At 45.1% G+C, this 108967-nt stretch carries 103 protein-coding genes, 1 tRNA gene and 1 pseudogene; 60 read left to right on the forward strand and 45 right to left on the reverse strand.

What is annotated here, in order from left to right; all coding sequences use genetic code 11:
- Positions 1-104: 104 nt before the first annotated feature.
- Both J7529_RS07065 and rsgA read left to right on the forward strand, forming a co-directional pair.
- Positions 105-2558 carry a pentapeptide repeat-containing protein gene (locus tag J7529_RS07065; protein ID WP_318728403.1) on the forward strand — a complete coding sequence of 818 codons (2454 nt, stop codon included), beginning with the start codon at positions 105-107 and terminating at the stop codon, positions 2556-2558.
- A gap of 84 nt (positions 2559-2642) precedes the next feature.
- The gene (rsgA, locus tag J7529_RS07070) at positions 2643-3707 is read left to right on the forward strand and encodes a ribosome small subunit-dependent GTPase A (protein ID WP_318728404.1); all 1065 of its coding nucleotides are present in this window, start codon (positions 2643-2645) and stop codon (positions 3705-3707) included.
- 152 nt (positions 3708-3859) lie between these two features.
- On the opposite strand, the gene J7529_RS07075 is transcribed toward rsgA, so the two are convergent.
- Positions 3860-4789 carry an exopolyphosphatase gene (locus tag J7529_RS07075; protein WP_318728405.1) on the reverse strand — a complete coding sequence of 310 codons (930 nt, stop codon included), beginning with the start codon at positions 4787-4789 and terminating at the stop codon, positions 3860-3862.
- A 116-nt stretch (positions 4790-4905) separates the two neighbouring features.
- On the opposite strand from J7529_RS07075, the gene J7529_RS07080 reads away from it, so the two are divergent.
- Positions 4906-5178, forward strand: a complete 273-nt coding sequence (locus J7529_RS07080; protein ID WP_318728406.1) for a hypothetical protein — start codon at positions 4906-4908, stop codon at positions 5176-5178.
- Positions 5179-5255: 77 nt separating this feature from the next.
- Here the strand turns inward: J7529_RS07080 and rnhA are convergent, their stop codons facing one another.
- Positions 5256-6116 (reverse strand): ribonuclease HI, encoded by an 861-nt coding sequence (rnhA, locus tag J7529_RS07085; RefSeq protein WP_271944209.1) that lies wholly within the window; start codon positions 6114-6116, stop codon positions 5256-5258.
- A gap of 97 nt (positions 6117-6213) precedes the next feature.
- On the opposite strand from rnhA, the gene J7529_RS07090 reads away from it, so the two are divergent.
- The 4 genes from J7529_RS07090 (at position 6214) to J7529_RS07105 (ending at position 9867) form a co-directional block, all read left to right on the forward strand.
- Positions 6214-6492: a DUF3493 domain-containing protein gene (locus J7529_RS07090; RefSeq protein ID WP_271944207.1), complete on the forward strand. Its 279-nt coding sequence runs from the start codon at positions 6214-6216 to the stop codon at positions 6490-6492.
- A 114-nt stretch (positions 6493-6606) separates the two neighbouring features.
- The gene (gene hpnH / locus J7529_RS07095; RefSeq protein ID WP_271944205.1) at positions 6607-7629 is read left to right on the forward strand and encodes an adenosyl-hopene transferase HpnH; all 1023 of its coding nucleotides are present in this window, start codon (positions 6607-6609) and stop codon (positions 7627-7629) included.
- Between the two features lie 31 nt (positions 7630-7660).
- Positions 7661-8596 (forward strand): formylglycine-generating enzyme family protein, encoded by a 936-nt coding sequence (locus tag J7529_RS07100; RefSeq protein ID WP_318728407.1) that lies wholly within the window; start codon positions 7661-7663, stop codon positions 8594-8596.
- A gap of 65 nt (positions 8597-8661) precedes the next feature.
- Complete coding sequence (locus J7529_RS07105) at positions 8662-9867, forward strand: glutathione S-transferase family protein (protein ID WP_318728408.1); 1206 nt, start codon at positions 8662-8664, stop codon at positions 9865-9867.
- On the opposite strand, the gene J7529_RS07110 is transcribed toward J7529_RS07105, so the two are convergent.
- The 3 genes from J7529_RS07110 to J7529_RS07120 all read right to left on the reverse strand — a co-directional run bounded on the left by J7529_RS07110 (position 9864) and on the right by J7529_RS07120 (position 11845).
- Entirely contained in the window at positions 9864-10154 is a 291-nt protein-coding gene (locus J7529_RS07110) for a hypothetical protein (protein ID WP_318728409.1), read from the reverse strand. The genes J7529_RS07105 and J7529_RS07110 overlap by 4 nt on opposite strands.
- Positions 10155-10175: 21 nt before the next feature.
- Entirely contained in the window at positions 10176-11204 is a 1029-nt protein-coding gene (locus J7529_RS07115) for an ABC transporter permease (protein WP_318728410.1), read from the reverse strand.
- A gap of 95 nt (positions 11205-11299) precedes the next feature.
- Positions 11300-11845 (reverse strand): adenine phosphoribosyltransferase, encoded by a 546-nt coding sequence (locus J7529_RS07120; protein ID WP_318728411.1) that lies wholly within the window; start codon positions 11843-11845, stop codon positions 11300-11302.
- 328 nt (positions 11846-12173) lie between these two features.
- On the opposite strand from J7529_RS07120, the gene J7529_RS07125 reads away from it, so the two are divergent.
- The 4 genes from J7529_RS07125 to J7529_RS07140 all read left to right on the forward strand — a co-directional run bounded on the left by J7529_RS07125 (position 12174) and on the right by J7529_RS07140 (position 14726).
- Complete coding sequence (locus tag J7529_RS07125) at positions 12174-12779, forward strand: DUF3038 domain-containing protein (RefSeq protein WP_318728412.1); 606 nt, start codon at positions 12174-12176, stop codon at positions 12777-12779.
- Complete coding sequence (locus tag J7529_RS07130) at positions 12776-14251, forward strand: DUF4335 domain-containing protein (RefSeq protein WP_318728413.1); 1476 nt, start codon at positions 12776-12778, stop codon at positions 14249-14251. The genes J7529_RS07125 and J7529_RS07130 overlap by 4 nt, the downstream gene beginning before the upstream one ends.
- 15 nt (positions 14252-14266) lie before the next feature.
- On the forward strand, positions 14267-14512 hold the full coding sequence (locus J7529_RS07135; RefSeq protein WP_318728414.1) for a hypothetical protein: 246 nt from the start codon (positions 14267-14269) through the stop codon (positions 14510-14512).
- A 141-nt stretch (positions 14513-14653) separates the two neighbouring features.
- Positions 14654-14726 (forward strand) — tRNA-Glu (locus tag J7529_RS07140).
- Between the two features lie 148 nt (positions 14727-14874).
- On the opposite strand, the gene petJ is transcribed toward J7529_RS07140, so the two are convergent.
- The 4 genes from petJ to J7529_RS07160 all read right to left on the reverse strand — a co-directional run bounded on the left by petJ (position 14875) and on the right by J7529_RS07160 (position 19400).
- Positions 14875-15207 (reverse strand): cytochrome c6 PetJ, encoded by a 333-nt coding sequence (gene petJ, locus J7529_RS07145; RefSeq protein ID WP_271944188.1) that lies wholly within the window; start codon positions 15205-15207, stop codon positions 14875-14877.
- Between the two features lie 106 nt (positions 15208-15313).
- On the reverse strand, positions 15314-17131 hold the full coding sequence (locus J7529_RS07150; protein WP_318728415.1) for a ribonuclease J: 1818 nt from the start codon (positions 17129-17131) through the stop codon (positions 15314-15316).
- Between the two features lie 289 nt (positions 17132-17420).
- A complete protein-coding gene (dapA, locus tag J7529_RS07155; protein ID WP_318728416.1) occupies positions 17421-18305 on the reverse strand; it encodes a 4-hydroxy-tetrahydrodipicolinate synthase in 885 nt (294 codons plus the stop codon).
- Between the two features lie 51 nt (positions 18306-18356).
- Positions 18357-19400, reverse strand: coding sequence for an aspartate-semialdehyde dehydrogenase (locus tag J7529_RS07160; protein WP_318728417.1), 1044 nt, complete (start codon positions 19398-19400; stop codon positions 18357-18359).
- A gap of 520 nt (positions 19401-19920) precedes the next feature.
- Here J7529_RS07160 and tig point away from each other — a divergent pair.
- The 14 genes from tig (at position 19921) to J7529_RS07230 (ending at position 35094) form a co-directional block, all read left to right on the forward strand.
- Complete coding sequence (gene tig / locus J7529_RS07165) at positions 19921-21336, forward strand: trigger factor (RefSeq protein ID WP_413038830.1); 1416 nt, start codon at positions 19921-19923, stop codon at positions 21334-21336.
- A gap of 175 nt (positions 21337-21511) precedes the next feature.
- Complete coding sequence (gene clpP / locus J7529_RS07170) at positions 21512-22198, forward strand: ATP-dependent Clp endopeptidase proteolytic subunit ClpP (protein WP_390890057.1); 687 nt, start codon at positions 21512-21514, stop codon at positions 22196-22198.
- A 14-nt stretch (positions 22199-22212) separates the two neighbouring features.
- Positions 22213-23577, forward strand: coding sequence for an ATP-dependent protease ATP-binding subunit ClpX (gene clpX, locus J7529_RS07175; RefSeq protein ID WP_318728419.1), 1365 nt, complete (start codon positions 22213-22215; stop codon positions 23575-23577).
- A 3-nt stretch (positions 23578-23580) separates the two neighbouring features.
- Positions 23581-24429, forward strand: a complete 849-nt coding sequence (locus J7529_RS07180; protein ID WP_318728420.1) for an alpha/beta hydrolase — start codon at positions 23581-23583, stop codon at positions 24427-24429.
- A 114-nt stretch (positions 24430-24543) separates the two neighbouring features.
- Complete coding sequence (locus tag J7529_RS07185; protein WP_318728421.1) at positions 24544-25977, forward strand: hypothetical protein; 1434 nt, start codon at positions 24544-24546, stop codon at positions 25975-25977.
- A gap of 179 nt (positions 25978-26156) precedes the next feature.
- Positions 26157-28181, forward strand: a complete 2025-nt coding sequence (locus J7529_RS07190; RefSeq protein ID WP_318728422.1) for an EAL domain-containing protein — start codon at positions 26157-26159, stop codon at positions 28179-28181.
- Positions 28182-28275: 94 nt separating this feature from the next.
- A complete protein-coding gene (locus tag J7529_RS07195; RefSeq protein WP_271944169.1) occupies positions 28276-28599 on the forward strand; it encodes a hypothetical protein in 324 nt (107 codons plus the stop codon).
- 178 nt (positions 28600-28777) lie between these two features.
- The gene (locus J7529_RS07200; protein ID WP_318728423.1) at positions 28778-29572 is read left to right on the forward strand and encodes a YdcF family protein; all 795 of its coding nucleotides are present in this window, start codon (positions 28778-28780) and stop codon (positions 29570-29572) included.
- Positions 29573-29620: 48 nt separating this feature from the next.
- Positions 29621-30526 (forward strand): dihydropteroate synthase, encoded by a 906-nt coding sequence (locus J7529_RS07205; RefSeq protein ID WP_318728424.1) that lies wholly within the window; start codon positions 29621-29623, stop codon positions 30524-30526.
- A gap of 246 nt (positions 30527-30772) precedes the next feature.
- Positions 30773-31492: a bifunctional dihydropteridine reductase/dihydrofolate reductase TmpR gene (gene tmpR, locus J7529_RS07210; RefSeq protein ID WP_318728425.1), complete on the forward strand. Its 720-nt coding sequence runs from the start codon at positions 30773-30775 to the stop codon at positions 31490-31492.
- A 92-nt stretch (positions 31493-31584) separates the two neighbouring features.
- Positions 31585-32490 carry a dihydropteroate synthase gene (locus tag J7529_RS07215; RefSeq protein WP_318728426.1) on the forward strand — a complete coding sequence of 302 codons (906 nt, stop codon included), beginning with the start codon at positions 31585-31587 and terminating at the stop codon, positions 32488-32490.
- A gap of 42 nt (positions 32491-32532) precedes the next feature.
- Positions 32533-33054 carry an SET domain-containing protein-lysine N-methyltransferase gene (locus J7529_RS07220; RefSeq protein WP_318728427.1) on the forward strand — a complete coding sequence of 174 codons (522 nt, stop codon included), beginning with the start codon at positions 32533-32535 and terminating at the stop codon, positions 33052-33054.
- Positions 33055-33144: 90 nt separating this feature from the next.
- The gene (locus J7529_RS07225; protein ID WP_318728428.1) at positions 33145-34365 is read left to right on the forward strand and encodes an LL-diaminopimelate aminotransferase; all 1221 of its coding nucleotides are present in this window, start codon (positions 33145-33147) and stop codon (positions 34363-34365) included.
- Between the two features lie 33 nt (positions 34366-34398).
- Entirely contained in the window at positions 34399-35094 is a 696-nt protein-coding gene (locus J7529_RS07230) for a 2OG-Fe(II) oxygenase family protein (RefSeq protein ID WP_318728429.1), read from the forward strand.
- 12 nt (positions 35095-35106) lie between these two features.
- Here J7529_RS07230 and folK read toward each other — a convergent pair whose 3' ends face one another.
- The gene (gene folK, locus J7529_RS07235; RefSeq protein WP_318728430.1) at positions 35107-35628 is read right to left on the reverse strand and encodes a 2-amino-4-hydroxy-6-hydroxymethyldihydropteridine diphosphokinase; all 522 of its coding nucleotides are present in this window, start codon (positions 35626-35628) and stop codon (positions 35107-35109) included.
- 75 nt (positions 35629-35703) lie between these two features.
- Positions 35704-36405, reverse strand: a complete 702-nt coding sequence (locus J7529_RS07240) for a PEP-CTERM sorting domain-containing protein (RefSeq protein WP_318728431.1) — start codon at positions 36403-36405, stop codon at positions 35704-35706.
- Positions 36406-36505: 100 nt separating this feature from the next.
- Here J7529_RS07240 and J7529_RS07245 point away from each other — a divergent pair, with 100 nt between their 5' ends.
- Positions 36506-37273 carry a proteasome-type protease gene (locus J7529_RS07245; protein WP_318728432.1) on the forward strand — a complete coding sequence of 256 codons (768 nt, stop codon included), beginning with the start codon at positions 36506-36508 and terminating at the stop codon, positions 37271-37273.
- Positions 37274-37328: 55 nt separating this feature from the next.
- On the opposite strand, the gene J7529_RS07250 is transcribed toward J7529_RS07245, so the two are convergent.
- Both J7529_RS07250 and J7529_RS07255 read right to left on the reverse strand, forming a co-directional pair.
- Complete coding sequence (locus tag J7529_RS07250) at positions 37329-38210, reverse strand: transglutaminase family protein (RefSeq protein ID WP_318728433.1); 882 nt, start codon at positions 38208-38210, stop codon at positions 37329-37331.
- A 27-nt stretch (positions 38211-38237) separates the two neighbouring features.
- Positions 38238-39194, reverse strand: a complete 957-nt coding sequence (locus J7529_RS07255) for an alpha-E domain-containing protein (RefSeq protein ID WP_318728434.1) — start codon at positions 39192-39194, stop codon at positions 38238-38240.
- A 295-nt stretch (positions 39195-39489) separates the two neighbouring features.
- Here J7529_RS07255 and J7529_RS07260 point away from each other — a divergent pair, with 295 nt between their 5' ends.
- Positions 39490-39705 carry a hypothetical protein gene (locus J7529_RS07260; protein WP_271942619.1) on the forward strand — a complete coding sequence of 72 codons (216 nt, stop codon included), beginning with the start codon at positions 39490-39492 and terminating at the stop codon, positions 39703-39705.
- A gap of 90 nt (positions 39706-39795) precedes the next feature.
- Here J7529_RS07260 and J7529_RS07265 read toward each other — a convergent pair whose 3' ends face one another.
- The gene (locus J7529_RS07265) at positions 39796-40371 is read right to left on the reverse strand and encodes a peptidoglycan-binding protein (RefSeq protein ID WP_271942616.1); all 576 of its coding nucleotides are present in this window, start codon (positions 40369-40371) and stop codon (positions 39796-39798) included.
- A 133-nt stretch (positions 40372-40504) separates the two neighbouring features.
- On the reverse strand, positions 40505-41938 hold the full coding sequence (locus tag J7529_RS07270; protein WP_318728435.1) for a circularly permuted type 2 ATP-grasp protein: 1434 nt from the start codon (positions 41936-41938) through the stop codon (positions 40505-40507).
- Positions 41939-42136: 198 nt separating this feature from the next.
- Between J7529_RS07270 and J7529_RS07275 the strand changes: the two genes are divergently transcribed.
- The 3 genes from J7529_RS07275 (at position 42137) to J7529_RS07285 (ending at position 45704) form a co-directional block, all read left to right on the forward strand.
- Entirely contained in the window at positions 42137-43012 is an 876-nt protein-coding gene (locus tag J7529_RS07275) for an ABC transporter permease (protein ID WP_271942609.1), read from the forward strand.
- A 78-nt stretch (positions 43013-43090) separates the two neighbouring features.
- The gene (locus J7529_RS07280) at positions 43091-44503 is read left to right on the forward strand and encodes an ABC transporter ATP-binding protein (protein WP_413038829.1); all 1413 of its coding nucleotides are present in this window, start codon (positions 43091-43093) and stop codon (positions 44501-44503) included.
- 136 nt (positions 44504-44639) lie between these two features.
- Positions 44640-45704 carry an acyltransferase family protein gene (locus tag J7529_RS07285; RefSeq protein ID WP_318728437.1) on the forward strand — a complete coding sequence of 355 codons (1065 nt, stop codon included), beginning with the start codon at positions 44640-44642 and terminating at the stop codon, positions 45702-45704.
- A gap of 86 nt (positions 45705-45790) precedes the next feature.
- On the opposite strand, the gene J7529_RS07290 is transcribed toward J7529_RS07285, so the two are convergent.
- From J7529_RS07290 to J7529_RS07305, 4 genes are read right to left on the reverse strand one after another with little or no spacing between them, the layout of a single operon-like run.
- Positions 45791-46123: a DUF5615 family PIN-like protein gene (locus tag J7529_RS07290; RefSeq protein ID WP_318698464.1), complete on the reverse strand. Its 333-nt coding sequence runs from the start codon at positions 46121-46123 to the stop codon at positions 45791-45793.
- Complete coding sequence (locus tag J7529_RS07295) at positions 46120-46350, reverse strand: DUF433 domain-containing protein (protein ID WP_318728438.1); 231 nt, start codon at positions 46348-46350, stop codon at positions 46120-46122. The genes J7529_RS07290 and J7529_RS07295 overlap by 4 nt, the downstream gene beginning before the upstream one ends.
- Entirely contained in the window at positions 46347-46907 is a 561-nt protein-coding gene (locus J7529_RS07300) for a Uma2 family endonuclease (protein WP_318728439.1), read from the reverse strand. Before J7529_RS07300 ends, J7529_RS07295 begins: the two co-directional genes overlap by 4 nt.
- 36 nt (positions 46908-46943) lie before the next feature.
- Positions 46944-48305: an NB-ARC domain-containing protein gene (locus J7529_RS07305; protein WP_318728440.1), complete on the reverse strand. Its 1362-nt coding sequence runs from the start codon at positions 48303-48305 to the stop codon at positions 46944-46946.
- A 249-nt stretch (positions 48306-48554) separates the two neighbouring features.
- On the opposite strand from J7529_RS07305, the gene J7529_RS07310 reads away from it, so the two are divergent.
- From J7529_RS07310 to J7529_RS07355, 10 genes are all read left to right on the forward strand, one after another.
- Positions 48555-48827: a hypothetical protein gene (locus J7529_RS07310; RefSeq protein WP_318728441.1), complete on the forward strand. Its 273-nt coding sequence runs from the start codon at positions 48555-48557 to the stop codon at positions 48825-48827.
- An 89-nt stretch (positions 48828-48916) separates the two neighbouring features.
- The gene (locus J7529_RS07315) at positions 48917-49909 is read left to right on the forward strand and encodes a GTPase (protein WP_318728442.1); all 993 of its coding nucleotides are present in this window, start codon (positions 48917-48919) and stop codon (positions 49907-49909) included.
- Positions 49910-50149: 240 nt separating this feature from the next.
- The gene (locus J7529_RS07320; RefSeq protein WP_413038831.1) at positions 50150-50428 is read left to right on the forward strand and encodes a BrnT family toxin; all 279 of its coding nucleotides are present in this window, start codon (positions 50150-50152) and stop codon (positions 50426-50428) included.
- On the forward strand, positions 50409-50639 hold the full coding sequence (locus J7529_RS07325; protein ID WP_318728444.1) for a hypothetical protein: 231 nt from the start codon (positions 50409-50411) through the stop codon (positions 50637-50639). Before J7529_RS07320 ends, J7529_RS07325 begins: the two co-directional genes overlap by 20 nt.
- A gap of 69 nt (positions 50640-50708) precedes the next feature.
- The gene (locus J7529_RS07330) at positions 50709-50888 is read left to right on the forward strand and encodes a hypothetical protein (RefSeq protein ID WP_318728445.1); all 180 of its coding nucleotides are present in this window, start codon (positions 50709-50711) and stop codon (positions 50886-50888) included.
- A 7-nt stretch (positions 50889-50895) separates the two neighbouring features.
- Positions 50896-51114 (forward strand): hypothetical protein, encoded by a 219-nt coding sequence (locus tag J7529_RS07335; protein WP_318728446.1) that lies wholly within the window; start codon positions 50896-50898, stop codon positions 51112-51114.
- Between the two features lie 68 nt (positions 51115-51182).
- Entirely contained in the window at positions 51183-51407 is a 225-nt protein-coding gene (locus J7529_RS07340) for a hypothetical protein (protein WP_318728447.1), read from the forward strand.
- Positions 51397-51786, forward strand: coding sequence for a type II toxin-antitoxin system VapC family toxin (locus tag J7529_RS07345; RefSeq protein WP_318728448.1), 390 nt, complete (start codon positions 51397-51399; stop codon positions 51784-51786). Before J7529_RS07340 ends, J7529_RS07345 begins: the two co-directional genes overlap by 11 nt.
- 152 nt (positions 51787-51938) lie before the next feature.
- Positions 51939-54425 (forward strand): methyltransferase domain-containing protein, encoded by a 2487-nt coding sequence (locus J7529_RS07350; RefSeq protein ID WP_318728484.1) that lies wholly within the window; start codon positions 51939-51941, stop codon positions 54423-54425.
- 97 nt (positions 54426-54522) lie between these two features.
- Positions 54523-55662, forward strand: coding sequence for a hypothetical protein (locus J7529_RS07355; RefSeq protein WP_318728449.1), 1140 nt, complete (start codon positions 54523-54525; stop codon positions 55660-55662).
- A gap of 113 nt (positions 55663-55775) precedes the next feature.
- On the opposite strand, the gene J7529_RS07360 is transcribed toward J7529_RS07355, so the two are convergent.
- The 3 genes from J7529_RS07360 to infC form a co-directional block, all read right to left on the reverse strand.
- Entirely contained in the window at positions 55776-56243 is a 468-nt protein-coding gene (locus J7529_RS07360; protein ID WP_271942585.1) for a Crp/Fnr family transcriptional regulator, read from the reverse strand.
- 18 nt (positions 56244-56261) lie between these two features.
- Positions 56262-59270, reverse strand: a complete 3009-nt coding sequence (locus tag J7529_RS07365) for a HEAT repeat domain-containing protein (protein ID WP_318728450.1) — start codon at positions 59268-59270, stop codon at positions 56262-56264.
- A 75-nt stretch (positions 59271-59345) separates the two neighbouring features.
- Positions 59346-59912 (reverse strand): translation initiation factor IF-3, encoded by a 567-nt coding sequence (gene infC, locus J7529_RS07370; protein WP_271942642.1) that lies wholly within the window; start codon positions 59910-59912, stop codon positions 59346-59348.
- Positions 59913-60305: 393 nt separating this feature from the next.
- On the opposite strand from infC, the gene ilvN reads away from it, so the two are divergent.
- From ilvN to J7529_RS07385, 3 genes are all read left to right on the forward strand, one after another.
- Positions 60306-60827 carry an acetolactate synthase small subunit gene (ilvN, locus tag J7529_RS07375; protein WP_271942579.1) on the forward strand — a complete coding sequence of 174 codons (522 nt, stop codon included), beginning with the start codon at positions 60306-60308 and terminating at the stop codon, positions 60825-60827.
- Between the two features lie 91 nt (positions 60828-60918).
- Positions 60919-61224 (forward strand): carbon dioxide-concentrating mechanism protein CcmK, encoded by a 306-nt coding sequence (locus tag J7529_RS07380; RefSeq protein ID WP_271942577.1) that lies wholly within the window; start codon positions 60919-60921, stop codon positions 61222-61224.
- Between the two features lie 153 nt (positions 61225-61377).
- A complete protein-coding gene (locus J7529_RS07385; RefSeq protein ID WP_271942574.1) occupies positions 61378-61734 on the forward strand; it encodes a carbon dioxide-concentrating mechanism protein CcmK in 357 nt (118 codons plus the stop codon).
- Between the two features lie 179 nt (positions 61735-61913).
- On the opposite strand, the gene J7529_RS07390 is transcribed toward J7529_RS07385, so the two are convergent.
- The 3 genes from J7529_RS07390 to J7529_RS07400 all read right to left on the reverse strand — a co-directional run bounded on the left by J7529_RS07390 (position 61914) and on the right by J7529_RS07400 (position 64111).
- Positions 61914-63308 carry a TldD/PmbA family protein gene (locus J7529_RS07390; RefSeq protein WP_271942572.1) on the reverse strand — a complete coding sequence of 465 codons (1395 nt, stop codon included), beginning with the start codon at positions 63306-63308 and terminating at the stop codon, positions 61914-61916.
- A gap of 354 nt (positions 63309-63662) precedes the next feature.
- On the reverse strand, positions 63663-63881 hold the full coding sequence (locus tag J7529_RS07395) for a type II toxin-antitoxin system HicB family antitoxin (RefSeq protein WP_318728451.1): 219 nt from the start codon (positions 63879-63881) through the stop codon (positions 63663-63665).
- Positions 63881-64111, reverse strand: coding sequence for a type II toxin-antitoxin system HicA family toxin (locus J7529_RS07400; RefSeq protein ID WP_318728452.1), 231 nt, complete (start codon positions 64109-64111; stop codon positions 63881-63883). Before J7529_RS07400 ends, J7529_RS07395 begins: the two co-directional genes overlap by 1 nt.
- A gap of 79 nt (positions 64112-64190) precedes the next feature.
- Here J7529_RS07400 and J7529_RS07405 point away from each other — a divergent pair, with 79 nt between their 5' ends.
- Positions 64191-64316 (forward strand): hypothetical protein, encoded by a 126-nt coding sequence (locus tag J7529_RS07405; RefSeq protein ID WP_318728453.1) that lies wholly within the window; start codon positions 64191-64193, stop codon positions 64314-64316.
- Between the two features lie 28 nt (positions 64317-64344).
- On the opposite strand, the gene J7529_RS07410 is transcribed toward J7529_RS07405, so the two are convergent.
- The 3 genes from J7529_RS07410 to J7529_RS07420 are packed head-to-tail and all read right to left on the reverse strand — an operon-like array spanning position 64345 to position 65078.
- Entirely contained in the window at positions 64345-64488 is a 144-nt protein-coding gene (locus tag J7529_RS07410; protein ID WP_318728454.1) for a hypothetical protein, read from the reverse strand.
- Positions 64472-64804 (reverse strand): type II toxin-antitoxin system RelE/ParE family toxin, encoded by a 333-nt coding sequence (locus J7529_RS07415; protein ID WP_318728455.1) that lies wholly within the window; start codon positions 64802-64804, stop codon positions 64472-64474. The genes J7529_RS07410 and J7529_RS07415 overlap by 17 nt, the downstream gene beginning before the upstream one ends.
- Complete coding sequence (locus J7529_RS07420) at positions 64779-65078, reverse strand: type II toxin-antitoxin system Phd/YefM family antitoxin (protein ID WP_413038832.1); 300 nt, start codon at positions 65076-65078, stop codon at positions 64779-64781. The genes J7529_RS07415 and J7529_RS07420 overlap by 26 nt, the downstream gene beginning before the upstream one ends.
- A gap of 44 nt (positions 65079-65122) precedes the next feature.
- Here J7529_RS07420 and J7529_RS07425 point away from each other — a divergent pair, with 44 nt between their 5' ends.
- From J7529_RS07425 to J7529_RS07435, 3 genes are all read left to right on the forward strand, one after another.
- The gene (locus J7529_RS07425) at positions 65123-65245 is read left to right on the forward strand and encodes a hypothetical protein (protein WP_318728457.1); all 123 of its coding nucleotides are present in this window, start codon (positions 65123-65125) and stop codon (positions 65243-65245) included.
- A gap of 202 nt (positions 65246-65447) precedes the next feature.
- Positions 65448-65651 (forward strand): type II toxin-antitoxin system HicB family antitoxin, encoded by a 204-nt coding sequence (locus J7529_RS24640; protein WP_413038833.1) that lies wholly within the window; start codon positions 65448-65450, stop codon positions 65649-65651.
- Positions 65648-65857, forward strand: a complete 210-nt coding sequence (locus J7529_RS07435) for a type II toxin-antitoxin system HicA family toxin (RefSeq protein ID WP_318728459.1) — start codon at positions 65648-65650, stop codon at positions 65855-65857. The genes J7529_RS24640 and J7529_RS07435 overlap by 4 nt, the downstream gene beginning before the upstream one ends.
- A gap of 180 nt (positions 65858-66037) precedes the next feature.
- Here the strand turns inward: J7529_RS07435 and J7529_RS07440 are convergent, their stop codons facing one another.
- From J7529_RS07440 to J7529_RS07455, 4 genes are all read right to left on the reverse strand, one after another.
- A complete protein-coding gene (locus J7529_RS07440) occupies positions 66038-66379 on the reverse strand; it encodes a DUF86 domain-containing protein (protein WP_318728460.1) in 342 nt (113 codons plus the stop codon).
- On the reverse strand, positions 66376-66696 hold the full coding sequence (locus tag J7529_RS07445) for a nucleotidyltransferase family protein (protein ID WP_318728461.1): 321 nt from the start codon (positions 66694-66696) through the stop codon (positions 66376-66378). The genes J7529_RS07440 and J7529_RS07445 overlap by 4 nt, the downstream gene beginning before the upstream one ends.
- A gap of 101 nt (positions 66697-66797) precedes the next feature.
- Entirely contained in the window at positions 66798-67898 is a 1101-nt protein-coding gene (locus tag J7529_RS07450) for a DALR anticodon-binding domain-containing protein (protein ID WP_318728462.1), read from the reverse strand.
- 353 nt (positions 67899-68251) lie between these two features.
- Positions 68252-75919, reverse strand: coding sequence for a DUF4114 domain-containing protein (locus J7529_RS07455; protein ID WP_318728463.1), 7668 nt, complete (start codon positions 75917-75919; stop codon positions 68252-68254).
- A 493-nt stretch (positions 75920-76412) separates the two neighbouring features.
- Between J7529_RS07455 and J7529_RS07460 the strand changes: the two genes are divergently transcribed.
- From J7529_RS07460 to J7529_RS07480, 5 genes are all read left to right on the forward strand, one after another.
- On the forward strand, positions 76413-76934 hold the full coding sequence (locus tag J7529_RS07460; RefSeq protein ID WP_318728464.1) for a photosystem I assembly protein Ycf3: 522 nt from the start codon (positions 76413-76415) through the stop codon (positions 76932-76934).
- Between the two features lie 33 nt (positions 76935-76967).
- Entirely contained in the window at positions 76968-77255 is a 288-nt protein-coding gene (gene gatC, locus J7529_RS07465) for an Asp-tRNA(Asn)/Glu-tRNA(Gln) amidotransferase subunit GatC (protein ID WP_318728465.1), read from the forward strand.
- Between the two features lie 170 nt (positions 77256-77425).
- Positions 77426-79393 carry a bifunctional aldolase/short-chain dehydrogenase gene (locus tag J7529_RS07470; RefSeq protein ID WP_318728466.1) on the forward strand — a complete coding sequence of 656 codons (1968 nt, stop codon included), beginning with the start codon at positions 77426-77428 and terminating at the stop codon, positions 79391-79393.
- A gap of 307 nt (positions 79394-79700) precedes the next feature.
- Positions 79701-80543, forward strand: coding sequence for a lysophospholipid acyltransferase family protein (locus J7529_RS07475; protein WP_318728467.1), 843 nt, complete (start codon positions 79701-79703; stop codon positions 80541-80543).
- A gap of 142 nt (positions 80544-80685) precedes the next feature.
- Positions 80686-81702, forward strand: coding sequence for a ribose-phosphate pyrophosphokinase (locus J7529_RS07480; RefSeq protein ID WP_318698811.1), 1017 nt, complete (start codon positions 80686-80688; stop codon positions 81700-81702).
- Positions 81703-81981: 279 nt separating this feature from the next.
- Here J7529_RS07480 and J7529_RS07485 read toward each other — a convergent pair whose 3' ends face one another.
- Together J7529_RS07485 and J7529_RS07490 are read right to left on the reverse strand one after the other, a co-directional pair.
- A complete protein-coding gene (locus J7529_RS07485; protein ID WP_318728468.1) occupies positions 81982-82413 on the reverse strand; it encodes an NUDIX hydrolase in 432 nt (143 codons plus the stop codon).
- 22 nt (positions 82414-82435) lie between these two features.
- A complete protein-coding gene (locus J7529_RS07490) occupies positions 82436-82879 on the reverse strand; it encodes a DUF3531 family protein (RefSeq protein ID WP_271942549.1) in 444 nt (147 codons plus the stop codon).
- Between the two features lie 360 nt (positions 82880-83239).
- On the opposite strand from J7529_RS07490, the gene J7529_RS07495 reads away from it, so the two are divergent.
- Both J7529_RS07495 and J7529_RS07500 read left to right on the forward strand, forming a co-directional pair.
- Entirely contained in the window at positions 83240-85213 is a 1974-nt protein-coding gene (locus J7529_RS07495) for a heavy metal translocating P-type ATPase (protein ID WP_318728469.1), read from the forward strand.
- Positions 85214-85371: 158 nt separating this feature from the next.
- The gene (locus J7529_RS07500) at positions 85372-91485 is read left to right on the forward strand and encodes a Calx-beta domain-containing protein (protein ID WP_318728470.1); all 6114 of its coding nucleotides are present in this window, start codon (positions 85372-85374) and stop codon (positions 91483-91485) included.
- 82 nt (positions 91486-91567) lie between these two features.
- Here J7529_RS07500 and J7529_RS07505 read toward each other — a convergent pair whose 3' ends face one another.
- The 6 genes from J7529_RS07505 to J7529_RS07530 all read right to left on the reverse strand — a co-directional run bounded on the left by J7529_RS07505 (position 91568) and on the right by J7529_RS07530 (position 99259).
- Positions 91568-92317: an ABC transporter permease gene (locus J7529_RS07505; protein ID WP_413038834.1), complete on the reverse strand. Its 750-nt coding sequence runs from the start codon at positions 92315-92317 to the stop codon at positions 91568-91570.
- A gap of 152 nt (positions 92318-92469) precedes the next feature.
- Entirely contained in the window at positions 92470-93801 is a 1332-nt protein-coding gene (locus J7529_RS07510) for a calcium-binding protein (protein ID WP_318728472.1), read from the reverse strand.
- Positions 93802-93900: 99 nt separating this feature from the next.
- Positions 93901-95370 carry a hypothetical protein gene (locus J7529_RS07515; RefSeq protein ID WP_318728473.1) on the reverse strand — a complete coding sequence of 490 codons (1470 nt, stop codon included), beginning with the start codon at positions 95368-95370 and terminating at the stop codon, positions 93901-93903.
- A 9-nt stretch (positions 95371-95379) separates the two neighbouring features.
- A complete protein-coding gene (locus J7529_RS07520) occupies positions 95380-95730 on the reverse strand; it encodes a hypothetical protein (RefSeq protein WP_318728474.1) in 351 nt (116 codons plus the stop codon).
- 57 nt (positions 95731-95787) lie between these two features.
- Positions 95788-97929 carry a CHAT domain-containing tetratricopeptide repeat protein gene (locus J7529_RS07525; protein WP_318728475.1) on the reverse strand — a complete coding sequence of 714 codons (2142 nt, stop codon included), beginning with the start codon at positions 97927-97929 and terminating at the stop codon, positions 95788-95790.
- Complete coding sequence (locus J7529_RS07530) at positions 97898-99259, reverse strand: tetratricopeptide repeat protein (protein WP_318728476.1); 1362 nt, start codon at positions 99257-99259, stop codon at positions 97898-97900. Before J7529_RS07530 ends, J7529_RS07525 begins: the two co-directional genes overlap by 32 nt.
- Before the next feature lie 255 nt (positions 99260-99514).
- Between J7529_RS07530 and J7529_RS07535 the strand changes: the two genes are divergently transcribed.
- Positions 99515-99721, forward strand: coding sequence for a hypothetical protein (locus J7529_RS07535; protein ID WP_318728477.1), 207 nt, complete (start codon positions 99515-99517; stop codon positions 99719-99721).
- Between the two features lie 67 nt (positions 99722-99788).
- Here the strand turns inward: J7529_RS07535 and J7529_RS07540 are convergent, their stop codons facing one another.
- Positions 99789-101048, reverse strand: a complete 1260-nt coding sequence (locus J7529_RS07540; protein WP_318728478.1) for a tetratricopeptide repeat protein — start codon at positions 101046-101048, stop codon at positions 99789-99791.
- A gap of 91 nt (positions 101049-101139) precedes the next feature.
- Between J7529_RS07540 and J7529_RS07545 the strand changes: the two genes are divergently transcribed.
- Together J7529_RS07545 and J7529_RS07550 are read left to right on the forward strand one after the other, a co-directional pair.
- Positions 101140-101547: a nucleotidyltransferase family protein gene (locus J7529_RS07545; protein ID WP_318728479.1), complete on the forward strand. Its 408-nt coding sequence runs from the start codon at positions 101140-101142 to the stop codon at positions 101545-101547.
- Complete coding sequence (locus J7529_RS07550; RefSeq protein ID WP_318728480.1) at positions 101534-101863, forward strand: DUF86 domain-containing protein; 330 nt, start codon at positions 101534-101536, stop codon at positions 101861-101863. Before J7529_RS07545 ends, J7529_RS07550 begins: the two co-directional genes overlap by 14 nt.
- Positions 101864-101949: 86 nt before the next feature.
- Here J7529_RS07550 and J7529_RS07555 read toward each other — a convergent pair whose 3' ends face one another.
- A complete protein-coding gene (locus J7529_RS07555) occupies positions 101950-102780 on the reverse strand; it encodes a carbohydrate ABC transporter permease (protein WP_318728481.1) in 831 nt (276 codons plus the stop codon).
- A 33-nt stretch (positions 102781-102813) separates the two neighbouring features.
- Between J7529_RS07555 and trmB the strand changes: the two genes are divergently transcribed.
- Positions 102814-103443 carry a tRNA (guanosine(46)-N7)-methyltransferase TrmB gene (trmB, locus tag J7529_RS07560; protein WP_271942521.1) on the forward strand — a complete coding sequence of 210 codons (630 nt, stop codon included), beginning with the start codon at positions 102814-102816 and terminating at the stop codon, positions 103441-103443.
- A gap of 47 nt (positions 103444-103490) precedes the next feature.
- On the forward strand, positions 103491-105365 hold the full coding sequence (gene uvrC / locus J7529_RS07565; protein WP_318728482.1) for an excinuclease ABC subunit UvrC: 1875 nt from the start codon (positions 103491-103493) through the stop codon (positions 105363-105365).
- Between the two features lie 85 nt (positions 105366-105450).
- Here uvrC and J7529_RS07570 read toward each other — a convergent pair whose 3' ends face one another.
- Complete coding sequence (locus tag J7529_RS07570; protein WP_318728483.1) at positions 105451-106749, reverse strand: homoserine dehydrogenase; 1299 nt, start codon at positions 106747-106749, stop codon at positions 105451-105453.
- A 44-nt stretch (positions 106750-106793) separates the two neighbouring features.
- Entirely contained in the window at positions 106794-107306 is a 513-nt protein-coding gene (locus J7529_RS07575) for a hypothetical protein (protein ID WP_271942513.1), read from the reverse strand.
- 117 nt (positions 107307-107423) lie between these two features.
- On the opposite strand from J7529_RS07575, the gene J7529_RS07580 reads away from it, so the two are divergent.
- Positions 107424-108422, forward strand: coding sequence for an aspartate carbamoyltransferase catalytic subunit (locus J7529_RS07580; protein ID WP_271942510.1), 999 nt, complete (start codon positions 107424-107426; stop codon positions 108420-108422).
- Between the two features lie 315 nt (positions 108423-108737).
- Here J7529_RS07580 and J7529_RS07585 read toward each other — a convergent pair.
- Positions 108738-108967 (reverse strand): annotated as a pseudogene (locus J7529_RS07585) (IS701 family transposase); the annotation flags it as partial.

Consider the following 108967-nt stretch of genomic DNA (forward strand, 5'->3'; position numbering starts at 1 on the left):
ACTCGGTGGCGCTTTGAGCTATTCTAGCTATCGTTAAAAACCGTCATTAATGTACCTCATAGCAGAGGAAACTGCTGTATCTAAAGATTTCATGTAACTGAGCCATGGGGAAGGGGCAGTTTATTACCACTGAATTTACTGGAAATGGAGGAGAGCGAGGGGAGTTTCGGGTATGGGAAAGGGTTCAGGATGTGTTTGGCGACAGATCCTGTCTTGCCTATTGGCGCTATCCTCTGTTTTCTGCCCAAGGAAAACACCGCAAAGAGCCGGATATTCTGATTCTCGATCGCCAATTGGGAATCGTTGTCATTGAGGTGAAGTCTTTACGGATTCACCAAATCGCCCAAATTACCGGTCATCGTTGGCACTATCAAGGATTTTATCAGAAAACCGGATCGCCCTATCAACAAGCCGAGCAGCAGGTTTGGGCGATTCTGAGATTGTGCGAGCGAGAACCCGGGTTAACGTCTTGTCTGATGAGTCGGGCGATCGTTGCCCTACCTTATATTACCCAAGAACAGTGGCACGAGAAGCAATTCGATCGCCTCATTTCGGCTCCTCCTATTCTGTTTGAAAACCATCTGCGCTTAACTGCCATTGCCCAATTTTGCGATCGCGTTAAAAACATCAGTCCCCTAACTCCAGGCACCTCCCTAAGCGAACAGCAATGGCAACTTTTGCTGTCCTTAATGAGTGGTACTCCCATTTTTCAACCTAATTCCAGTAACCGATGGCGCTTATATCCTTCTCCCAGTCGCGCCGAAATTTTAGCCCAAGCCAGGCAGCAGTTTTCCCAACTTGATTTAGCCCAGGAAACTCTCGCCAAAACTATTCCGCCTGGAGTGCAACGAATTCGCGGTATTGCCGGATCGGGGAAAACGGTAATTCTCTGCCAAAAAGCAGCTCACATGCACTTGAAACATCGAGATTGGAAAATCGCGATCGTCTTCTTTAGCCGCAGTCTTTACCAAACGATTACCGAGCAACTCGATCGCTGGTTACTCCATTTTAGTGAGGGGCAAGTCAGCTATTCTTCCCGCAACCGAAATCTGCGCGTTTTTCACGGTTGGGGAGCCAAAGGACAACCCGGTTTTTATCGCTTTTTATCTCGTCTGTCTGGAGTCTCTCCTCGCACCGTTTCTGATGCCTTACGATCTGCGCCACATGAAGCGTTAGCTGAGGTGTGTATTGACCTTCTCCGTCGAGGAAAAATACCCCAAGTTTTTGATGCAATTTTTATAGATGAGGGGCAGGATTTCTTAGTCCAAGATAGCATCAAATTTGAACAAAAGCAACCCTTTTATTGGTTAGCTTACCAGTCTCTGCGCTCTTGCAATCCCTTATATCCAGAGCAACGGCGTTTGATTTGGACAATGGATGAATATCAACATCTCGATCCCCAACAGATGACAACTGTTCTCGATTTATTTGGCGCGGAGTTAGGACATCTTTTAAATGGCTCTCATTTAGGGAATATTGCCAAAACCGAAATCCTCTGTAAATCCTATCGTACTCCGGCGCAAGTGTTAAGGGTTGCCTATGGCATTACGATGGGCATTTTTCGCCCCCAAGGATGTTTAACTCAGTTGTGTCAAAAATCCGATTGGCAAGCCCTAGGATTTAAAGTGGAGGGAGAACTATTACCTGGAAAATCGATTACCCTCACTCGTCCGTTTGATACCGATCTCAATCCAGTCAGTCAGTTAGACTCATCAGCGCTGATTGAGTTTCAAGCTTATGAATCGCGCCAGGAAGAATTAGCGAATCTGGGTTATCATTTAAGGCAAAACTTACGCCAGGATGGACTAAAACCAAGTCGGGATATTTTGGTCATTCTTTTGGGGTCTCGAATTCAGACGCGCCAACTGGAGCCAATGGTGGTTGAGGTACTCTTTAGACAGGGGATAGATGTCTATCTTCCTGGACAAAAGCAGGATTCTGGCTCAAAGAATAGTTTTTGGAGTGAAGGTTGCGTGACGGTTTCATCAATTGAGAAAGCAAAGGGAAATGAGGCAGACATGGTTTACGCGATCGCCCTGGATCATATTGCCCAAGATGAGAGCAATTTATCCCTCAGAAATCACCTATTTATTGCCTTAACTCGCACCAGAGCTTGGGTTACAATTAGTGGAGTGGGGAACTATCCGCTTTATCAAGAACTGTATCAACTTCTGCGATCAGAAAATTCCCTCACATTTACCCTCCCAAAACACTCTCAGCGCTCTCTTTCCATCACCGATATCAGCGAAGTAATCGATCGCTACACAGCCGGCGATCGAAACTTCCAAGGCATGAACCTCAAAGGCTCTCATTTACCGGGAATCAACCTATCCCAAGCCAACTTTATCCGCACCGAATTCCAGGAATCCAACCTAGAAAACGCCCAACTTCAAGGCACTAAATTTATCTTTGCTAATTTAAGCCAAACCAACCTCAGAGGCGCGAATTTAAGGCAAGCCAAACTCATGGGAGCCAACTTGTCTGATGCTCAGTTAGAGGGCGCTGATTTAACCCATGCAGACTTAAGCGATGCCAATTTAAACGGAGCGCAATTCTAACCCTTTAGTTCTTCAAGATATATCATGCTAATTTATCGTATAATTTCAGGGTTAGGAATAACAAAAAAAGACATCAATCTAATTATGGACGATCTGAAAAGCCTCGGGTATGATGACTGGTTTAAGAGTCAAGTGGATGATGAAATGATTGCTGCTCACGATGTTGCACGGGTAGTTTCTGTACATAAAGACAGCTATACTGTGACGAAGGGAGAGAAAGAGATATTTGCTGAATTATCAGGAAATTTTCTTTACCGTACCGAGTTAGCATACGACCTTCCGACTACTGGTGATTGGGTATATGCCGATTTCTTCGATAATGATAGCCATGCCATTATATATGGTGTTTTCCCAAGAAAGACTCTGCTACAGAGAAAGACGGCTGGAAAGGAAGTAAATTTTCAGTCGATAGCTGCAAATATTGATGTTGCTTTCATTATTCAATCTTTGAATGAGAATTTTAATCTACGAAGGCTCGAGCGCTATCTGGTTATGGTCAATGAAAGTGGAATTGAGCCTATTATTCTTCTCAGTAAATGCGATCTGATCTCCAAGGAAGAGATAGATAAAATAAAGAAAAAAGTTCTGAGTATTGCTCCTCACACTCTTGCGATGGAGTTTAGCAATTTAAATCCGGATAATATCGATTCAGTTATTGGCTTGTTAAAGAAAGAATGTTCATATTGCTTGCTAGGATCTTCTGGTGTCGGTAAAACAACTTTACTTAATCGCATCATAGGAATTGAAAAATATGAAACACAACCCGTAAGCAAAATACAGAGCAAAGGGCGACATACGACAACCACCCGTCAATTAGTTTGCCTCGAAAGTGGAGCGATGATAATAGATACCCCAGGAATGAGAGAGCTTGGTAGTCTGTCTGTAGATGAGGGACTCGATGAAACCTTCTCAGAAATTGTAGAGCTTTCGCAAAGCTGCAAATTTTCTAACTGTTCTCATACTCATGAAAAAGGTTGTGCCATTCTTACTGCTATAGAAGCTGGAGATCTGTCCGAACAACGTTATCAAAATTATATGAAGATGAAAAAAGAGTCGGAATTCAATCAAATGTCTTATCTTGAAAAACGACAAAAAGATAAGAGTTTTTCAAAAATGATCAAATCAGTGATGAAAAATAAGAAGAGGTAATCCCCTGCTCGTTCTAAATCCGGACAATCTGCTAAAACTTTAGGAAGGCGAACATTTCTAAAATATCAGTGGCGCGAATTGGTATCCCTCTCCAGTGAAAGAAGGGTTGGGAGAGAGACGTAATACTCCCATTACCCGCGTGTAGCATTATGCTAGGTATTCTGAAGTTTATCGATTAATTCAGCCTTGATTTCTTCCGCCTTGTCATTATCAATTTGACAAGTCCCCGCATTCGCATGGCCTCCCCCTCCATGTTGTAGCATCAATTCACCAATATTGAGAGTTGAAGTCTTATTCAGAATCGATTTACCCACTGCAAAAACGGTATTTTGCTGTTTCAATCCCCACATAATATGCATGGAAATATTACACTCAGGATATTGGGCATAAATCATAAACCGATTCCCGGCATAAATCGTTTCTTCGTTCCGCAGGTCGATCGCCACTAATTTACCATAAGCTTGGGAACAACGTTTTAATTGTTGCTTAAATTGTTCCTGCTGATGTCGATAGAGGTTGACTCGCTCTTGCACATCGGGGAGGGCTAAAATTTCCTCAATCGTGTGAGATTTACAATAATCGATCAATTCCATCATCAATTGATAATTGGAGATTCTAAACTCCTTAAATCTGCCTAAGCCGGTGCGGGCATCCATGATAAAATTGAGCAGAACCCAATCGGTAGGATCGAGAATTTCTTCGGCAGAAAACTGGGCAGAGTCGGCTTTATCCACTGCCGTCATCATCTCTTCAGAAATATCAGTAAACTTGTCTTTTCCACCATAATAGTTATAAACCACTCGTGAGGCCGAAGGGGCATCGGGATCGATAATATAATTCTCCGGTTGAGAGGTGTTGCGTATGGTTTCACTCAAATGGTGATCGAAAACCAAGTGCGCTCCTGGAACATAGGGTAAATTGGTGGTAATATCGCGATCGCTAATCTCGACTTTGCCATCCTGCATATCTTTAGGATGGACAAACTTAATCTCATCAATCAAATTCAGCTCTTTGAGGAGAACCCCACAGACCAACCCATCAAAATCACTGCGAGTGACTAACCGGTATTGTGCATCAACCATGATCAACCTCTTCATTCAACAACAAGCTTTCATCTACCAGGGACTCTGGGAGAATCATCAAGTATAGTCGAGTATAGTATAGTCAATAGCTGTGCTATCAACCCAATCAGAAACCCATGAGACTCTGGATTAGCTGTTTTGTCCTTCTATTAGTGTTAGCTGAAATCTTTCAACAGCTCAAAGCGCTATCAGTTCCCCTTCCTGTCTTTATTGTTGCGGGGGGACTATTGGCTATTGCCTCTAATTTTGAGCAAGTACGTCAATGGACGCAAAAGCAGACTCCTCAACCCAAAACCGTCTCATCTGAACCCACGGAAGCTATCGATGCGATCGATGTTACGAGCTACGAAATAGTTGATGCACCGCCCGATGGGGGGATAGGGGGTTAGCGGGACACTACAGAGGGGAGGCAAGGGGCTGGAGGCCCCTTGTCAAGGGCATCTTCATCGAGATATGGCCTCAGAATCTAATCCACTCTCTCAAGTTGCCATAGGATTTGATTTCCCTCACGTCGAACCCTCGAAACCACCCAGTTTCGCCAAACCCAGTGATCGCCGCGACTGGTAACCGCACTAGCGTTGACATCCATTAAGTCTGCCAACTCCGAGCTAGTAATTAAATAAGCGTGACTGGCAATTTCGTCAGCAATGCGTAAGGTTTCGATTAGATTTCGCAGTTGTCCAACCCGTACATCACGGGGTAAATTCTCCGTGTTTTCGGAGGACGTAGGATTGGAAGGGGCATTTACATCTGTCATGCTACCGTTTAAAGCAACATCCGTGGATTGTAGCGCGTTCTGCCCATTTAGGGGAGAAAGACTTGATCGCTTTTGGGTTTCTAAAGCTTGTTTTAAGGCGGGAGAGCGACCTGTGGCAAAGGCTTTGGCGATCTCATCACAACGTTCATTATCGCGATCGCCCGTATGAGCTGGCACATATTCCCACAACACCATCTTAGAATTTAACTGATCTAAACTTTCCCACAAATCCTGATTTTGTACCGGTTTTCCTTGGGACGTTTTCCAGCCTTTATTTTTCCAGCCTCGAATCCATTGGGTAATTCCCTTACGCACATAGTCACTATCCGTAAAGACCGTCACCGCTTCGGTTTGTCCCGAAGCCACCACTAACCTTAATCCGGCGATCGCTCCCTGCAACTCCATCCGATTATTCGTCGTATCCGCCTCCGATCCCCCCATTTCATAAATGGAGCCATCTGTAAAATTGACCAGCACAGCCCATCCTCCTGGCCCGGGATTTCCTAAACACGCTCCATCGGTGTAAACACTCTTAACTTTACGTTCAGATTCCATTAATTGTTCAAACATCTCGATTTAAACCTAGACTTTCTACTATACTCTGGTTTTCCTGGCCCTAAGCCATCTCCATGGTAGAATTTTCCCAGACTTTTTAGCATCAAAACCCATGCCGTCCGATTCTCCTCGATCCAAAAGCAGCCGCAAATCTTCCCTAAGTCCAGAAAAATATGCTCGCCTCAAAGCTGAAGCCAAAGCACCTTATCGGGGATTACGTCAATTTATTTACGCCACCTTTGCCACATCCGGTTTAATCGGAGCCTTCATTTTCCTCGCTAAACTCGCTTCAGGAGAAGATCTCAGCACCACTTTAGGCAACCTAGCTCTACAAATTGGTGTAGTTGCCCTCATGGTGTGGCTCTTTCGTCTAGAAAATCGAAAAATATAGTACTTCGCGCGGTAATTAGGTAATTGGGTAATGAGTAATAGGAAGATTGCAGAAATCAGGAACTTTCAACTATACTAAATCCCCAGATAACCCGTTACCGTAAGAGGAGCCATTATGGCCATTGCCCTACAACAAGCCATTGAAGTCGGAAAATATTTAGTCACCCAAAGACTATTAGGACGGAAAAAATTCCCCCTAGTCTTAATGCTTGAACCCCTATTTCGATGCAATTTAGCCTGTTCCGGATGTGGAAAAATCCAGCATCCTAAAGAAATTCTCAAACAACATCTTACCCCAGAAGAATGCTTTGCTGCCGTCGAAGAATGTGGTGCGCCCGTAGTTTCCATTCCTGGAGGCGAACCTCTCTTACACCCACAAATTGTGGAAATTGTCAAGGGATTAATTGAGCGCAGAAAATTTATTTATTTATGCACCAATGGATTATTACTGGAGAAATATTTAAACCGGTTTCAGCCCTCCCCCTATTTAACCTTGAGTGTTCACCTTGATGGCTTACAGGAACAACACGATCGCTGTGTAGACCGTGAAGGCGTGTTTGATATAGCCGTACAAGCAATTCGCGCGGCTAAAGCCAAAGGATTTCGCGTCACCACCAACACCACAGTCTTTGAGGGTGCTGACCCCCAAGAGATACAAAAATTCTTTGACTTTCTCGCCACCTTAAACATTGATGGGATGATGATTTCTCCCGGTTATAGTTATGCCTGGGCCCCCGATCAAGACCATTTCCTGAAACGGGAACAAACCAAAGCGCTATTTCGGGAAATTCTTGCTCCGTTCAAAGCCGGTCAAAAAGCTTGGAATTTTAACCATAATCCCCTATTTTTAGATTTTCTCCTGGGTGAAAAAGACTATGACTGTACCCCTTGGGGAAGTCCCAGCTATAGCGTTTTAGGTTGGCAAAAGCCCTGTTATTTGCTTAATGAAGGCTATTATCAAAGCTTCCAAGAATTACTGGATAATACAGATTGGGACCGATATGGTCATCGCAGTGGCAATCCTAAATGTGCTGATTGCATGGTACATTGTGGCTATGAACCTACTGCTGCCGTTGATGCTTTAGATCCAAAGAATATGGGCCGCTCTTTTGGTTCTCTCTTTGGTATGGCCCGGTAAGTTCTACGTGCTGGTCATAGGTAATGGGTCATTGGTAGAACCTCAACTGTCTTTATTCGAGTTTGAAACCGTTACGGTGAACCATCAAGGAAAAATCATTGAGCGGGAAACTCGGCAAGCAAAATATTACCGAGAAGATTTAGGAGAAGGCATCTTTTTGGATATGGTGGAGATCGCGGGTGGAACCTTTCTCATGGGATACCAGGAAAAACTCCAGCACTCCGTCAGCTTACCCCCGTTCTACATGGGTAAATTTCAAATCACTCAGGCCCAATGGTTTAGGGTAGCGTCCTTTCCCCCAATACATCGCTCCCTAAACCCCGATCCTTCCAGTTTCAAAGGAGAAAACCGACCTGTAGAAAGTGTTTCCTGGTTAGAGTGTCAGGAATTTTGCGCCCGACTGTGCCAATACACTGGAAAATCCTATCGCTTACCGTCCGAAGCCGAATGGGAATATGCTTGTCGTGCAGGAACAGTGACTCCTTTTCATTGCGGTGAAACCCTGACTGCCGAGCTGGCTAATTATGATGCCAGCTATAGTTACGGGGAAGCTCCCAAAGGTCAATGTCTTTATAAAACCTTACCCGTCGGCAGTTTTCCTGCCAATGGATGGGGGTTATACGATATGCATGGAAACCTATGGGAGTGGTGTGAAGATCGCTGGCAGGATAATGATCTCGATAACAGTCTCGATTGTCCCACCGAGGGGAGCGATCGCGTCATACGTGGGGGGTCTTGGATGATTTATCCTTGGGCTTGTCGAAGTGCCCATCGTCGCTCTTCTCCACTGTATTATGCCAGTTATGGCATTAAACAAGAATTTAAAAAGAATAGATGGCCGCGTCTGTGGTCATGGCTTGGGTTCAAAAATAGCATCCCAGTTCAACCGGAGTCGAGTAGTAATACGATGGAAGCGAAACCAGAAGTTAGGCTCAATACTATTGGTGTGCGGGTCGTGGGTCTCTGATCGCTGACAAATAACAGCGCTATATTGAATAGGATTATCCTTCCTGTTATTTTTATCATCCGCCCATGAGTGTCTTAACCTGGACAGAACTAGAATCGCTCACTCATTTTACGATCGATCGAGTCAATGGCCCGACCAATGCCCAATCCAATTTACGCCTATTTGGTCACTCGGAATCGGATGTGCGGGTTACACTCTATCGAGATCATCATGCTTGGTGTCCCTATTGCCAAAAGGTATGGTTATGGCTAGAGGAAAAACAGATTCCTTATCGTATCCGCAAAGTAACCATGTTCTGCTATGGCAAAAAAGAACAGTGGTATAAAGAAAAAGTGCGATCGGGAATGCTTCCGGCGATCGAGTTGGACGGCCAATTGATTACCGAAAGTGATGATATTTTAATGGCCTTAGAACAGGCGTTTGGCCCCCTGAACGGTGCCGGGATGGAGGATTCCCAGGTGATCCCCCTGCGCAGACTAGAACGGTTACTGTTTCGGGCCTGGTGTAGTTGGCTGTGCTATCCGAGGAGATCGCCCCGTGATGACCAACGGCACAAAGAAAAATTTATTAGTGTAGTTGCCGACGTAGAACAGGCTCTGAGCCGTATGCCTGGCCCCTATTTCCTAGAGGATTTTGGCACGGTGGATATCATTTTCACGCCCTATGTTGAGCGGATGAACGCGAGTTTGTACTACTACAAAGGGTATTGCCTGCGCAAGGAAAATCCCCATTTTTCCAACTGGTTTGATGCCATGGAAACTCGCCCAACCTATAGAGGAACCCAAAGCGATTTTCATACCCATGCCCATGATTTACCTCCACAAATGGGTGGCTGTTACCCAAATGAGGAACTGGAAACTCAGGAGAATCAGAAACGGGTGGATAGTGGCCCTTGGTTGGGATTGCCAGATGTAACCTATCCAGAGCCGGAAACCTCCCGAGAAGAAGCTCTTCACCGAGTGCTGAAGCATCGTCAGAATATTATTCAAGTGAATCCCGCCGACGATCACCTGTTTGATGAAGCGCTGCGTTGTGCTTTAACCTACTTGATTAAGGGAGAGAAGTGTCCCCCACCATCAGGATCGGATATCGGATTACGTTATTTGCGCGATCGCATTAGTGTTCCGAGGGATATGTCGATTTATGCCGCTAAACGGTTACGGGAAGCCTTAGAAAGTACCGCAGCGCTAGTGGGTGATGGCGAAGGGACTCCCCTTTCGGTGCGCGATCGTCGCGATCAAGACCCGACTCAATTCAACCCCACGAGCTAATTGTCAAGAGAAGACTCTCGTGCCATAAATTCTACCCTAGGAATTAAGGGATCTTGAACTAATCCAATGCCCCGATAGCCCCATCGATTGAGTAGAGCGTTTAGCTGGGAACCAACTAACGATTCAACGGTAAATTGATGGGAAATATCGGGGGCATGGGTATTGAGATAACTGTAGGCTTCAAAATCTTGTTGGAACAGTAACAGATAGTTTTGATCTCCTAAACGAGCCGTGATATATTGACCGTCATTTTGAGAGCGAATCAGATAATAGGTTTGAAAGGCCATAGGCGAAATAGGATGGATAATTTATTTGAGATCTTCTAAACGAATGCGAGGATCGGCAAACTTTAACATCAGATCGGCAATTAAATTGCCAATAATGAGCATCACTGCCCCCATCATCAGACTGGCCATAATTAAGTACAAATCCTGGGATTGGACAGCACTGAGAATTAAGCGCCCTAAACCCGGCCAGTTAAAGAAAAATTCGGTGATAAAAGAACCACTTAATAAGGTGGCAAATTCAAAACCTAAAAGAGTGATCAGAGGATTAATGGCGTTGCGCAGAGCATGAACATAAATAACGCGATTTTCCGGTAAGCCTTTGGCGCGGGCAGTGCGGATATAATCTTGGCGCAAAACGTCTAAAAATTGTCCTCTTGTGAGGCGCTGGAGTCCAGCAAATCCGGTAATACTGAGGGCTAATACGGGTAAGATCATATGCCAACCAATATCAAGAATTTTGCCCACTAAAGTTAAGTCAGAAAAATAGATGCTCGTCATGTCTCCGACGGGTAAAAGAGGGGAAACACTTTGGGCAAAAAAGAGCAAGGCAAGGGCGGTAATAAAACTGGGAAATCCTTGCCCAATATAGCTGAGAACTCGCAGACTTTGATCGAGTTTGGTATTTTGTTTGAGGGCAGCAACAATACCTAATGGAAGGGCGATCGCCCAGTTAATCACCAGAGATATAATAGCTAACAACAGGGTATTGGCCATGCGCTCCCAGAGCAGGGAAGCAACAGAGCGCTGATAGACAAAACTCTGACCAAAATCTCCGTATCTAAAGATACTCCAGAGCCAGCGAAAATACTGTTGATAGGCAGGTTTATCTAAGCCAAATTGTTGGGAGAGTTGTTCCAGGGTTTCGGGGGAAATTTGGGGATTTTGGCGCAGGGTATCGATATAGTTGCCAGGGGCAAGTTGAATAATGGTAAAGCTTAAGGCAGAGGCTAATAAAAGGGTGATTAAGCCTTGTAATACCCGTTTGCTGATGTAGAGGAAGACTTCATTACCAAAAAGTCCCCGGAGATTGTAGGAGAGGGTAGAGTTCATGGATTGGAGTGGGGGAATGGGGGAGTGGGGAGATGAGGAGATAGGGGGATGGGGAAATACGGGGACACTGCGATCTCCTATTCCCTATTACCCATCTAGTATTGGATTAAGCTAGAAATCGGGACATTGGGGAGGTTTTTACGTCCTTCGAGAGCTTCTAATTCAATCACAAAGACAAATCCGGCTAAGACTGCTCCGGCTTGCTCTACCAGTTTTGCCGTGGCTTGCGCGGTTCCCCCAGTAGCGATTAAATCATCAACGACGACGACGCGATCGCGACAGCGATGCGGAGCATTATCGCCCCCTTGCAGGGCATCTTGATGCATTTCCAACTGATCTTGACCATATTCGAGATCGTAACTGACTTGATAAACCGGGGCGGGTAGCTTTTTCGGCTTGCGGACTGGAATAAAACCACAATTCAATTGATACGCTACTGCTGTGCCAAAGATAAATCCCCGTGACTCCATTCCCAGGATATAGTCTGGCGAAAGCTCATCACAGCGTTGAGCCAATAAATCAATCGTTGAGCGAAACCCTTCGGGGTGCTTCAACAGTGTGGTAATATCGCGAAACAAAATCCCCGGTTTAGGAAAATCGGGAATATCCCGAATCAGAGTCTGAATCTCTTGAATATCCATGATCTAAATATTATTTCTGTGCTTATCAGGTTATCAGAACCAATGCTTCCCAATCCTACCTGATTCCTAGAACAAGGGAGAAGACAGCGATCGCCTCTAAAGGTTAATCTAGAACAAAGGGTGAGCGATCCGGTAATATGCACTTAGCATCCCAGATTGACTCATATGAGTATTAGCGATCGTGTTCCCCTTTGATGGTCTGATTAACCCCTGTCCTCTTTTACCCGGTTCATTACGTCATCAGAGATCCTGATCGTGCGTCCTTGAAGTTGAACAGTTCACCACAAGGGCAGTATCTAACACGATTTGAATGTTTCTTGAGAACCCAATGCAAACCAACAGTCCACCCCTCAATACCACTCCCTTAATTCTGGAGAACTTGGTCGATCCCCCTCTCAATTCCCCAGAATGTCCCCGTCGTACTCGCTGGCATCTCGATCTGATTCTACTAGCTCTTGAAGCTCTAGATTTAGGGGGATCGGAAGCCATGCTCGCTACCTCCAAAACCCTCCAACTTCAAGAGATCATTCAAAATCGTGTTAGCCTATGGCGCTTACGCAGCACTAATCCCTTTCGCCGTGCCCATATGCGTCGTTCTCTGAGTATAGAAGAAGCTAAGGCATTAGTGGCGATCGCCGCTACCCTCGCCCGCAAACGCACGGTCCTCATCCGTCAACTGCTCGTTGCCTACGATCAACTGCAAGAAAGACACCTTTCCGTAGAACACCATTTTCGGCTCTCCGAATACCTCGATCGCTTCCGGGCCCATTTCCGCTCGCGCATGAACCTCCAACGTTCTGCCCTCACCCAATACCAAAATGATCGAGCCTTAAATGAACTCGGTGTATCTCTACTAAGCCAACTCCTATTTTGTACCGGAACCAAAGGAATGCAACGATTGTGGATTAGCCTATTTGATGGAGAAGTGGTATGAGTATCGAACGTCAATACAATTTACCCAACTGCAACTTAACCCTCTGGGGATGGAGTGAGGCTAATGAAGGCAGTTCCTTAGATTTTCAGCCCCTTTCCATGTTAAGTAATGTGGAATGCCAAATTGCTGGAGTCAAATTAACTGGGGGAAAAGAATTTTTTGAAAGCCTCGTGTGGGCAGTTAGCCACTATGCCCAAGAAGTCCTCAGTGGGGTGTCCTATCCCCAAGAGCATCTTCCCGGGCCAAAATGGATACACTTAGAAAAACTCAACGGCCATTACCATCGCCTATGCATTAATACGAAGACTCCCGATCCGGCTGCGACCTCTCCCAACCCTCCAGAAGTTAAATTAAGTGATGTCCAGCTCTTTGACCTAGTAGAAGCCGTCGATCAATTTTTTGCCGATACCCAAACCTTGCCGAGCCTTTCCTGGTCTCTAGCTCCCACTCCTAAGCGCTATGTACAAGCCACCATTCCAGGGCCTCAACGAGCTGCTCCCGCTGCCCTAGGAGTCGTCGGTTTGGCGGTTGCAGCCGGCTTATTTCTGATTATGCCCATACCCAACATTGAACGGCCGGAGACCCTGGAGGAAGTTGAACCCCATGGTGCCTCCGAGTCTGAAGACTCTGGTGAACCTCCCTCTCCTTCCCCAAATACCGATCAAAGCGATCGAGAACCAAATGGAGAGACAGCCCTAACGGTTTCCGACTCGACTACCACTAATCCTTTAACTACTGGGCGGACTTCTTCACGGCCGACGATTGAAGATATCGATACTTTAGTCGAACGCCGACCCTCAATTACCGATGCAACAGAAATAGGGACTTTAAATCGAAGATTGCATGAAGATATTGACCGGGCTTGGCAAAGTCGCGAAGATTTAGAAAGAGATTTAACCTATCGAGTGGCCGTAGGGCAAGATGGGGCAATTTTGGGATATCGAGGGACAGATGAAGCCATGATTCCCCAAGATGACCAACTGACTCCCTTGTTAGAGTTAGCTTATATTCCGACCGATGAAGGAGGAGCAGAAGCGGAGTCGATTGCTGAGTTTAAAGTTGTCTTTCGCCAAAAAGGGGTAGTTGAGGTCAGTCCTTGGAAGGGCTTTCCGCCCGGATCTCAAAGTTTAGGCCCGGAAATTACCGATCCGTTTTTACTAGAAAATTTAAATCAGGAACTCTATAACCAAATTGATCGAGTGCGGATTCGGGAAGCCGATTTCCCCACAGAACTCAATTATCGAGTAGCCGTGCAACCAGACGGTGAAATTGCTGATTATGAAGCCCTGAATCAAGCGGCATTTGATTATTTAGATCGGACTCCTCTACCGAGTTTATTAGAGGTCACCCAAAACAGCCGTTCTGAAGAGCCAGAAAGTTCTGACGAGCCTTTAGCCCAGTTTAAGGTGGTGTTTACGCCGGAAGGGATTTTACAGGTGAGTCCTTGGCGGGGATATTATGGGGTCAACTGAGTGCATGATGTTGGTATGGCTAACAACTTCCACTTAATCGATCTAGTTGGGCAACGAGAAGCAGTTAGAGAGCATCTCCAGGGGTTTACAGAAGAGGAGATGCTTACATGGCTAAAGGCTTATGGGCGCTTGGAAGAGTATTACAATAGTGCCGCCAGTCACCAAGTCTACATTTTTACTTCTACTGTTGGCAGAGAAGCGAGTTTTTTCTTCCGTCAAGGTCAAATGATCTTCATCGGTGACCATTGTACTTTTGTCTGAAGAGAAGAATTTTTGCTTCAAGTGACAGAACAAAGATAATCATTCACTTGTAAGATCCTCCCCACTCCCTCTAAAAAAATTCTCACTGGGGGTTGACATATCGAAAAACCTTAGTTATGATAATTAAGGTGAATAAATCAAGCCCCCATCGTCTAGAGGCCTAGGACACCTCCCTTTCACGGAGGCGACAGGGATTCGAATTCCCTTGGGGGTATACCAATTAAAGCTTGTAGGAGTGAGAAACTAATTTCTCACTCCTACAAGCTTTTAAACCACACGATCGCCTAAGACTAACTGATGTATTCTTTTAATGAGTTTCTAAAAACAGGATGCGATCTCAATCAACACCCTGTTTGGAGTGGTTACCAGCCTTTTTCAGCTTGCTCTAAAACATAAGCTGACACATCTTCAATTTGCTGGTCATTCAATTTACCCAAGAAACGAGGCATAGCAGCTTTCCCATTGCTTACCTGAGTAACAATTGCCTCTAGAGTATTCATTCCATATTTCTCTAAATCAGCTTTACTCAAAGTTTTAGTGGGGTTAACCAAGTTTTTACCACCCGCATGACAAGCAGCACAATTGGCAGAAAATACGCCTGCGCCAGCCCCTGCATCACCAGCGAGGGCAGGTGTGGACAGAGAAAAGGAAAGGATTGCGATCGCCGCAATAATCCAAGATAGCAGTTTTTTCACAGTGTTCTCCAGTAATAAACCCAACAGCATCGGGAATAAACCGTATCATTATAAGACAAAAGGGGAGTTTGGTAAAACTCCCCTTGCTTCAGGTAATTACTGTTGCTTAAGAAGCTACTTGGGCTGATCTCCGGGGACGGGTACGCCGATTTTTCAGGGGTACACCATCAGCTTGAGGAGTCGTTTTAGAACCATTCTCTTGGGGTTTGAGATCCCCAGGAAGATCTTCGGGGGTTTGCACCAGTAAGACAAGTAACGGATTACTCCGCAATTCTCTTCTCAGGAGTCGGTTTAAATCGTGTTCGATTTCTTGTTGCAAGCGATGGAAACTGACATCCAACTGTCCTTTACCAAAAGAGCGCACAAACTCTGACCAGCGATTATCTAAGGTGGTTTGTATCGATTGGGCGATCGCATCCTCTAAATACCGTTGTTTCAAGGACGTTACCACACCCCGCAAATGTACCATGGGACGGTTGGCTAATTTCCCTTCCCAATTCACACCAGCAGCCACTGTAATCACCCCATCTTCAGCTAACTGTTGCCGTTCTTTGAGGACTTGTTCATGGAGGATACCCGCATTATCGACCAAAGCCACACCAGAGGACACTTTACCAGCAATTTCAATGGAATTCTCGGTCAGCTCAATCATATCGCCATTATCGACAATCACCATATTTTCTTCGGGAATGCCCATACTTTTGGCCGTTTGCCCATGTTTAATTAACATCCGGTGTTCCCCATGAACCGGGATAAAGAACTTCGGACGAGTTAAAGCTAACATCAGCTTATGGTCTTCTTGACATCCATGACCGGAAACATGAATGCCTTGATTTTTGCCATAGACCACATTCGCCCCTTGTTTCATCAATTGGTCAATGGTGTTCACGACGGCAATAGTATTACCCGGAATGGGGTTAGCCGAGAAGACCACCGTATCTCCCTGGCGAATTTTAACTTGTCGATGTTCTTGTTTAGCAATCCGAGTTAGAGCCGATAAGGGTTCCCCCTGAGATCCAGTGGTCAGGATCAGCACTTTTTCATCTGGCAAGTTGCGAATGGCATGTAGGGGTTGCAGCAGCTCATCGGGACATTTTACATATCCCAAGTTGCGAGCATGGGCAATGACATTCAGCATGGAGCGCCCTAAAACTGAAACTACTCGATTATGTTTTTGCGCCAGTTGCAGGATAATATTCACCCGATGCACGGAGGAGGCAAAGGTCGTGACTAAAATCCGTCCCGCAGCTTGGGAAAACACCCGGTCGAGGTTGGGAATGGTGGAACTTTCTGATGCCGTAAATCCGGGCACTTCAGCATTCGTGGAATCACTCATGAGGCACAATACGCCTTTTTCCCCATGTTCGGCCAGTTTCTGTAGGTCAAACAGTTCTCCATCCACAGGAGTATGATCGATTTTGAAGTCTCCAGAATGGATAATGACACCGAGGGGAGTATGGATGGCAACTGTAAAGCTGTCGGCCATGGAGTGGGTGTTACGGATAAATTCTACGACAAAGTTTTTCCCTACCCGTACCATATCTCTGGGGCCGACGGTTCTCAATTCAGTGCGATCGCTCACTCCTGCTTCTTCGAGTTTACCTTCCAATAGGGCCATCGCTAACCGGGGGCCGTAAATCACGGGAATGTCAAACTGTTTCAGATGATAGGCAATACCACCAATATGGTCTTCATGGCCGTGGGTGACAATCATGCCTTTGATGCGATCGCGATTTTCCCGCAAATATGATATATCCGGCAAGACAATATTGACCCCATGCATCCCATCAGTGGGAAAGGCTAATCCAGCATCGAGTAATATAATTTCGTCTTCATACTCAAAGACGCAGGTGTTTTTGCCAATTTCATGCAAGCCTCCCAGGGGAATAATTTTGATTGCAGACTTTTGATTCTTTCTAACCATAATTTTTCGAGTTTAGTGTGACAGATGTATGGGCTAAGTTCAGTTGCACTTAGCCTTAAATGTGATTCAAGTGACAGCAATTTCTGCTGTCGCGGACATGAAATGCGCTGCGCTAAGGTACGGGATCAAAGGTTCACACTTTGAGTACCAGAAGCTCTTGCCTTTTTCCTAGCGCTTTGCGCTCTAAGAGACATTTCAATCACTTTTTTTCCTAACCAATGGGGTGCTTATAGTGGGGATTGCCTCCCGTTTTTAGGTCAATTTTTAACTCTATTCCTGATCCAACAGCTCAGTTTAAACCCAACTGATTCAAGACATTTTTCAATTCTGCTTGAATGGAGTCTGGGGCTTCTACTAAGGGTAAACGTAACTGGCCAACCGGCCATCCTTGAAGAGCCAGTGCAGCTTTAATTGGAATTGGGTTAGTTGTCAGAAACAGAGCCTTAAAGAGGGGAAAAAGTTTCAAATGAATTGCCGTTGCTTGTTGGGTCTTTCCCATTTCAAAGCACTGAATCATCTCTTGCAATTCCTTACCCACTAGGTGAGAGGCTACACTGACCACACCTTGCCCACCGACCGAGAGCATGGGTAAAGTTAGGGAATCATCTCCAGAATAGATATCAAACTCAGGGGGAACCAGTTGGCGAATAAGACTAACTTGATCGAGTTTCCCACTGGCTTCTTTAATGCCGACGATATTCGGAATTTCTGCTAAACGGGCTACAGTTTCTGGGGGCATGTTTTGCCCGGTTCGTCCAGGAATATTGTACAGCAAAAGAGAAATATCGGGGCAAGCTTTGGCGATCGCCTTAAAATGCTGATAAAGTCCTTCTGCGGGAGGTTTATTGTAATAGGGAACCACTTGCAATGAGCCATCTAAGCCCAATTCCATCGCTTTTTGGGTCGCTGAAATCGCCTCTGAGGTTGAATTCGATCCCGTTCCGGCAATTACTTTGGCTCTACCTACAACAGCTTGTTTTACCACCCGGAACAATTCATGTTCTTCCTCCCAAGTTAGGGTAGGGGATTCCCCCGTTGTACCACAAACAACCAGGCTATCACTACCATTGTCCACCAAATGAACGGCCAACTCCTGTGCTACATCATAATTAACACTGCCATCAGCCGAGAATGGTGCGATCATCGCTGTCATTACTCGTCCAAAACTACTCACCCTTTTTATGCTCCTTTTTCTTTGATGCGCTTGATAATTTTTCGGTTCACTTTATTGACTTAATGCCACTTCACGGGGTTTAACCCAATCTCTTTCCACTAACAGTTCAGCAATTTGAACCGCGTTTAGAGCTGCTCCCTTACGAATTTGATCCCCACATAACCACAGTTCCAGCCCACAAGGATGGGATAAATCCTGACGAATTCTACCCACTAAAACCTCATCTTTACCCGTGGCTTCCATCGGCATGGGAAAATAATTGGCGCTCCAATCTTCAACCAGTTTCACCCCTGGAGCCGTTTGCAAGACTTCTCTGGCTTTTTCCACAGGGAAGGGTTGTTTAAATTCTAAGTTAATGGCCTCTGAGTGCGCTCTGAGTACAGGGACACGCACGCAGGTAGCGGACACCCGCAAATCTTGAGCTGAAAAGATTTTCCGGGTTTCATTAACCATTTTCATCTCTTCCTGACAATAGCCTTCATCATTCAAGGGCGAATTGTGGGGAAATAGATTAAAGGCTAGGGGGTAGGGAAACAGTTCCGGTTTTGGATCTTGGCCATTAAGAATCTGCTGGGCCTGAATTTTCACCTCTTCCATAGCCCGTGCCCCTGCACCACTAGCCGATTGATAGGTCGCTGCGATCAGTCTCTCTACGGGTTGCACTTGATGCAACGGCCACACAGCTACCGTCATTAAAATCGTAGTGCAATTGGGATTAGCAATAATTCCTTGATGGGTCGCTGCCGCTTCGGGATTGACCTCGGGAACCACTAGGGGGACTTCAGGAACCATGCGAAATGCACTGGAGTTATCAATGACCACTGCACCTGCTGCCACCGCTTTCGGGGCCCAAGTTTTGGAGATTGAACCTCCGGCTGAGGCAAGTACCACATCTACTTGGTCGAAACATCCCTCTGCTACAGGTTCAACGGGCAGAGTTTCCCCTCTAAAGGATAGAGTACGCCCCGCTGACCGAGGAGAAGCCAAGAGTTTTAGGCTCTCTAGAGGGAAATTACGGGTTGCTAATAGGTCGATTAATTCGGTTCCAACTGCACCAGTGGCTCCCAGAATGGCAACTCTATAGGATTTTGGCAAAAGGTGATCCTCCTTGATTTTAAAACTTTAGCATTCAGGTTTAGACTATCTGGATTTTCTTAAAATTTCTGAATCGGGCACAAGATAAATAATATATAGAGCAAACTTTTAAGTTTTTTTTGGCGTTAGAACTTAGCTTACCGCATACTCGGCTCTGCTGAGAAGGATTTAATTTCCTCCATTCCTCTTTCACCAGAGCGCCCAGCGTACCATCTTCCAGATTCTAGCAGGTTAAGGCTGCTCTGGGCCAATTTCTGTTGACAACTTACAGCACTTTGCTTGCGTTATGAAACACAAGCTTGACTCCTCAAAGCTATGTACCACAACCCTATTCCCTATTTCCTATTCCCCAGCGCAAAGCGCTGTAGGACTTGTCAGACTTTTTTTGACAAGTTTTTGTTTTGATTCGGGTTGAATTGTCAACCCCCTATTATATAATACCATTGCGTGGTGTGTCAGGAGCTTGACCCTCCCCTTCACCGCCCGTGGCTCAATTCCCATTCAGTATACAGATCTAGTGATGAAAGTTACCCAGGAAAAATTGCCCGCCAGTCAAGTTGGTTTAGAAATTGAAGTGCCTGCCGAAGCATCAAAGGCTGCTTATGAGCAGGTAATTAAGGAATTTAGCCGTACCGCTAAGCTTCCTGGGTTTCGGAAAGGGAAAATTCCCCGCCATGTGCTGATCCAGCAATTGGGCAGTCAAAACCTGAAGGCGGCAGCCGTAGAAAAGTTAATCAAACAGTCCGTAGATGAGGCGATCGCCCAAGAAAAATTAGAAACCCTCGGCTCTCCCCAACTCAAGTCGGAATTTGATAGCCTCGTGAACCAATTTAAGCCCGGGGAAGCGATCACGTTTAATGCAGCCGTAGATGTGCCCCCAGAGCCGAAATTGGTGGAATACAAGGGCTTAAGTGTCAAAGCGGAAGAGATTAAACCCGATCCAGAAGCGGTCAATGAAGTCCTCAAGTCCGAACAAGAGAAGCGGGTGACTTTAATTCCCATTGAAGATCGCCCCTGCCAGCTTGGGGATGTGGCTGTGGTTGATTTTGTGGGTCGTCGAGTGGCAAAAGACGGGGAGGAAGTGCCAGAACCGGCAGAGATCCCAGGAGCGAGTGCCACTGACTTTCAGGTAGAAATGGAGTCAGATCGCTTTATTCCTGGCTTTATCGATGGTATGGTCGGAATGGAGCAGGGACAAACCAAAACCATTGCTGTCAAGTTCCCAGACGAGTATCCCCAAGAAGATATTGCCGGTCAGCCGGCTGAGTTTGAAATTACGCTGAAAGAGATTAAGGAAAAGGAACTACCAGAACTCGATGATGAGTTTGCTGAAGAGGTCAGTGAATTTGACACTCTAGAAGCCCTAACGACTTCCTTAACCGAGCGGTTTGCCAAGGAAGCAGAAGATAAAACCAAAACCAACAAACAACAGGCCCTAGTAGCCGCTCTGTTAGAAAAAGTGGAGGTAGAACTGCCGGAGAGCTTAATTGAAGACACGGTGACCCAACAGTTAACCCAAATGGCAATGCAGTTGGCCAATCAAGGGCTGGATATGAATAAAATCTTCACGCCTGAACAGATTCCTACATTTCGTCAAAATGCTCGCCCAGAAGCGATTAAAGCGATTCGAGAATCCCTGGCGATCGCCGAAATTGCCAAGCAACAATCCTTGCAGGCCGATGAATCCGAAATTCAAGCCAAAATGGATGATGTGCTAAAAACAGTCGAAGATCCCAAAGAGATTAACCGCGATCGCTTGAAAGAAATTGTCACCGAAGACTTAAATCGGGAAAAAGTCCTCGAATGGCTAGAAGCCAATGGCACAGTAGAATTAGTCGCTGAAGGGAGCCTAAACTCAGAAGAGACGAGTCCAGAGACAGAAAACCCAGAAACCCAACCCGAAGCTGAATCCTCAGAAATCAACGCTCCTAGCTAGGGTAGAACCAGCCAAATCTCCCCTAAAAGTTGAACAAGGGCTAACTTTTTTTGGGTTGACCTGCCAGAATGGGGGAGATTAAGGCATAATAAACCCAAGAGGTCAATTAGCCTAAAAATGACCCTAAAATAAACTAACCTCTAACTTGGAACTCAAATCTCTGAGAAACCCCATGATATTCCGATCTCAATCCCAGTATTCTTCTCCTGAAAGTTATAGCTCGCAAGACATCATTTCCTACCATCCCCAAGGGGTAATTCCCATGGTGGTTGAGCAGTCAGGTCGGGGAGAAAGAGCCTTTGATATCTATTCTCGACTCTTGCGAGAGCGGATTATCTTTCTGGGAACAGCGATCGATGATATGGTGGCTGACTCAGTCGTGGCCCAACTTCTTTTCCTAGAAGCAGAAGACCCAGAAAAAGACATTCAACTCTACATTAACTCCCCCGGTGGGTCGGTGACCGCAGGAATGGCAATGTATGATACTATTCAGCAAATCCGCCCCGATGTGGTCACTATCTGTTACGGATTAGCAGCAAGTATGGGAGCGTTTCTGTTAGCAGCAGGAACAGCCGCAAAACGAATGTCTTTACCTAACTCCCGGATCATGATCCACCAACCCCTGGGAGGGGCCCAAGGACAAGCGGTTGATATTGAAATTCAGGCTAAAGAAATTCTTTATCATAAGGAAACGTTAAATGGGCTATTGGCCCATCACACGGGTCAATCCCTAGAAAAAATTTCAGAAGATACAGAACGAGACTTTTTTATGTCTGCTGAGGAAGCGAAAACCTATGGTCTAATCGATCGGGTGATTACCCAACCCCAGTCCCATCCATCCGACTCCCACCCCACTGTTTAATCAGAGGCCGCTTTATGTCTAAATATGACTCCCATCTCAAATGTTCATTTTGTGGAAAATCCCAGGAACAAGTACGGAAGTTGATCGCGGGCCCAGGGGTCTATATTTGCGATGAATGCGTGGAACTCTGTAATGAAATTCTGGACGAAGAGCTGTTTGACTCAAGTTCCACTTCTGCTCCTCCCAATCCTAGACGGGGGGAACCGGCTCAGAAAAAACGGCGATCGCGCACCGCAAACCTAACTCTAGGTCAAATCCCTAAACCTAAAGAAATTAAACACTATCTTGATGATAATGTTATTGGCCAGGAAGAAGCCAAAAAAGTGCTATCTGTGGCCGTATATAACCATTACAAGCGATTGAGTTTTATCCAATCCAAGCTCAACAATGCTGGAGCAAATGGGGGAAAACCCAATTCAGAAGATAATATAGAACTGCAAAAATCGAATATTTTGCTCGTAGGCCCCACAGGATGTGGGAAAACCCTACTCGCCCAAACCCTAGCCGATATGCTAGATGTGCCCTTTGCTGTAGCTGATGCTACAACGCTAACGGAAGCAGGCTATGTGGGTGAAGATGTAGAAAATATTCTACTGCGCTTGTTGCAAGTCGCAGATTTTGACGTTGAAGAAGCCCAGCGAGGCATCATCTATATCGATGAAATCGATAAGATTGCCCGCAAGAGCGAAAACCCGTCCATTACCCGTGATGTCTCCGGGGAAGGGGTACAACAAGCTCTGTTGAAAATGTTAGAGGGCACGATCGCCAATGTTCCTCCCCAAGGAGGACGTAAACACCCGTACCAAGATTGTATCCAAATAGACACCAGCAACATTCTGTTTATCTGTGGCGGAGCCTTTGTTGGCCTAGATAAAGTGGTCAGCCAGCGCACCGGGAAAAAATCCATGGGCTTTATTCAGCCAGGAGATAGCCAACCCAAAGAAAAACGGGCAGCCGATGTACTGCAGGCATTAGAGCCAGAAGACTTAGTGAAATTTGGCATGATTCCCGAATTTATCGGCCGCATTCCCGTAGTTGCCGTGGTCGATCCATTGGATGAAGAAGCCTTAAAATGCATCCTCACGCAACCTCGAAATGCCTTGGTTAAACAGTATCAAAAACTGCTGAAGATGGATAACGTGGCTCTGGAGTTTCGCCCAGATGCGACAGCAGCGATCGCCCGGGAAGCGTATCGGCGCAAAACTGGAGCTAGAGCCTTACGGGGAATCGTCGAGGAACTGATGTTAGATGTGATGTACGAACTGCCCTCGCGCAAAGATGTGACTCGCTGTGTCATTACCAAAGACATGGTTGAGAAGCGATCGACCGCAGAACTCTTGCTTCACCCCTCCTCCTTACCCAAACCTGAATCTGCCTAGATCATGCCAGAGATAACAGTCCGTGGGGTTGACCACTATTATCAGTGGATAACTACAACCCCGAGTGCATCCAGTCCCCAAAAACCTGTACTCGTTTTCCTCCATGGTTGGGCTGGCTCAACCCGCTATTGGGAAAGCACAGCAGAAGCCTTTAAGGAACATTTTGACTGTTTACTCTACGACTTGCGGGGATTTGGACGCTCTCGATTGCCCCAAACTCCCGTAGACTTAAGTTACGCTCTGGAAGAATACGCCGAAGATCTCGCCCAACTGCTGAATCAACTGGGACTACAAAAGGTTTGGATTAACGCCCATTCTACCGGGGCATCGATTGCCGTTCTCTTTGCCCAGAAGTATCCAGAGCGCATTGAAAAGCTCATCCTGACCTGTAGCGGAATTTTTGAATACGATCGCCCCTCTTTTGAAGCCTTCCATAAATTTGGTGGCTACGTGGTCAAATTCCGTCCCCCTTGGTTAGCTAAAATTCCCTTTGCCGATCGCTTTTTTATGGCGCGCTTTCTCTGTCGCCCCATTCCTGACGAACAGCGCCAAGGGTTTCTGACCGATTTCTTGATTGCTGACTATGAAGCTGCTTTAGGAACGATTTACACCTCAGTGAGCGAACACATGGCTAAAACCATGCCCATTGCCTTTTCCCAGCTCTCCATACCTGTTTTGCTCATTTCTGGGGAAAAAGACCAGATTATTCCCGCTCCCATGGGTAAAAAAGCAGCCGATTTAAACCCCAAGATTCGCTATCAAGTCATTCAAAAAACAGCCCACTTTCCCATGCTCGAAGATCCCCCAGTTTATCTATCCTGCGTGCGAGACTTTATGGGGAACGGGGAATAGGGAAGCGGAAAGAGGGAATAGGCAAGGGGAAACCTAGGGTTCTTCGCTATTACCCATTACTCAAAAGTTCCGATATCCTGTAATTAGTTTCCCCCGTTATTCCCACGCCAATCTATGAACGAAGAGCATACACCCACTTCCCCCTTCGACTCTTCTGAGTGCGAGCCAACCCCTGAATCTGTACTGGATAAGCCAATTGAAGCAGATGAGATCGCAGTTGAGGACGTGAACCCAAATCCTCCTCCGGCTGAATTTACCGATGTTTCTGTAGAGCTGAAACTAGATGCGATCACCCATGATAGTCTCAACTGGCACGATATTGAAGAATCAGTTAGCGAAGGTATTGCTCCAGAAGTCTTAGAAGCCGTGCAACAGGAAATGGAACAAGTGTTACATAAGAATGTGGCTCTGCTCGATCGCATCAGTCAACTCGAAAGTGCCCTAGCTCACTCTCAACAAGCCTTACAAACCTACCAAGAGCGCCAACCTGCCACTGAAGCCCTCCTATCCCAACGTCTAGAAGAAATTAATACGCTTCAAGAAGAAAATAAACGTCTCTTGCGGGAATTAGAAAAATCCTATCAAGGCACCCAACGACAACAAATTTTAGTCGAAACCTTAACCGAACAACTCGAAAGTAGCCAAATTCAAGTTGCTCAACTCGAACGAGATTGTGCGATCGTCCAACAACGCTCTCACGAACAAGCCACCCAACTCAATCAACGGGATAAGTTCTGCATCGACTTACAAACCCGTCTCCACCGCCAACAACGATATACCCTACAGTTCAAAAATGCCCTGGATCGGTGTTTAGAATTATCTCCCTCGAACCGAGAACAGATCCTCCATGAATCCTCTCAAGCTCTCAAAGGCTTAAAATTGACCAAAATTGAACAGGGATTAGCCCCAAAAGTCGTTGCGATTCAACCTTGGTCAATCAATCAATGGCAAGACTCTTTATCGGAAACAAATCTGCCTAATCCTCTACCAGAGGAAATAAGGACTAGAAATTTAGAAACCCCCGATCGAGAAATCTCTTCTCTAGAGTCTCCAGAGCTATTGACTCAACCCTCTTCACCCGAGGTGAATTCCCCTCATTTACAACTCTTCAAACCGGAAGAGTCCTTATCTTCAAGCCCAGAACTGGCAGCATCTTTTAGTGGGGCGATCGAAAATTTCCAGGATTCTCCCTTCCAGACGATCGCTCAGTCACGAGAGTTAGAACCTTTAGAAGAGTCAGAGGAGTTAGAACCCGAACCTCCCTCTTTTAGTGCTGAGTTTGATGATTCAGAGGAAAGTTTGATCGAGCAAGAAGATGTACAAGAAGATCTACAAGAAGAAGAAAGTGTTCAAGTCACCTCCGATCACTCAGAATCAGAAGTAGTAGAGGATATCTCTTCTGAAGAAGCTCCGCTATCTGAGAAATCAGAAGTTCCCGTAAATCTTCCCCAAGGTAATTGGCCTTCTCCTTTAGTGTATCCCCTACGACCCCCGAAAAAACGCAAGTCTTTAGCCGCGATCGATCTACCGTCTTTTCCTCGTCCATAACAATGGAATTGGTTCAGTTTAGACGCTCAATAATTCTTTCTCAAGACCCATTGTTATGGTTAAACTCTTCTATGCGCTCCTGTGTATTCTAGGGACTGTCTTACCCTATTGGCAGTTTCTACTTTGGTTCCGGATAAAGAAGTCTATTGTTTTCAGTGATATAACTTCCCTAAGCTTCTATGCTCGATCCTGAATATCATATTCGTCTTCTTCAAGGGGTGACTCAAGCCACTCATTGCCTGCTTACCCTATCGGATCGCCATGAAGCAATGCATTTGGCTTTAGCTCATTTAGGCAAAGCTCTGGCAGTCGATCGGGTGTATATTTTTCAGAATCATACCAATCCGGTTACCCAGTCCTTATTAGCCAGCCAATGGTGGGAATGGACTCCAGAGAGAAGATCGCTTCCTTTTAATAATCTAGAATTGCAAAATTTGTCCTATGCTACGGTACTGCGGCGCTGGTATGATTACCTTTCCCAGGGAAAACCGATTACGGGTTATCAGAATGAACTGCCAGAATGGGAAAAACAGTTATTAGGCGATCGCCAAGTGTGTTCCCTGCTGGTGCTGCCGATTTTTGTCGATCAACGCTTTTGGGGTTTTGTCGAGTTTGATGATTGTCAGAGCGATCGCCAATGGACAGCAGAAGAAATCGCGATTTTAAATACCGTTGCCGATAGTTTTGGGGGAGCAATCTCTCACCATCATGCCGAAACAGAACTCAATAATATCCAAACTAAACTAGAAGCCGCGATTGAAGAACGAACATTTAAGCTCAAAGCTGCGGTTAAACAACTCCAAGCTGAAATCGACCAAAAAGAAACAATTACGACTCAACTCCGTTACAACGCTTACCACGATCCCCTCACGGGCTTACCGAATCGCTCCCTATTTATGGATCATTTGCAAAAAGCGATTGAGAAAGCCAAAGAGTCGGAAGAGTATAAATTTGCGATTTTGTTTCTCGATCTAGACCGCTTTAAAGTTGTTAATGATACCTTGGGGCATACTCTTGGCGATCGCCTCCTAATTGAGTTATCCAAACGACTCGATCAAATCTTACAAAAACAGCCTCATCTGTCCGTAGAAGCAACACTCATTGCTCATTTAGGGAGTGATGAATTTGCCATTCTTGTAACTAACATTTCAGCATTTTCCCAAGCTAATCAATTAGCAGAATCTATTCACCAAGAGATGACTCATCCCTTTGTTATAGAAAGTCATCAGATTCTTTCTACTGTTAGTATTGGGATTGCTCTAAGTTCTACCGGTTATCAACGACCTGAACAAGTGCTTCGGGATGCTGATATTGTCATGTATCGTGCCAAATCTAAAGGACGCGCTCGCTATGAAGTCTTTGATTTAGAAACCCATACGCGAGTGATGAATCAACTGAAACTCGAAAATGATTTGCGTCGTGCAGTCCAACTATTAGAAAGCCCAGATACCCTTAAAGATAATCAATTTATTGTTTATTATCAACCTATTACTTGCTTACAAACAGGAGAAATTGCTGGATTTGAAGCTCTCTTGCGCTGGCAACATCCTGAATTAGGGATGGTCTCCCCTGTGCAATTTATTCCCATTGCTGAAGAAACTGGATTAATTGCTTTACTAGGACAATGGGTACTCCAAGAAGCGTGCAATCAATTACGTCGATGGGAAAGCTGCGGTCACCATCGCTTAACCATGGCCGTTAATTTATCCGGTTGTCAACTCTCACGACCTGATTTATTAGAAAAAATCGATCAAATCATTCATCAATCCCAGATTCATGCCCATTACCTAAAACTGGAAATCACAGAAAGTATGATTATTAATAATGCCGAGTATGTCAAACAGGTCTTAAGTCAATTAAAAGAACGTTCGATTAAACTTTGTATGGATGATTTTGGCACCGGTTATTCCTCTCTAAGTTATTTACATCGATTTCCGTTGGATATCCTGAAAATTGATAAATCCTTTGTAAGTAACATGGGAGAAAGTGGAGAACACTCGGATATTGTCAGGACAATTATTAATTTAGCCCATCACTTAAAGATGCAAGTGATTGCCGAAGGAGTAGAAACCCTAGGACAATTGAAAATATTGTCTGAATTGGGTTGCGAGTGGGGACAAGGATACTTTTTTTCGAGACCGATTGATAGTCAAAAAGTGTTAGATTTACTGGGAAATCAAAACCGATCCTGGTTTTTGAAGTGATAGAAAGTGATAGAGTAGGGAATTAGTTACAGCAGTTTTCGCACTTTATGTGGTATATCTATTTCTAATTGAGAAGAACTGAAAACCCAGTAGTATGGCAGATGAAGTAGATCAGACTCCAAATTCTTCCTCTCAACAACCGGATATACCGACTGTATCTTCTCAATCTAGGAGAACATTGCCTCAAGGAGTGCTGATGGGGTTAGGGTTTACCATCACTTTTTTGTTGGTTAACTTTTCCCCTCCAATTAGCATAGTTTGGGGAATTGTGGGAGGAGTGGCAAGTTGGTGGATTCAAACCTCTTGGCGAACAGAGGAAGAGGTCAATGAGGAAACTTGGATTTTACCCACCGATCCGAGAGCAGAAAATAATTCTCTAGCCCAAAATCGCACGAAAGTAGAACGTTGGCGGAAATAAGACTTACAGCGCTTTGCTTGCGTTATGAGTGACAGTAGCGCAAAGCGCTATATATACCGTATTTTCTGTTTTGATAAGCTATGTTAAGATAATCCTAAACCCTACTTTTTAAGCAGGATTTTAAGGGGCAAAACAATTGACCCATGGCTGATGACTCATTACCAGCGCGAAGCGCTATATGTTCTTATTTCTCTCTAAGTTACTCCCCCTATTCGTTTATCCGATGGGGTTAAGTTGTGTGTTGATGGTCGTTTCTTTGGTGTTGCTGTGGAAATGGCCGAAACGAGCGGCAATTTCGATTTCTTTGGCGCTACTGGTGTTATTGCTCGGTGGTAATGGTTGGGTGAATCAGACGTTAATTCAATCCCTGGAATTGCGCCATATTCCTCCAGATGAGTTGCCGACAGCGGAAGCTATTGTGGTGCTGGGAGGAGGGATTAAATCCCAAATTTATCCCCGGCCTTGGGTGGATGTGTCGGAGGCGGGCGACCGCATTCTACATGGCTCACAGTTATATCTGCAAGGGAAAGCCCCTTGGTTAATCCTCACTGGAGGACGCATTAACTGGAAGGATGGAGGCCCTCCAGAATCGGCAGATATGGCAAAAATTGCCCAAGCGCTGGGAGTTCCCCAAGAGGCAATTTTACAAGATCCCAGTTCCTTAAATACCCATGAAAATGCGGTGAATGTGCGCCAAATTCTAGACGAAGAGGGGATTAATCGGGTATTGTTAGTAACGTCAGCAACTCATATGGTGCGATCGCTCCTAGTCTTCCAAAAACAAGGTATCGAAGCCATTCCCGCACCCACAGACTTCCTCAGTCCCCCCGGTCGCAATCCCACTCAAAACCAGACCACCTGGGAATCAGCCCTACTGAGTCTCATCCCCGACGCTAGTCGCCTCCGAGATACCACCAACGCCTTAAAAGAATATATCGGCCTCTTCGTCTATGGTCTTAGGGGCTGGATTTAAACCCTAACCTTATGGAATAATTAAGCGATCAGTGTCAAGAGGCTCAAAATGCTGACTCTAAAAGAAATTGCTGAAATCTACGAAAAGCATAAAGAAGAATACAATACCCAAATAGAAAAAATTAATATTGGGAACAAAGAATTCGACTTTAAAGATGGGGCAGCTCTTATGGGAGTGATTAACCTTTCTGTGGATTCTTGGTGGCATCACTCCATATGTTATACCCCCGAACAAGCGATTCGCCGAGGTAGACTTCTAATAGCTAAAGGTGCGGATATTGTTGATATTGGTGCAGAAGCAACTGCAAAAAACACGACTAGAGTTGATGAATTGAAACAAACCAGTCAGCTTTTGCCAGTTCTGCAAACCTTGAGTCAGGAAGGGATATTGACCTCAGTTGAAACCTATTACCCTGAAGTGGCGAGAGAATGTCTTATCTCTGGTGCTAATGTTATTAACTTTACGGGGATAGAAAATAGCGAAGAAATGTATAAAGCTGTTGCGGATTTCGATGCAACAGTTATTATCTGCTATGTGCAAGGAAAACATGCGAGAGATGTAGAGGAGTTTGATTTAACTAAAGATAAAGACCCCATTATCCTGGTGTATGATTATTTTGCTCGAGAGATCGAAAAAGCAACTCAACTGGGAGTGAAAAAAATATTTATCGATCCAGCTCTTGCTCTGGGATACAGTAATTTCTATTCCCAATACGAGAATGCTCAAAAGCGGCTGAAATACCAAATTGAATCTCTCCTCAATGCTTTTCGATTAAGGAAACTAGGGTTTCCTGTTTTTAACCAGGTTCCTAGCGCCTTAGAAATTGGTGGAGAAGAGATTAGAAGTACGCAGTTATTTATATCAGTTTTTGCCGCATTAGGAAAAACTGATATGCTCAGAACACATGAAATTGCTAAAGTAAAGGCAATGTTAGAAACCCTGGCTCTAATTTAAGAGAAGAATGATACAGCAGTTTCCTCTGCTATGCCCTGCATCAATGGCGGTTTTTAAAGATAGCCAGAATCGCTCAAAGCTAGATTCAATCTGTTGTTCACTCCCTCCCCACTCCCCCATTCCCCCACGGAGAGCGCTTCGCGCTGTAATACTGACTAGAGGTTGCCTCCTGTTGAACAGGGTATGGTAAATTGAGAGTGTTAATCTACATCAAACCCTATTTGCAGTTAAGAGGTTCTAAAAATCGTGTTAAAAAAAGCTCTGGTAACCGGATCGGCCGTGGGAATAGGACGGGCGATCGCTCTAGACCTTGCAAGTAAAGGATTTGATGTGGCATTTCACTATAATAAAAGCGCAGAAGCTGCCCAAAAAGCAAGTCAAGAAGCCGCTACCCATGGAGTAAAATCGATTGCCCTGCAAGCGGATATTACCCAACCAGAGCAAGCTAAGTCTCTAGTAGAAAAAGCTGCACAGCAACTTGGAGGTTTATCAGTTGTCGTCAATAACGTGGGTGACTATTTGGAAAGAACAATTAGCCAAGTATCCATAGACGAATGGCATCAAATCCTTGATTCCAACCTTAATAGTACTTTCTATATCAATAAAACCGCAATTCCTTATCTCAAAGCATCAGGTTGGGGACGGATTGTCAACTTTGCCTTTGCTAGCGCCCAACATGTAGTAGCAGATAACATGCATCCGGTCTATAGAATTGCCAAAACAGGTATTATTGTCTATACTAAATCCCTGGCATTAGAGTTGATTGGAGATCGGATCACCGTGAATGTAATTTCTCCAGGAGTTGCTGAGAATTCTATAGGTTTAGACGAAATGATCCCAGTGCTGCCAACCCAAAGACCGGCAACCTTAAAAGAGATTAGCAATACGGTTAATTTCTTGGTGAGTACTGAAGCCGATTATATCACAGGACAAATTTTAGAAGTTGCAGGAGGGTGGAGGTTGTAGTTTGGCCTCGATTGCGTCACAATACGATGGGCTATCCAATAGCCGTAATTTAGGGGTAATCCTAAGAGTTAAATGATAACCAGAGGTTAAAGATGCTGACACTCCAAGAAATTTATGAAGTGTATGAGAAACATAAAAACGACTACAATCTTCAAGTAGAAAACTTTGCAATTGGCAATAAAGAATTCAACTTTAACGATCGCACTTCTCTTTTGGGAGTAATCAACCTTTCAGTTGATTCCTGGTGGAATCACTCCGTATGTTACACCAGCGAACAAGCTATTCGTCGGGGCAAGGTTCTAGCGGCTCAAGGTGCAGATATTGTCGATATTGGTCTAGAAGCAACTTCAAAAAATACACCAAGAGTCGATCAATTTAAGCAAACCAGTCAGGCTTTGCCAGTTCTACAAACATTGAGTCAAGAAGGAGTGTTGACTTCAGTGGAAACCTATCACCCTGAAGTAGCTAGAGAATGTCTCAAGGCAGGGGCAAATTTAATTAACTTTACGGGAACCGAAAATAGCGAAGAAATGTATAAAGCTGTGGCTGATTTTGATGCCGCCATTATTATCTGCTATGTGGCTGGTAAACATGCTAGAGATGTAGGAGAATTCGATTGGAAGGCAGCTCAAGATCCCGTTATTCTCGTATACGATTATTTGGCAAAAGAAATTGAAAAGGCAACTCAGCTAGGGGTCAGAAAAATATTTATCGATCCGGCTATTGGTCTGGGATACAGTAATTTCTACTACCAATATGAGAATGTAGGCAAGCGGGTAGGATATCAAATTAGATCTTTGTTGAATGCATTTAGATTAAGAAAATTAGGATTTCCTGTCTTCAATCAAATTCCTAGCGCTTTAGAAATTGGTGGAGAAGAAATTAGAAGTACGCAAGTATTTCTGTCTGTTTTTGCCCTATTAGGAAAAAGCGATCTACTCAGAACTCATGAAATTCCTAAAGTCAAAGCACTTTTAGAAACTCTGACTCTAATTTAAGCTTAGAATTAGAGAAAAAAGTGAGGATGTACTATAATTATAGTGCAAGTAAAAAACTTAGGCTGTCCTATTGTGCTAGAAGTAAAATCTGTGCAGATCGCGGAAAAAATCACCAAAATTAGCTCGTTTGCTGAAATCAGGGAGTGCGTGAAAACAGGGAACAAATCCCTACATGCTACGGTTGAGTTTATGCCTGGAGAAGTAATCAGTAAATTCAGTCCTAAAGAGATCTTAGATCTCCCCAATTATTTAACTGTGCAAATTAGCGATCGCCAGCACATTATGCTCGATCCTGAATTTTTGCAATACATCAATCACAGTTGTGCCCCCAATGTTATTTTTGACCCAACCAATTGGGTGGTCAAGGCGGCGCGAAAAATTGAAATTGGCGAAGAACTAAGCTTCTTCTATCCATCCACAGAATGGTCGATGGATCGAGGGTTTGATTGTATCTGTGAAAGCGAAAATTGCCTGGGATACATTCAAGGTGCATCCCACTTACCTCGAAGTGTTTTGGGTCAATATCAACTGTCAGACTACATACAGAAAAAGCTAGGAATTTAGCTTGAATCATAGATAAATCATAGATCTATTCTCAGCGATGAGGGTGTTCGCACCCTCACCAGCCAGTCACCTGTTACCCATGTCCATCCAATGGCTACTAAAAACTTAAATCTCAGTCAGCTAACCGGAGAAAAAACTTATACCGAAATCGTTTTTAACCAGGTGTGGGGTAAGGTAGAAGCCTATAGAGCCAGCCATCAGCAACAGGACATTTTCATGATGGCCTTTGGCGACACCACCCAGCCTTTACCCGCGACAGTGGTTAACGCTATAGTCGATGCAGCCAATCGTTTAGGAGATCCACAAACCTATACGGGGTATGAGGATATTACCGGAAATTCAGCCCTAAGAGAGGCCATTTGCACCAACTATTACCAGAAAAAAATGGGGGTTGAACTCAAACCCTCTGAAGTGTTTATTAGCGATGGCGCTCAATCTGCTTCCGTCAACATTCAAGACCTTTTTGCCCTAGATAATACAATAGCCGTGCAAAACCCTGCTTATCCGGCTTTTGTGGAGGGCACTTTGCTGGCTGGTCGCCCCTTGGTCAACTTGCCCTGTGAAGAAGAAAATAATTTTATACCCAAACTGCTGTCAGAAAAAGTAGATTTAATTTATCTGTGCTTTCCCAATAATCCCACAGGAGCAGTGGCAACTTACGATCAGCTTCAAGGGTTTGTGGACTATGCCAGGAGTCACAATGCTGTAATTATTTTTGATGCGGTTTATAGCGCCTTCATCAGTGTTCCCAATGTACCTCGGAGTATTTATGAGATCGAAGGGGCAAAAGAATGTGCTATTGAGATTGGCAGTTTTTCCAAAATGGCCAATTTTACGGGTTTGAGGATAGGTTGGTGTGTTATTCCGGAAGCGCTAACGATTAAGAATACAGTACCTGGGGAATTAAATAATTTGTGGCGAATCCGCCATGCTGTTAAGTTTTGGGGAACGGCAAATGTTGCTCAATATGGGGCGATCGCCGCTTTATCCCCAGCCGGACAACCAGAATGCCAGAAAATTGTCAATTATTACCTCAAAAATGCTGGCTTGCTCCGAGACGGTTTGGAAAAAGCTGGGTTAGACTGTTTTGGGGCTACCAATAGTCCCTTTGTTTGGGTAAAAGCACCCAAAGATTTGTCTTCCTGGCAGTTTTTTGAGAAACTGTTGGCATCAACGGGGATTGTCGGTGTACCGGGTTGCATATTCGGTTCTAATGGCGAAGGCTTCTTGCGTTTAAGTACGCTGGGTCAACAGGAAGAAATCAAAGCTGCGGTAGAACAGTTGGGAAAGCTTAAACACCCAATTGCTTAGAAATCAAACAAGAAAACGATAAGGAGTGGAATTATGAGTACAATGATGCTCGAACAGTATCCAACTATTGAAGGATTAGATCGATCGGAAGATGATCTGATAGAAGAAGTAAAAAAAAGTCTAACTCAATTTGGTTTTTTCTATATTAAGGATACGATTAAAGCCAGAATTAATATAGACCAGCAACTGGATAATCTCCAGGATTCAGTTGATGTCTATTATGGAGAAGATGCTTACACGGGTGAAGGATCTGTTTTTCATGGGACTTATAGCCGATTTGAGGAGCAACAAAATACACAAGTAAACCAATACTTTGAGTTTATTTCTAGGCTCCTAGAAATAATTTCTCTCGGTCTTGGATATCCGCAGGGGTTTTTACAAGAGTTTTCTCGGAAACAAAATTATGGATTGTATTTTTACGATCGAGAACAAGAGTATGTAACATACATTGAAAACGCCGATCGTCAGAAAATTGTAGTCACTCCTCACAAAGATAGGTCTTTAATTACACTAGTAATTTCGATTAAAGGATTGGAAGGCTATACGCGGGAGTCTGGCTGGTTTTCTATTCCTGATCGCGACGGCTATATCCTGATTCAGGGGGGTACACTTTTACAAGACCTGACTCAAGGCGCAATCAAAGCAAACATTCATCGGGTTCGGGGGTTTGATTCCTCAAAAGCCTTATTTTGGAGCAATTTAGCCCCGGTTAATGGGACTCGATCTTAAGGTCGCCCGGGGTTAGTTCCGCTTGATGGATAAAGCCACTCCAGAACAGTCTACTGTTTCCACCAGTTGAGAAATTGCCTTCCCAGAAACGGGTTCGATCCAGTCTGGGGCAATTTCCGCCAAGGGGACTAACACGAATGCTCTTTCAGTCATCCGAGGATGGGGAATTTGCAGATCGGTCGTCTCTAGAATTAAATCGCCAAATAATAGTACATCTAAATCTAATGTTCGCGCGCCCCACCTTTCTTGACGGACTCGGCCAAATTTGTCTTCAATATTGAGCAGCGTTTTGAGTAACTCGTGAGGGCTGAGTTGGACTTCTAACAGGGCACAGCCATTCAGATAATCCGGTTGTGAGGGGCCAATGGGTGCAGTTTTGTACCAACTCGAATAGGTTTTGACGGTAATTCCAGGAGTTTGGTCAATCGTTTTTAGGGCATTTTCTAGGATAGCGCGAGAGTCGCCAAGGTTACTTCCCAGAGCGATCGCACTCGTTATCCGTTTTTCAGTTTCCAAATGATTGGATATGACCATTCTTGCTTCTCTAGTAGAGAGTACCAATAGATAGTCTACCAGGTCATCAGAGACGATCGCCTTTCTTATTGGGATTTACATTCTTCTCTTTTTAAGCAAACCCAAACCACTCAAGAACAGCAGTCCCAACACAACAGAAGGTTCTGGAACCCTAATAGGATCTGGCGTTGGAGTTGGAGTTGGAGTTGGATTAGTAAATCCTACAAACTGCATCGGCCCCGAATACCACAACAGATGAGTACTGCTGATATACAGGCCCATGCTTCCATATGAGCCAACACAGGAGAGGAAATCTGACGCACAATCGAGCCTTAGACTAAACTGACCCATGCTATATGTACTCCAAGGGGAACCCAGATGTTGAAAGTACCACTTATTATTCAATTGCTGTGTAATAAAACCCCAGCCAGCTGTACCAGAGAGGTTAGCCGGTTTACGCTTAAGTGGGAATAAACACTCCGTGGGAGAACATCGGAAAGGTCTAGTCCTTATTAGATCGAGCAAATTGGGATCGGAAAAACCATTATGGAAATAAGTCCAATAACTCTCACCCTTGAGAAAAGAATCTATCGGGTCTTTGGTTGGATCTTGATAAAGATCGATCTCGACATCGTAATGAACTGTCCAATCAGTTCCAAAGCCTCCCAACGAGACATCGGCCCTGGTTTTGCCATCAAGAGACTGAAAGTGCAATTGCAGTGATTGGACTGGAGAAGCGGCCAGACACACACTTAAGCACCCACCTGTAAACATTAAAGCGGTTTTTAGCGAATTCATACTCGATTACCTCTGAATTCATATCAATAAAGGATACATGCGGGAAACGCCACATTCCTAAAATTCCGTACAATCAGTAAGGCGTTTTTCTCTAGCTTCTATGACCTATTGTCTTGGCATTATCACCCGTTCTGGTCTGGTGCTGGCGGCAGACTCGCGAACCAATGCTGGAGTCGATTATATTTCCACTTATCGTAAGTTATTTGATTTCTCCCTACCTGGAGAACGAGTGATTATCCTGTGTACTTCGGGGAACCTCTCTGTTACCCAAGCGGTAGTCTCTAGTTTGAAGAAAGATATTAAAGTGCAGCAGGATCTTAATTTGCATTCTCTACCAACTTTCCACGAAATTGCCCGCTATATCGGCAGTAAAACCCGGCAATTGCTCGAACAAGACCGAGCTTGGTTGGAAAAAGACGGTATTGATTACCATTGTAACTTTTTAGTGGGGGGACAAATTCAGGGGGAAGACCCAGAACTTTATCTGGTTTATACACAGGGTAATTCGATTCAAGCGACTCCAGAAACCCCGTTTTTACAAATTGGGGAAACTAAATATGGTAAACCGATTCTCGATCGCACGTTGAACTTTGACACCCCAGTAGAAGTTGCAGCGAAAGCAGCGATCTTATCCATCGATTCTACGATGAAATCGAATATTTCCGTAGGGCCACCTATCAATCTTGTAATGTACGAACGGGATAGTTTGGCGATCCGCCACCAGCTTGAACTTCCTCTGAGAGACCCTTATTTAGGCAGGCTTCGCAAAACCTGGGAAGTTGCTCTCAACCAGGCAGTTGAAAGTATTCCCAATATTGATTGGGAGTATTACGCCCAGGAAGACGATGGAGATTTAACCACAGATTAATCTAAAAACTAGGCAATAGGCAGTAGGGGCGAAAAATTTTTCGCCCCTACTTGTCCTAAGAGCCAAGGTAGTAGCTAGGATCTAAAAATTCGATCGCCAAATCAAAGTCCATTTGACTGTGTACCTGAGAGCGGCGCAGGGTGCCAGAAACGGGAGCTGTATTTTGGGGAATGGCACTAGCCGCTACGGCAATATGGCCATTACTGACAGCTAGACCATGGGTGGGGTCATAGCCCCGCCATCCTGCTCCTGGAAGGTAGACTTCTGCCCAAGCATGCAGGTGGCGGTCTGTTGTATCGCGATCGCCTTCTTGATAGCCACTGACAAACCGTGCGGCTAAACCCATGGCACGACAGGCTTCCATAAACAGAACAGCATAATCTCGACAAGTTCCCCCTTTTTGTTCCCAAGTTATTCCCGGAGGAAAAGGATCGCCCGTATCACGAATATAATAATCGCACCGTTCATAAACTTGCTGATTAATCGCACTCAGAAACGGGGTAACTTGATAGCGAACGCGATCTGCAATATCCATCGCCCAAGTATAAACCCTGGGATCGATTGGACTCGGCAGTGTTCTAGGGGCAAAATAGGGGGATAGCCGAGCCAGTAGACTAGACGGATAATCAATCGGAAATTGAACGGCCCAAGGCTCTAAGAGATAATTAAAGGGGTTGGTACAATGGGTTTCCACTTCTGAAGTCGCAGTAATCTTCAGTGCTTTGAGTTCCTGAGCATCAAACCAAATTTTTTCCAGAACATTGCCCTCTTCATCGAGGACAGAGGATTGACCCGTAGGGAGTGGATCGATCTCTAACTGAAAGTGATGCAGGGTTTGCCAGCCATCGGAGCGCGATCGCAACCGCAGCCAATGGGGACTCAGAGCCACAAATTCACTATAAGTATAATAAGTTGAGTGGATAATTTTATAGCGCATGTGTTTCTGTTGCCATCTTTAGTTAATTTAATGCACCGACTCTAAAGAGAAATAGGTTTGATAGAGTTGCTCGCCCACCAAATTTAACTGTTTTTGTAAATTATCCACAAATTCATGTAATCCCTGTTGAATAATCTCCTCAATGGTGATGTATTCCAACTCCGATCGCAGACGACCCAAGGCTCGTTCGGCCGAATCACTCCAGGTTGCCGGTGCTGTACCATTAATTCTATGGAGAGACTGCTCAGAGCGAAACAGACAAGAGCGTACTGCACGGGGGAAGTGGCGATCGAGCAATAAAAACTCTGCTACTCCCATAGGCGTAATTTGGTGACGGTGTATTTGTTTGCGATACATTTCATAAGCACTCGCAGATTTTAACAGGGCTATCCAATGAATTTCATCTAAAGTTGTGCCCACATCCTGAGCCGAAGGCAATAAAATAAAATACTTCACATCTAAAATTCGCGAAGTCTTATCTGCCCGTTCTAACAACCGGCCAATCAAGCCAAAATGCCAACCCTCATTATGGGACATCGTGGCATCCATGAATCCGGCAAACAAATGGCTACAGCGTTTAACTTCCGTATAAAAATCCGATAACTCCACCATTGAACCCTCCGGAGAAGTCTCCTTGACCATGTAATAAAATTCATTAATTTGCTGCCACATCTCCGAAGAAATCACCTCTCGAATCGATCGCGCATTCTCACGAGCCATCCACAAACACGACAAAATCGAATTAGGGTTTTTCGCGTCAAACGTGAGAAAATGGCGGACATTCTCCTTCGTCGCTTCGCCATAGCGCTCCCAAAACACCTGGCGATCTCCCGTCGTAATCACCAACGGTTCCCACTGATGGACAACCCCAACCGGAGAATCCAAAATTAAGGTCAAATTAGCATCAATAAATCGAGCCGTATTTTCTGCCCGCTCTACATAACGATTGAGCCAATAGATTGAATCTGCGACACGACTTAACATAACTTAACTTCAAACAGTAATCAAAACCTAGCTCCCGTATTATCAGAATAATCGAGGTAAAAATCTGCTCATTCTAAACGGATCTTCAATCGGCGAATAGACTAATGCGCGAATAGCGACATATTCAAACTTCTTCAAGTCCCCACCTCCCCGTCTCTCCTCTTCCTCCTATCTCTCCCATCCAAATCACTTGTATAGCCAACGTAAATCACAAACTTTATGTGGGGGTTGTCACCCCACAGATGACCACAAGCAACCACAATAGGAACATAAGATGAGTTGAAGAGAAAAAACTATGTTATCTCCAACAGAAAAGCTATCTGATCGCATTTCCGAAATCTTTGGAGCAGTGGGTGCAACCGGTGTCGTTTCTTGTACCGACTATCATACCCTGCAACTCGCGTCTAGCTATTCTGAACTACAAGCCCATGAACGGAAATCGATTGACCGTTTATTGCGAGCTGTACAACGCGGTAAAATCGATTTAATCCCCACATCCCTAGCCGTTTAAAACGAACTTTTAATACAAAGAAATACTCAAATAGCGAGTCAGTTTCATAATAACTGACTCGCTATTGTCATAGAATTCTGATTTTAAAGATTAGAGTGCGGCCAGATAACCACCGGACACATATCCACCCGTGGTAAGTTTAGCCCACCCGGTATGGTCGAAGTATTCCACAAAAACCCGTTGTCCATTGGCGAGTCCACCAATAACAGGAAAGGATGTCCCCATTCCTGAACGGACATTTAAGCCGCCTGTAGCAACCACTCGATGAGTCCCACCACCTACGCCAGTATTAGCTTCCAGAGACGCAAAAGTTTGAGCGCCAGCCATTCCATCTACAGCTAGACCCATGTCGTATTGATAACTGACGACTGCATCATAGGTAATACTACCATAGTAACCGGTTGATCCCACTGTATAGGGGAAGTAACCGGCACGTTTTAGCAAGTCTTGCAGATAAACAACATCATTACCTCTAGACCCGTAACTCAGGTAGGCCATCGCGTTTTCTGCGACACTGATAATCGAGAGCGCTACACTTAGAGCTAAAACTCCTACAGCACTTTTGGCCAGAGATACATTAATTCCTTCAAAAGACCGTAATTGGGGAGCTGGGTTAGTATCTTCGTAGGCCAGTGAAGCATGAGTAAATGCAAGTGATTCAATCATAGGTTTTTTGCCATGAAAAACTCGTTACTGGAAGGATAAAGGATAACCCTGAGTTTGAGCAACTCATTTTTATCAATAATTCACGAAACTTAATGTATCGTTATTTTCATGACACCCCCTCTAGCCTAGCCCTCTAATCTCGTAAAACCCAGGTATCTTTACTGCCACCACCTTGAGAAGAATTGACCACTAGAGACCCCCGCTTGAGGGCCACTCTAGTTAAACCTCCAGGCATTACGGAAATGTCTTTACCATAGAGAATATAGGGGCGCAAATCTACATGGCAGCCTTCGATACTCCCCTCTAATAGGGTAGGAACCCTAGATAAACAGAGGGTGGGTTGGGCAATATATTTACGGGGATTGGCCTTAATCCGTTGAGCAAACTCTTCCCGTTGGGCTGAAGTTGAATTCGGGCCGATCAACATGCCATAGCCGCCTGACTCATCGGCGGCTTTAACCACTAATTGTGGCAAATGGTTGAGCACATAGTCTTGTTGCTTTGGCTCCCAACATAGATAGGTGGGGACATTGGCTAAAATTGGCTCTTCGTCCAAATAATAGCGAATCATTTGGGGAACATAGGCATAAATTACCTTATCATCTGCGACTCCGGTTCCCAGGGCGTTGGCTAAAGCGACTCGTCCAGACTGATAAACTTCCATTAAACCGGGAACGCCTAACAAGGAATCGGGATTAAAGACCGTCGGATCGATAAAGCTATCATCAATGCGACGATAGACCACATCTACCCGTTGCAATCCCTTCGTGGTTCGCATTTGTAAGTAGCCATCAACAACGACTAAATCTCGGCCTTCGACTAACTCAACTCCCATTTGCTGGGCTAAAAATGAATGTTCAAAATAGGCTGAGTTATATATTCCTGGAGTTAAGAGGACTACGGTGGGGTTGGGAAGATGGCCAGGAGCTAGATGGAGTAAGGTATCGAGCAAACGGCTAGGATATCGATCGACCGGTTCAATATCCATCAAGGTAAAGATTTGAGGAAAGGTACTTTTCATCACTCGGCGATTTTCCAAGACATAGGAAACGCCAGAGGGACAACGCAAATTGTCTTCTAAAACGTACCATTGTCCTTCTTTGTCGCGCACCAAGTCGGTTCCAGTAATATGACACCAAACATCTTGGGGAGGTTTGAGACCCATACAGGGTTTGAGAAAACCGGTGGCTGAGTGAATTAATTCTTCGGGAATGACTTTATCCTTAACGATCTTTTGCTGGTCATAAATATCAGCAATAAATAAATTGAGGGCTTGAATTCGTTGTTTGAGTCCTTGCTCTAGGGTTTTCCACTCCTGAGATAAGACGACACGGGGAATGAGATCGAAGGGCAAAATCCGTTCAGTTCCTTCTTCTGCACCATAGACATTAAAGGTGACTCCCAGCTTAAACAGTCCAATCTGGGCCGCTTGTTGGCGTTGATGAAGGTGTTCGCGAGAAAGATGATTGAAATGGTCTATAAGGGTTTGACATTCGGGGCGGGGATTGCCATCGGGCCCGAAGAGTTCATCGTAGAAGTCCCCTGAATCGTAGGAATCAAAGTTCACACTAATGGGTAAAATGCGAGTGGGTTGAATACTTTTATGATATAGAGATGGAGTAGACTGGATTACTGTAACTCAGACTACAATTTTACAAAACTTTGAGTCAATCTACAGTTGCACTTGATCGGGGAGAATGTCAAAATTTGAGGGCCCTACTCTGTAGAGTCTGGGGTTGTGCAGTGGTGAGAGAGGATGTGAATTTTGTTGAAGGCCAATAAGGGAGGAATGGGAGTAGAAGCGATCGCGCGAGCGATAAGTCGCATTATCGCCAAATTTCTGGGAAACCGTCAATGGTTGCTACAAGCGAACTTACTTAAAAGTTTAGTTCACCGGGATTTAGCGGCTCGTTATCAGGGTTCAGTACTGGGGAATTTGTGGCCGTTGCTCAATCAGCTCTCGCAGTTGCTGATTTACACCTATGTGTTTTCAATTGTGCTGAAGGTGAAGCTCAATCTCCAGGGCATGGCGGCCAATAATCTCACGTTTGGGTTATGGTTATTTGCGGGACTGCTTCCCTGGACTGCGTTTATGACGGGTTTGCTTCAGTCCTCAAATGCGGTGATTGGTCAACCGAATTTAGTGAAAAAGGTGGTTTTTCCCCTGGGGTTATTGCCTCTTGTGCCTGTTCTGAGCGCCTTCATTGAAAGTTCTATGGGGTTAATTGCCCTGATTGTATTGAGCGGGTTGATCACGCAGACGCTACATCCGACGCTGTTATTGTTGCCTTTAGCATGGTTACCCCAATTGTTGCTTACGGCAGGTTTGGGCTATTTAGTCTCGGCATTAACCGTGTTTTTGCGCGATATTCCCCAAAGTTTAGCGGTGATTACCAATTTGTGGTTTTACATGACTCCGATTGTCTATCCGGTTACCATTATTCCCGAACCTTGGCGACAGTGGGTCTTTTGGCTCAATCCTTTGGCAGCGATTTCGGAAACCTACCGCGATTTGATTTTAGTGGGCCACATGCAACATTGGGGAGAATGGATGAGTGCTTTGGGCATTTCTCTGGTACTGTTGTCAGGGGGTTTGTGGGTCTATCGACGACTGCGCCCCGCGTTTGCCGATGTGATCTAGGGAAGGGATACCCATCTATTCCTGGGAGAGTGTCGGGTTGGTTGACGATCGCACTGAACTAAAGATATTGTAATTTTCATGAGTGAAATGGCGATTTCACTAAAAGGTGTTTCTAAGTCGTTTAAGCGATATGCCCATCCAGGCGATCGCCTCAAAGAGCTGTTGCTACCTGGAAAAACCAGGGGGCAAGAATTCTGGGCGCTGCATGATATTGATTTAGAAATTCCTCAAGGGCAAACCCTAGGCATTGTGGGGCGCAATGGTTCAGGGAAAAGTACCTTGCTACAAATTATTGCCGCTACCCTTACACCAAGCACAGGCGAGGTAGAGGTGAAGGGTCGGCTATCGGCTCTGTTGGAATTGGGCAGTGGATTTAATCCGGAATTTACAGGGCGGCAGAATGTCTTTTTTAATGGTCAGTTATTGGGGTTAACGAAGGACGAAATTAAAACTAAATTTGACTCGATTGTGTCCTTTGCAGATATCGGTGAATTCATTGAGCAACCGGTAAAAACATACTCTAGCGGAATGTTCGTGCGCTTGGCGTTTGCGGTGGCAACCAGTGTCGAACCCGATATTTTGGTGGTCGATGAAGCTCTATCTGTGGGAGATGAAGCGTTCCAGCGCAAATGTTTTGCTCGGATTCAGGATATTCGCGATCGCGGCGGGACAGTGTTATTTGTATCTCATGCTGCTTCTTCGGTGGTCGAATTGTGCGATCGGGCTATCCTCATGGATAAAGGCGAAATCATCCTCAGCAATAAGCCGAAATTCGTCGTCTCCAAATATCAAGAACTGATTTATGCGCCCTCAGACAAAAGCCATATATTACGCGAAGAACTGAAAAAATCGCATCAACAGCAAACCCTTCCCACACCAGAAAAATCAGAAACCAATGGGCAATCTGCTCCCTCTAAAGACTTCCCTCATTCCCCATCCATACCCACATTAGGAGACTACTACGACCCCAATCTTAACCCCGAACATACCCTTTCCTACACCACCAGAGGCGCGGAAATTATTGACCCTCACATTGAGACCTTATCCGGTAGAATGGTCAATCATCTGATTCGCAGACAACCCTACATCTATACATTCAAAGTCCGCTTTTCCAAAATGGCTCAAAATGTGCGCTTTGGCATGTTAATTAAAACCATTAGCGGCTTAGAATTAGGTGGAGCCTCTGTCAGCCCTTCTTTTCATAAAATTTCTCACTTTGAACCTCATCAAGTGATTACCGTTCAGTTTTCCTTTGAATGCTTTCTTCATCCAGGAGTTTATTTCCTCAATGCCGGAGTTTCCGGAATGGTAGATGAAGAATTTATTTATCTCGCCCGTTGTATTGATGCGGCCATGTTTCGGGTTAATCCAGATGAAGCCGTTTGTGGCAATGGCACAGTCGATTTCAAGATTGACCCCAAGTTAACTTTTGAAAGCCAATGGACAGAACCTCCAGCCCATACACTGGAAGTTCTAGAGGATAATAGCTAGTTTTAAAAATCCCTACAACTCTGAGATCCCCCAACCCCCTGAAAAAGGTGGGAACTAGCGAAAATTGCCCTTTTTAAGGGAGATGTCGGGGGATTAGCAGTGCGCAATATAGTTCAACCTCATCAACCCTAGAACTATGAACAGAATAGTTGATCGCTCATCCCGATTCGATTTCATGAGATCCGTAGGAATTTCCATGATCTTACTGTACAATCTTCCTGATTATTGTTTCAAATCCTATCATTTCCAGCTTTTCGGCACAACGGTTGATTTATCGCCGTTACACCATCTCAGTCTTCAATGTAGCTTAGGGTTATTAGTCTTTCTTGCTGGAAGTTTAATTAACCGACATCAATTAACCTTTCCGAATATCCAGACAGCCGGGAAATTTTTATTCAAAAAGCTGGCTAAACTCTTCCCACTTTATTACCTCTCCCTTGCCCTATTTTGTTATCTCTATAGCATGTTAGATTGGGGACAAATCTTGATTCACGTTTTGGGGTTACAATTAATCTTTTCTTCTGACAGGTATCCGCCTTTACCGACGTTATGGTATGTGGGATTAATTTTAGTTTATTATAGTCTCTTCTCACTGCTCAATATTGAGAAAATTCCAACTCTCTACAAAGCGACAATTCTGGGGGTAGTTCTCTTAACGCTCTTCCTCAGTGCCACTTATTTGAACATTACTGATATGCGGCTGATTTGCTATAGCTTACCCTTTATAGGGGGGATTTTAGTCGCCAAAAAGAATTGGTTTGAGAGTCGCATTTGGCGAAAAGTATTATCCTTAAATCAGGGACTATTTTTAGCGTTCTTGCCCCTGTGCTGGTTGTGGGAAAAGAAATATAGCCTAGGAATTGAACACAACACGATTTTACTCAATCTGTTGATGTTTTCCTTTGTGCTATTGATCTATCGCATTTCTGATGTCGTTTGTCAAAATTCGCGACTTAACCGATTATTCCACACCATAGCCTATTGCGCCTATGGGATGTTCCTCTTTCACCGTCCGATCTGGTTTGCTCTGGAGCAGATGATGCGATCGCTCTTTCTGGTGGAAAATGTCCATATCATTACTGCCGGTTTAGTCTTTCTCGGTATTCCCCTGATTATCGGAGTATCCTACGTTTTGCTCACTCTGTATGACCGCTATGGTATCACTGCTTGGTATCATCCTAAAACATTAATCAGTCAGTAATGAAACGCTATCTGTCTTTGATAGAAGTATAGCAAGCGATCGCCAAACAAAATCCCTGCGATCGCAGTCAGTAAACACCTAGCGCATCATGATAAAGCAAGCAGGGATAAAGTCTTATCTTCGTAAAATAATGCGATCGCACTAAACTCCCGACGCAGCAAATTTTCAACTTGTAATGTGGAACAGTTCCCAAGGCGAATCCAAATCACTTTCGGTGGATTTCCAAATACTAAACTCAGATCGTGCATGTCAGCATCTTTCGAGACGATGATTAGATCATTGTCTTTTGCATAATCCCAAACGATTGGGTCGATTGTTGCTTTCATTCCCACATCTCGAACATGAAGCGAGTTTGGGAAAATATCGCTCAGACGGTTTGGTAATTTAGGTGATAGATTTTCATCAAAAAGTAATTTCATACGGATAATGGGGCAGTCATAAACCGACGCTCGCGGTCAGCAGCATAGGCAATGCAGGCTTTTAAATCTTCTCGCGTCAGATCGGGAAAATCGTCGAGAATTTCTGCTTCAGTCATCTCGGAAGCCAGGTACTCAAGGACTTCATAGACTGTAATACGCAAGCCACGGACACAAGGCTTACCACCACGTTTTTCTGGCTCAATAGTAATGATGTCTCGGTAGTTCATAAACTGGCTTCACCCCCTTCATCCTCCAACTCTAAAACAACATCTTCATAAATAGCATTTAGGGATAACGTGACTTCCAAACTCATCAACTCAATCGTATCACCTTCACTGTAGGGAATAAATCGCCACTCTCCAACAGCATCCCGCCGAAAAATCTCAACTGTTTTAGTTTCAGAACTCACTAAAACATATTCTTGTAGGGTTGAGAGACGACGGTATAGGGCAAATTTACCACCGCGTTCGCGTAGCGTCTCCGAAGGAGAATCATATGCCTCCGTACTTGGGGAAAGCACTTCAATGATGACGCAGGGATAGCGGATGAAGTGTCGGGCGGTGCGATCGCGCTCATCACAGCTACGCACCTTGCAGCGCCCCCGTAACGGTTCTCGCAGGAGGCTTGCTAAATTTAGGGCAATATCTGCATGGGGCAACGTTCCCCCTGCGATCGCAAATACTTCCCCATTAAAATATTCGTAGCGTAGTGGTTGTTGGACTTCCCATTCCAAATATTCCTGTGGTGTTAAGCGGGGGACAACTCTGGCAATACCTTGCGTCATGGCATATTACCCAAAAAATATGTTTATACATAAGTCCTATAAGAAATTAACATAAGATGCAATCGTCGGTTGTAGTATAAATTGGGCGACTTTATCATGGGTGTGTTTCTCAATAATTCCCCGTTTGATTAAAGAGTGTATCGCTTGCAAAAATTCAGCATCAGATAAGGCTAAGTCTGTAGGTTTGTGGAAAATATCAAGGGTTTCGTGACTGGCTAACCACTGGACTACCGTCATTTCCGAGGGGGATAAGCGTTGATAATAGTCTTGCAAGATCGGTTCTAGGTCGCCCAGGAAGGGGTTAGGATAGGATAGGAAGCGATCGCAGCTACCGTTAAAGAAGTCCTGGATAGTAGACGCAATAATATTGAGCCAGGAAGGGTTACCTCCGTAACGTTGAATCAGTTCTTCCCATAGCTCCTCATCCCTGAGTTGGTGGTTGCTCAAGATTTCCCGTGCTGCTGCGCCTAAACTTCCCAATTGCAAGCTGAGACAATGGCTATTTTCCCGCTCTAAGGTAGCGATTTCTGTGGGTTTTTCCCACGAGAGGAGGAGGAACCAACTGCGGTGGTGCGATCGCCCCATTTCTTTTAAGAGCTTACCATAACTTTCCTGTCCCGGTAAATATGTCCCAGCCAACTCACCCGGAGTGAAGAGTTCTTGGAAGTCATCGAGAATGATCAGGGAACGAGAGGAGCGCAAATAGTTGATCGGCTTTGCCGATTTCTGGGTTTCATCTTTGCCGATAAATTCTATAATATCAGTTTCCAGAGATTGGCGCTCTAGGCTATTCATGCAGTTGCGCCAGATAACATAGTCAAATCGATCTTTAACTGCTTCTACCAATGCTCTCGCGAGAGTTGTTTTACCGATGCGAGGTAATCCCAAAATAGTGACAATCTTGATTTTTTCATCCAATACCCACTGTTTCAGAGTCGTTAGTTCAGTGCTGCGATTATTTAGAGGACAGTATTCTGGCGCTTCTGCGAGATCGTGGCGCTGTTGGGGTTGATTAGTCAAGGAAGACGGTGATTCTTGTTTGGGTACATCTCCAGAAGACCAATTTTTATCACAAATATTCACATAACTTTTATTGAAATTGTGTTTTTTAGCAAAATCATTAATCACATTAGAGCGAGATATGTAAGGTCGTTCCAATGTTGCGCGAAAGTTTTTCTTATTAACCTTTTCCCCTAACTCTTCCGAAATCAACTTCCATAAACTTCCCGCCACTATTTTCACATTCGCTTCGCCACAGTGAGAAGATTCCGCAATCTCTTTATATTTCTGATGCTTCCAAACCCCAGCTAATATCGCTCGTTGCAGACTACTTAACCTTGTGCCTGTTTGAGCCAACATCAACTCATCGGCCCATGCCAGGATTGCTTCCACATCCATTAGTTATACCGATATGACTCCGCCGCCATTTTATCACTTTTTTAACTTTTTACGACTTTTTTCACCAAGTTTCAACTTTTTTGCTTTACAAATCATTAAAATGTTGTTCAAAGTTATAGACCAAATTTGTCTTTTTGTCAGTAGGCCAATCAAAACCAGTAGCCTATACTGTAAAGAATGATTCTATAACTAAAGGGAGTCTGCAACTGCAACTCGTAGTCTTCAACAACAGCAGGAGCTAAATGAGCCATGAGTGAAAGCCTTGCCATTAATACATCAATGACCTATGAAGCCAAGTTGGTCGGTAAAAAGGGCGATGATGATTTTCCCTGTAACGGAAAAATATCGAAAATCGAATTAAACAAAACTGTCAGTGCAATTTCCATAACTAAACTCGATCCTGGTGTGGGTCGCGGAGACGCTAAATATACTCAGAAAAATTCATCGACTGTCGGAGTTCACTACTGGCTAGATCCAGGCACAAAGTTGACTTATAACTTGAAAGTATGGGTCAGGGATTAGTGACGAAACATTGACTGGGCAAGGGAGATCGCGTTTTACCTTGCCAAAAGTAACTTGATAGATCGGATAGATATAAATAGGAGGCTGACATGGATTTTGAAGAGTTTGAGATTCATAAGATTTTCTCAGAAATTATTAAGGCAAAGAATCGAGGATTTACGTTTCTTTTAGTGGGTAGAACAGGAGTGGGAAAGTCCAGTACAGTTAATACTTTGATGGGAAAAAAAGTTTGTAAAGTTGGAGATGATGAACCAGTTACTTTCAGTGTAAAATCCTTTGATACCCAAATGGCTGAGATTCCTTTTTGGGTCATTGATACTCCAGGATTATGTGATGAGATAGAAGGACAAAATGATGCAGAATATATTAGTAAAATAAAGTCTAGTATTGATTTACGGAAAGTAGATTGTTTGTGGTTTGTTACTCCTCTTCATGAGACAAGAGTACGTTCTGATGAAAAACGAGCGATTCGGCTTATTAGTGAATCATTCGGGTCTGGGATTTGGGGTTTATCTATTATTGTATTTACATTTGCAGGTTTTGTTGAACGCAATGATTTCCCAGAAAAGCTCAGAAAAAGAACTGAGTTAATTCGAGCAGAAATTGCTCAGTATGTTGGAGAAGAAGTTGCTGAACTAATTCCTTCAGTAGCAGTTGATAATAAGAGCAAAACCACTCCTGATAGTGAATTCTGGTTAGGAGAATTGTATACAACAGTGTTTAAACGGATGAAGATGGATGCAATGTTGCCTTACCTGATGGTTACTATCGAGCGATTCAAACCTACTCCACGCAAGCCTCCTGGAGGCACGATTCATGCTATGGGAGTCGATTCTGGGAAACCCGCTCAAAACACTAATGTAAATAATGAATCTGTTGAAAGTCCTCCCACAGGGTCAGATATTCCTCTGAACTCAAAGCAGGAACAAGCTATTGGAGATCGAATTGCAACAGCATTGAATATAGTAGGGACAGGAGCTGAGGTTCTATCTAAAGTAATAGATGCTGCAAAGAAAGCTGCGCCTTATATTCGGAAATTTGCTGGAAACCTAGTTGCTTTTTTGGGTAAATTGCGTAAATAAATGAATAAAAATAATCTAATACTTTCTCGATAACTAATTCAATCGCTCTGCTACGATCGCAGGCTAATCTATGATTAGCCCTCTTCTTTCTCAGCTAATGACCCCTCAAGAAATGAAGCAGCATTATCAAAGGGAAGGGTTAGTGATTGCCTAAAGATGTGGCGTTTATTTTATGAGTTTTTGTAGAATCTAATGACCTCTCATGCTAAGATAGGGGGCGATCGCCTCTCTAGACAACTCATGGAATTTGAGTGGAACCCAGATAAAGCAAAGTTAAACTACGAGAAACATCAAGTTTCATTCCCAGAAGCAGCTACTGTCTTTAACGATCCTCTATCTGTGACCTTTCCCGATCCAGATCATTCAGTTGGAGAAAGTCGCTATATTATTATTGGTTTATCTAGATGGCAGCAGCTTCTGATTGTTGCACATACGGAGCGATCGGATCAAGTGCGAATTATTAGCGCCCGAAAAGTTACTCGTCAGGAACAAAGATTTTATGAAGAAGGAAACGAATAACATTCCTAATGAAATGGATGACGATCTGCGACCTGAGTATGATTTTTCCCAGTTAGCAGGAGGAGTCAAAGGTAAGTATGTAGAACGTTATCGAGCAGGTAATAATCTAGTGCTACTCGATCCTGATGTAGCGAAAGCGTTTCCGAGTGCAGAATCTGTAAATGAAGCTTTACGATTATTGATGGCAATTGCACAACGCCAGAGCGACTAATGATTTAGGGTATTGCCTGTGATTTGTACCCCCTATGAACTGATAGGATATAACTTAGAGGCTTAAATTATGTATAAAAATGAAATTCTTGAAGAAATTCATCAGTATCGCGAAGAATATGCTCGATCGTTTCAATATGATTTACGAGCAATATTCAATGACTTAAAACAAAAAGAACAAGCCCACAAAGATCGCCTGGTCAAACTTCCCATTAAGCGCAATGTCAGTGCCATAAAATCAAAAGATTAACCCTCTTATGTCTCAGTTAATGACCTTTGAACACATGAAGCAGCATTATCAAGGGGAATGGTTATTGATTGCCTATAAAGACCTTGATGACGAGATGGAGGTTATAGAAGGGGAAGTGCTTGCCCATTCTCCTAACCAGTATGACATCTATGAAATGTTGGCTTCTCAACCCCTAGCCATTGAATATGTCGGGCAAATTCCTGAAGATGTGGCGTTTATTTTATGAGTTCTCGTAGAATCTTAAGTCAGCTTCGTTACAATAACTGATAGAGCCGTTGATTGGGAGCGTGAAATATGACTCAATTACTGGAAGAGGCGATCGCCCAACTCAAACACTTACCAGAAGATTGGCAAGACGCGATCGCCGCTCGTCTGCTGGCTGAGATCCAAGCAGAACCGTCTGGAACACCAGGATACAAACTACTCCGTTTTGCTGGTTCAATTCCAGCCGAAGATCTACAAATCATGGCAGAAGCAATTCAGGAAGACTGTAATCGGATAGATATCGATGAATGGTAGATATTTGCTTGATACCGATATTATCATTGCCCTGTTTGCTGAGGAACCAAGAGTTAAAGAAAACTTCGCTCAAGCAGGAGCTTGCTTTATTCCAAGTATCGTTATTGGCCAATTGTGTTATGGTGCAAGAAAATTCAAGAAATGTGAAGCTAATCTAGAGAGAATTGAAGGATTAATTTCTAACTCTACAATTCTTGAGTGTGATACGCAAACTGCTCGTCAATACGGTGAAGTTAAAAATATACTCAGGATTAAGGGTTGCCCTTTACCTGAAAATGATATGTCGATTGCCTCGTTAGCTTTACAATATAATTTAACGTTGGTAACACGAGATGCTCATTTTCAAGAAGTTGAAAATCTACAAACCGTAGCTTGGTGAGTTGATAGATTATCTATGGATATAACTGTGAATATTGCCAAGGAACCGTTCAACCCCGTACAGATGGTCAAATTACTCATTGCTAGCCCATGGCGTTATACAATATACGGTTAGCGCCTATAGAGTAGAGGGGAGTGTCAACAATCGTGAGTATGATAGACAATCAACAGCTTGAGGAAGGAAGGAGCGATCGCATCTTAGCATCGTTTTTACAAGCCATGGTTCCCTCCTTCAACTCCTTCAATACCACCATCTCCGACAACGACGAGATGTTTCTCATGGCTCTAGAGAACACAGAAGGTGACCCGACTCAAGCCGCTATCCGCTATCATGGCAATGGACTCCGCATCTTCCAAGCCATCCAACAAATTATCACCCATCATTTTGGCAGTTGGGATAAGCTCTCCACATTCCTCGACTTTGCCGGAGGATATGGACGCTTTACCCGCTTCCTTACCCAAGTTCTCCCTCCCGAACACATTTGGATTTCGGACATCTATCCAGAAGCCGTACAATTTCAAATTGAACAATTCCAAGTTCAGGGGATTCCCTCTACCCTCACCCCTACTGAGTACAAAATCGACCAAAGCTTTGACTGTATTCTCGCCAGTTCCTTCTTCAGTCATATCCCCGAAAGTACCTTTGCGCCTTGGCTGAAAACCCTCTACCATAATTTGAGTGAGGGAGGACTCCTGATTTTTAGCACCCATGATGTTACTCTAGCACCGAATCCCTTCGCCCTCTCCGCCTCCGGGATTCATTTCATTCCCCAAAGCGAAAGTCGTACCCTAGATCCTTCCGTGTATGGCACAACCTATGTCAGCGAAGAATTTATCCAACATTCCCTCAATCAAATCTTAGGGCCAAGTGCAGCCTATCACCGGATTCCCAAGGGACTCGCTGACCATCAAGATCTATATATTGTTAGCAAAAATACGAGTCCAGACTGGTCAACGTTTACCTTTACCTATCCTCCCCAAGGAAGTCTGGAAAGTACGGAACTGAACTCGTCTGGAGATTGGGAATTTAAGGGTAAAGTCTGGAGTTTAAACGCACAAACGGCCGCCAAATCGATTGAATTGTGGGTGAATGATAAAATCATCCATCGCTGTGTCCCGCGTGTTGAAGGATCTTGGGTGTGTCATCTGAATCATAGTCAAGTGCAGCGCGACGATGTAGTGATGATTAAAGCGATAGGGGAGACGGGAAATTTAGAACGGATGCTCGTGTGCCAAACTTTGGAACAACTCGCCAGTTTAGAATCGGGACATTCATCGGGTAAAGGGTTGGCTGAAGGCATTTTTATTCTGGGGGGAATGCATCGCTCTGGTACTTCTCTGAGTGCCTCCTTGCTCAATAGTGTGGGGGTTCATTTGGGCGATCGCCTCGTCGCCACTACAATAGGTAACGATCGCGGTCATTTTGAAGATTTAGACTTCGTAGAATTCCACCAAAATGTTCTCCGCTCCCAAGGTCTAGAAATCGACGGACTCACCCTAGAATCAGAACTTATCCTCGCTCCTCGCTATCAGCAAAGCGCCAAACTTCTGCTCAAAGAGAAAACCCAACGCCCTCTGTGGGGATGGAAAGACCCCCGTACCACCCTATTTCTCAAGTTTTGGGCTGAGTTAGTCCCCTCAGCTTATTTTATATTGGTCTATCGCTCTCCCTGGGAAGTAGTCGATTCCCTCTATCGTCGCAGTTCCGATGAAGTGGTCGCAGCTTATCCCGAAAAGGCAGTAGAATTATGGATGCACTACAATCAGCAGATGCTGGAATTTGTCCGAGCCTATCCAGAACGGTGCTTCCTAGCGAATCTAGATACTATTGTCCGCGATCCGCAGGGGTGGATACAAGGACTTGAGGCAAAATGGCAACTCTCTTTAGGCGCTGTAGAACCCTCAGTAATTGAACCGGGATTACTCCAACGGGATGTTTCCCAAACCCGTAAACCAGCACTCATTCAGGCATTTTTCCCAGAAGCCATTACGCTCTATCAAGAGTTGGAAACCTTAGCGGGTTCTTGGGGAAGTGCAGACTCGATTATGCCTGCGGAACTGGATGTGGATGCAGAATTGGAAAAGATTGAAGCCTTGAGTCCCCAAGATTGGGCGTTTAGCAGTTGGCAGGAAGTGGGCAATGCAACAAAATATCAGAAACTGCTGAACCTTAAACAGAAAGAATGCGATCGACACGCTCAAGAGTTACAACGGATGCGATCGCAGTATGAAGAATCAGAATACCAAAAATCCCTGGTTCAGAAAAACATACGGGCTAATAAAGCACTCTTAGCTCAGACTCAGTCCGAATGCGAACATTACAAACATATGGCGAATCAACTGCGATCGCAACTTGAACAAGCCAATTATGACCTGGAACAAACCCAAAAAGTACTGAATCAATCCCACGCGGAAGCCGTCAACATTAACCAACAATTGGTGAACACCAGTGCCCAACTGCAAAATACCCATACCCTCTCGGCTGACATTCAAGCTCAACTGAATGCCCAATTGCAAGATCTCAATAGTCAACTGCATCACCGTAACCTGGAATTAGCGGCGATTAAAGCCAATAAAGCTTGGCGCTTGCGGATGAAATGGGTAAAACTGAAGCAAAAGTTAGGTTTGATTAAGGAGTAATGGCAAGGGAATAGGGAGTGGGCAGTAGGCAGTAGGCAGTAATTTCCGCGTCCCCTTGTCTCCGGCAATTTTTAGTTTTTAATTTTTAATGGATATCATGACTTCCACTCCCGACTCCCAACTTCCGACTCCCAAGTCTGTAGTGCTATATCTGGCTCCTTGGATACTTTGCCTATTGGGGGGGTTATGGACTTTGCCCGTTGCGGCCGAGCCTGTACTCTCCGATCGCGTTGTAGAATCTTCAGATGTGGAAACCCTTCATGAAGAAGCCCTAGAGTTACTACAACAGGGAAATCAACCTGAAGCATTTCAACTCTGGCAGCAGGAATTAGAGTTACGCCAAGGATTAGGAATCATTCCAGAAATCCAAGCACTCTCACGAGTTGGAGCTATTGCTTGGTCGGAGGGGGAGTTAGTGATGCTTCGGCAAATTATGGCTCGGTTAGATCAAATTCAGGGAGACGTGGAAGGCACAGACCAGGAAACGTTGCAGGAATTGGGCGTTGCCTATCAACAATTGCGATCGCCCCAATCTGCTGTAGGAGTCTATCAGAAACTCTTACATCTGGCAATTGAAGACTCTAATGAGGAGCAACAAAATACACTTCTAGGGCAAATTGCCCAAACCCACCTCAATTGGTTTGATTATCCCCAAGCCGTTGCCGGATATGAAGGGGTTTTGAGTTTTGCCCAAGAACAGGAGGATGTTCTGACTCAAATTCAGGCTTATCAACAGTTAGCCTATAGTTACGAGCAGATGGAGGAGTGGGAAGGAGCGATCGCCACGCGACTGAATCTCATTAACCTGTACGATCGATTAGGGCAAGTTAATTCAATTCCCAAGGAACAAATAGCGATCGCCAAACACTACGAAACCCTAGGTAACCTTAAAACCAGTGCCCAACTCTACGAACAAGCCTACCTGATTGCCTTTGAACAGCAACACCTTGCCTATGCTGCCGAAGCTCTACAATCCTTGGGAATACTCTATAACAACCAACAGAAATTCCCCGAAGCTTTAGCCGTTTATCGCTCGCTTCTAGGGACTCAAGCTCAAGCCTATGATGCTTATGGCATGATGAACACCTATGAACGCATTGCCGAGATCCATAGTGCTCTCGATCAACGAGAACAAGCCCTAGCTGCCCTTGAACGAGGGCTGAAATTCGCCCAACACCTTAATGTAAGAACGGAGTATTATACCGAGCTGATTCAAGGATTGATGAATGATGAATAATTATAGTCAATTCAAATAACACTGAGACATTTATGTAGGGACGAAAATTTTTTGCCCCTACATAAGGATTAGACCCCATTCCCTATTCCCCATTCCCTATTCCCTACCACTTCCTAATGCTTGCTAGATAATTGTAATTCTTGAATCTTACTTTCTTGGGCATTAATTTTCTGGTTTAATTCGCGAATACGTCGAGAAAGCAAGCGAATAATATTAACCGCAATGCCTGGAGTTTCATCAATGGCATCATAGAGTTGTTGTTGAGTTAAAACCAAACAATCACAGGTTTCGATCGCCGTTACAGAAGCCGATCTCGGTTCTGCATCAAACAGGGACATTTCTCCAAAGGTCGTTCCCTTATCCAAATAAGCCAAATCGCGATCGCCAATATGCACCCTTACCCGTCCGGAGACCACAATATACAGAGAGCGTCCTTCTTGTCCTTGCGTAAAAATCGTTTGCCCAGCGGGAAACGATAACTCATCCATAATCGAGGCCAATCGCACTAAAAAATCATCCCGTAACTCTTTAAAGATGGGAACACCTCGCACAAACAGCAAGCGGTCAACGCTACTTAACATAACTTCTCCGGGTCGGGATTAGGGGGATGGGGGATAGGGAAATGGGGGGATGGGGAAATCTGAGGCATCTTCACTCAAGATTGAGGGTGAGGAGTCCTGAATATGGGAGAGTCCACACTCTTCAATTAAGGCTTGAACTTGGCCAGCCACTAGGCGATCGGGATCGTTTTTGAGCATAGGCAACAATTGACTCAAGGTTGAAGGGCTTGCTACTTTAAGATAATTCAAGACGGCTTCCCGTACAAACCCCCTCGGATGCCGTAGTCCAGCCAGAATATGTTCAGTAGTGGTACTCCAGCGGAAGGCTTGAGCGACATGGAAACAGCAAGCTAAGGGCCAATCTGAGAGAAAATGACGAAGGTCGAGAAGATGGCGCAGGCGATCGCTGGGACTGAGCGGTTCATATAAGAATAAATCTTCCAGATAAGAGAGTTTTTCGGCGATCGCGTATTGATCGAGTACCGTTAACAGTGCTTTCTTATGGGGAATATCTACAATATTGTCTAAAATTTCTAACCCTTTCGCTTGACTGCTCATGGAATTGGACTGAAGGTTAAAGGCAGCCGCTTGTACGCTCTGGATGGGATACAAGAACTTCATCAATAAGAAGCAGCGATCAATAGAATCTGTTTCGAGATCGGCGAGCGATCGCTGTAACAATTGAGCTTCTCGACCTGAAACTCGATCCTCAGCTAGATCTAAACGTCCTGCATAGAGCTGCCCGATAAACATGAGTTCTTGATCGATTAATAATTCAATCCCCGATCGCCCTAAGACGGCTTGTACCTGTTCAATCCCTGTATCATCGGGTAATTTAATCAGGATTTTGAGGATATTGCGCCGAGTGGTTCCCCAGGAAGCCATTAAATTTTGGGTTAAGACATGCAAGGACTCTGGCGTTCTAATATCACCAATGGTCATCCAAGCGTACATGCGCACTAGATCGGGCTTATAGATATCACGGGCTAAATCTAATAATAGGGGAATGGCTTCATGGCGTAAGCGCACTAAAGCTTTACACGCTGCTTCACGGGTGGATTGATAGTAAAGACCGCGCAGCAAAGAGGGATAATATTCTTCTAGACGGGTAGCGGCGATCGCCTCTAGAAGGGCACAGCGCACCCGCAGGGAATCATCCTGAAGTAAATTGGGCACATAGAGCCGTAGCGCTTGCATATACACCGCTTCCCCCAAAGCACGACATCCCATCACCCGCTCCCGTTCCTGTTCGCTGGTAACCATCCGTCGCAGGGTATTCGTTGCTTCCGCTTTAGCTTTCGCATTCCCTCGTCGTAACATTAAAGCAGCCGCCGTTGACCGCACCACCGGATCGACCGCCGGTTGCAGATAGCTGCGTAACTGACGGATATCGGGTTCCGGTTCCGTGAGCCAAATGTAGCGTAGGGCAAGAGCCAACACATCGGGTAGTAAGGAGGTTTGGGTGAGAGCGCGAATGGATTCCACATCCTTGGGTTGGGGATGTTCCAGTAGCACCTCTAAGCTTTGGCGTTGTAGAGCAGGAGAGAGGGAAGGGAGCAGGGGAACCAGTACCTCGTTAATATTTTGGGAGTCAAACCGGTTGAGCAGTTCAATGCAAGAGCGCTTATCTTCTTCTGCTCCCGGTTGTTTGAGGGTTTCGGCCACATTGCGTTGTAGCGATCGCAAATCCACATCCGAGACCCCTAAGCGGCCACTTTTGGCACTCGACACCAACAGTTGCACATACCCAGAGCGGAGGAAGAAAATGGCTAATAACCATCCCAAGGCAATGAGAATGGTTTGGAACAGGAAGATATCTGACTGACGGTCTTGAAATTGGGGCAGAATTTGATTGCAAAACCAAATCGTTCCCAAGAGCAACAAACCGGTTACCCCAGTTGAGATCGGTTCGGCGATCGCCCGCCAAGTCTGGATACCATTACGAATACTCTCTGGAAGCGGCTGAAACAGAGCCGGCCCCAACCCCAAGACCACCGTATAGCGCAACAAATCATCAAAAAACTTCAGCGTAATCAGACACCAAAATAAATCTGCCACCTTGCCCAACGACACCAAACTAATGATCCCCATCATTCCGGGCAGTAAGGACGCAGCCACAAATACGCCCAAGCGTTCAATCAACCGAGAAGAAACAAACCATTGCAGAACCAGTTCAAAGATTCCCAAAACACCATTGAAAAACCCGAGAAAACTGGCAACTTCTCCCGAATTAAGTTTTTTTTCAAGCTGGTCAAAAAACTGGAATTCAACCAACTGCAAAGACCCTTGGGCAACGAAAAAGAACAGAATTAAGGGAATTACATACCGCCATACCGGACGACCTAACCGGCGCTGGGTAAAGTCTGACGCTTCTTCTTGAGAGACACGATTGGGAGTATCGGGAAAAAATTGCTGATAATTTTGAGTCAGATAAAATGCAACGCCTCCCCCCACAAACATCAAGACACTGGCACAAATGAGGATATTCTCGACTCGCAGAAACGTTAACAGCACCGGCAATGAAAATCCACTGACCACATCGGCCATCAGAATCCCACTAGAAATCAGTGGATAAGTGCGCTTGATTTCTCGAATATTAAACAGTTGATTAGCGCAAATACTGGTATTGAGTTCATTGAGAATAAAGATCGCTTCACACCACAGGCGCAGCAAAAAAATCAAGATGGGGGCGATAATAACTAGATCTAACCCTAGGCGTAATAGAAATAAGGGGATCGCCATCAGTACGGCTGTAATCACAATCACCTTACGCAAAGGGAGCAGGGTCTGCAACCAGTCATACAAAAACCCTAATCCTGAACCCATTACAGCACTAGCAATATAAATCCAGGGTAAAGATTCGGCTCCAAATCGTTGCAAGAACAAATCAGCGGTACTCGCTTCTGTCCAACTGAGTCCCACACAACTTGCGGTATAAAACGCCAGCATTAATACTGTACGCTCACTTTCGTCTGGCCGAAGGTTAAACCATTGGAAGAATCGTTGTCCCCACCGGTTTAAGCTGCGTCCCTGATAGTTGAGTTCCATATTTTGGTCGTTTACATCGGTCTAGCTCTACCTAGGCTCTCAAGAGAGTCTCTGTTCACCTAAGTAGAGTATGACTTATGACTGTTTTTTCGGCGAGAGAAGCATCATCATATTGCGCCCTTCCCGCTTCGGTTCTTGCTGTATTTCGGCTTCTTCTTCTAGATCTTTGGCCAAGCGTTTGAGCAACCCTTCTGCCAAATCGCTATGCTGGGCTTCCCGCCCTTTAAAGTTAATTGTTGCTTTAACTTTATCTCCTTTCTGGAGAAACTTCCTGGCGTTCTTGAGGCGCACATTGTAATCATGTTCCTCAATTTTATAACGCATTTTCACTTCTTTAACATCAGAGGTGTGCTGTTTTTTCTTAGCTTCGCGGGCTTTCTTTTCTTGCTCAAACTTAAATTTTCCGTAGTCCTGAATTCGGCATACCGGGGGATCGGCTTTATCGCTGACTAGAACCAGGTCTTGTTCTTCTTGTTGTGCAAGCTTTAGGGCCTCTTTGAGCGATAGAATGCCAAGTTGTTTGTTCTCACCATCAATGACTCGAACCTTGGGATATTGAATCCGTTCGTTAATTTGGGGTAGATCGCGATTTCTTTTCTTGTCAACCACAGGCGTTTTTCGTTTTTCTAGGGATAGAACAATGGTAGGCTATTGAATCTAAGGGTTCAGGAGAACCCGATATCAGGTTTACACACAACCTCCCCATTCCTTAATTGGTGGGAGAGGTGGGCAAAATGGATGATTTTCTGTCATTGTAACTGACAGATTTTGAATTGCCCTACATTTTTAACTTCTTTCTTGCTCTAGACCAGGATTGTGACCCTTTTGAGTGCTTCTGAGCGGGACTGAAGGGTCTTAAGGTTGGTACAGTACTGATTCATTGAGTGATTAACCCAGATTAATCTTAAGAAAGGATTATAGGGTCGGCGATCGCCGAGTCAAGCCTCCTATCATAGTTGGGTCTATGGCGTATACTGTAAGATTAAACCTAAAATCAGAACCTGATTGTATCACCTGTAAGCGGATGAAGCAACTATGAAACATACCCTTTCTGTACTGGTAGAAGATGAAGCTGGAGTCTTAAGTCGCATTTCTGGTTTGTTTGCTCGTCGCGGCTTTAACATCGAAAGTCTAGCCGTCGGGCCAGCCGAACAGCTTGGAGTCTCTCGGATTACTATGGTTGTACCTGGAGATAACAAGATTATCGAACAAATAACCAAACAACTCTACAAACAAATTAATGTCCTCAAAGTACAAGACTTAACGGACAGCCCCTGTGTAGAACGGGAATTAATGTTGCTCAAAGTTAATGCTCCGGCTCAAAGTCGCTCGGAAATTATTGAGTTAGCCAATATTTTCCGCTCCCGTGTCGTGGATGTAGCGGAAGATTCTCTAACCTTGGAAGTTGTCGGAGACCCGGGGAAAATGGTCGCCATTGTCCAAGTGCTGCAAAAATTTGGCATTCGGGAAATTGCCCGCACCGGTAAAATTGCCCTCACCCGTGAATCTGGGGTGAATACAGAATTGCTCAAATCTCTAGAAGCTAAATTAGCTTAAAACCAAAGCAGCGCGATCGCCTTTCTCCCCTACAATAATAGTGAAATCACCTTTGTGAACTCACCTCAATGCCCCTAAAAGGAGAAAAACTGTGCCTGAAGCTGTTGGTGTCATCCAAACCCTAGGATTTCCTTCCATTCTCGCTGCTGCTGATTCCATGGTTAAAGCAGCACGAGTAACCCTAGTCTATTTCGACCGTGCCGAAAGTGGCAACTTTGTCATAGCGATTCGTGGGGGGACATCCGAAGTTGTGCCAGCAATGGAAGTGGGCATTCAGGAAGCGGAAAAAGTCTACGGAGGCAAAGTGATGATGCACTACATTGTCCCCAATCCCCCCGAAAATGTCCAAGCCGTACTTCCCATCGACTACACGGAAGTCAGTGAACCCTTTCGCTAGGCAGTAGGGAATAGGGAATAGGGAATAGGCAAACCGGGTTTTACCCATTACCCATTACCCATTACCCATTTTGTTGACTCAAGTGACCCCCTAAACCCCTACAATAAAATCTTGCATAAAAATGGTTATTGATTAACATTAGGAGCAACAATTATGGGACAGCAAGCTGTTGGAGCTATTGAAACTAAAGGGTTCCCAGGTATTTTGGCTGCTGCTGACGCAATGGTAAAAGCGGGACGGATTACCTTAGTCGGCTATATTCGCGTTGGGAGCGCTCGATTTACGGTAAATATCCGGGGAGATGTTTCTGAGGTCAAAACGGCGATGGATGCAGGAATAGACGCTGTAGAAAAGGCTTACGGCGCGACCCTAGAATCTTGGGTGATTATCCCCCGTCCCCACGAGAACGTAGTTGCTGTCCTCCCGATTGATTACAACGATAATGTAGAGTCCTATCGCAGAGCTGTTGAAGGGGATACACCACGACCTTCATTAACGGTGGGTGGATAATCCGTCAGGAGTAATGGGTAATGGGTACGGCACTCATTACTCATACAGCGCTTTGCGCTGGGGAATAGGTAATAGGGAATAGGGAACAGGGAATAGGCAATGTTCTCCCGAAACAATCTAGGAGTGGAAACACATTATACATTGTTAAACTGATGACTCGGACTTGATCTCATTACAGTTTACTCATTCTCTGCTTCTCCCCCCACCACTACATTCTGGATGCGCAAGGAGGGGCCGCCACAGCCGACAGCCAACCCATTTTGTCCCCCTTTGCCACAACCGCCGGACTCATCCCAGTAAAAATCATCACCGATCCCCTCAATATCGGCTAAGGTACTAAACACATTGCCGGAAAGGGTCACATCTCGTACTGGTTCAGCAATTTTCCCATTGCGAATCATCCAAGCTTCTCCTGCCCCAAAGGTAAACATTTCTCCATTGGTCATTCCCCCTCGCCAGTTTTTAGCGTAAACCCCTTCTTGGATACCACTAAACAAATCGCTCACAGGAGTTTCCCCCCGCTCAATCCAGGTATTGGTCATTCGTACCAAGGGAGGATAATGATAATTGAGGCAACGAGCATTCCCTGTGGGTTCCTCTCCCAGTTTGCCGGCGGTTTCCCGCGAATGCAGACGGCCAGCTAATACCCCATCTTTGATCAGTTGGGTGGTTGTGGCTGGGGTTCCTTCATCATCATAGAAATAACTGCCTCGGTGACCTTGTGGCGCTCCACCATCCAGAATTTGCAGGTTGTCCGGGCCAAATTTGCGCCCTAGGGTCATCACTTCCAGGATATCGGGGTTTTCATAGGCCATATCGGCTTCTGAAAGGTGACCAAAGGCTTCATGGACAAATAATCCGGTTAAAATTGGATCGATGACGACGGTGTAGGTATTGCCTTTAATGGGAGGATGGGAGAGGGCATTAACGGCACGCTGGGCAGCCGATCGCACTTGGTTATCGAGTTGGGTTAAATCTTCATACCCATTGCGCGATCCGGTGGTTTCCCGTCCGGTTTGTACAGTGGAACCCTGACGAGCGGTGGCGGCAAAGCGCATCTCTAAATCGACCCAGGATTGCTCAATGAGCGTTCCTTCAGAGGTGATCAAGATAATCCGCTGACAGCAGTCTCCGTAGCGTACAGAGGTTGTGGCTACTTGAGGATTGGTACTGTGGAGAATGTCGGCGTAGCGATCGCACAATTCCTTTTTCTCGATTAGGGGAATCTCCCTGGGATGGGTTCCCCCCAGGGGCAAGACCTGACTATCTTCGATAATGGGAATCGGCGCTAGAATGGTTTCTTCTTGTCCCACCAACCGCGCAGAGGCGATCGCTTCTTCTATCCGCTTCGACAATACCCCCAATTGGTTAAAGCTACTCATTCCCCAACCCCCTTTGTAACAAGCACGTACTTGTCCCCCTAGGGAAATGCCTTCGCTGAGGGTTTCTACTTTATTCCCCCGCAGCAAGATATCGGTTGCTTCTGCTTCTTCCAGACGGATAGCAAGGAAATCAACTTGAGAGCGATAGCGTTTGATTAAATCCGAGAGCAGATTTTTAATATCCGTATTCATTGTAATTCAACCGGTTAAGATGATTGAGACTTGAGTGATTACATTGGGTCAGTGCTGTCTTCGCTCTCTCGATCAAAATAGTCCAAGAACGAATTCATCCCTAGTAACTGTATACCACGGATCTCTAGGGCTGTTCTCACGGCGATCAGAGTTACAATCATTAGGAAATCATCAGTAATTCATCAAATATGGCAGAAATTCCTACCGATCTTGAAGAAACTATCTGGAATTTAAAGTGGCAGTTATTGCAGATTATTCATGGCGAAACTTTGGCATAACTCACTTTAGACGTTTACAAAATTTGATGAGAACTTCTGACACAGGAATAGCTTAATAAAATTATCTTTGTAATAGTTAAGCTGTTTGCAAAAATTGCGGTTCAGGAATTGGCTCTCCTTCTTCATGCCAAGCTTCTAGATACATCTCGATCGCTTCTTCCGCATTTTTAATCGCTTCTGCACGAGTTGTTCCATGAGTGCAAGGCATGATCACGCGGTCAGCAAATTCTGGAATGGTAACTAGAAACAGATTATCTTCTTCTGACCACTGAATAATTGTAGTGTACTGATTCATCACTCGTCATTCTCCTGTTTGTTTTCGATATCGGCTAATTCAAGTAATAACTGAGCTACTTGTTTTTCTAGGTAAGGGGGTACATCAGAGCCATCTTTACTGGAAATTGTGAGTGTTTTTTTCAGGAGAGGGTGTCGCCAGCGTTCGTGACTTCCTTTACCTCGTTTTGGTAAATACACAAATCCAGCACGGGTAATTTCAGCTTTGAGTTCTCGAAGTTTCCTCGGCATCTTTATAGCTATACTCTAAGATGAAATTATATCACTTGAATTAGCTTTATTAGAGCATTTTGGAGAAATCTATCGCACTATGTCAATTGCTGCTTATATCTCAGGGGTTGGCGCAGCGATGCGGAGTTTTATCGCCCCCCAAAATCACTACCCCCCCAAAAGGCGATCGCCAGTTATCTTGAGTATTGCCAAGAAGACGGTTTAACCCCTCCCAGTCCAAGTTCAGTTGCCGCTTAAATTTCAGGCGTTCGCCAGTTATCTTGAGTATTGCCAAGAAAATGGTTTAACCCCTCCAAGTCCAAGTTCAGTTGCTGCTTAAATTTCAGGCGTTCGCGCCAGCGATGGGTCGCATTATCGCCTTTACTCTGCCTCTTCATCCCAATCTTCAGCCGTTAGGAGTGCTTGTTTGCTATGACGAACATGAATGATGTATACGATATCATTGCGAATTACAAATAATATTCGATAAACATTGGGACGTTTTCCATAGAGCAGTTGTCGAACTTCTTCCGGAAACACATCATTTTCAATGGCTAAAGCGCAGCGTCGGGGCTTGACTTGTAATGTAGCAAGTTTATCCATTAATTCGCGAAACCACTGATCGCTGTAGCTTGGGTTCCGCTTTTTTAACCACTCATAAGCCACTTCAATTTCAATTTCCGCACTTTTAGTAATCTGAACTTGGAATTCCATGTTTCTGTTGCATTTCTTTCGTAAATGCTTCTAAAGGTCGGACTCGTCCAGCATTGAGATCATCTAATCCTTGTTGAATACCAGTAATGCTTTCCAAGTATTCGATCGCCTCTAGAAGTTTTTGATAAGATGCAGCATCTTGAACGACTAATTCAGCTTTACCATTGACTGTCAATACCATGGGGCTACCAGTTTGTTTCATCTGTTCGATAAACTCAGATGTATTTCTCTTGAAGTTAGAAAGGGACTGAATATCGCGACTTAAGTTGAGCATAATAGGGTTGTACTTAATTTGCACTAAATTTAATGTTAGCATGAGTGGGTAGAGCGATCGCCCCCCAAAAGGCGATCGCCAATTCCAAAGATGCGATCGCCAGTTATCTTGAGTTTTGCCAACAAGAGAGTATCACTCCTCCAAGTCCAAGTTCAGTTGCCGCTTAAGTCTCAGGCGATCGCGAAGCGAAACGGAGTTTTATCACGCCAGCGAAACCGAGTTTTATCGCCTAATAGCTCTGTGATTCCCGAAAGAATTGAGTCGTATTATTTGCTCGACAACGGGTTCACCCATGCAATTCTTGAACAGATCCCTTGGCGATCGCCATCAAGAATGCTAAATTCGATCCATACTTTACTCAATTCAATCATGAAGATTAAGGCGATTATTCACGAAGCCCAAGAGGGTGGATACTGGGCAGAAGTGCCCGCTCTACCTGGATGTATTACTGAGGGAGAGTCTTGGGAAGAAGTTATGGATAATCTACAAGAAGCAATTATGGGATGGTTAGAAGTCGCAAATGAAAGTTCCCCGATCCAAGAAACCGATCGCATTGTGGAAATTGCAGTATGAAGTTAGTTTCTGGGAAAAATTTCTGTAAGATCTTGGAAAGTAATGGCTGGATCTTGAAAAGAGTTAAAGGAAGCCATCATATTTATCAACACTCCGAAACGGAGCAGATTGTTGTTGTTCCTGTTCATGGAAATAAAGATTTAAAGATAGGAACATTGAAGGCTTTGATGAAAGCTACAGAGTTATTAGAAGAAGATTTACTTTAGTTATTGTTAAAAAAGGCGATCGCCAATGCTCCAGAGGCGATTGCCAGTTATCTTGAGTATTGCCCAGAAGACGGTTTAACTCCTCTAACTCCAAGTTCAGTTGCTGCTTAATTTTCAGGCGTTCGCGGAGCGAAACGGAGTTTTATCGCGCCAGCGATGCGGAGCATTATCGCGGAATACCTAATTTAGGATGTCTAGCATGGTTTCGATAGTGACTTTTAGAGGTTGCAAGTCGTTGTTCGCCGTATTCCAGAGGATTTTTAAATTAATACCGAAATAGTGGTGAATCATTTTATCTCGCATTCCGGCAACTTCCTTCCAAGGGATATGAGGATACTTTTCTTTGAATTCAGGCGGAATTTGTTTAGACGCTTCGCCAATGATTTCTATAGCACGGGTAACGGCAAATATGGTTTTTTGATCGGATTCAAAGGTATCAAAATCAAAACCTTTGATAAATTCTTCTGCGTTGTTTATCGCATCGATAATATCTTGCAAATAGTCTTTGATAGTGCGGTTCATAGGTAAACTACTTCCTGAAGAATCTGTTGGCCAATATAGGGTTTTAATCCATCTTTAGTAACTAGATCGACTTTTTTACCCAGTCTTTCACTCAGGTAGTTTTCCAATTTACAGTAGGTAATTAGACCAAAATTGATGTCCGGGCTAAATTCAACCAGTAAATCAATATCGCTCGTTTCTGTCGCTTCTCCTCGAACATAGGAACCAAAAAGTCCTAGCTGATTAATTTGGTATTGTTTCTGAATGTGAGGGAAGATTTCCCTGAGAGATTCCAGAATGGTTTCAGACGTGATAGCTTGAGTGTCAGTGATACTCATTATGGATGCATATTATAAGTTGAATATCTTGAATTGATTATAACTTATGAGTATTGCCAAGAAGACGGTTTAACCCCTCCCAGTCCAAGTTCAGTTGCCGCTTAAATCTCAGGCGATCGCGTTTTCATCCCCAAAATACTCTCCAATACATCGAAAAGGGTGTGTTTCGTTGCCAGTAATAAAGAACAATCTTGAGCAGTTGGACTCAAATTCAGACACCACTTATCGCAAACATCACTGATGTGTTCTAAATGTTGGTAGAGCAGATGACCAGAGATAGCATCAGCGCTTGCTTGTAAAATAGTAGGAGTCTTCTGTATTTCCTTGACTAAAGCCGCAGCATTCCCATCTTCCCAAACCAACTCTTCTAGGGATGGTGATGAAGATTTAATCTGCCAATCATCTGTTATCTCTAGCTCGATAGTTCCGTGTTGGTGCGCTTGTTCTAGCAGCGTACAGCAACGAGCATGGGTCGTTTGTATTCGATACAAGCTATCTTGTTGATTAAGTTGTCCTGCGGTGCTGATATTAATGGGAGCAACTTTAGTCAGGGGAGTCGCCAAACTATGCCAGCGAAGTGCATCTATTCCTATTGCTTTTATCAGTTCATCAATCGGAAGTTCGGGGAGAGCGTGCAGTTTTTGGCTCGGTTTATGGAAGGCGTAGAGTTTAATGGGTTGAACAATGATGAATTGAAATTGTGCTTCCGTGTAGCCTAAGCAACGCATCGCCGCGTTGATGAGGAGGTCATAGCGGCCATAGTTGGGGGGACGTAGAATAATGATTCTATGGCAATGTTCTTGGAGGATTTGATCGTAAGTGGCCAGGTCTTCTAAGAGTTGAGTATATTCGCCATCCCGGTGTTGGAGAACTCTGTCGGAGTCATCGCCAAAGTCAGCAGTTTTGATGTACCAGTCTTTGGGTTCGTCTTTGAGGGTGGTTTGTTCAATGTCGGGGGGGAGGTCGGCCGCGAACTGGCGCGACATGGAAGCTTGGTAAACTGAGCTATTTCCTTTTAAGGAATTGAGGAACTCTTCTGGGTTTGGAGGTTTGAGGTCTTCTAGGGTTTGGGTAATGGTGTTTCCCGTTCGTTGTAAGATTTGGGTTAATGGGTTAGCTAAGGTACAGCGAGCGTCATCAAGTGATGGAGCTTGAGCTAGAGGAATTTCTGGGATACTAAGATAGAGTTTGGGTGGGTTCATGATGAGGTGAAATTCTTAAGGATTTGACCGTATTTGTTGGGCACTGACAAATCGGCGAGTTCCATCGCCTGCAACTCAGAAACCGGGGTTTTGTCAAATCTACTAATTGAGAAGTATACATTGCTCTAAAAACTCTGGTTTCTTTTCTGGGAAAAAAGGTTGATCGCGTAGGGTGTGTTAGCGGGAAATTATAGCACTTCGCGATAGTGTATTTACAATAATCTGTAGGGGCGAACGGCCGTTCGCCCCTACATGCGTCCTTATCTGTCAACACTATAGCGCGCAGCGCTATAACTTTGGGCCGAAGTCAAGTAAATTTTATTCCCCGCGTAACGCACCAAAATGGGCGATCGCTAGGGTTTCTCTAACCACTTGATTGTAGGATCGTTAACTAAGTAACCTTCTACAAGTCCTTTTTTAGCCCAATTTGCTATTCGGTTGACAGAGAATAGTAAAGCGTCGGGATCTTCGGTTTTCCCTAGACGTAAAAGTTCTTGCCATTCTCGATCCAGAAACTCCTTAACTTTACTAGAATAATTTGGATGTGAGCCAAGATGAATAGGCAAGGCGATGTCTGTATCCTCAAAGAGATTTAATGCACTTTTTTCTGAAGCTGGAAGAAAAATACCATTAGCAGATGAATCAATATCGAACTTACCAAAATGAACAGCATTGAGCATTAAGTAACTATCATTGACCACTTCAATTGGAATGACATGATGTGCTTGATAATCTCCTCGTACCCCAGGATATTCAATTTGTTTGCCTGGAATCTTGGCTGTAGGAAAATTAAGGTTATTTCCTAAGTCCGTAGAATTACCCTCCACCAATTTCGGAGATTTGAGAGTTTTATTTTCACTACTGTTGTTGCCATTATTTCCATCGGAAGAAACATTTGATGAATCAGGATATTGCTTGTATGCAGATTCATCAAATTTGTCAACATAACGAACCTTTATTTTCTCACCATTAGGCTTTTGGATTTCAATCGTTGGCGATCCGCCAGAACTGAAACCACGACCAATAGCCTTACTCCCATCAGGTAACTCAGCAACGAACAGCTTTCCATTTGAGGTTTCTGTACCTTTTGGATTAAAACCATCGGTTAAATCGCGATAATCTTGCCATGCTTCCTCAACGCTGCCATTCTTGTCATACTGAATGGACTTATCATTCTTGGGATACTTTTTAGCATTGACAAGTAAATCATCTACTGAGCCAGGCTTGATCTTGACAGGACCAGGTAACTGAAGTGGTGGATCTTCTTTTTTCTTATCCTCCTTGGCAATTTGCTCGGAAGTATCATCAATCTTCTTAGCAATCTGTTGACTGATATCATCTAAATGCTTACCAGCATCAGCAGCTTCATCATTGAACTTGACAATAATTTCACCAACTGCGGCCATAGTGGGACGTACACCAGGCATCAGGTCGAGAATCCATCCAGCAGCATTATCCATCTGGCTATCAAACTTGCGCCATACACCAGCTAAACCTTCAACGACATCAAGAAGAATCTCTTTCCACTTAGCTTGCTTAAAGATTTTGGCTGCTTGCTTGGTCACATCAGGTCCCAGTTTCCGCAATAATGCTCCAATTGGACTTTTTAGTGCGATTTTAGCAATACCTTTAATTGCATCTCCAACGCCAGGGAACCAGCCAGCTAAAGACCCAAGTAGTTCAACCCAAACTTCGACATCACGTCGGCCACCAACAACAATTTTCCAAAGGGCTAGTACTGTGTCAACAATATCAATCGCTTGACCAACAACAGGAACGAAGCCAAGAGCAACCTTGATCAGCTCAATGGTCACTTGACCGCCAGTAGAGTTACCAAACTTAAGAATTGTATCAAGCAGTTTTTTGCCTTCACTGCCCAATCCATTCAGAAGACTCTGCATCTGATTTTTCAACTCGTTCGCTTTCTGGACAATCTTTCGTTCCAGTTCGCTGCGAGTTGCTGCAATTTTCTCATCAACTCCATTGATCTTGTTCCACAAATTACCCGTCTTATCGCCAAAGAGAGCATCTACAATAGCCGCAACTGCCTTCTGAGTCCGAGGCTCCAACCAGTTAGTAATACCTTTGAGAGTATTACCCATACCATTAATTGCGGAACTAACGCCACCAGCGATCGCATTTACCGCAGGTTCAACAATTTGATTATAGGCATTGAAATTGAACTTAACGCCAAACTTGTCAATGTTAATGCCAAGATCCTTAGTCCAATTAACAGCACCCAGAACTTTCCCCTTGAACTTACCAACCAACTCATTCGCACCACGAACTGCGTTATCGATAGCACTGCGGAAAGAATTGGCAGCATTGGCAATAACCTGATTAATCTCAGCACCAGTCCGATAGGCATTCTTAATCGTCTCAAAGAAATGCCAGACCGCCGACTTCACACCATCTTGAATCCCACCCAGTTGTCCTTTCAACCAACTCCGCGCTTCATTAACTGCTCCCTTGACAGCATCTCGCCCTTGACGAATTAAACGCCGTGCATCCTCTTTGCGGTCTTTAATCCAACCATTGCGAAAATCCCAAATGCCATCAACTGTACCAATTAAACCGTTCGCAACAGAATCAGCTTTACTGTTAATTCCATCAGCCAAACTGTCCACTGTACCCTTGATCGGATTAGCAATATCATCAACCCAGACATTAGCATTATGACGAGCATCATCCAAAGCAGCATGAACCTTAGCCTTCTGCTCGGCATTCATCTGGTCAAGCAACGCTTGCATTTCTTGTTCGTAAACACGCTTCTCGTCTTTCAACTGAGCAATTTTTTGATTCGCCTTAGCTCGTTCCTGAGCCGAAAAATCTCCTAACGCCTGATCATAAATGCGCTGAATCCGTGGGTCGCTAAACAAGGGGCCAGTACCACCGCCACCGCCACCAGGCTTACCCACACGCCATCCAGGAGGGGGCCCTTGCTCGGTTCGAGAGAGTTGATGTTTGAACTTAACAATCAAATCATAGTCAGTCGTCACCCCTTTCGGACTATTGACCCGCAACATATAAGTTCCCGGAATCAGGTCAACCAGAATCTGTTCATCCGTAATTCCCTCGCGCATCGAATAGGAAATCGGTCGATTGCGAACGTCATACAACACCAAATCCGCATCCGCCAACAGATTCATCAACCGCGCATCAATCCGACCCTTGCGAGACAGAGTAAACCGATAGTAATCATCCGGAACCAAATTCCCCACCGTTTCGCCGCTCAACTTGGTCTCAAACGGGTCAGTTGGTCCAAACTCAGGCAATGGAGTCGAGAAGAACCAATCTAAACCACCCCGTCCTTGCTGTTCCGCAATTTGCCGTTGACGTTCCAACTCCCGCAGGCGCTCCTCTTCCTTGCGCCGTTCCTCTTCTTGACGGCGACGTTCCATTTCTTCCCGTAAGCGGCGTTCTTGCTCTTCCAGTTCTCGCTGTTTGCGTTCCGCTTCCAGGCGACGTTCCTCTTCCTCACGAGCTTTCCGTTCCTGCTCCGCTTTCTCCTGCGCTAACCGCTCTTCTTCTTCTCGTCGCTTCCGTGCTTCGTCTTCCTGCTGGCGACGCAGCTCTTCCTCACGCCGCAACCGTTCCTGTTCCTGCTTCCACTCGTAGTTAGGATGATGTACGGGAACATCAATCCATTCCCAGGCAGCAATATAGTCGTAATTTTTGACTCCATTACGATCGCCAATCCACTTATAGTAGTCATAACCCGCATTACCCAAGTAGCGCTGCGCCAGATGACTTAAAGTATCGCCAGGTTTAATTTGGTAGCGATGCCAATCGTAATACTCTCCATTCTTCCAGAACCGCTCCGCATGGGCCCAGATTTCCGGCGATACCGTCTCCGGATTAACCACAGGCATAATCGGAGCAATATAATCATCTCCAGACTCTTCAAAAGAAGTCTCTGCCAGTTCTCGGAACGCCTCTATCTCCTCTGGCGTTAAATCATCCGTATTAAAGCCATCGCCACCCAATAACTCATACTCTGGCGTTGCCCGGTCTAAATTCACCTCATAGCCCAAATCAGCCAGAGAAGCGATAGTCACCGCACTAATAGGCGCATTATCTCCACCCTCAAAACCATTGAGGTCTGCCGTCATAATCTCATCTTGGAAAAGCTGCTCGTGCCAGTGCAAACTCGCCGAACCTGCACCCTGAGTTTCTAGAGAAATCGCATCGGTCAAACCTCCCATGTTTTGGAACTCTTCAACCGCTTTCTTACCGTTGTACCGGGCTAATGATGTACCCGCATAATCCACCAATCCCTTCGCTTCCCAAAGATTGCCAAATCCTAAAGCATGGAGAAACTCATGCTGCACCACATCAAATAGTTGTCCCGACGCTTCCAATTGGGCAATATCAGCAGCATCAAACTGTACCAACGACTGTGCCGGTAACAAGGAACCATAGCGCATAAAATCAATCTTCGTCCGTGCCTGAGTTCCCCCTGCACCATCAAGATCTGATCTGGAAATCTTGATATTAATATCATCAATCACCTTGCCATCAACCACGGCTGACGGTAACCCCTTACCAATCAGAGAAGCAACATTCTTCGCTGCTGCGGCAATAATTTGTTGTTGACTGGCACTCAGAGGACTATCGTACTCTAAATCAATTTGGAAAGGTTCCGATTCCTGACTTTCAAACCCATACATCATGTAAGTGGCGGGATTACCATTCGCCGATTCAATACTGACGACTACTTCATCCGTGGCATTAGCCGGTACTTGTAGAGTATGACTGCCTCGACTTAAGGTTTCAGTCCCCAAAAGTTGACCCGTAGGAGTCAGATACTTAACTGAAACTTCTCCATCCATCACCGTAAACTCAGTTCCTTCCAAGTAATGGCTTTCCACCTGGAAAATATCCCTGGGGTCAATGGCACTCACTTGATCGATAATATCTACGGTTGGAGAAGGCAAAAGTCGAGTCGCTTGTCCAATACTATTACCTCCCGTATCCACTTCCGTCTGTGGAATTCCCGGTAGCGTCGCGGCTGGGTGAGTGGGATCTCCAGGCAGTTCTTTCTCTGGATTCTCCTCAACAATAAAGTTATCCGTAATTGTCCGACGACCCGGTTTCACTGTATACCGTTCCGGTTCCGTCGCCCCAGCAATTTGAATAGCTGCGGCAATATTCAGCAATCCAGAACCCGTTTGAGCATCCCAGTTTTCTTCACTCAAATCGGTGGCAGTGCGCTTGATAATATCAATGACTTGAGTATAGTTAAGTTCGGGATTAGCCGCCCAAACTTGAGACACTGCTCCCGTCACTTGAGCCACAGCTTGACTAGGACTAGCCGTTTCTTCACTCCCCGCATCAGCCAAAATATCTAAGGCCAAACTCACCGGAGAATCATCAGCCCTATCATAAGCTTTAGAAAGGGCAATGGCTTCGCTCGCTTTCTTCGCCCTTCCCACCGTCATCACATTATCAAATTCATCCGAGAGTTTTCCAAGAGCAGAAATTTCCTCTGCATTATCTCCAGCCGTTACCAACACTAAGATGTTATTCTTTTGAGCATAAGTCAGCGCCGCACGTTCTTCTGGCGTAATGTCATAGCGCGGTATGACTTCCCCTTGACTATTGACTTCAGTTAAATTCAGATTCAGAGCAACAACGGCATTCGGTTGTTGAGATTCCCGTGCAGCATCAACAAACTCAACTAACTCTTGTACCCAATTTTCAGAAGCACTATCTTCAATGGTGATTACTTCAGGTTGGGCATTACTATTGATTTCAGTAATGATTTCTTCAGTAGACAAACTGGACTCATCACCTGCCTCAACTTCACCCGCAGACTCTTCAATTACACCCACCAAAGGTTGCTCAGTTTCCGCAAACTCGAATACCGTTGGTTCTTCTTCACCAGACACCCACTGCTCAGTTACCGCTTCCAACCGGTTTACTAACCGAGTCGTTACCGCTTCCTGAACATCAGAAAAGTCTTCAGAGTTCTCGGTTAAGGTTTCCGTTAACGTAGTAATAGTTTGTTGGAGTTGAGAAACTTCAGGCTCTTCACTCTTAATTTCCTCCAGTGTTTCACTGAGGGTTGCCAACCGCACCACCAGTTCTTCCTTCACTGTCGGTTCCAGTTCCACCGGTTCCGTATCCGTATTCTCTCCCTCACTCGTTTCAACACTTTCTTGTTCTTCTACCGCATTTTCCTCTAGAACCTCAGAACTTCCCTCGTTTTCAGTCTCTGTACTCTCCGAAACAACCGCTTCCTCTTCCTCAACCGGCTGATTTTCTTCTGTATCACTCACCTCAGTAGATGCTTCTTCCTCAGCAACCGGATTATTTTCTGCTACGGTAACAGGTGATTCTTCCTCACCTGAGTTATTCTCAACAGCAGGTTCCACACTGTTTTCCCCTTCAGAAGTTTCAGCCTCATCAACCGTTACTCCTTCATCAACTGAGTTATCCTCAACAACAGTAAAGTCACTCTCCTGTTGCTCAACCACAGGTTCTACGCTATTCTCAGTTTCAGAAGCTTCACCCTTATCAACTGTGACCTCTTGGTCAAGGGGTTTCTCCTCAGTTGCGTCACTCTCCTGTTGCTCAACCACAGGTTCTACGCTATTCTCAGCTTCAGATGTTTCACCATCATCAGCAGTTATCGCTTCTTCAACTAAATTCTCCTCTACAACAATCTCGTCCGCTTCCGGTTCTGTGGTATTGTCCAAGAACTCCAGGAGAGTTTCCACATCCTCGACTAAATCTCCCGCGACTTCATCTACCGCATCAGGAGTTACGTAGGGTTTAACATATTCGATAATCCCTTTGCCTAACTCAGTCTCGCGCCAATCTTCTCCTTCTGCAAGCACTTCATCCATCAGCGCTGCTTTTCCTTTGGCTCCCCGAATCTGGAAGATAATATCGTTATAGTCAGAGTCGGTTTTACCATCAATGCGGATATCTTCCATCACGAATGTGGAACCATCTCCAGTAACATCGGCAATTTGTCCCACATGGAAGCCTTCATGGGGATTAGCCGTTACCATGGAGAATAAGGGACGACCGGAACCACCAATTCCTGGATTATCAAAGACTTTCGCTACCGTCTTATTGGGAACCAACATAACGCCGAAAGTATCTCCAGAGCGCATATTAAAGCTTTTTACGCCCAAATATTCCCCAGCATTTTGGTCGCGCTCTCCCAAGTTGCCACTAAATCTCGCCCCTTCATCGGCATCGGAAATCACCACATGACCTTGTTCCGAGTCACTCAAAGCGCGACTAGAAGCTTCCTGAATGAAGTCTTCAGAACCCGGTTCAAATTCATCCATTCCGTCTAGGGAAAAGATTGCCAGTTCTCCCTTATACCCACCTCCATCAAAGATATAGTCAATCTCTACTTGTCCCGTTTCACCGACAGTGAAGATACCGGAGTCAAAGGTAAAATTAGGCTGGGCAATCTCTAAAACTGGGGCAATCTCATCACTGTCTGCATCCGTCTCTTCTACCGTGTCTTCCGAGTTCTCTTCTACACCCGCAGTACCATCTATCTCTGGGTTTTCAACTTCTTCGGGTTCGCTGGAGTTGGCGGAAAAAGCGGAAATCAGTTGCTGCTCGCCATCGGGTTCAATGGTTCCATCACTGTCTAAACTGAGACGCTCTGCACTGTCTTCAGCACCTTTGGGTTCGGGGAGCGAGTCAAAAAAGGGCAGTTCTTCTTCAATTTCTCGGTCAGTTTCGGGGTCTATTGCTGCTTCTAGACTGTTGCTTTCTTCTGTATCATCGGTTTCCTCGACCTCACTAACTTCTTCCAAGTCAGTATCGGGAATGTCTTCTACTTCCGAGGGTTCGGCGCTCTCAAAGTCTAGGTCTTCTCCCCCCAAATCTACCTCTATATTTGTATTACTCGCTTCGCTACCGCCATCGAGATCTATCGGCAATCCTGAAGGGGTAAGGATGGGTTCAAGGATGAAGGTCTGACCTTCCTCGAACTGGGGTTTAGCCGTTTTAGGAGAGTTTTGACCGAAGAAATTTTTGAAGATGCTCATGATGGTATCGATTCACCGGAATCGAGAAAAAAACAGTGCAGAGTGGATTAGACTTACCCCTTTATAGGGTTCTCATTTTTTTCCGCCCATTTTTATGCAAGACGCAACAAATGTTTACATCATTGCTGGAATGATGATGTTGAGACCTCGAAAAACGCCTTCCTAGTCTGGTGTTGATTCAATTAATGCTCTGTTAGTTATTAATCTACGCCTAAATCAAATCCAAATCAATCGTCACATTTACCTGTTTTTTCTGCTGGAGAGAAAAATCAGTAAGGACACTCAATCTGTCGTGAATGAGACAGGCTTTATGAAGATTTTGTGAAATGATATAGGAGTAGATCGTTGGAGCGCAGAGTGATTACTTATACTATACTGGAACAAATTTAAGTATGGGTGGCCTTTTGATGAAGGGCAAGGGCAAAAAGCGAGTATCGTATAATTGTCCATCCTTGTTACAATGGCGAGTTGAAACCCCTTAATCTAAACCGTTATGCCGAGAACCCAGCGCAACGATAACTTTATTGATAAAAGCTTTACGGTGATGGCAGATATTATTTTGAAGATTCTGCCCACGAGCAATAAATCCAAAACTGCCTTTGCCTATTATCGCGATGGGATGTCAGCTCAGGCTGATGGTGAGTATGCGGAGGCTTTGGATAATTATTATGAGGCGTTGAAGCTAGAGGAAGATGCAAACGATCGCAGCTACATCCTCTACAATGTAGGCTTGATCCATGCCAGTAACGGGGAGCATGACCAGGCAATCGACTATTATGAGCAGGCTTTAGACTTGAATCATAATATGCCCCAAGCCTTGAATAATATCGCCGTCATTTATCACTATAAAGGCGAACAGATCAAAGCCGAGGGAGATAATGAGAAAGCCGAAGCATTATTTGATATTGCCGCAGATTATTGGAACCGGGCGATCAAGATGGCTCCCAATAATTATATCGAAGCCCAAAATTGGTTGAAAAATACCGGGCGATCGCAAGGCGAAGTCTTTTTCTAAGTCTATTTTTTTCTGTCATCTTTCACAACCCTTATGCTCGACCAAGAACAAGTTCATAAAGTTGCCCATCTTGCCCGTTTAGCCCTGACTTCGGAAGAGGAAGCCCAGTTTAGTGGTGAACTGAGCCAGATTCTCGACTATGTGGAACAGCTCAATGAGTTGGACACCGAAGGTGTTCCCCCCACCACGCGGGCGATCGAATTAAACAATATCACCCGCGAAGATTTACTAACTCCGGATGAGTTTCGGGAAGCCCTTTTAGACAACGCCCCCGATCGCGATGGCGACTTCTTTAAGGTTCCTCAAATCCTCAGCGAGTAAACTGCTGCTCTCATCCCCCAAGCCCCTTCTCCCCTGAAAAATGGCAAGGTTGGGGATGGGGGGATAGGGGGGGGTTAATCAGAGGATTGAAAGTTGACTGTTAAGGGAAAAACGGTTTACCCATTACCAATTACCGATTACCCATTACCAGCGCGAAGCGCTATTTAATCATGGTAAAAAACTTATGGAATCAGAGCGAAGCCGCTCAATATACAACAGATTTAGAACAAAGAGTTTATACCTCGCGCTTATTAGGAAAAGCCCCTTCCCTCGTCCTCCATGGAGGCGGTAATACCTCCGTAAAAGTCAAAGAAACGAACCTCTTTGGAGAAAAAGAAGACATTCTTTACGTCAAAGGGAGCGGATGGGATCTGGCCACCATTGAAGCCGAAGGGTTTGCCCCGGTACGGATTCCCCACTTGCTGAAATTGGCACAACTAGAACAGTTGTCCGACCCGCAAATGGTCAATGAACTCAAAACCCAGATGACCCGTGCCAGCGCTCCTTCTCCGTCTGTAGAGACCATTTTGCACGCTATCTTGCCCTACAAATATGTCGATCATACCCATGCAGATGCCATTATTGCAGTTACAAATACAGCCCATGGAAGAGAACGGGTAGAAGAGATTTATGGCGATCGCCTGATTATTATACCCTATGTCATGCCCGGATTTGATCTTGCACGAGTCTGTGCCAGGCAATTTGCTCTAGAAGCAGGAGAGCAGACCCTCGGCATGGTACTCATGAATCATGGTATCTTTTCCTTCGGAGCCACAGCTCAAGAATCCTATGAACGCATGATTGAGCTAGTCAGTCAAGCAGAAAGTTATCTACAAAAACAAGGGGCGATTACTTCTATTCCTGAACAGCCTGTACCAGAACCTGCGCCCCTCAGTCATACCCTCGCCCAACTGCGCCATACCCTTTCCAAAACCACCCAATTTCCCGTCATTCTTAGCACCCACCGCAACCCCAAAACCCTCAACTTTGCCCAACGAGATGATATTCAACACATCTCCCAACAAGGCCCTGCAACCCCAGATCACGTCATTCGCACCAAACGCCTACCCCTAGTCGGGCGAGATATTCAAAGCTATGTAGAAACCTATCAAGCTTATTTCCGCGCCCACGCCACCCCAGATTTAACCATTCTCGACCCCATCCCCAGAGTCATTCTTGACCCAGAACTGGGTATGTGTACTGTGGGCAAAACTGTGAAACAAGCCCATATCGTTGCTGACATTTACGACCATACCATCGACATTATCAGTACTAGCACCCAGCTCGGCGGCTATCAGGCACTCTCTGCCAAAGACATCTTTGCCGTCGAATACTGGGACTTAGAACAAGCCAAACTCCGCAAAGGCGGTAAACCGCCCCTGTTCACGGGTGAAATTGCCCTCGTCACTGGCGCAGCATCCGGCATTGGCAAAGCCTGCGTAGACTCCCTGCTCAAGCGAGGAGCAGCCGTTATCGGTTTAGATATCGATACCAAAATTGAATCCCTCTATAACCGCACCGACTTCCATGGCATCACCTGCGATGTCACCGACGAAACCGCCCTCACTGCTGCTCTAGAACAAGCCGTACAGCAGTTTGGCGGCTTAGACATGCTCATCCTCAACGCTGGCATTTTTCCCGGAGGATGCCCCATTGCTGACCTCATGAGTGCTGAATGGCGCAAGGTGATATCGGTCAATTTAGATGCTAACCTTGCCCTCTTACGCCATGCCTATCCCTTGCTCAAACTTGCGCCCCAAGGCGGTCGAGTCGTCGTTATCGGCTCTAAAAATGTCCCTGCCCCCGGCCCCGGAGCCGCTGCCTATTCTGCTTCTAAAGCGGCTTTAAATCAACTCATGCGTGTTGCCGCATTAGAGTGGGGCAAAGACAAAATCCGCCTCAACACCCTCCATCCCAATGCTGTATTCGATACCGGTTTATGGACAGAAGATGTCCTCAATGCTCGTGCCGCCCATTATGGTTTAACGGTGGAAGAATATAAAACCAATAATGTTTTAAAAGTTGAAGTCGATAGCCATTCCGTTGCTGAACTGGCCGCCGAAATGTGCGGCCCCTTATTTGCGAAAACCACGGCTGCTCAAGTTCCTGTTGATGGAGGCAATGACCGAGTGATTTAATGCCAAGACTGATTTCAGGTATGTTGAAGGGCAATGGATCATTACCCCAAAACGGCTTTAAATCAGTTAATTCTCACGCCGTTCATTATGGTTGAACGGTGGAAGAATATAAGACCAATGATGTTTTAAAAGTTGAAGTCGATGTTAAGGACAGAACATAATCGGCTGGAAATTGCCTATCAGGGTAATACTAGTCGGGCAATTGGCAATTTGAAGCAGCAGTTGGTTGACACAGATCAAAAGAGCAGTTAAAGATCGAGATTTGACCTGTGTTTAAAGAAGGCGATCGCCAATCTTCAACCCCCCCATGACAAACAGTCTGCATCAAAAACCCGGAGATGGATGGTCTCTAGATGAACGAAACCCCCAAGTCATTGAATCCTGGATGTCAGTTTGGGGCTGGTTTTATCAGTACTATTTTCGCGTACAAACCGAGGGTTGGCATCATATTCCCAAGGATGAACAAGTCCTGATCGTTGGCTCCCATAACGGCGGCTTAGTCTCTCCAGATATGGTCATGATGATTTATGATTGGTTTCGCCATTTTGGAACACAGCGCCTGGTTTACGGCCTAATGCACCGCCATATTTGGGAACTCAATCCTGGTTTGGCAAAAGAAGCGGTGGCTGTTGGAGCAGTTCGAGCTAACCCGAAAATGGCGATCGCCGCCTTCCAAAAAGGGGCCAGTGTCCTCGTCTATCCCGGAGGAGCGCAAGACGTTTTTCGTCCCCATTCTCAACGGAATCAAATCCAGTTCGCCGGCCGTAAAGGATTCATTAAACTGGCGCTGCGCCAAAACATCCCCATCATCCCCGCCATTTCCTATGGGGCCCATGATACCCTCATGGTTCTAGGCGATATTTATCCCCTGATGAAACAACTCCATGAATGGGGAATGCCTTGGGTTTATGACATCGATCCTGAAGTCTTCCCCATTTATCTTGGACTTCCCTGGGGAATTGCCTTTGGCCCCTTACCCCATATTCCCCTACCCATTCAGATTCATACTCGCATTTGTCCACCCATCCGCTTCCCAACCTACGGACGCAAAGCAGCCAGCGATTTTAATTATATCGAGTCCTGCTATCAGCAAGTTCTTCGTACCATGCAAACCGAACTCGATCAACTCATCACCCACATCACCCCTTAACCCAACCACAACCCAAAATTGTCCCTATTGTTAACCCCATCATCAGCTTTTTGAGCAATTTTTCCTTCCTTAAATCAGTCAATCATAAACTTTTCATAAAAAATACATAATAATAAGCCAATTTCTAATGATAAGATTGCGAATGAGTGCGCTTCGAGGGTTTGTCGTGATCCGTTCTGCGACTTTGGCGATTCAGCCAACGCTACCATCTGTAAATGAAAATAACCGCCTTCGGTTATTTGCTGGCTCTGCTAACTTATTCTTGGCTCAAGAAGTCGCCCGCTATCTAGGGGTAGATTTAGGGCCAATGGTTCGTAAACGGTTCGCTGATGGCGAACTTTATGTTCAAATTCAAGAGTCGATTCGCGGTTGCGATGTTTATTTGATTCAACCGTCAAGCTCTCCGGTCAACGACCATTTAATGGAACTGTTGATCATGATAGATGCTTGTCGTCGAGCATCTGCCCGCCAAATTACAGCAGTTATCCCCTACTATGGTTACGCTAGGGCTGACCGTAAAACGGCTGGTCGTGAATCGATTACCGCTAAATTAGTGGCTAACTTGATTACCGAAGCTGGAGCCAGTCGTGTCTTAGCCATGGATTTGCATTCTGCTCAAATTCAAGGCTATTTTGATATTCCCTGTGACCATGTTTATGGTTCTCCCGTTTTAATTGATTATCTTTTAAGTAAGCAATTACCCGATCTGGTCGTAGTTTCTCCTGATGTCGGTGGAGTGGCGAGAGCAAGAGCATTTGCCAAAAAACTCAATGATGCGCCTTTGGCCATTATTGATAAGCGCCGTCAAGCTCACAATGTGGCTGAAGTGCTCAATCTCATTGGAGACGTGGAAGGGAAAACCGCCGTATTAGTCGATGACATGGTTGATACCGCTGGAACCATTTCTGAAGGGGCGAGAATGCTGCGCGAAAAAGGCGCAAGACAAGTTTATGCTTGTGCTACCCATGCCGTTTTCTCCCATCCAGCCGTTGAGCGTCTTTCTAGTGGCGTATTTGAAGAGGTGATTGTTACCAATACGATTCAATTGCCTGAAGATAAGTACTTCCCTCAACTGCGGGTGTTGTCTGTGGCTAATTTGGTTGGAGAAACCATTTGGCGTATCCATGAAGATAGTTCCGTTAGTAGCATGTTCCGATAAGTTATCGTGCTGGTAATCGGTAATTAGTAAGATTTCGTAGGAGCAAACGGCTGTTTGCTCCTACATTTTTTTGGATAAAATCTGCTCAGTAATACCTTTTCTTGATCATGATGTGCTTAACAAGGAGTCTCATCTCGGTACTCTTACAGCAGTTTCCTCTGCTATGAGGTACATTAATGACGGTTTTTAACGATAGCTAGAATAGCTCAAAGCGCCACCATCCCCCCATCTCCCCATCCCCCCATCACAGCGCAAAGCGCTGTAACTGATTTGATCTGACTACAGATACCCTAAAAATTCTGGGGGAACCACTCGTACTTGTCCAGATTTACAGGCACTAATATTGACCCATAAGGCAGTTTTACTGCGCTTTTTTTCATGGAACGTAAAACGATTTTGCTGATAAAACCTGGGGTCTACAAATTGGGCACGATAGAGTTGGAGAATTTCGTGTCTGGGTTGACTCTGATAAGTAAATAGGCTTTCTATACAGCCTAGATATTCAATTTGGGTTAATTCGGCGTTTAATTCTTCCCGAAATTCCCGTTGAAGTGTTTCGCGGGAGGTTTCGCCCAACTCAACACCACCTCCTAAGGCACGATAGAAGGTGTGGTCTTTATCCTGATCATAGCCTTCAGAGAGGAATAGGCGATCGCCGTCTCTAATCAAACCTAGAGCAATAACCCGAATTTTCGGCTTCTTCTTAGACATGATTGCTGCTACGCTAACACCGCTAATATTGCACAAACGTATCTTGGGTTTCTGGAATCGGCCAATCCGCATTAACGCCACCCATAATCAGAGTTTCAATCGCTACATACTCCTGGCTAAGTTGCTGCAAAGCGTTAATCAGGACATCCAAAGCCAAAGCATCACTGGTTCCCAGATCAAACCAACAGCGTCCCCAATTTCCCTGATATTCTAAGTCTCCCATGTTATGCATTAACGCCATCAAGGAGCGATCGCCTTGTTGATCATCATAGGTCATATAACTGAGATCCAACCCTTCCTCTTGCACTTGCAGATTTTCCGCATTAAATCCACCCAACTTGCCTAAATAATACCAAGCATCAAAGGCTTCTTGCAGATACAGCTTTTCCGCATCACTGGGAACCGTGCTAAATTCCAGCCAGATCCAAACATCAAAAGGATTAAATTCTCGAAATAAAACGTTCATAAATTAATTCAAAGTTAAAAATTGTTAACCGTAGAGGTGGGTTTGGTCCATGACTCATTAACGGGACTTTAATAAAGATCAACACCAAATCAAGCCTAAAATAGCAGGTTATTATAACCTTATTTCATTATTTTTCTTGTTTAAGTCCCGATAAATGCTTATTTTTTGGGAAGGGTTTAAAGTTTATATTCCTTACATAGCATACTTTCTATCCTCTTTTTCACCCCTTGAGTATGGCAGTTTGTCGAAAGGTGGTTACCCATCTTAAGGAAAAATTTTAGATTGGGATGAGGCCAATCGCGATAAAATATGAATAAACGTTCAGATATTCAGGTTATATTTTCACAAAGGCAGGACGCTATGACAGAAGCCCATTCTCACTGCGGTTGTTGCAGCCACGATCACGGTCATCACCACGAAGAAGCCGAGTTTGACCTAAAAAAAGAACTGAAACCGATCTTGATCGCCACCATCCTATTTCTGATTGGCTTGATTTTCAACAAACCTTTACAAAACACCCCTTTTTCTCTGGGGGAATATGTTGTACTGCTTCCCGCCTACCTCATTAGTGGTTGGAGTGTGTTGACGACAGCAGGGCGCAATATTCTCAAGGGACATATCTTTGATGAAAACTTCTTAATGACCATTGCCACCCTAGGCGCAGTTGCCATCCACGAAATCCCCGAAGCCGTTGGCGTAATGCTATTCTTTCAGGTAGGCGAACTCTTGCAGGGATATTCCATTGGCCGTTCCCGCCGTTCCATCAAAGCCTTACTAGAAGTTAGACCCGACAGCGCCAATCTAAAAGTCAACGGTCAAATTCACCCAGTCTCACCAGAATCCGTCAACATTGGGGATATCATTCTGGTGCGTCCTGGCGAAAAAGTACCCCTCGATGGCGAAATTCTCACCGGCACATCCCTAGTTGATACGTCTGCCCTCATTGGCGAATCTATCCCTCGCAGCGTTCGAGAAGGAGACACCGTTCTTGCTGGCATGATTAATCAATCTGGAGTTTTAACTCTTCAGGTAACTAAGCGCTTCAGTGAATCATCGATTGCTAAAATTCTAGAGCTGGTAGAAAACGCCAGTAGCAAAAAAGCAGACACCGAAAAATTCATGACCCGCTTTGCCCGCTACTATACCCCGGTAGTGGTCTTTCTCTCCTTAGCAGTTGCAATTATTCCCCCCTTGCTCATTACTGGTGCAAGTCACGCAGAATGGACATATCGCGCCCTAGTGCTACTGGTCATTTCCTGTCCTTGCGGTTTAGTGATTAGTATTCCCTTGGGCTACTTTGGTGGTGTAGGAGGTGCAGCCAAGCGGGGGATTTTAGTCAAAGGTTCAACCTTTTTAGACGCACTCACCCAAGTGAAAACCGTTGTTTTTGATAAGACCGGAACTTTAACGAAAGGGACATTCAACGTCACCGATGTGATTTCTGACAACGGACTCACCCCCACTCAATTGTTGGAACTGGCCGCAACCGTCGAGTCTCATTCCAATCATCCTGTCGCCCAATCTATCCGTACTGCCTACGGAAAGCCCATTGATGAGACCAGGGTGCAGGACTATGAGGAAATTTCCGGACATGGCATTCGTGCTAAAGTCGGCAATCAGATGGTACTGGCTGGAAACGATCGCCTATTGCATCGAGAAAATATTCCCCATCAGGTTTGTACGGTCGAAGGTACGGTGGCTCATTTAGCTGTCGATGGTCAGTATACTGGACGCATTATCATTGCCGATGAGTTAAAAGAGGATGCAGCTGAAGCCATTCATACTTTACAGGCTCAAGGCATTCAAACCGCTATGCTCACTGGGGACTCCCAATCGGTTGCCGATCGCGCTGCCCAGAAATTAGGACTCAATCAATATAGGGCTGACCTCTTGCCAGAAGATAAAGTCAGCGCCTTAGAAGACTTTTTACATCAAGCCCATCGCACGAAAAGCAAAGTCGTCTTTGTTGGCGATGGTATTAATGATGCCCCTGTGATTGCGAGAGCAGATGTGGGCATAGCCATGGGGGGACTCGGTTCTGATGCTGCTATTGAAACAGCAGATGTGGTTATTATGACGGATGCTCCTTCTAAGGTAGTAGAGGCGATCCAAGTGGCTCATAAAACCCGTCGCATCGTGTGGCAGAATATCATTTTTGCCTTGGCAGTCAAAGGCTTTTTCATTACTCTGGGAGCGATCGGAATGGCGAATCTTTGGGTCGCCGTCTTTGCAGATGTGGGGGTTGCCTTAGTTGCAATTGTTAATGCCAGTAAGTTATCGAGAGAGGAAGTTCTGCCGGGTTTTGTGCTGAATCTGCGGCGAGTTTGGGGTTAAGCTTTGAACTATAGTTGCAGATGTAATTACTACTAAGAATCTATTTTTAACCCCATATCTCCATCCCAGTCTGGAAAACTAGTAAACTGGGATGGAGTCTTATTCTAGTTTTTCCCATGTGTCATTCTGCCGTGCCTTCTACTCCAACCTAACCAACCATGAGTTTAATTGATAACATCACTGCTCAATGGACTACCACTACCCCGATTGGCAATAATAACCACTATCTCAACAACAACTTTTCAGCCGCAGGAAACCCTGTAGCTGGAGCCATTGATGGAGGACCAGTGGAGTATCGAGCCTCCGATGGTGCTGTGATCAATAGTTATAGTAATGGTACAGATGGAGCGAAAAGTGCCCTAGAATTCGGCAGCTATATCTTCTTTACTGGAGACGATACTCAAGGAATTCGGCGTATTGATAATGACTGGTCGAGTAATGTAACCACTTATCAAGCGACAGCAGAGCAAACCGAGTCCATTACTACCGATGGTACATATCTTTATGGGAATGATGATGTTAATCGCGATCGCATCATCAAATGGTCGGTAACCAATAATCCTACTGACTTTAGCCTAACTCAGCAATGGGCGCAAGATGTGGGCACTGGGGGACGGTTTCGCGGCATTAGCTACTTCGATCATAGTGCTGCGGCGGGGGATGAATACATCTACGCCAGCGATGGTGGCGGAGACGGGGGGTTTGCCGAGCGAATTTGGGCGTTTAATGCGGATAGCGGAACGCATACTGCCGTCAACTTTGGTGGGACTGACATTACTGTGCCGGGAACCTCGCCAGGGACGAGTTCTCCAGATCGAGTTTATCAGGCGATCGTCCACGAATATGATGGTCGGAAAACCTTAATCGCCGTCACCCTTGATGCAGTGCATGTTTGGGACATGGATAGTCCAACCACAGTCACCACAGCGACTCCAACAGAAACCTACACCCGAAGTGCAGGTAGCAACCAACTCCTCAGTAATAGTCCTAGTGCATTAAGTGGCGATTTTTATGGTGCAGGAGCAAGAAATGACCAGCTCTTTCTCCTACATGGAACCCAAGTCTCTGCTTATCAACTCGCACAAATTCCTGATATTGCCCTATCTTCGCCTACATTTGCTGCCAGCAACGTCCTCCCAGGCACAACCAACCATCCGCTGTATCAGTTAGACCTAGCCGTTACCACCGCCAACACCCAGCTAACCGGTGCAACCTTCACCACAGGCGGCAGTTATGTTGCCGCCGATATCGTGCCCAATAGCTTTGAACTCTTCTACTCCACGGACACCACCTTCGATGCAGGAGATACGTCCCTGGGAACCCAAGCCGTTGTCACCTCCGGCAATACCCTTGCTTTTACCGGACTCTCCCAAACCATCAACAGTGGCAGCACTGGCACATTATTCCTAGTCGCCGATATCGTCACGGGAGCCACTACTGGTAATACCATCAATATTGCTGCATCCACCCTGAGTGATATCACCTTTACAAGTGGGAATAAAACCGGTACACCTACGGCTGGGGGAATCCAAACGATTACATCCCCTCTCATTATCTCCGAAATCATGTACGACCCCAACAGTACCGAAGATGACTGGGAATGGATAGAGGTTTACAACTCCGGCAGCAGCACGGTCGATTTATCCGGCTATGTCCTCGACGATAATAATAGTCTGGCTCAGGGTTCCGCTAACATCGCCAGTGGTTCCATAGCTGCTGGCACGAGCGCCATCCTTTTCAACGACGATGACCTTGATGCCTCTGACTTTGAAGCTGCCTGGGGAACCGGCATCACCTTCATTGGCGTTACCGGTTGGAGTAACATCGAACTCAACAACACTGGCGAGACAGTCAGTTTATGGGATAGCTTTACCAGCTATAGCAGCGACCATATAGCTCATGCTAATGCCATTGAAACTGTTGACTATAGTAGCGCAGGCTTTCCCGATCCAACGGGAGCGTCCATTTATCTCACTAACCTAACCGCAGATAATACGGTTGGCTCGAATTGGGGAACCAGTACCGTTGGCGGCTCCACTCCCCTCGGTACAGGCTATCTCAGTGCTGATGCTGGCGGAAACAGTGGTAACGATATTGGCTCCCCTGGTGGCACGCTTTCTGCCGTAACCCTCTCCTCCGGCGCTATTTCCGCCGCCAACGTCGCGCAAGGCACAACCAACCATCCCCTCTATCAACTCGACTTAGCCGTTACCACTGCCAACGCACAGTTAACCAGCGCTACTTTCACCACCGCAGGCACTTATGCTGCTGCTGATATTGTTGCTAACAGCTTTGAACTCTTTTACTCCACTGATACCATCTTCGGCAATGCTGACGATGCTTCCCTGGGAACTCAAGCGGTTGTTACCTCTGGCAACACCCTTGCCTTCACCGGACTTTCGCAAACCATTAATAGCGGCAGCACTGGTACACTCTTCCTCGTCGCCGATATCGCCACTGGAGCGACTGCTGGCAATACCATCAACATCGCTGCACCTAACCTGAGCGATATTATCTTCACCTCCGCCAGCAAAACGGGAACCCTCAGCGCTTCCGGAGATCAAGCCTTCGACGCACTTCCCACCATTACTTCCATCACCTCCACCACCACTGACGGTACATTCGGAGTCGGAGGCAATGTTAACGTGACTGTCAACTTCTCGGAAAACGTCACCCTTGCGGGTGGCAACCTTACCTTAAATTTAGATAGTGGCGGAACAGTTACTATTACTCCCTTTAGCAACTCCAACAGTGCATCAGCAACCTACACTGTTGGCACAGGAGAAAACAGCACTGACTTAAACTCAACTGGACTAACCTTAGCGGGTGGCGCAACTCTGCAAGATGCCACGTCTAATACCGTTACCCTCACCATTCCGGGGGGACAGTCTCTGGCGGATAATAAAGCTCTTGTCATCGACACCACTGCACCGGCTGCTCCCTTGACTCCCGATATGACGGCTGCTTCGGATACTGGCAGTTTCAACATCGATAACCTTACCAACGACACAACTCCCACATTCACTGGCACAGCAGAAGCCAATAGTACTATCACCCTCATCAGCAGCGTTGATGGCACAGTGGGAACTACTACAGCAGATGGTTTAGGAAACTGGACTATTACTGCTAGCACGTTAAGTTCAGTAGCTCACAATATCACCGCTACGGCTACGGATACGGCGGGAAATACCAGTAGTGATTCTGGTATTCTTGGTGTTACGGTTGACACGACTGCACCCACGGTGACGGTCGAACAGGCAGTAGGTCAAATCGATCCTACCACGGGTTCGCCCATCAACTACACGGTTACGTTCAGCGAAGCAGTGACTGGTTTTGCCACCAGAGATGCGATATTGAGTGGCACGGCGGGAGCTACGACAGCGACGGTGACGGGTAGCGGCACGACTTACAATGTGGCGGTAAGCGGCATGACGGCTAATGGTACGGTTATAGGCACTTTAGCCACAGGAGTAGCAACGGACACGGCGGGAAATGCCAATGCTGCCAGCACAAGTACAGATAATATTGTCACCTTTATCGCTAATAGTGCGCCGGTTGTGGACTTGAATGGGGGAGCCTCTGGTATAGACTATAGCGCGACCTTTACGAGCGGTGGGGGTCAAGTGGCGATCGTCGATAGTACTAACCTGACAGTGACCGATGATGGTGCTAACCTCACCAATGCTACGGTGAGCATTACTAACCTGCTAGATGGTGCGGATGAAGTCTTGAGTGTCGATACTTCTGGCACGAGCATCAGCTTTAGCTACAATACAGCCACGGGAGTGCTAAATCTCTCCGGTAGCGATACGGTAGCGAATTACCAACAGGTTCTCCGCAGAATAGTATACAACAACACGGCTGCCTCTCCCAATACAACCGCGCGAACCATTGAGTTTGTAGCCAATGACGGCAGCCTGAATAGCACCACAGCGACAACGACTCTTAACATTGCCCTGCCACCCACCGTGCAATTTTCAGCCGCCAGTTACACCAGCGCTGAAAATGTGGGAACCAGCAGTGCGATCGCCCTTACTCGCACAGGCAACACCACAAGTACATCGACAGTACAAGTTAGCCTGACGGGAGGAACAGCAACGGGTGGTGGAACTGACTATACGAGCAGTAGTTTCCCGCTAACTGTGACGTTTAATTCTGGAGAAACCAGCAAGACGGTCGATATTCCGGTTAATGATGATAGCATCGATGAACCGGGTGCAGATGAAACGGTGACGTTTAGTGTGGCGAGTTTAACCAATGCCACCATTGGCAGTCAAAATACAACAACACTGAATATTACTGACAATGACAATACTCCCAACCTATCGATAGCCGACGTAAGCGTAAACGAAAATGCCGGCACAGCCACATTCACTGTTTCCCTTGATACAGCCAGCGCCCAGACTATAACCGTAGATTATGCTAGTAGCGATGGGACGGCAGTAGCCGGAAGTGACTACACCAGTGCTAGTGGTAGTTTAACCTTCGCAGCGGGAGAAACGAGTAAAGATATTACCGTTAGCCTCTCCGATGACAGCTTAGATGAAAGCAATGAAACCTTCAGTGTTGACTTATCCAATGCTAGTAATGCCACTATCAGCGACGCTCAAGGTGTGGGGACGATAACTGATAATGATGGACAACCTAACTTATCCATCAGCGACGTAACCGTAAATGAAAATGCCGGTACAGCAACATTCACCGTTTCCCTTGATGCAGCCAGCGCTCAATCTATTACCGTAGATTACGCCAGTAGCGATGGGACGGCAATAGCCGGAAGTGACTACACCAGCGCTAGTGGTAGCTTAACCTTCGCAGCGGGAGAAACGAGTAAAGCAATTACCGTTAACATCTCCGACGACAGCTTAGACGAAATCAATGAAACGTTTACGGTTAATTTAACGAATGCGAGTAATGCAAGTATCGCTGATGCTCAAGGAAAGGGAACAATAACTGATAATGATGGACAACCGAGTTTATCCATCAATGATGTAACTGTAAATGAAAGTGCCGGAACACTCACTTTTGCCATCTCCCTTGATGCAGCCAGTGCCCAAGATATTACTGTAGACTATGCCAGTGCCGATGGTACAGCCACAGCCGGAAATGATTACACCAGTACCACAGGTAGTTTAACGTTTTCAGCCGGAGAAACCCGTCAAGAAATTACGGTTAATCTGACTGAGGATAGTGCGGATGAAACGGATGAAACATTTACGATTAATTTAACGAATGCGACTAACGCTACTATCAGTGATGCTGAAGGTTTGGGAACCATTATGGATAATGATGTGGCGGTAGTAGCATCTCCATTTCCATCTCCATCCCCGTCTCTAGTAACTCCTCCTTCTTCACCTAATCCTCAAGTTCCGGCTTCTCCACCGTCGAGTTCTCCCGTATCTTTAAGTTGCCCACCCTCTAATCCTCCTGTGGTTTTTCCAGCGCTGAATCTGACAGAAATTACACGGGAAGGAACTGTTTTTGCTGATATTTTGTTTGGCAATAATCAGAATGAAACATTTTTAGGGAGGGCGGATAATGATTGGGTTATTGCTCTGCAAGGCAATGATAACATTAACGGTGAAAATGGGGATGATTGGTTAATTGCTAATCAAGGAACAGATGTGATTGATGGGGGGTTGGGGAATGATTGGATTCATGGTGGACAGGGAAATGATGGGGTGCGCGGGGGGGAAGGAAATGATGTAATATTTGGAGAGAGGGGGAATGATATTGTAGAAGGTAATGATGGCAACGATTTTCTGTCTGGGAATACGGGAAATGACTTTCTCGATGGTGGTTTAGGGGATGATGTTGTCCATGCTGGACAGGATAATGATCGCCTGGCTGGGGGTGAAGGCAATGATACCTTGTTCGGTGATTTGGGCGATGATTGCATTCATGGTAATTTAGGAAACGATTGGCTGCTCGGAAATCAAGGAGATGATGATTTACGAGGACAGGGGGGACATGATAGCCTTTGGGGAGGTGAAGGCAATGATATCTTGTTGGGAGGAGTTGGGGATGATGTATTATTTGGGGATAGAGGCAACGATCTCTTTGTGCTGGCAATAGGAGAAGGAAGGGATCGCATCATAGACTTTTCCGCTGGCGATCGCCTCGGATTATCGACAGGCTTAACTTATACTCAGCTCACCCTAGCCCAAAATGGCGACAATACAATTATTTCTAGCAATAACCAGGTTTTAGCCATCCTAGAAAATGTAATGGTTAACACTCTAAACGAGAACCGCTTTTTCAATGTTGTTTAGGGGTAGAGCGACTTTCTTTCCTAGGGTTACCCTGTACTCTACAACAGTGCTGTATTCCCTATTCCCTAGCGCAAAGCGCATATTAGTCTTGTTGGGTGGTAAACTGACGAGCGCCAACTAGGGAAAGAGCGATCGCCATAACCAGCAGTGCTGGAATAGAATACCAGGGAAACTGACCGATATCATAGGCAGCCGATCGCAAGCCTAACGTAGTATAGGTTAGAGGCAGTAAATAAACAATTCCTTTCAGAACCGTGGGCAGGGTAGATGGATCGAAAAATGTCCCCCCTAAAAACGACATGGGGATAATCAGAAAATTATTATAAAGCCCCACTGTTTCTAACGATTTCACCTGTAACCCGACTAATACCCCTAAGCCAGCAAAAACGGCACAATTAAGGATGATCAAGACTAAAAATAACGGATTTAGAAAACTCCAAAACTTGCCCGTAAATAGAACCGCGACTAAAATCACAGAACCTGAAGTCATTAACCCGCGCACTACTCCCGCCAACATTTTACCCAAATATAACGCCAACGGATGAACGGGCATTAACAACATTTCCTCAAAGTTTTTCGTATAGAGACGTTCCCCACAAATAGAAAATACCGTTCCGGCAAAACTAATGGTCATTGAAGAAAGGGCGACCATCCCCGGTAAAATAAACTCTAGATAGCTATTCCCTATGGGGGGAGTCATCGCTCGGTCGAGGGTAGAACCAAGTCCCAGACCAAAAGCAAGAATATAGATTAAGGGAGAGACTAAGCCAGATGCCGCCACGGGTGCCAGTCTAACCCGCAAATCTAGCCATTCTCCCCATAAAATAGTCATGCTATCAGCCCAGAGGGTGGGAAGTTCGGAGAGTGAGGGATAACGACGCAATAGGGGATTAAGCAAAGCCACGGCTAGTTATGCGGTAAGGGGAAAAAGTTTACAATTCTTAATATATCAAAGAATCCCTCAAACTCTAAGAGGATTTCAGGCTAGGAAACCATTCCCATATCAATAGGGATAAGACTATTGGCCTCTAAACTATTGGGCGGCACATTACCGATGATACCGAGAATCGGGCCAGAGGCACTCAGACGAATGACTGTATTGCCAGCAATATCGTCTAAGATGAGATTCTGGGGATTAGTTCCTGGGGTTAAGGCGATGCGATCGATCCCCACTTGAAAATCGGTAATGAAATCAGCTTGTAGAATATCATTGACGGCGGCACTGGTGCGTAGCATAAAGACATCTGCTCCGAGTCCTCCCGTGAGGATATCTGCCCCTAGATCGCCGCTTAGGGTATCGTTGCCATTATCGCCGCTTAAAGTATCATTTCCTTGCCCCCCATAGAGCCAATCGTTCCCTTGTCCCCCATGGATAAGGTCATTACTGGCATTGCCCAGAAGGGTGTCGTTGTCGGGATTACCATAGATTTCATCATTGCCAAATCCACCGAAGAGGAGATCGTTGCCTTGTAGACCGAAAATGCGATCGCCAATGGGTTTGCCCTCAATTACATCATTCCCTGGAGTACCTGGGGGAATAGGAGTCAGAAGACTATTCAACCCATTAATCAGGGCATTTAAAGTCGGATTAGTGGCGCTCGCTCCCATCAAAGTATTGAGGAGTTGATTGGGGTCAATTGAGGATAAATCAGTTAAGTAAATACGATTATCTGTAGGGTTGCTATCGATATCTTGGATATCAATCAGAACGGTTCCACTCAGGTTAGAGGCAGCATTTTGAGGAACGAATTGTACTGAACCCAAGGGAGAGGTCAGACTAACATTGAGAACTCCCCCATTGACTTGTAGGGTTAGTTCATTGGGTGGTGAAGTATCGACATAAAATCCGCGATCGCCTTCCCATCCGAAATTAGCCTGTAATTGTGCATCGAAGACTAAGGAAGCAGAGTTATTCACATTAATACCCAAGTTGGGTAAACCGAGACTGTTGGCAATTTCAGGAGTCAGGGTTAAAGGAGGAATCGGAGGTTTAAGTTGGGCTTGAAAGGCAATATTATTATTTTGCGCTGAGGTGATGCTTACATCTTGGCTATTGACCGTATTATCACCGTTGATATCCTGTAACCAACCTAGACCATTGGGCCCCAAAGCTTGCCCTAATCCTTGTTGTACGAACAGTGGATTCGTGCTGCTTTGAACTAAGGGCAGTAATCCGATTAATTGATTAATTTGAGTTTGAAGGGTTTGGAGATTGAGATTAGAATTGGGAGAGACTAAGTTTAAATACTCTTGAGCGAGGGTGAAGACTGGCTCAAGACTTTGGGCAATGTTCGAGGGGTTAATTGGATTGTTCATGAGTCAAAGAGTTTCGCCCTAGGAATGGATAATTTGTCAACTATTTTTCCTTAAAATTCTAGCATGTAGAGGCAGAAAATTTGCTGCTTTTACTTGAGATTATTTTTTCTTCAGGCAATATTTTTCTTGGCTAGATTTGAGCTGTTCTAAGTTACGCTGATGTTTAATCCATCTTCGGGCCAATTTCCAAGCACTAAAAGAACACAAAAAACTCCCGACTAAAGCAATCAGAAAGGGAAGGGGAAATTGAAGGTCTAATTGTTTGGGATTCGGGAAATCCCAGGGTTCGGTCATTAAACCAGAGGTTGAAGCAACGATCGCCCCCGCAGCGATACCGAAACCAATCGCCTGGATATGGTCTTGCAAAGCTTGGTTTTGCTCCTGTAGCTTGCGATCGCTCTCTGCTTGTTCGATCTCGACTAAACCGCGAATGGTCGCGATCGCCTTATCCACCAAATAAGACCCTTGATCGAAATATCCCAGATCGCCTTTAATTTGATCTTCTAAGGTTTTGGCAATCTTGGTATTGAAAATCGATAAAATACTCAAATCTTCATCAGGAAGTATCCTTTGAATCCCATCAATTTTTTCCGCATAATTATCTCGATTGATTTGGATAGTCAGATGCCAATTGGTCAGGCGGTCATATTGGTCAGTATAATCTAAATTGAGCTTGGGCAACGTTCGTAAATCTTTTTTTAGCTCTTCCAAATAAGTCTTTAAAACAGTTTGGTTTTGATCGGGAAGTTTTTCTGAAAGACTCGAAAAAACATCTTTGATTTCACAATACTCTTTTTTAACTTTAGTGAACGTTAAGCGACTTTGCTGATAAGCTGTCGTCACCTTGTTGCGATAAAAACACAGATCGACAATCTCTTGGTAAAAATCACCCAAATTTTGATCGGCAGCATCATCTAAAAACAGCCACACCAGATAATGCTCGATTTTTCCATCCTGATTCGGATATTTAGGAGAGCCGAATTCATAAATTGGACTCCCAAAAAGATGTCCCGACTGATAGAGATGGGGAGGGTTTTGGTCATTGAGAAAGTTTTTCAGGATGCTTTCCGCGATGCTCTGCCATTGGGTATGTTTATCTTTTTGTTCTTCGAGTAACCAAGCAGTAAGAAGAATGGTTTGCCCTAGGTTACTATTAATTTTTTGGGGACAGAAGCATTGATGCGGATTAAACTCTTGAAATATCTCGACTGGAACTGGTTGAGTGGGTTGATGGTCTGCATCTTTTTCCGGGATGCGGAGGTTTAAGGCGAGAGCATAGCTATCATAGATGAGCAGAGGACAAGCACAACCTGTAATTTTAGTTTGGTTGGCCAAAATTCCCTCTAATGGGAGGAGAATATTATCCTGGTTTGGATCGTTCCATAAGTTGATTCTCCGTTCTTCTTCTACAGTAGCGATCGGGAAAAAAGAATAGGAGAGTTTAAACTCATCAACCAAAAATCGATTATAATAATTCCAGAGATGTGCCGATCTGTCACTATCCTCAACTGTCTTACAGAGTTGAAAAGCAAACAAGTGGACATTGGGAGCGTAAACTGAAAGCCTCATAACGCTGGATTAATCCTGGGGATTCGATCGATCTTTTGGAGGAGGGTTAGAGGCTGGTTTATCTGCTTCGCGCTGGGTTTTTAGTTCATAAAGATTTTGGCGAATACCTGCTTCTGTTACTTCGGGAAGACGGCGACTGCTACTGAGTTCTCGGTTGCTGTTGGCAAACTGAATCAGGGTATCTCTCTCTTGAGTATGGCTTCTCATCCATCCTTTTAAGGCACTGGTGAGGTCTTCTTCTGATGCTTGGTCTAGATTGGCTAGAATTGGGTCTAGGGCTTGTAAGGCATCATCGCTAAAGTTTTGGGGTTGTGCCTTTAAACAAGCTGGAAAAATAGCCAGGAGTTCATATAGCTTCATGATTGTTCAATGGCTCCTCTAGAGGGTCGAGAAAATATTAATCGTAGTCAGAATGATTTATTGTCCAATGGCACAGAATGCTGCCCAATGGTAAGGAGACTCAAACAAGCGTTCTTGTTCATTATGCATATCAAAATCGATGGTGGCTTCAATTTGTTTCTGAATTGTCTTAGGAAAGGTTGCTATCCAGTTTACCAGATCGGTAACCGTCGCATCTCGCAACCAGATTTGGGCTTCTCGGAGGGCGAGGGGCACGGTTTCGCCATTTTTGACATTTTGGTAAAAGCGAATCATCAGCAAAGCAGTGGATAAATCGTTCACCGCCCACAGGGAACTAACCACATTGGGGGAACCCGCCAGGATAAAACCACTGGGTAAACCGATATATTCATCACTGGTAGAGGTGAAGTCAGTGATGCCAGTTTCGCAGGCGGAAAGGGTGACCAGACGGCATTTTGTCAAGTCGAGGCGCAAGATATCCTCCAAAGTCAGGCATTTGTCCAAGTCTAGGAAATTGCCATTTTCCAGAGGCAGGTAACGGGTTTCGTCATCCTGCGGTGGCGGTGGCTGCAAGATGCTCTTGGCAAGCAAGAGGGCAGATTGGAGGGGATTATTAAAGTTGAAGTAGCCGTGACAGGAGAAATGGGTGCAATGAGCGGTGTTGAGGTTGACGGCAGTCTTTTCCGCTTCCTCGTGTTTGAGGATGTGGTGGGGGTTGAAGTAATTTTGAATCGCTTCGACTTCGATATCGGTAAAGTCGAGGTCATTGGTGGGGTTTTGGATGGCAAAAAGTTGGTCAAAGTCCGGGCGTTGGTTGATGCGTTTTTGGGCTTGTTGCAGGACTTGGCAGTTAGGCGAATAATTCACTCCCTTAGAGAAGAGTTCCTGTAGGGTTTGACGCTGATTCTTTCCTGTGGCAATCGGTAAAGCATGGAGAGGGAACAGGTGCAGGAAGCGGTGAGGGATGAGGATGAGTTGTTTGCAGTTGGGGAATTTTTTCCGCAGGTTTTGCAGGATTTCATCCAGATGCAGGATTTGAGCGAGTTGTTCTAGGCGTTGGGGGAGTTGATTTTGCCATTGGGTTTTGTTGTTGCGGTAGTCGTTGATGTAACCAACTGCCCAGTCAATGAGCTTTTGTCGATCTTCCTCGGAAGATGTCCACAAATTGAGACTGTTGTTAGTGAGGGTAAAGGTGAGGAATTTGTCATCCAGGACATACCATTCTAAGATGACGGTTTCATCGTCAAGGAGAGATTGAATATCCGAGAATTTCAACGGTTTATAGGGATATTTAGCTTGGAATTCTTCCCGCAGTTGGGTGATGTGGGTATAGTCCGGGTTGGAGTCTTGTTTGAGGCGGCGGTCTTCTTCAGAAATCACTTGACGTAATTGTTGCAGGCGTTGGCGGACTTCGGAAGGAATTTCTCCCCCTGGGTATGCGTCACGGGTAGCGATGAGTTCGGTTAGGTTGCGGGCTTTACTGCGGTCTACATATTCGAGGGCGGTGGTGAAGTTGCCCAGTTCTAGACAGACTTCTACAATGACTTGGTGGAGTTTATTTAGGATATCTATACTGTTAAAAACCTCAGCCTGAGCATTTGTATCTACCTGTAAAAACTCAACTGTATCAGCTATAATGAGAGTCTCTTGCAATTTATCCCGATCGGTTTTAGGTGTGCTTTGACGACGATTTACTTGTTCTAGAAAATTATTTGTACTCTCTTCCCAAGATTTAGGAAAGCTTTGTTTTAGATTGCTTCGATTGAGAACTTCTTTAAATACGGATAAAGCAAGTTCTAGATAACCATATTGCTTATATGCCAATCCGAGATTAAATAATGCTTTTGTAGATTTTGTATCTAATTTCAGAAGGCTATACACATGAAGTGAAGAATTAAAGCAATGTATAGCACGTTCTGTATAGCTTTTTTCTGTCTTTGAGATCAACGATCTATCCGTATAAGCATATCCAATCTTCATTTGGTTATTTGCCCAAGCTAGAGATGCACTTAATTCTGTGTAAATTTGACTAGAATCTTCAAAGCATTTATGCGCTTGTTCTACCATCCCTGCTTTTAAGTAAGCCAATCCCAAGTTGGTATATGTTTGAGCTGCTTGATGAGGAAAGGCTTTTGCATTATAAACACTTAAAGCTTCCTTAAAGTAATTAATTGATTGAAGTAGATCTGGATTTATCATTGGAATGTTTCAAAGCTTTTTCCAAGTAAAGAGTACCTAAATTATTTTGAGTCCTTGCCCAATCTTCAGGAAAAGACTCACGGGATAAAACTTCTAGAGCAGCTTGATAATAGTTTATAGCTTGTTGAATATTTTCACTTCTATCTCCTCGAATGCGATCGCTGTAAGCTGCCCCTAAATTACTGTGAGTCCTTGCCCAGTCTTGGGAAAAGGCTTCACGGGTCAGAATTTGTAATGCTCCTTGATAACAGGATATCGCTTGCTCAATATTCTCGGCCCGTTCTCCCCGAAGGCGATTTTTGTAGGCGTTTCCTAGATTATTTTGCGTATTAGCCCATTGTTGGGGAAAAGCTTGGGGGGTATAAACTTGCAGCGCTCTTTCGTAAGCTGAGATCGCCTTTTCTAAGTTTTCCGCTCGATCTCCCTGAATACGGTTACTGTAGGTAGTGGCTAGATTATTTTGGGTCATGGCCCAGTCTTGAGGAAAGGCCTCACGGGTTCTCACTTGCAAAGCAGCTTGGTAACAAGCGATCGCCTGCTCCAAATTCTCTGCTCGCTCTCCCCGAATGCGGTTAATGTAGGCAGTGGCAAGATTATTTTGGGTCATGGCCCAGTCTTTGGGAAAGGCTTCACGAGTATAAACTTGCAAAGCAGCTTGGTAACAAGCGATCGCCCACTCCAGATTCTCTGCCCGCTCTCCTAGGATACGATATAAGTATGCATTGCCCAGATTGTTTTGCAGAGTTGCCCACATAGGTGGGTTAGTCTCTTGGGTAAAAACTGTAGAGACAATTTGATAACAGATAACTCCTATCTCCAGATTATTTGCATGACTGCCTAATGGAAATTTTTGAATTAAAGTCCCCAAATCTCCAATAGTTGCAGCTACGCTCTTCTTTATCTCTGGTTCCACTTTCTCAAGAGTCTGATTCATCCAAGCTTGCAGTATTTGAGCTAAGGTTAAATTCAATTTATCTAAGTTCTGTTCTAATAGCGGATAAACTACGCTTGGATCTCCCTTACTATCTAAAGTTGCTTGCAACACTTGCTCCAAAAATTGCTCATACTCTTGCTCTATCGCCTGCGGTTTCCTTTCCTCTATTTCCCTATTGATTGTCTTTTCTAACTCCTGCACAAGTTGTCGCAACCACTGCACCTCATTCTCCTTCCCTTCCCCCTCCATCTGCTCCGCAACGATCTGGCACACCTGGAGAAACGCTCCATCAACCAACTGGGCGTTCTCCGTGAGTATCCGTCCCTCTTCCCCATTGGGACAGGTGAGCAGTTGTTGAATTAGGTCGAGATAGGCGGCGATGCGTTGTTCATCCATGACGTTGCACCAGGGGATAGCACTGTGATTATTTTACCCCATGCCCACCCCTGTGCCCTGTGCGGAGATTAGAAACCGGGTTTCTGGAGCCACTCATTTAGGCGATCGCCTCCGATGCTCCTAGATCTAAATGATACAATTGTTGCAGGGTATCAATGAGTTGGCGATCGCCAGCCCGATACTACCAATATCCAAGAATAAGATAGCTTACAATCGCAATTAAACCCAGATCGCCTACAGAGCTAAACCCTTATCATGATCCCACAAACTACTCAACCTCAACCCATCGAAACGCGAGTCACAAATCTGGAGATCGAACTCACTCAAATCAAACAAATTTTAGCCACTGTCCCCTCTGCACAACAACCTTGGTGGGAACGCATTGCCGGAAGTCATGCCGACGATCCTACATTTGAAACTGTGATTCAACTCGGACAAGAATGGCGCAAAACTGCCCAATAAAGTGAGCAAAATCTGATGTATATTTTGGATACCGAAACCCTAAATAATTTTAAATTTTTAGTTGATATCACCTCTGCTCTAAATCAGTAATCACTTTCTCCAGATACCATTCTTGTGCCATTCCAGGATAATCTTGCTTCGCTTGATCAATCAGTCGTTGGGCAATTTCCCAATGACCTCCCACTAGACGCAATAACCGTTGACGTAGCAAAGATTCGAGTTGAATCGTGTTGGTTTGGGGAACAGCTTTTTGTAGTTTCTTCAATTGGGATAGGGACTGATCGTACTCTGACCATTTTTCTTGTTCGCAAAACTTACTAGCTGCCCGTTGATAGTCCGCAATAGCTTCACCCATTTCTTCTAAGCAAGCATGGGCAAGTCCTCGACTATAATAGGCTGTGCCATTATTAGGATCGAGATTGAGGGCGGCGCTATAGTCTTGGATAGCTTGAGCGTAATGACTGGTTAAGCGATACGCATCTCCTCTGGCGATGTAAATCAGGGGATCGTTACTCTCAGTACTCAACGCTTGATTAAAGTCTTCAATTGCGCCTAAATGATCGCCAATTTGGGCACGGGCTTTGCCTCGGTTGCGATAAATAATCGGGTCTTTAAAGTTAAGCGAAAGAGCGCGGTTAAAGTCAGAGATGGCGCTTTGATAATTGCCCAGTTGACAATAGATAATTCCTCGACAACCGTAGGCACGAGCGTCATTGGGATCGGTTTTTAAGATCCAATTCAATTCTTCTCTAGCTTCTTGGGGTTTTCCCTGTTGCGCTTTGTCAATGAGGTTTTGATAAAAGTCAGATTGGGTGACTAAAGGTAGGGATGGAGAGGTTAGTTGGGGGGTAGCTTCTTTGGGTTTAATTTGTTGAATCAGGGCTAAACAACGACTGGCGTTATCTTTGTCTTTTTGGTCTAAATAAAGGTGGGCAGCTTGTTTAAAGTTAGCGATCGCACTTTGCAGATTGCCCCGTTTGCGCTCAACAGTCCCCCGCAGTTGATACGCAGCAGCGAAATCAGGTTTGAGCTGAATCACCCAATTGATGTCTTCCAGGGTTCCAGGGAGGTTTTTGAGGCTAATGCGGGCAAGGGCGCGGGCATAGTACGCTTGACTATGGTAGCGATCGCGCTCTAGAGCTTGGCTATAATCGGAGATAGCTGGGTAGATTTGGCCAGAGTCAAAGTAGGCTAAACCCCTTTGATAGTAAGGATCTGCCCAATCTGGATTCAGGGTAATGGCTTCATTGAAAAGGGCGATCGCTCCCTCAAAATCCTGTTGATTTGCCTTTTCTATCCCCTCTTGATATAACTGCTGTTCAATCACAATATCTTTTGTAAAATAACTAAAAATAAAACCATATCGATGGGACTTAGACCCAATTAGATATGAATATTTTAACCATTAAATAGTAAAAATGCCAAATCAAAAACTAGAAATCATGACATTGCCAAACGAAAGTCCAACTCAGACCAAACCCCACTTATCTCTTGACCAGATTTATCAGCGTCTCAATACCACACCAGAGTATATAGCTGCATTCTGCAAAAAGTGGCAGCTTGTCGAATTTGCCCTGTTTGGCTCAATTTTGCGAGACGATTTCCGGGAAACTGGCAGCGATCCGAGCGATGTTGATGTATTATTTACTTATGGAGAAACTGCTCGTCAAAATCTCCTTTTGCTCGTCCGGATGAAATATGAGTTAGAAGATTTATTTCATCGTCCAGTTGATTTGGTTTGTAAAACCGCTCTTTTAGACGATCCTAATTATATTCGTGTTGGTAACATTTTACATTCTTTCCAGGTAATTTATGCAACGAGATAAAGAGTACATTTTAGATATACTCGAAGCTGCTCGCAAGATTTGTCGTTATACAGATGGAGTGACCTTTAACGAGTTTTCCACCAATGAAGAAAAGCAAGATGCGGTAATTCGTCGTATTACTATTATTGGTGAAGCAACTAAGCGCTTATCGGCTGAGTTTAAACAAAATCATCCACAAATTGAATGGCAAGAAGTGGCCGGTATGCGCGATGTCGTTGTTCATGATTACAATAGAGTTAATGTCCGCATGGTTTGGGATGTAGTACAACAGGATATCCCACAATTGATAAGCGTTTTAACATCACCCGAAGAGTAGGGATCGTAGTAGCTTGGCAACCTACACTCTTTCCCCCTTCTCCTGTGGGAGAAGGGGGTAGGGGGATGAGGGCAACGATCTCTCACCTAACCTTTCAAACCACTCCCCGCATCCGTAGACATAATATATCGTTGCACAAACATAAACAGCACTAAAATCGGTAAAATCGAAATCATCGATCCTGCCGCAATTAAACGCCAATCTAAAGAAAATGTTCCTGCTAACCGTTGAACCCCTAACGGAAGCGTAAACATTTCCGGTTGATCTAAAATAATCAGCGGCCATAAAAAGTCACTCCACGCTCCAATAAACACAAAAATTGCTAGAGTCACCAATGCTGGGCGAATGGCTGGTAACATGACACACCACCAAATTTCCCATTCGGAACAGCCATCCATACGGGCTGCTTCTTCTAGTTCTTTCGGTACACCTTGAAACGCTTGCCGTAATAAGAAAATCCCGAATGCAGAAGCCAATGACGGCAACATTACGCCTAAATATGTGTTTCTCAATCCCAATTGTACCATTAAAATATAGAGAGGAATCATTACAATTTGAAAGGGGATTAAAATCGTGGCCACAATCAGGCTAAAAATCAGTTGCCGTCCCTGAAAATTGAGTCTTGCTAAGGGATAAGCTGCCAGGGAACAAAAAAGTAAATTCAGTGCCACTGTCAAAGCAGAAATCCAGAAACTATTGAATAAGTAGCGGTCAAAGGGGTTCGTTTTCCAGACCTCAATAAAATTGCTCAGTGTTGGCTGTTCTGGAATCAGTTGGGGCGGGAATTGAAAAATATTTTCACCGGCTGATTTTAGAGATGTACTGGCTAACCACAGTAGCGGTAAGAGCATCATAAATGCTATAATAATCAATATCGTATAGATTCCTAGAGTGGGCCAGAATTTGGTCTTATGCATAGGAGTTAGGAGACAATAAAAGGGGGTTAAAATTTGGCACGAGTGCGTGTGCGTCAGCATGTTAATCCATTAAGCCGCAAATTTCAAGAGCCGGTAGGGATTCCCAATTGGTCAGAAATTTATCCCCATTTACAGCATCCTCTCCATCTCGATATTGGTTGTGGACGGGGGCGCTTTTTGTGGGAAATAGCGCAACAAAGAGGGGACTGGAACTTCCTAGGGCTAGAAATTCGGGAACCTCTAGTGACAGAAGCGAATGAATGGCGCGATCGCCAGAATTTAACGAATCTCCATTATCTTTTTTGTAATGTTAATATATCCCTAAAAGATATCCTCACGTCTCTACCCGAAAATACTCTACATTATGTGAGCATCCAATTCCCCGATCCTTGGTTTAAACATCGACATCAAAAACGGCGCGTGGTTCAGGATGAAGTGGTCGATATTCTGTCTCAGTTTATGAGTTCTGGGGGTCAGGTTCTCCTGCAATCTGATGTGGAAGATGTGGCATTACAGATGCGAAGTTTATTCGATAGGCACGCTGACTTTAGCTGTTCCCATGACTGGTTAGAGGAGAATCCTTTACCCGTACAAACGGAGCGAGAAATTGCAACCTATGCCAAAGGTGAGCGGGTTTATCGGGTGATGTTTGAACGGTTGTGAGGAGTAAGAAACCGGGTTTCTGGCTCCCAGCATTTCCTAAGTTTATTATGACCAATCAGAACAACTCAGAGTTCCTCTGTGAAAATCCAGAGCGCTTACAGCAGTATTTACAAGAAATTCCCAAACTACCTGGGGTTTACTTAATGAAAGATGCGGGGAACTCGATTTTATATATCGGTAAATCGAAACAATTAAGAACCCGCGTTCGCTCCTACTTTCGCGATTTTACCAGCCATAATGCTCGCATTGCCTTAATGGTACGGAAAGTCAGTGATATTGAATGGATTATTACGGATACAGAAGCGGAAGCGCTGGCTCTAGAATCGACGCTGATTAAGCGTCATCAACCGCGATTTAATGTCCTACTTAAGGATGATAAAAAGTATCCCTATGTCTGTATTACTTGGTCGGATAACTATCCCCATATTTTTATTACCCGCAAGCGCAAACCCAGAAACCCGAAAGATAAATACTATGGCCCCTATGTGGACGGGGGACAATTGCGGCAAACATTGGATTTGATTAAGCGAATTTTTCCCCAACGCCAGCGACCGAAACCGCTATATAAAGACCGCACTTGCCTTAATTATGATATTGGGCGCTGTCCGGGAGTTTGTCAACAGTTGGTTGAGGTGGAGGATTATCGGCAAATGATGCAAAAAATTGCCATGATCTTTCAAGGGAGAACGGCTGAGTTGGTGGAGGAATTGAGGCAGCAAATGCAGGAAGCGTCAGAGGCTCTCAATTTTGAATTGGCGGCTCAATTGCGAGATCAAATTCAAGGGTTGCAAGCATTAAATGCGAGTCAAAAGGTCGATTTATCGGACGATCGCGTTTCACGGGATGCGATCGCCCTGGAACAGGACGCAGAACGCTGCTGTATTCAGTTGTTCCAAATTCGTGCAGGTAAATTGGTGGGTCGGTTGGGGTTCTTTGCTCAATCTGGGGAACCAGGGTCAATTTTACAACGGGTTTTAGAGGAGCATTATCAAAGTGCTGAACCCCTGGAAATTCCGACGGAAATTTTAGTGCAACACCCTTTACAAGATGCCGAGTTTCTGCTAGAATTTCTGCACAATCACAAAGGCAAGAAAGTTACGATTCATGTTCCGCAACGGCAAAGTAAGGCAGAACTCATTGATTTAGTTTATCGCAATGCCCAAGCCGAGCTAAAACGAATGCAAAAATTTGGCGATCGCGCCCAACAAAGTCTCACTGATTTAGCCGCCATCCTCAACTTACCCGAACTTCCCCGACGCATTGAAGGTTACGATATTTCCCATCTGCAAGGGTCAAACGCGGTGGGGTCTCAGGTGGTCTTTATTAATGGAATGCCAGCGAAACAATATTATCGCCATTATAAGATCAAAAATCCAGCAGTCCAACCCGGTCATTCTGATGATTTTGCCTCCCTTGCAGAAGTCATTAACCGTCGATTTCGCCCCTTTCTGGACAATGCCCAACTTCCCCGTCAAGGAAACCCAGATTTTCCCGACTTACTGCTCATTGATGGAGGAAAAGGTCAGTTATCTGCGGTGGTTGCTGTCCTCTCTAAGTTAGAACTGTTACCGGATTTGCGAGTGATTAGTTTAGCCAAACAGGAGGAAGAACTGTTTCAACCGGGCGATTCTGCTCCTCTTCCTACCGATCGCGATCAACCCGGTGTGCAGTTACTGCGTCGGGTTCGAGATGAATCCCATCGCTTTGCCGTAAGCTTCCATCGTCAACAACGGGGCGATCGCCTCCTCAGTTCCCGCTTAGATGGAATTCCTGGATTAGGCTATGAGCGACAGAAGCAATTATACAAACATTTTCCGTCTTTAGATGCGATCGCCCAAGCCAGCACCAAAAAACTCCAACAAGTCCCCGGAATCGGCCCTAATTTAGCACAGAATATTTACGATTATTTTCACAAACAATAGAGGCAATATCGCACTTCGCGCTGTAGTAGGAGAATGGAGGGAGTACACAACAGACTCAATCTAGCTATTCCCTATTCCCTCGCACTTATAACACCCGAATAACACTCGGCACAGTGTCGATCTCCTCCAAATCTTCGACTTCTGCTAAGGCTTCTCTAAAATTGCCTTCACGGGTTTCATGAGTCACAATCACAATTTCCGCTAAATCTTCCCTGAATCCAATTTGTACCACAGACTCTAAACTCACCCCATGCTCGCCGAAAATCATGCCCAGATGACCAATAACTTTGGGACGATCTTTGGCAATTAAGCGGATATAAAAGCGACTCTCTAATTCCTCAACTGGAGTGAGGGTGCAATAGTGCTGATGGGTGCAACTGAGGAGGGGATGGGGGATGGGTTCGGTTTCCGTTTTCAGGATAGCCGCAATATTAATGATATCGGATGTAACCGCACTAGCCGTTGGCCCTGCTCCTGCCCCTTGGCCGTAGAACATCACCGGCCCGATGGGGTCTCCTTCAACTAAAATGGCGTTAAATACGCCATTGATACTGGCAAGGGGATGGCTCAAGGGCACGAGGGTGGGATGGACACGAATTTGGAGATGATCGATCGCATCTGGGGACGGATCTCGACGAGCGATCGCCAAAAGTTTAATCCGAAATCCCAGTTTTTGAGCATAACTAATATCGGCTGCACTAATAGAACGAATGCCTTCACAATGCACTTCCTCCCGTTTCACTCGCCCGCCAAAGGCTAGAGCCGCTAAAATGGCAATCTTATCCGCCGCATCCCAACCATCCACATCCGCCGTGGGATCGGCTTCCGCATAGCCTAAACTCTGGGCATCCGCCAGAACATCTCCAAAGTCCGAGCCTTCCTGTTGCATCCGGGACAAAATATAATTAGTCGTGCCATTAATGATACCAATTACGGATTGAATTCGGTTCACGCCCAAGGCTTGCTTCAGGGGATTAATCACCGGAATCCCGCCGCCCACAGCCGCTTCCAGCATCACGTAAACGCCCGCAGCATTCGCTGCATCATAAATTTCATCACCATATCGGGAAATCACGGCTTTATTAGCAGTCACCACATGCTTTCCATGGGCGATCGCCTGAAGAATGAGCGATCGCGCCGGTTCTAAACCGCCGATTAATTCCACCACAATATCCACTGCTTCATCAGAGACAATGGCTTCGAGATCGGTGGTGAGCAACTCATCTGGCAGTTTCACCGCTCTAGGTTTATTCAGATCTCGAACACCAACCCGATACAGGTTTAGGTCACCTAAGAGGGGATGCCGTCCTTCCGGGTTCAGTAAAATATCAACCGTTCCTGCTCCTACGGTTCCTAAGCCTAGCAAGCCAATGTTATATGCCACAGTACCAATCTTGAAAACAATGGATTATTTTTTAAAGCTTATCATCAAAACCCAATGGGTACACCGCGATCTGTGAATTTTACCTCCTCGATATTCCATCTAGAAGATTGGGTTAAAGTTTCCTTTAAACTGCCCAATAGAGCCATTCTTTCGCAAGTGGAGAGGGAGACAAACAAACGCCCAGATTGGGGAGAGAGACGAAAATCAATGGTAAGGCTATTATCTGTTGGGTTGGGTTGCAAGCGATAACCGGCGATCGTAAAATCGGCTGTTGTTCCCTCTTCGATCGCGTTATGGATGGTTGCTTGCAGAGCATTTTGCTCAGGGACTTGGATCGACTTCTCTACAAACGATTCACAGAAGGGATCGAGCTGGTATACCGTCATCTCGATCATCTCCACCGCAGGAGTCGGTTCAAGCCTTTGGGCAATTTTGGGGACTGGTGCAGGGGTAGGTGTGAGTTCCGTGGAATGGCTGGAGGTGCATCCAGTCACAATGAGAGCGATCGCCAGACTCAGGGGAGCGATCGATCCTTGACGGTTCAAGAGAAGGAGCATAATACGTAAGAAGTCATGAATAAGTTCGAGTACCTCTTCATCTCATTCATAGAAACCTGCATTTGATCCGCCGAATTTCCTGTAGAGTAGCTATGGCCATTTACCTATTACCTAATCATGACCTTTAACCACCCTCATATCCTCTCGCTAGCTGACTTCACCCCAGACGATTACAATGCCGTTTTACAAACAGCCGCCAGTTTTTCTGATGTCCTTTCTCGACCAACGAAAAAAGCGAAAAAACTCCCCACCCTCCAGGGACGAGTGGTAACCAACCTCTTCTTTGAACCGTCCACCCGCACCCGCAGCAGTTTTGAGCTAGCCGCCAAACGCTTATCGGCTGATACCCTCAATTTTGCTCCTGGTTCCTCTTCCCTCTCCAAAGGAGAAACCATTCTCGATACAGCTAAAACCTATTTAGCCATGGGAACGGATATTATGGTCATTCGCCATAAAGAAGCAGGGGTTCCCCAGGCGATCGCCGCTGAACTCGATCGCCTCAATACCCATGTTGGCGTTCTCAATGCCGGAGATGGTCAACACGAACATCCCTCCCAAGCCTTACTCGATCTCTTTACCCTTTGCTTCTTACTCGATCCCCAATCTCCCCGTTTAGAGTTACTCTCCGGTAAAAAAATTGCCATTGTTGGAGATATTGTTCACTCTCGGGTCGCTCGTTCCAATCTCTGGAGTTTAACCGCCACTGACTGTGAAGTTCACTTAGCCGCTCCGCCAACGTTATTACCCCAATTCTTTGCCCAATATACTTCTGGTCAGTTCCAAGAGCGCCCTGGAAAAGTCTTTGTCCATTGGTCAGTCGAACCCGCCCTCCAGGATGCTGATTTTGTTATGACCTTGCGCCTGCAAAAAGAGCGCATGACTCAACATTTACTGCCCAGTGCCCGGGAATACCATCATCGCTTTGGCATTACCCGCGATCGGCTCGAACTTTGTAAACCAGGTGTAAAAGTTCTCCATCCGGGCCCTGTGAATCGAGGGGTTGAAATCAGCTCCGATCTCATGGACGATCCCCAATTTAGTCTGATTTCCCAACAGGTTAGCAGTGGAGTATCCGTGAGAATGGCCCTACTCTATTTAATGGGAGGTGGGAAGTAGCGATCAACCGGTCAACGATAAGTCTCAATTGACTACTAATAACATTCAAGAAATATGTATCCTAGTGGTAGAGTCAACTGAGGCAAGTTTTAGGCAAACGCTCTACTGTCTGCTTTGGTTCAGAGAATTTTGTGGCTAATTTCACGAAGGAATGGGAATTGCAGCCAACGATAGAATGAGGATTTCAGCTTATATAAAACTGACATTACCTAGGATTATTTCAGACGGAGAGAGAGGGATTTGAACCGTAAGAGCTAGAAAAGCCAACGTTACTTAAAAAGCTCTATCCCTTGCCTAGCAGGACTTAAACAAATATCAACGCCAAAGCCAGCCTAAAGTTGCTTGGTAAGCGGTAAATACGTCCCGATTTTTCTCAAGCCAATGAAACGAAAAGACATTGCTGCACTCTCATGCTGACAAAGCTTCTGTAAATGTGTTTAATGGTCGATTGGCCCATTGCCTTCGTAGCCCACCTGTTAGCTTATGGTAAAGGATAAAAGTATAGGCACAAAATACTAAGATAAAATGGCGAAGTAAGCTTTTTT

The sequence above is a fragment of the Roseofilum sp. Guam genome (assembly GCF_017746735.1).
GTDB lineage: Bacteria > Cyanobacteriota > Cyanobacteriia > Cyanobacteriales > Desertifilaceae > Roseofilum > Roseofilum reptotaenium.

Coding starts and splice junctions, on each gene's coding strand:
- J7529_RS07390 (WP_271942572.1), bottom strand. CDS start 63,308: ATGAATACGGATATTAAAAATCTGCTCTCGGATTTAATCAAACGCTAT.
- J7529_RS07325 (WP_318728444.1), top strand. CDS start 50,409: ATGAAGAAGGAAACGAATAACATTCCTAATGAAATGGATGACGATCTG.
- gatC (WP_318728465.1), top strand. CDS start 76,968: ATGCTCGACCAAGAACAAGTTCATAAAGTTGCCCATCTTGCCCGTTTA.
- J7529_RS07470 (WP_318728466.1), top strand. CDS start 77,426: ATGGTAAAAAACTTATGGAATCAGAGCGAAGCCGCTCAATATACAACA.
- J7529_RS07135 (WP_318728414.1), top strand. CDS start 14,267: ATGGCTAACAACTTCCACTTAATCGATCTAGTTGGGCAACGAGAAGCA.
- hpnH (WP_271944205.1), top strand. CDS start 6,607: ATGGCCATTGCCCTACAACAAGCCATTGAAGTCGGAAAATATTTAGTC.
- J7529_RS07305 (WP_318728440.1), bottom strand. CDS start 48,305: ATGGATGTGGAAGCAATCCTGGCATGGGCCGATGAGTTGATGTTGGCT.
- J7529_RS07080 (WP_318728406.1), top strand. CDS start 4,906: ATGAGACTCTGGATTAGCTGTTTTGTCCTTCTATTAGTGTTAGCTGAA.
- folK (WP_318728430.1), bottom strand. CDS start 35,628: ATGGTCATATCCAATCATTTGGAAACTGAAAAACGGATAACGAGTGCG.
- J7529_RS07485 (WP_318728468.1), bottom strand. CDS start 82,413: ATGTCTAAGAAGAAGCCGAAAATTCGGGTTATTGCTCTAGGTTTGATT.
- J7529_RS07075 (WP_318728405.1), bottom strand. CDS start 4,789: ATGGTTGATGCACAATACCGGTTAGTCACTCGCAGTGATTTTGATGGG.
- rnhA (WP_271944209.1), bottom strand. CDS start 6,116: ATGTTTGAACAATTAATGGAATCTGAACGTAAAGTTAAGAGTGTTTAC.
- J7529_RS07250 (WP_318728433.1), bottom strand. CDS start 38,210: ATGCGCTATAAAATTATCCACTCAACTTATTATACTTATAGTGAATTT.
- J7529_RS07335 (WP_318728446.1), top strand. CDS start 50,896: ATGTCTCAGTTAATGACCTTTGAACACATGAAGCAGCATTATCAAGGG.
- J7529_RS07240 (WP_318728431.1), bottom strand. CDS start 36,405: ATGAATTCGCTAAAAACCGCTTTAATGTTTACAGGTGGGTGCTTAAGT.
- J7529_RS07225 (WP_318728428.1), top strand. CDS start 33,145: ATGGCTACTAAAAACTTAAATCTCAGTCAGCTAACCGGAGAAAAAACT.
- J7529_RS07445 (WP_318728461.1), bottom strand. CDS start 66,696: ATGAGTATCACTGACACTCAAGCTATCACGTCTGAAACCATTCTGGAA.
- J7529_RS07395 (WP_318728451.1), bottom strand. CDS start 63,881: ATGAATCAGTACACTACAATTATTCAGTGGTCAGAAGAAGATAATCTG.
- J7529_RS07360 (WP_271942585.1), bottom strand. CDS start 56,243: ATGTTAAGTAGCGTTGACCGCTTGCTGTTTGTGCGAGGTGTTCCCATC.
- J7529_RS07575 (WP_271942513.1), bottom strand. CDS start 107,306: ATGCTCCTTCTCTTGAACCGTCAAGGATCGATCGCTCCCCTGAGTCTG.
- J7529_RS07280 (WP_413038829.1), top strand. CDS start 43,091: ATGAGTGAAATGGCGATTTCACTAAAAGGTGTTTCTAAGTCGTTTAAG.
- J7529_RS07180 (WP_318728420.1), top strand. CDS start 23,581: ATGCCAGAGATAACAGTCCGTGGGGTTGACCACTATTATCAGTGGATA.
- J7529_RS07065 (WP_318728403.1), top strand. CDS start 105: ATGGGGAAGGGGCAGTTTATTACCACTGAATTTACTGGAAATGGAGGA.
- rsgA (WP_318728404.1), top strand. CDS start 2,643: ATGGACGATCTGAAAAGCCTCGGGTATGATGACTGGTTTAAGAGTCAA.
- J7529_RS07545 (WP_318728479.1), top strand. CDS start 101,140: ATGCCAAATCAAAAACTAGAAATCATGACATTGCCAAACGAAAGTCCA.
- J7529_RS07200 (WP_318728423.1), top strand. CDS start 28,778: ATGTTCTTATTTCTCTCTAAGTTACTCCCCCTATTCGTTTATCCGATG.
- J7529_RS07480 (WP_318698811.1), top strand. CDS start 80,686: ATGAGTGCGCTTCGAGGGTTTGTCGTGATCCGTTCTGCGACTTTGGCG.
- J7529_RS07500 (WP_318728470.1), top strand. CDS start 85,372: ATGAGTTTAATTGATAACATCACTGCTCAATGGACTACCACTACCCCG.
- J7529_RS07120 (WP_318728411.1), bottom strand. CDS start 11,845: ATGGATATTCAAGAGATTCAGACTCTGATTCGGGATATTCCCGATTTT.
- J7529_RS07520 (WP_318728474.1), bottom strand. CDS start 95,730: ATGAAGCTATATGAACTCCTGGCTATTTTTCCAGCTTGTTTAAAGGCA.
- J7529_RS07130 (WP_318728413.1), top strand. CDS start 12,776: ATGAGTATCGAACGTCAATACAATTTACCCAACTGCAACTTAACCCTC.
- J7529_RS07190 (WP_318728422.1), top strand. CDS start 26,157: ATGCTCGATCCTGAATATCATATTCGTCTTCTTCAAGGGGTGACTCAA.
- J7529_RS24640 (WP_413038833.1), top strand. CDS start 65,448: ATGAAGATTAAGGCGATTATTCACGAAGCCCAAGAGGGTGGATACTGG.
- J7529_RS07265 (WP_271942616.1), bottom strand. CDS start 40,371: ATGATTGAATCACTTGCATTTACTCATGCTTCACTGGCCTACGAAGAT.
- J7529_RS07510 (WP_318728472.1), bottom strand. CDS start 93,801: ATGAACAATCCAATTAACCCCTCGAACATTGCCCAAAGTCTTGAGCCA.
- J7529_RS07365 (WP_318728450.1), bottom strand. CDS start 59,270: ATGGAACTCAACTATCAGGGACGCAGCTTAAACCGGTGGGGACAACGA.
- J7529_RS07215 (WP_318728426.1), top strand. CDS start 31,585: ATGCTGACACTCCAAGAAATTTATGAAGTGTATGAGAAACATAAAAAC.
- J7529_RS07350 (WP_318728484.1), top strand. CDS start 51,939: ATGATAGACAATCAACAGCTTGAGGAAGGAAGGAGCGATCGCATCTTA.
- J7529_RS07110 (WP_318728409.1), bottom strand. CDS start 10,154: ATGGCCTTTCAAACCTATTATCTGATTCGCTCTCAAAATGACGGTCAA.
- J7529_RS07535 (WP_318728477.1), top strand. CDS start 99,515: ATGATCCCACAAACTACTCAACCTCAACCCATCGAAACGCGAGTCACA.
- J7529_RS07580 (WP_271942510.1), top strand. CDS start 107,424: ATGACCTTTAACCACCCTCATATCCTCTCGCTAGCTGACTTCACCCCA.
- J7529_RS07530 (WP_318728476.1), bottom strand. CDS start 99,259: ATGGATGAACAACGCATCGCCGCCTATCTCGACCTAATTCAACAACTG.
- J7529_RS07330 (WP_318728445.1), top strand. CDS start 50,709: ATGTATAAAAATGAAATTCTTGAAGAAATTCATCAGTATCGCGAAGAA.
- J7529_RS07435 (WP_318728459.1), top strand. CDS start 65,648: ATGAAGTTAGTTTCTGGGAAAAATTTCTGTAAGATCTTGGAAAGTAAT.
- J7529_RS07230 (WP_318728429.1), top strand. CDS start 34,399: ATGAGTACAATGATGCTCGAACAGTATCCAACTATTGAAGGATTAGAT.
- uvrC (WP_318728482.1), top strand. CDS start 103,491: ATGACCAATCAGAACAACTCAGAGTTCCTCTGTGAAAATCCAGAGCGC.
- J7529_RS07495 (WP_318728469.1), top strand. CDS start 83,240: ATGACAGAAGCCCATTCTCACTGCGGTTGTTGCAGCCACGATCACGGT.
- J7529_RS07255 (WP_318728434.1), bottom strand. CDS start 39,194: ATGTTAAGTCGTGTCGCAGATTCAATCTATTGGCTCAATCGTTATGTA.
- J7529_RS07410 (WP_318728454.1), bottom strand. CDS start 64,488: ATGAAGAGGCAGAGTAAAGGCGATAATGCGACCCATCGCTGGCGCGAA.
- J7529_RS07420 (WP_413038832.1), bottom strand. CDS start 65,078: ATGCTCAACTTAAGTCGCGATATTCAGTCCCTTTCTAACTTCAAGAGA.
- J7529_RS07245 (WP_318728432.1), top strand. CDS start 36,506: ATGACCTATTGTCTTGGCATTATCACCCGTTCTGGTCTGGTGCTGGCG.
- J7529_RS07115 (WP_318728410.1), bottom strand. CDS start 11,204: ATGAACTCTACCCTCTCCTACAATCTCCGGGGACTTTTTGGTAATGAA.
- J7529_RS07555 (WP_318728481.1), bottom strand. CDS start 102,780: ATGCATAAGACCAAATTCTGGCCCACTCTAGGAATCTATACGATATTG.
- J7529_RS07295 (WP_318728438.1), bottom strand. CDS start 46,350: ATGAACTACCGAGACATCATTACTATTGAGCCAGAAAAACGTGGTGGT.
- J7529_RS07105 (WP_318728408.1), top strand. CDS start 8,662: ATGAGTGTCTTAACCTGGACAGAACTAGAATCGCTCACTCATTTTACG.
- J7529_RS07125 (WP_318728412.1), top strand. CDS start 12,174: ATGCAAACCAACAGTCCACCCCTCAATACCACTCCCTTAATTCTGGAG.
- J7529_RS07440 (WP_318728460.1), bottom strand. CDS start 66,379: ATGAACCGCACTATCAAAGACTATTTGCAAGATATTATCGATGCGATA.
- J7529_RS07205 (WP_318728424.1), top strand. CDS start 29,621: ATGCTGACTCTAAAAGAAATTGCTGAAATCTACGAAAAGCATAAAGAA.
- J7529_RS07450 (WP_318728462.1), bottom strand. CDS start 67,898: ATGAACCCACCCAAACTCTATCTTAGTATCCCAGAAATTCCTCTAGCT.
- tig (WP_413038830.1), top strand. CDS start 19,921: ATGAAAGTTACCCAGGAAAAATTGCCCGCCAGTCAAGTTGGTTTAGAA.
- J7529_RS07460 (WP_318728464.1), top strand. CDS start 76,413: ATGCCGAGAACCCAGCGCAACGATAACTTTATTGATAAAAGCTTTACG.
- J7529_RS07475 (WP_318728467.1), top strand. CDS start 79,701: ATGACAAACAGTCTGCATCAAAAACCCGGAGATGGATGGTCTCTAGAT.
- J7529_RS07285 (WP_318728437.1), top strand. CDS start 44,640: ATGAACAGAATAGTTGATCGCTCATCCCGATTCGATTTCATGAGATCC.
- J7529_RS07340 (WP_318728447.1), top strand. CDS start 51,183: ATGACTCAATTACTGGAAGAGGCGATCGCCCAACTCAAACACTTACCA.
- J7529_RS07355 (WP_318728449.1), top strand. CDS start 54,523: ATGACTTCCACTCCCGACTCCCAACTTCCGACTCCCAAGTCTGTAGTG.
- J7529_RS07415 (WP_318728455.1), bottom strand. CDS start 64,804: ATGGAATTCCAAGTTCAGATTACTAAAAGTGCGGAAATTGAAATTGAA.
- J7529_RS07505 (WP_413038834.1), bottom strand. CDS start 92,317: ATGACTATTTTATGGGGAGAATGGCTAGATTTGCGGGTTAGACTGGCA.
- J7529_RS07515 (WP_318728473.1), bottom strand. CDS start 95,370: ATGAGGCTTTCAGTTTACGCTCCCAATGTCCACTTGTTTGCTTTTCAA.
- J7529_RS07315 (WP_318728442.1), top strand. CDS start 48,917: ATGGATTTTGAAGAGTTTGAGATTCATAAGATTTTCTCAGAAATTATT.
- J7529_RS07185 (WP_318728421.1), top strand. CDS start 24,544: ATGAACGAAGAGCATACACCCACTTCCCCCTTCGACTCTTCTGAGTGC.
- J7529_RS07300 (WP_318728439.1), bottom strand. CDS start 46,907: ATGACGCAAGGTATTGCCAGAGTTGTCCCCCGCTTAACACCACAGGAA.
- J7529_RS07320 (WP_413038831.1), top strand. CDS start 50,150: ATGGAATTTGAGTGGAACCCAGATAAAGCAAAGTTAAACTACGAGAAA.
- J7529_RS07400 (WP_318728452.1), bottom strand. CDS start 64,111: ATGCCGAGGAAACTTCGAGAACTCAAAGCTGAAATTACCCGTGCTGGA.
- J7529_RS07455 (WP_318728463.1), bottom strand. CDS start 75,919: ATGAGCATCTTCAAAAATTTCTTCGGTCAAAACTCTCCTAAAACGGCT.
- ilvN (WP_271942579.1), top strand. CDS start 60,306: ATGAAACATACCCTTTCTGTACTGGTAGAAGATGAAGCTGGAGTCTTA.
- J7529_RS07385 (WP_271942574.1), top strand. CDS start 61,378: ATGGGACAGCAAGCTGTTGGAGCTATTGAAACTAAAGGGTTCCCAGGT.
- J7529_RS07195 (WP_271944169.1), top strand. CDS start 28,276: ATGGCAGATGAAGTAGATCAGACTCCAAATTCTTCCTCTCAACAACCG.
- J7529_RS07260 (WP_271942619.1), top strand. CDS start 39,490: ATGTTATCTCCAACAGAAAAGCTATCTGATCGCATTTCCGAAATCTTT.
- J7529_RS07525 (WP_318728475.1), bottom strand. CDS start 97,929: ATGATAAATCCAGATCTACTTCAATCAATTAATTACTTTAAGGAAGCT.
- J7529_RS07405 (WP_318728453.1), top strand. CDS start 64,191: ATGTCAATTGCTGCTTATATCTCAGGGGTTGGCGCAGCGATGCGGAGT.
- clpX (WP_318728419.1), top strand. CDS start 22,213: ATGTCTAAATATGACTCCCATCTCAAATGTTCATTTTGTGGAAAATCC.
- J7529_RS07345 (WP_318728448.1), top strand. CDS start 51,397: ATGAATGGTAGATATTTGCTTGATACCGATATTATCATTGCCCTGTTT.
- J7529_RS07490 (WP_271942549.1), bottom strand. CDS start 82,879: ATGAACGTTTTATTTCGAGAATTTAATCCTTTTGATGTTTGGATCTGG.
- J7529_RS07150 (WP_318728415.1), bottom strand. CDS start 17,131: ATGGTTAGAAAGAATCAAAAGTCTGCAATCAAAATTATTCCCCTGGGA.
- J7529_RS07090 (WP_271944207.1), top strand. CDS start 6,214: ATGCCGTCCGATTCTCCTCGATCCAAAAGCAGCCGCAAATCTTCCCTA.
- J7529_RS07310 (WP_318728441.1), top strand. CDS start 48,555: ATGAGTGAAAGCCTTGCCATTAATACATCAATGACCTATGAAGCCAAG.
- J7529_RS07290 (WP_318698464.1), bottom strand. CDS start 46,123: ATGAAATTACTTTTTGATGAAAATCTATCACCTAAATTACCAAACCGT.
- J7529_RS07550 (WP_318728480.1), top strand. CDS start 101,534: ATGCAACGAGATAAAGAGTACATTTTAGATATACTCGAAGCTGCTCGC.